Source organism: Pantoea sp. sgz302252 (assembly GCF_047713085.1).
In the GTDB taxonomy this organism is placed as follows: domain Bacteria; phylum Pseudomonadota; class Gammaproteobacteria; order Enterobacterales; family Enterobacteriaceae; genus Scandinavium.
The window spans coordinates 1-115343 of sequence record NZ_JBLFJW010000011.1 but is presented as its reverse complement, the minus strand read 5'-3'; the positions used below and the strand labels follow the sequence as shown (position 1 = coordinate 115343).

Annotated in this window: 108 protein-coding genes and 3 pseudogenes (1 of these 111 running past the window's edge); 57 read left to right on the top strand and 54 right to left on the bottom strand. The window is 52.2% G+C overall.

Translation table 11 applies throughout. From position 1 onward, the window contains the following. The 6 genes from ACLW56_RS10895 to flgA all read right to left on the bottom strand — a co-directional run. On the bottom strand, positions 1-1170 hold the 5' portion of the coding sequence (locus ACLW56_RS10895) for a CDP-glycerol glycerophosphotransferase family protein (RefSeq protein WP_330983797.1). Its footprint begins 15 nt before the window's first position; 1170 of the gene's 1185 nt are visible here — the first part of the coding sequence; it begins with the start codon at positions 1168-1170; its stop codon lies off the left edge, out of view. 43 nt (positions 1171-1213) lie between these two features. Further along, positions 1214-3772 carry a glycosyltransferase gene (locus ACLW56_RS10890; RefSeq protein ID WP_330983796.1) on the bottom strand — a complete coding sequence of 853 codons (2559 nt, stop codon included), beginning with the start codon at positions 3770-3772 and terminating at the stop codon, positions 1214-1216. Positions 3773-3832: 60 nt separating this feature from the next. Next, complete coding sequence (locus ACLW56_RS10885) at positions 3833-4777, bottom strand: lysine-N-methylase (RefSeq protein ID WP_330983795.1); 945 nt, start codon at positions 4775-4777, stop codon at positions 3833-3835. A gap of 128 nt (positions 4778-4905) precedes the next feature. Beyond that, complete coding sequence (locus ACLW56_RS10880; RefSeq protein WP_330983794.1) at positions 4906-5334, bottom strand: flagellar protein FlgN; 429 nt, start codon at positions 5332-5334, stop codon at positions 4906-4908. A gap of 12 nt (positions 5335-5346) precedes the next feature. After that, positions 5347-5634, bottom strand: a complete 288-nt coding sequence (locus ACLW56_RS10875; protein WP_330983825.1) for a flagellar biosynthesis anti-sigma factor FlgM — start codon at positions 5632-5634, stop codon at positions 5347-5349. Positions 5635-5880: 246 nt separating this feature from the next. After that, positions 5881-6639: a flagellar basal body P-ring formation chaperone FlgA gene (gene flgA, locus ACLW56_RS10870; protein ID WP_330983793.1), complete on the bottom strand. Its 759-nt coding sequence runs from the start codon at positions 6637-6639 to the stop codon at positions 5881-5883. A 98-nt stretch (positions 6640-6737) separates the two neighbouring features. Here flgA and ACLW56_RS10865 point away from each other — a divergent pair, with 98 nt between their 5' ends. The 12 genes from ACLW56_RS10865 (at position 6738) to ACLW56_RS10810 (ending at position 16896) form a co-directional block, all read left to right on the top strand. Continuing rightward, positions 6738-7085 (top strand): flagellar basal body protein, encoded by a 348-nt coding sequence (locus ACLW56_RS10865; RefSeq protein ID WP_330983792.1) that lies wholly within the window; start codon positions 6738-6740, stop codon positions 7083-7085. Positions 7086-7087: 2 nt separating this feature from the next. Beyond that, on the top strand, positions 7088-7519 hold the full coding sequence (gene flgC, locus ACLW56_RS10860) for a flagellar basal body rod protein FlgC (RefSeq protein WP_330983791.1): 432 nt from the start codon (positions 7088-7090) through the stop codon (positions 7517-7519). Continuing rightward, positions 7519-8283, top strand: a complete 765-nt coding sequence (locus ACLW56_RS10855) for a flagellar hook capping FlgD N-terminal domain-containing protein (RefSeq protein WP_330983790.1) — start codon at positions 7519-7521, stop codon at positions 8281-8283. The genes flgC and ACLW56_RS10855 overlap by 1 nt, the downstream gene beginning before the upstream one ends. A gap of 22 nt (positions 8284-8305) precedes the next feature. Next, the gene (gene flgE, locus ACLW56_RS10850) at positions 8306-9508 is read left to right on the top strand and encodes a flagellar hook protein FlgE (RefSeq protein ID WP_330983789.1); all 1203 of its coding nucleotides are present in this window, start codon (positions 8306-8308) and stop codon (positions 9506-9508) included. 11 nt (positions 9509-9519) lie between these two features. After that, positions 9520-10257 (top strand): flagellar basal body rod protein FlgF, encoded by a 738-nt coding sequence (locus tag ACLW56_RS10845; protein WP_330983788.1) that lies wholly within the window; start codon positions 9520-9522, stop codon positions 10255-10257. 30 nt (positions 10258-10287) lie between these two features. Further along, positions 10288-11073 (top strand): flagellar basal-body rod protein FlgG, encoded by a 786-nt coding sequence (gene flgG / locus ACLW56_RS10840; protein ID WP_330983787.1) that lies wholly within the window; start codon positions 10288-10290, stop codon positions 11071-11073. A gap of 276 nt (positions 11074-11349) precedes the next feature. Further along, on the top strand, positions 11350-12015 hold the full coding sequence (gene flgH / locus ACLW56_RS10835; protein ID WP_330983786.1) for a flagellar basal body L-ring protein FlgH: 666 nt from the start codon (positions 11350-11352) through the stop codon (positions 12013-12015). A gap of 14 nt (positions 12016-12029) precedes the next feature. After that, positions 12030-13151, top strand: a complete 1122-nt coding sequence (locus ACLW56_RS10830; protein ID WP_330983785.1) for a flagellar basal body P-ring protein FlgI — start codon at positions 12030-12032, stop codon at positions 13149-13151. A gap of 8 nt (positions 13152-13159) precedes the next feature. Further along, positions 13160-13459: a rod-binding protein gene (locus ACLW56_RS10825; RefSeq protein ID WP_330983824.1), complete on the top strand. Its 300-nt coding sequence runs from the start codon at positions 13160-13162 to the stop codon at positions 13457-13459. A gap of 86 nt (positions 13460-13545) precedes the next feature. Further along, entirely contained in the window at positions 13546-14922 is a 1377-nt protein-coding gene (gene flgK, locus ACLW56_RS10820; protein WP_330983784.1) for a flagellar hook-associated protein FlgK, read from the top strand. A gap of 17 nt (positions 14923-14939) precedes the next feature. Further along, entirely contained in the window at positions 14940-15869 is a 930-nt protein-coding gene (gene flgL, locus ACLW56_RS10815; RefSeq protein WP_330983783.1) for a flagellar hook-associated protein FlgL, read from the top strand. Positions 15870-15894: 25 nt separating this feature from the next. Further along, a complete protein-coding gene (locus ACLW56_RS10810; RefSeq protein WP_330983782.1) occupies positions 15895-16896 on the top strand; it encodes a flagellar hook-associated protein in 1002 nt (333 codons plus the stop codon). A gap of 40 nt (positions 16897-16936) precedes the next feature. Here ACLW56_RS10810 and ACLW56_RS10805 read toward each other — a convergent pair whose 3' ends face one another. Continuing rightward, positions 16937-17854 carry a winged helix-turn-helix domain-containing protein gene (locus ACLW56_RS10805; RefSeq protein ID WP_330983781.1) on the bottom strand — a complete coding sequence of 306 codons (918 nt, stop codon included), beginning with the start codon at positions 17852-17854 and terminating at the stop codon, positions 16937-16939. A 533-nt stretch (positions 17855-18387) separates the two neighbouring features. On the opposite strand from ACLW56_RS10805, the gene lafA reads away from it, so the two are divergent. The 9 genes from lafA to lafU all read left to right on the top strand — a co-directional run bounded on the left by lafA (position 18388) and on the right by lafU (position 25760). Further along, a complete protein-coding gene (gene lafA / locus ACLW56_RS10800; RefSeq protein WP_330983780.1) occupies positions 18388-19278 on the top strand; it encodes a lateral flagellin LafA in 891 nt (296 codons plus the stop codon). A 203-nt stretch (positions 19279-19481) separates the two neighbouring features. After that, positions 19482-20786: a flagellar filament capping protein FliD gene (fliD, locus tag ACLW56_RS10795; protein ID WP_330983779.1), complete on the top strand. Its 1305-nt coding sequence runs from the start codon at positions 19482-19484 to the stop codon at positions 20784-20786. 34 nt (positions 20787-20820) lie between these two features. Then, on the top strand, positions 20821-21213 hold the full coding sequence (gene fliS, locus ACLW56_RS10790; RefSeq protein WP_330983778.1) for a flagellar export chaperone FliS: 393 nt from the start codon (positions 20821-20823) through the stop codon (positions 21211-21213). 4 nt (positions 21214-21217) lie between these two features. Further along, positions 21218-21535, top strand: a complete 318-nt coding sequence (locus ACLW56_RS10785) for a flagellar protein FliT (protein WP_330983777.1) — start codon at positions 21218-21220, stop codon at positions 21533-21535. Further along, complete coding sequence (locus ACLW56_RS10780) at positions 21532-22671, top strand: flagellar hook-length control protein FliK (RefSeq protein WP_330983776.1); 1140 nt, start codon at positions 21532-21534, stop codon at positions 22669-22671. The genes ACLW56_RS10785 and ACLW56_RS10780 overlap by 4 nt, the downstream gene beginning before the upstream one ends. A gap of 7 nt (positions 22672-22678) precedes the next feature. Continuing rightward, positions 22679-23146, top strand: coding sequence for a flagellar basal body-associated FliL family protein (fliL, locus tag ACLW56_RS10775; protein ID WP_330983775.1), 468 nt, complete (start codon positions 22679-22681; stop codon positions 23144-23146). A 19-nt stretch (positions 23147-23165) separates the two neighbouring features. Next, positions 23166-23882, top strand: a complete 717-nt coding sequence (locus ACLW56_RS10770; RefSeq protein ID WP_330983774.1) for a FliA/WhiG family RNA polymerase sigma factor — start codon at positions 23166-23168, stop codon at positions 23880-23882. 28 nt (positions 23883-23910) lie between these two features. Further along, a complete protein-coding gene (gene motA, locus ACLW56_RS10765; protein ID WP_330983773.1) occupies positions 23911-24774 on the top strand; it encodes a flagellar motor stator protein MotA in 864 nt (287 codons plus the stop codon). Positions 24775-24776: 2 nt separating this feature from the next. Continuing rightward, a complete protein-coding gene (gene lafU, locus ACLW56_RS10760) occupies positions 24777-25760 on the top strand; it encodes a putative lateral flagellar export/assembly protein LafU (protein WP_330983772.1) in 984 nt (327 codons plus the stop codon). Between the two features lie 427 nt (positions 25761-26187). Here lafU and zur read toward each other — a convergent pair whose 3' ends face one another. After that, on the bottom strand, positions 26188-26709 hold the full coding sequence (gene zur / locus ACLW56_RS10755) for a zinc uptake transcriptional repressor Zur (RefSeq protein ID WP_330983771.1): 522 nt from the start codon (positions 26707-26709) through the stop codon (positions 26188-26190). Positions 26710-26834: 125 nt separating this feature from the next. Here zur and ACLW56_RS10750 point away from each other — a divergent pair, with 125 nt between their 5' ends. The 4 genes from ACLW56_RS10750 (at position 26835) to pspG (ending at position 30320) form a co-directional block, all read left to right on the top strand. After that, complete coding sequence (locus tag ACLW56_RS10750) at positions 26835-27323, top strand: cupin domain-containing protein (RefSeq protein ID WP_330983770.1); 489 nt, start codon at positions 26835-26837, stop codon at positions 27321-27323. A 176-nt stretch (positions 27324-27499) separates the two neighbouring features. Then, positions 27500-28810, top strand: a complete 1311-nt coding sequence (gene traF, locus ACLW56_RS10745) for a conjugal transfer protein TraF (protein ID WP_330983769.1) — start codon at positions 27500-27502, stop codon at positions 28808-28810. A 132-nt stretch (positions 28811-28942) separates the two neighbouring features. Continuing rightward, positions 28943-29941 (top strand): tRNA dihydrouridine(20/20a) synthase DusA, encoded by a 999-nt coding sequence (dusA, locus tag ACLW56_RS10740; RefSeq protein ID WP_330983768.1) that lies wholly within the window; start codon positions 28943-28945, stop codon positions 29939-29941. Between the two features lie 136 nt (positions 29942-30077). Then, positions 30078-30320, top strand: coding sequence for an envelope stress response protein PspG (gene pspG / locus ACLW56_RS10735; RefSeq protein WP_330983767.1), 243 nt, complete (start codon positions 30078-30080; stop codon positions 30318-30320). Positions 30321-30490: 170 nt separating this feature from the next. Here pspG and ACLW56_RS10730 read toward each other — a convergent pair whose 3' ends face one another. Further along, on the bottom strand, positions 30491-31474 hold the full coding sequence (locus tag ACLW56_RS10730; protein ID WP_330983766.1) for a quinone oxidoreductase: 984 nt from the start codon (positions 31472-31474) through the stop codon (positions 30491-30493). An 80-nt stretch (positions 31475-31554) separates the two neighbouring features. On the opposite strand from ACLW56_RS10730, the gene dnaB reads away from it, so the two are divergent. The 7 genes from dnaB to ACLW56_RS10695 all read left to right on the top strand — a co-directional run bounded on the left by dnaB (position 31555) and on the right by ACLW56_RS10695 (position 38447). Further along, entirely contained in the window at positions 31555-32970 is a 1416-nt protein-coding gene (gene dnaB, locus ACLW56_RS10725) for a replicative DNA helicase (RefSeq protein WP_330983765.1), read from the top strand. 45 nt (positions 32971-33015) lie between these two features. Then, positions 33016-34095 (top strand): alanine racemase, encoded by a 1080-nt coding sequence (alr, locus tag ACLW56_RS10720; RefSeq protein WP_330983764.1) that lies wholly within the window; start codon positions 33016-33018, stop codon positions 34093-34095. A gap of 108 nt (positions 34096-34203) precedes the next feature. After that, entirely contained in the window at positions 34204-34761 is a 558-nt protein-coding gene (gene pnuC / locus ACLW56_RS10715) for a nicotinamide riboside transporter PnuC (protein ID WP_330983763.1), read from the top strand. Next, positions 34758-35783 (top strand): AAA family ATPase, encoded by a 1026-nt coding sequence (locus ACLW56_RS10710; RefSeq protein WP_330983762.1) that lies wholly within the window; start codon positions 34758-34760, stop codon positions 35781-35783. Before pnuC ends, ACLW56_RS10710 begins: the two co-directional genes overlap by 4 nt. A 51-nt stretch (positions 35784-35834) precedes the next feature. Continuing rightward, positions 35835-37028: an aromatic amino acid transaminase gene (gene tyrB, locus ACLW56_RS10705; protein ID WP_330983761.1), complete on the top strand. Its 1194-nt coding sequence runs from the start codon at positions 35835-35837 to the stop codon at positions 37026-37028. A gap of 207 nt (positions 37029-37235) precedes the next feature. After that, positions 37236-37952: an acid phosphatase AphA gene (gene aphA / locus ACLW56_RS10700; RefSeq protein ID WP_330983760.1), complete on the top strand. Its 717-nt coding sequence runs from the start codon at positions 37236-37238 to the stop codon at positions 37950-37952. A 141-nt stretch (positions 37953-38093) separates the two neighbouring features. Further along, a complete protein-coding gene (locus ACLW56_RS10695; protein ID WP_330983759.1) occupies positions 38094-38447 on the top strand; it encodes an MmcQ/YjbR family DNA-binding protein in 354 nt (117 codons plus the stop codon). On the opposite strand, the gene uvrA is transcribed toward ACLW56_RS10695, so the two are convergent. Continuing rightward, positions 38448-41270, bottom strand: coding sequence for an excinuclease ABC subunit UvrA (uvrA, locus tag ACLW56_RS10690; RefSeq protein ID WP_330983758.1), 2823 nt, complete (start codon positions 41268-41270; stop codon positions 38448-38450). A 248-nt stretch (positions 41271-41518) separates the two neighbouring features. Between uvrA and ssb1 the strand changes: the two genes are divergently transcribed. From ssb1 to drt3b, 7 genes are all read left to right on the top strand, one after another. Then, a complete protein-coding gene (gene ssb1, locus ACLW56_RS10685) occupies positions 41519-42052 on the top strand; it encodes a single-stranded DNA-binding protein SSB1 (RefSeq protein WP_330983756.1) in 534 nt (177 codons plus the stop codon). A 158-nt stretch (positions 42053-42210) separates the two neighbouring features. Then, positions 42211-43458 (top strand): site-specific integrase, encoded by a 1248-nt coding sequence (locus ACLW56_RS10680; RefSeq protein ID WP_330983755.1) that lies wholly within the window; start codon positions 42211-42213, stop codon positions 43456-43458. Continuing rightward, positions 43445-44983, top strand: a complete 1539-nt coding sequence (locus tag ACLW56_RS10675; RefSeq protein ID WP_096977185.1) for a site-specific integrase — start codon at positions 43445-43447, stop codon at positions 44981-44983. Before ACLW56_RS10680 ends, ACLW56_RS10675 begins: the two co-directional genes overlap by 14 nt. 16 nt (positions 44984-44999) lie before the next feature. Continuing rightward, a complete protein-coding gene (locus ACLW56_RS10670; protein WP_330983754.1) occupies positions 45000-47033 on the top strand; it encodes an integrase in 2034 nt (677 codons plus the stop codon). Further along, complete coding sequence (locus ACLW56_RS10665) at positions 47026-47445, top strand: hypothetical protein (protein ID WP_047407003.1); 420 nt, start codon at positions 47026-47028, stop codon at positions 47443-47445. The genes ACLW56_RS10670 and ACLW56_RS10665 overlap by 8 nt, the downstream gene beginning before the upstream one ends. Positions 47446-47496: 51 nt before the next feature. Further along, positions 47497-48846, top strand: a complete 1350-nt coding sequence (gene drt3a, locus ACLW56_RS10660; RefSeq protein WP_213382023.1) for an antiviral reverse transcriptase Drt3a — start codon at positions 47497-47499, stop codon at positions 48844-48846. Continuing rightward, entirely contained in the window at positions 48839-50881 is a 2043-nt protein-coding gene (drt3b, locus tag ACLW56_RS10655; protein WP_330983753.1) for an antiviral reverse transcriptase Drt3b, read from the top strand. The genes drt3a and drt3b overlap by 8 nt, the downstream gene beginning before the upstream one ends. 1224 nt (positions 50882-52105) lie before the next feature. On the opposite strand, the gene ACLW56_RS10650 is transcribed toward drt3b, so the two are convergent. The 3 genes from ACLW56_RS10650 to ACLW56_RS10640 form a co-directional block, all read right to left on the bottom strand. Next, positions 52106-52402, bottom strand: a complete 297-nt coding sequence (locus ACLW56_RS10650) for a hypothetical protein (RefSeq protein WP_330983752.1) — start codon at positions 52400-52402, stop codon at positions 52106-52108. An 11-nt stretch (positions 52403-52413) separates the two neighbouring features. Next, entirely contained in the window at positions 52414-52623 is a 210-nt protein-coding gene (locus ACLW56_RS10645) for a hypothetical protein (protein WP_330983751.1), read from the bottom strand. A gap of 282 nt (positions 52624-52905) precedes the next feature. Further along, positions 52906-53187, bottom strand: a complete 282-nt coding sequence (locus tag ACLW56_RS10640) for a YjcB family protein (RefSeq protein WP_330983750.1) — start codon at positions 53185-53187, stop codon at positions 52906-52908. A 368-nt stretch (positions 53188-53555) separates the two neighbouring features. Between ACLW56_RS10640 and ACLW56_RS10635 the strand changes: the two are divergent. Next, positions 53556-53774 (top strand): annotated as a pseudogene (locus ACLW56_RS10635) (EAL domain-containing protein); the annotation flags it as partial. On the opposite strand, the gene soxS reads toward ACLW56_RS10635, so the two are convergent. After that, a complete protein-coding gene (soxS, locus tag ACLW56_RS10630; RefSeq protein WP_330983749.1) occupies positions 53759-54088 on the bottom strand; it encodes a superoxide response transcriptional regulator SoxS in 330 nt (109 codons plus the stop codon). The pseudogene ACLW56_RS10635 and the gene soxS sit on opposite strands and share 16 nt — an antisense overlap. 86 nt (positions 54089-54174) lie before the next feature. On the opposite strand from soxS, the gene soxR reads away from it, so the two are divergent. Then, positions 54175-54636 (top strand): redox-sensitive transcriptional activator SoxR, encoded by a 462-nt coding sequence (gene soxR, locus ACLW56_RS10625; RefSeq protein ID WP_330983748.1) that lies wholly within the window; start codon positions 54175-54177, stop codon positions 54634-54636. Positions 54637-54903: 267 nt separating this feature from the next. After that, a complete protein-coding gene (locus ACLW56_RS10620; protein ID WP_330983747.1) occupies positions 54904-55572 on the top strand; it encodes a glutathione S-transferase in 669 nt (222 codons plus the stop codon). On the opposite strand, the gene ACLW56_RS10615 is transcribed toward ACLW56_RS10620, so the two are convergent. Beyond that, positions 55536-55820, bottom strand: coding sequence for a hypothetical protein (locus ACLW56_RS10615; RefSeq protein ID WP_330983746.1), 285 nt, complete (start codon positions 55818-55820; stop codon positions 55536-55538). The genes ACLW56_RS10620 and ACLW56_RS10615 overlap by 37 nt on opposite strands. A 146-nt stretch (positions 55821-55966) precedes the next feature. Between ACLW56_RS10615 and ghxP the strand changes: the two genes are divergently transcribed. Then, entirely contained in the window at positions 55967-57316 is a 1350-nt protein-coding gene (gene ghxP / locus ACLW56_RS10610) for a guanine/hypoxanthine transporter GhxP (RefSeq protein WP_330983745.1), read from the top strand. 807 nt (positions 57317-58123) lie between these two features. Next, positions 58124-58804 carry a helix-turn-helix domain-containing protein gene (locus ACLW56_RS10605; protein ID WP_330983744.1) on the top strand — a complete coding sequence of 227 codons (681 nt, stop codon included), beginning with the start codon at positions 58124-58126 and terminating at the stop codon, positions 58802-58804. Between the two features lie 79 nt (positions 58805-58883). Here ACLW56_RS10605 and ACLW56_RS10600 read toward each other — a convergent pair whose 3' ends face one another. From ACLW56_RS10600 to ACLW56_RS10585, 4 genes and pseudogenes are all read right to left on the bottom strand, one after another. Next, a complete protein-coding gene (locus ACLW56_RS10600; protein WP_330983743.1) occupies positions 58884-59813 on the bottom strand; it encodes a hypothetical protein in 930 nt (309 codons plus the stop codon). A gap of 23 nt (positions 59814-59836) precedes the next feature. Continuing rightward, positions 59837-60316: an outer membrane protein assembly factor BamE gene (locus ACLW56_RS10595; RefSeq protein WP_330983742.1), complete on the bottom strand. Its 480-nt coding sequence runs from the start codon at positions 60314-60316 to the stop codon at positions 59837-59839. A 60-nt stretch (positions 60317-60376) separates the two neighbouring features. Beyond that, positions 60377-65854 (bottom strand): YadA-like family protein, encoded by a 5478-nt coding sequence (locus tag ACLW56_RS10590; RefSeq protein WP_330983741.1) that lies wholly within the window; start codon positions 65852-65854, stop codon positions 60377-60379. Between the two features lie 291 nt (positions 65855-66145). Then, a pseudogene (locus ACLW56_RS10585) lies at positions 66146-66247 on the bottom strand (ESPR domain-containing protein); the annotation flags it as partial. 469 nt (positions 66248-66716) lie between these two features. Here ACLW56_RS10585 and ACLW56_RS10580 point away from each other — a divergent pair. Beyond that, the gene (locus ACLW56_RS10580; protein WP_330983740.1) at positions 66717-68363 is read left to right on the top strand and encodes a Na+/H+ antiporter; all 1647 of its coding nucleotides are present in this window, start codon (positions 66717-66719) and stop codon (positions 68361-68363) included. Positions 68364-68409: 46 nt separating this feature from the next. Here ACLW56_RS10580 and murP read toward each other — a convergent pair whose 3' ends face one another. Continuing rightward, the gene (gene murP / locus ACLW56_RS10575) at positions 68410-69849 is read right to left on the bottom strand and encodes a PTS N-acetylmuramic acid transporter subunit IIBC (protein WP_330983739.1); all 1440 of its coding nucleotides are present in this window, start codon (positions 69847-69849) and stop codon (positions 68410-68412) included. A 3-nt stretch (positions 69850-69852) separates the two neighbouring features. Next, positions 69853-70764, bottom strand: coding sequence for an N-acetylmuramic acid 6-phosphate etherase (gene murQ, locus ACLW56_RS10570; protein WP_330983738.1), 912 nt, complete (start codon positions 70762-70764; stop codon positions 69853-69855). A 172-nt stretch (positions 70765-70936) separates the two neighbouring features. Here murQ and ACLW56_RS10565 point away from each other — a divergent pair, with 172 nt between their 5' ends. Continuing rightward, positions 70937-71851: an SIS domain-containing protein gene (locus ACLW56_RS10565; protein WP_330983737.1), complete on the top strand. Its 915-nt coding sequence runs from the start codon at positions 70937-70939 to the stop codon at positions 71849-71851. Between the two features lie 198 nt (positions 71852-72049). On the opposite strand, the gene ACLW56_RS10560 is transcribed toward ACLW56_RS10565, so the two are convergent. Beyond that, positions 72050-72937 carry a LysR family transcriptional regulator gene (locus ACLW56_RS10560; RefSeq protein ID WP_330983736.1) on the bottom strand — a complete coding sequence of 296 codons (888 nt, stop codon included), beginning with the start codon at positions 72935-72937 and terminating at the stop codon, positions 72050-72052. 102 nt (positions 72938-73039) lie between these two features. Here ACLW56_RS10560 and ACLW56_RS10555 point away from each other — a divergent pair, with 102 nt between their 5' ends. Next, positions 73040-73450, top strand: a complete 411-nt coding sequence (locus ACLW56_RS10555) for a CidA/LrgA family protein (RefSeq protein WP_330983735.1) — start codon at positions 73040-73042, stop codon at positions 73448-73450. Next, positions 73443-74132, top strand: coding sequence for an LrgB family protein (locus ACLW56_RS10550; RefSeq protein ID WP_330983734.1), 690 nt, complete (start codon positions 73443-73445; stop codon positions 74130-74132). The genes ACLW56_RS10555 and ACLW56_RS10550 overlap by 8 nt, the downstream gene beginning before the upstream one ends. Here the strand turns inward: ACLW56_RS10550 and ACLW56_RS10545 are convergent. The 4 genes from ACLW56_RS10545 to acs all read right to left on the bottom strand — a co-directional run bounded on the left by ACLW56_RS10545 (position 74109) and on the right by acs (position 79663). Continuing rightward, positions 74109-75413, bottom strand: a complete 1305-nt coding sequence (locus ACLW56_RS10545; RefSeq protein ID WP_330983733.1) for a Gfo/Idh/MocA family oxidoreductase — start codon at positions 75411-75413, stop codon at positions 74109-74111. The two genes, ACLW56_RS10550 and ACLW56_RS10545, sit on opposite strands and share 24 nt — an antisense overlap. A 151-nt stretch (positions 75414-75564) precedes the next feature. Further along, positions 75565-77214, bottom strand: a complete 1650-nt coding sequence (actP, locus tag ACLW56_RS10540) for a cation/acetate symporter ActP (RefSeq protein WP_330983732.1) — start codon at positions 77212-77214, stop codon at positions 75565-75567. Further along, complete coding sequence (locus ACLW56_RS10535; RefSeq protein WP_330983730.1) at positions 77211-77525, bottom strand: DUF485 domain-containing protein; 315 nt, start codon at positions 77523-77525, stop codon at positions 77211-77213. Before ACLW56_RS10535 ends, actP begins: the two co-directional genes overlap by 4 nt. 179 nt (positions 77526-77704) lie before the next feature. Next, positions 77705-79663 (bottom strand): acetate--CoA ligase, encoded by a 1959-nt coding sequence (acs, locus tag ACLW56_RS10530; RefSeq protein ID WP_330983729.1) that lies wholly within the window; start codon positions 79661-79663, stop codon positions 77705-77707. Between the two features lie 388 nt (positions 79664-80051). Here acs and gltP point away from each other — a divergent pair, with 388 nt between their 5' ends. After that, positions 80052-81365 carry a glutamate/aspartate:proton symporter GltP gene (gene gltP, locus ACLW56_RS10525; RefSeq protein ID WP_330983728.1) on the top strand — a complete coding sequence of 438 codons (1314 nt, stop codon included), beginning with the start codon at positions 80052-80054 and terminating at the stop codon, positions 81363-81365. 127 nt (positions 81366-81492) lie between these two features. Here gltP and ACLW56_RS10520 read toward each other — a convergent pair whose 3' ends face one another. Together ACLW56_RS10520 and fdhF are read right to left on the bottom strand one after the other, a co-directional pair. After that, entirely contained in the window at positions 81493-82164 is a 672-nt protein-coding gene (locus ACLW56_RS10520; RefSeq protein ID WP_330983727.1) for a tetratricopeptide repeat protein, read from the bottom strand. Between the two features lie 143 nt (positions 82165-82307). Next, positions 82308-84455 carry a formate dehydrogenase subunit alpha gene (gene fdhF, locus ACLW56_RS10515; RefSeq protein WP_330983726.1) on the bottom strand — a complete coding sequence of 716 codons (2148 nt, stop codon included), beginning with the start codon at positions 84453-84455 and terminating at the stop codon, positions 82308-82310. A 261-nt stretch (positions 84456-84716) separates the two neighbouring features. Here fdhF and ACLW56_RS10510 point away from each other — a divergent pair, with 261 nt between their 5' ends. Next, complete coding sequence (locus ACLW56_RS10510; protein WP_330983823.1) at positions 84717-85445, top strand: response regulator transcription factor; 729 nt, start codon at positions 84717-84719, stop codon at positions 85443-85445. Positions 85446-85569: 124 nt separating this feature from the next. On the opposite strand, the gene ACLW56_RS10505 is transcribed toward ACLW56_RS10510, so the two are convergent. The 4 genes from ACLW56_RS10505 to ACLW56_RS10490 all read right to left on the bottom strand — a co-directional run bounded on the left by ACLW56_RS10505 (position 85570) and on the right by ACLW56_RS10490 (position 89189). Further along, positions 85570-86580 carry a carbohydrate kinase family protein gene (locus ACLW56_RS10505; protein WP_330983822.1) on the bottom strand — a complete coding sequence of 337 codons (1011 nt, stop codon included), beginning with the start codon at positions 86578-86580 and terminating at the stop codon, positions 85570-85572. Beyond that, positions 86577-87437, bottom strand: a complete 861-nt coding sequence (locus tag ACLW56_RS10500) for a ketose 1,6-bisphosphate aldolase (protein WP_330983725.1) — start codon at positions 87435-87437, stop codon at positions 86577-86579. The genes ACLW56_RS10505 and ACLW56_RS10500 overlap by 4 nt, the downstream gene beginning before the upstream one ends. Positions 87438-87447: 10 nt before the next feature. Continuing rightward, positions 87448-88134 (bottom strand): D-lyxose/D-mannose family sugar isomerase, encoded by a 687-nt coding sequence (locus ACLW56_RS10495; protein ID WP_330983724.1) that lies wholly within the window; start codon positions 88132-88134, stop codon positions 87448-87450. A gap of 113 nt (positions 88135-88247) precedes the next feature. Continuing rightward, on the bottom strand, positions 88248-89189 hold the full coding sequence (locus ACLW56_RS10490; RefSeq protein ID WP_330983723.1) for an ABC transporter substrate-binding protein: 942 nt from the start codon (positions 89187-89189) through the stop codon (positions 88248-88250). A 35-nt stretch (positions 89190-89224) separates the two neighbouring features. On the opposite strand from ACLW56_RS10490, the pseudogene ACLW56_RS10485 reads away from it, so the two are divergent. Next, a pseudogene (locus ACLW56_RS10485) lies at positions 89225-89311 on the top strand (hypothetical protein); the annotation flags it as partial. On the opposite strand, the gene ACLW56_RS10480 reads toward ACLW56_RS10485, so the two are convergent. After that, entirely contained in the window at positions 89299-90300 is a 1002-nt protein-coding gene (locus tag ACLW56_RS10480; protein WP_330983722.1) for an ABC transporter permease subunit, read from the bottom strand. The pseudogene ACLW56_RS10485 and the gene ACLW56_RS10480 sit on opposite strands and share 13 nt — an antisense overlap. After that, positions 90297-91817, bottom strand: coding sequence for a sugar ABC transporter ATP-binding protein (locus tag ACLW56_RS10475; RefSeq protein WP_330983721.1), 1521 nt, complete (start codon positions 91815-91817; stop codon positions 90297-90299). Before ACLW56_RS10475 ends, ACLW56_RS10480 begins: the two co-directional genes overlap by 4 nt. Positions 91818-92081: 264 nt before the next feature. On the opposite strand from ACLW56_RS10475, the gene ACLW56_RS10470 reads away from it, so the two are divergent. Together ACLW56_RS10470 and yjdP are read left to right on the top strand one after the other, a co-directional pair. Continuing rightward, positions 92082-94364, top strand: coding sequence for an ATP-binding protein (locus ACLW56_RS10470; RefSeq protein WP_330983720.1), 2283 nt, complete (start codon positions 92082-92084; stop codon positions 94362-94364). A 69-nt stretch (positions 94365-94433) separates the two neighbouring features. After that, positions 94434-94769 carry a DDRRRQL repeat protein YjdP gene (yjdP, locus tag ACLW56_RS10465; protein WP_330983719.1) on the top strand — a complete coding sequence of 112 codons (336 nt, stop codon included), beginning with the start codon at positions 94434-94436 and terminating at the stop codon, positions 94767-94769. Here the strand turns inward: yjdP and phnP are convergent. The 13 genes from phnP to ACLW56_RS10400 all read right to left on the bottom strand — a co-directional run bounded on the left by phnP (position 94766) and on the right by ACLW56_RS10400 (position 104129). Further along, positions 94766-95524, bottom strand: a complete 759-nt coding sequence (gene phnP / locus ACLW56_RS10460; RefSeq protein ID WP_330983718.1) for a phosphonate metabolism protein PhnP — start codon at positions 95522-95524, stop codon at positions 94766-94768. The two genes, yjdP and phnP, sit on opposite strands and share 4 nt — an antisense overlap. Positions 95525-95616: 92 nt before the next feature. Continuing rightward, positions 95617-96048 (bottom strand): aminoalkylphosphonate N-acetyltransferase, encoded by a 432-nt coding sequence (phnO, locus tag ACLW56_RS10455; protein WP_330983717.1) that lies wholly within the window; start codon positions 96046-96048, stop codon positions 95617-95619. Beyond that, the gene (phnN, locus tag ACLW56_RS10450; RefSeq protein WP_330983716.1) at positions 96038-96604 is read right to left on the bottom strand and encodes a ribose 1,5-bisphosphokinase; all 567 of its coding nucleotides are present in this window, start codon (positions 96602-96604) and stop codon (positions 96038-96040) included. The genes phnO and phnN overlap by 11 nt, the downstream gene beginning before the upstream one ends. Beyond that, the gene (phnM, locus tag ACLW56_RS10445; RefSeq protein WP_330983715.1) at positions 96604-97740 is read right to left on the bottom strand and encodes an alpha-D-ribose 1-methylphosphonate 5-triphosphate diphosphatase; all 1137 of its coding nucleotides are present in this window, start codon (positions 97738-97740) and stop codon (positions 96604-96606) included. Before phnM ends, phnN begins: the two co-directional genes overlap by 1 nt. After that, positions 97737-98417, bottom strand: coding sequence for a phosphonate C-P lyase system protein PhnL (gene phnL, locus ACLW56_RS10440; protein WP_330983714.1), 681 nt, complete (start codon positions 98415-98417; stop codon positions 97737-97739). The genes phnM and phnL overlap by 4 nt, the downstream gene beginning before the upstream one ends. Before the next feature lie 101 nt (positions 98418-98518). Next, positions 98519-99277 carry a phosphonate C-P lyase system protein PhnK gene (phnK, locus tag ACLW56_RS10435; RefSeq protein WP_330983713.1) on the bottom strand — a complete coding sequence of 253 codons (759 nt, stop codon included), beginning with the start codon at positions 99275-99277 and terminating at the stop codon, positions 98519-98521. Then, positions 99274-100119 carry an alpha-D-ribose 1-methylphosphonate 5-phosphate C-P-lyase PhnJ gene (phnJ, locus tag ACLW56_RS10430; RefSeq protein ID WP_330983712.1) on the bottom strand — a complete coding sequence of 282 codons (846 nt, stop codon included), beginning with the start codon at positions 100117-100119 and terminating at the stop codon, positions 99274-99276. Before phnJ ends, phnK begins: the two co-directional genes overlap by 4 nt. Continuing rightward, positions 100112-101176 (bottom strand): carbon-phosphorus lyase complex subunit PhnI, encoded by a 1065-nt coding sequence (locus ACLW56_RS10425; RefSeq protein ID WP_330983711.1) that lies wholly within the window; start codon positions 101174-101176, stop codon positions 100112-100114. Before ACLW56_RS10425 ends, phnJ begins: the two co-directional genes overlap by 8 nt. Beyond that, positions 101176-101760: a phosphonate C-P lyase system protein PhnH gene (gene phnH, locus ACLW56_RS10420; RefSeq protein WP_330983710.1), complete on the bottom strand. Its 585-nt coding sequence runs from the start codon at positions 101758-101760 to the stop codon at positions 101176-101178. The genes ACLW56_RS10425 and phnH overlap by 1 nt, the downstream gene beginning before the upstream one ends. Continuing rightward, the gene (gene phnG / locus ACLW56_RS10415; protein ID WP_330983709.1) at positions 101757-102209 is read right to left on the bottom strand and encodes a phosphonate C-P lyase system protein PhnG; all 453 of its coding nucleotides are present in this window, start codon (positions 102207-102209) and stop codon (positions 101757-101759) included. The genes phnH and phnG overlap by 4 nt, the downstream gene beginning before the upstream one ends. Continuing rightward, complete coding sequence (phnF, locus tag ACLW56_RS10410) at positions 102210-102935, bottom strand: phosphonate metabolism transcriptional regulator PhnF (protein WP_330983821.1); 726 nt, start codon at positions 102933-102935, stop codon at positions 102210-102212. It lies immediately after the preceding gene. A gap of 252 nt (positions 102936-103187) precedes the next feature. Further along, positions 103188-103619, bottom strand: coding sequence for a VOC family metalloprotein YjdN (yjdN, locus tag ACLW56_RS10405; protein ID WP_330983708.1), 432 nt, complete (start codon positions 103617-103619; stop codon positions 103188-103190). 174 nt (positions 103620-103793) lie between these two features. Beyond that, positions 103794-104129 (bottom strand): zinc ribbon domain-containing protein YjdM, encoded by a 336-nt coding sequence (locus ACLW56_RS10400; RefSeq protein WP_330983707.1) that lies wholly within the window; start codon positions 104127-104129, stop codon positions 103794-103796. A 428-nt stretch (positions 104130-104557) separates the two neighbouring features. On the opposite strand from ACLW56_RS10400, the gene crfC reads away from it, so the two are divergent. The 3 genes from crfC to proP all read left to right on the top strand — a co-directional run bounded on the left by crfC (position 104558) and on the right by proP (position 109860). Continuing rightward, positions 104558-106891, top strand: coding sequence for a clamp-binding protein CrfC (gene crfC, locus ACLW56_RS10395; protein WP_330983706.1), 2334 nt, complete (start codon positions 104558-104560; stop codon positions 106889-106891). Then, a complete protein-coding gene (locus ACLW56_RS10390) occupies positions 106888-107760 on the top strand; it encodes a diguanylate cyclase regulator RdcB family protein (RefSeq protein ID WP_330983705.1) in 873 nt (290 codons plus the stop codon). The genes crfC and ACLW56_RS10390 overlap by 4 nt, the downstream gene beginning before the upstream one ends. A gap of 597 nt (positions 107761-108357) precedes the next feature. Then, positions 108358-109860, top strand: coding sequence for a glycine betaine/L-proline transporter ProP (gene proP, locus ACLW56_RS10385; protein ID WP_330983704.1), 1503 nt, complete (start codon positions 108358-108360; stop codon positions 109858-109860). A 203-nt stretch (positions 109861-110063) separates the two neighbouring features. On the opposite strand, the gene cbpM is transcribed toward proP, so the two are convergent. The 3 genes from cbpM to ACLW56_RS10370 all read right to left on the bottom strand — a co-directional run bounded on the left by cbpM (position 110064) and on the right by ACLW56_RS10370 (position 111607). Then, positions 110064-110363, bottom strand: coding sequence for a chaperone modulator CbpM (cbpM, locus tag ACLW56_RS10380; RefSeq protein WP_330983703.1), 300 nt, complete (start codon positions 110361-110363; stop codon positions 110064-110066). Further along, the gene (cbpA, locus tag ACLW56_RS10375) at positions 110356-111282 is read right to left on the bottom strand and encodes a curved DNA-binding protein (RefSeq protein WP_330983702.1); all 927 of its coding nucleotides are present in this window, start codon (positions 111280-111282) and stop codon (positions 110356-110358) included. The genes cbpM and cbpA overlap by 8 nt, the downstream gene beginning before the upstream one ends. Positions 111283-111397: 115 nt before the next feature. Then, entirely contained in the window at positions 111398-111607 is a 210-nt protein-coding gene (locus ACLW56_RS10370) for a hypothetical protein (RefSeq protein WP_330983701.1), read from the bottom strand. Positions 111608-111824: 217 nt separating this feature from the next. On the opposite strand from ACLW56_RS10370, the gene ACLW56_RS10365 reads away from it, so the two are divergent. Next, the gene (locus tag ACLW56_RS10365; protein WP_330983700.1) at positions 111825-112166 is read left to right on the top strand and encodes a SymE family type I addiction module toxin; all 342 of its coding nucleotides are present in this window, start codon (positions 111825-111827) and stop codon (positions 112164-112166) included. Positions 112167-112227: 61 nt separating this feature from the next. Here the strand turns inward: ACLW56_RS10365 and ACLW56_RS10360 are convergent, their stop codons facing one another. The 4 genes from ACLW56_RS10360 to ACLW56_RS10345 form a co-directional block, all read right to left on the bottom strand. Further along, entirely contained in the window at positions 112228-112536 is a 309-nt protein-coding gene (locus ACLW56_RS10360) for a hypothetical protein (RefSeq protein ID WP_330983699.1), read from the bottom strand. Positions 112537-112784: 248 nt separating this feature from the next. After that, positions 112785-113816, bottom strand: coding sequence for an IS630 family transposase (locus ACLW56_RS10355; RefSeq protein ID WP_330983698.1), 1032 nt, complete (start codon positions 113814-113816; stop codon positions 112785-112787). A 250-nt stretch (positions 113817-114066) separates the two neighbouring features. Then, positions 114067-114729 (bottom strand): hypothetical protein, encoded by a 663-nt coding sequence (locus ACLW56_RS10350; RefSeq protein WP_330983697.1) that lies wholly within the window; start codon positions 114727-114729, stop codon positions 114067-114069. Beyond that, positions 114726-115100, bottom strand: coding sequence for a hypothetical protein (locus ACLW56_RS10345; RefSeq protein WP_415377747.1), 375 nt, complete (start codon positions 115098-115100; stop codon positions 114726-114728). The genes ACLW56_RS10350 and ACLW56_RS10345 overlap by 4 nt, the downstream gene beginning before the upstream one ends. Positions 115101-115343: the final 243 nt, after the last annotated feature.

Below are 115343 nucleotides of genomic sequence, written 5' to 3'. Positions count from 1 at the left end.
ATTGATAAACTGACTCAGTGTGTGAGAGGAGGATGCTGCATCACTCTGAAATAATGTTTTTTTGGCGTCGGTTCGGTTCAATGAACGTTCATCTCGGTTAAGCGCCTGGTGTAAGACGGTGATAATATTCTCACTATTGAATTTATAACGAAAATCATCGTTAACAGGCACAAGGTTATAATCAGGTTCGAAGTTTTCATGTGTTCCAGACAGAATATCCAGCGTCATAATGGGTTTATTGGTGAGTAAATAATCAAACATTATTGATGAATAGTCCGTAATGAGAATATCGAATTTGCTCATGTAAGGGTACATATCGGTATTCATATCAATGAAATAAAAATTGTTAATTTCTAATGATCCGATATTTATGCCAGTGTGGTGATAAGCGTGTGCCTTTATAAATACATCGATATTGTTTTTTTGTGTATAAATGATTAATTTACTGACAATGTCTTTGCTGAGTAATTCAGTATTTTTAAAGCGTTGCCAGGTAGGTGCAATAAATATTTTCCTTCTTTTATTTAATATCGCCCGGGTTGTTTTGCCATTAAGTTTTGCGCCGAGAAGTTCTGACGGCTTTGCGGGGCGAACAAGAACTTCATTACGAGGATATCCCGTATTGAAAATGGTATGGCAGCCAAAAACCTCGCTCCAGAAGGTGTTTAACGGGATTGCGGTGCTTAATACATAATCAGCACGAGAAGCCCATGCTAAAGATGTACTGAATCCAGGATCGCTTGTGCTCAAATAAGGTGTTAGTTGCAATAGCAGTTTTTTAACAGAGATACCGTGCCAGAGTTGGATATGAATTGCACCTTCCAGACAGGCAAAGTAAAGCCAGTTTCTGTGTAAGCTATGATGAGGGTTGACGCAGAAAACGGCTATGTGAGTCTCTAAAAATAGATTGATGGTTTCGTCATTATTCCTTCCGATAAGATGTACCGGAAGATTATGTTGCTGAAGCATAGTATAAACATCTTCGTTCCATGTACACCAGATACATTCCAGTTGCGTATTCTTTACCATATGCAGATACAGGTATTTCGTATTGTCAGAAAATGCATCACGATCAAAAAAAAGAATGCGTTTTTTACATTTTGTTTTTTTAATTGAAATCTGAGATAACGCCTGAAAGAGTCGATGATCGACAACCGGATAATTATTCATATTTATTTCTCATGTTTTGTGGGGAAGTTACGCATAGCAAATATCAACTAAATAATTTCTTTTGCAGGCTAAGCAGAAGAGTATTCATTTGTAATTGCGATGGATTGGTCAGCAAATCCTCAATCACCCGTGCCGCTCTTTCCCCTGCTTTTCCATCCATATAGGCATCGCAATAATGATGGCGAATTTCATTCAGTGATGCTTGCAGAGATGTCCAGTCAAAGGCATCGGACAGTAAGGTTTTGAGTTGGGCGACATCTTTCGCAACAGGTAAAATGTCGCGGATATGCTGGTCGGCGCTGTGCGGGGTGGAATAACTTTGCCCATCAAGCAGCGTCTTCATCTCTGGCCACTCGAGCAAAATGACGCGCTTTCTCATATGAATCGCATCAAAAATAAACCCACTGCTGTCTGTCAGCACATAGTCTGCTTTGGCCAGTAGAGGCAACACATGCTTTGGCGCGTCAGCTCTTTTCTTTAAGTGCTTATTAGCCAGTGCCAGCGACGCCGCCTCTTCGGGCTTGTAGCAGGTGCCGTGATGCAATTTAGTGACAATATTAAAATCATGGCTCAACCGTCCGAGCTTTTCTGCCCAGTGGGGGAGTGAACTTAATGCTCCATAGGTTGGGGCATACAAAATCGTTGGTTTTTTGTCATCCAGTTTCACCACGTTGGGTACTCTGGCGTCAAAGCTGGCGTTATGCCACTCATCAAAACGCGGATTACCCACCACTATTGCGCTGCCGTTAATATCCAGTGCCTGCTGACTGTGGTGGCTGTAGCACAAAATGCGCTGGTAGAAGGTGTTCCACCAGGCGTGGTTCCACTCTTCTTTCGCCAGACCATACATCGCGCGGACATGGCAATCGGAAAGGCCATTGAGCAAAGGGGTATAGTACGGGCTGATAAGACATTTATAGCGCTGACGTCGTTCTGTGACGTCTGAAAGTCGGGCCCCGCCCAGCGCAGGATCATCGATAGTTCTAAGGGTCTCCAGCATTTCATCCAGAAACGGCTTTTGGATCCTGTCGCTGATCAGCAGTGAACAGGTATGGCCCATTGCCTGAAGTGCTGTGATGACAGGGCGATAGACAGCGTAATGGAGAGAGGTCTCCATATAAAACCCAATAATATCACTGCATACGGGAGCGGGATGTGATTGCCCTGCTACGGGGTCCTGATGGCTGGCTGGTGTTTTATTGATTTTATTGAAGTAATAACCAATGTTGTCAGTCTCTTTCTTTTCAATATCACTGTAGCCCGCGCGCTGGTAGCAAATGCTTGGGTAACAGGCCAGCCATTTTCCGTCGTCCAGCAGTGGCTGCCATTGTTCTTCGGGTGTACAGGAAGGATCGTGCTCCATTTGTTGGATCAGTGCAGCGTAATAATGGCTATTCACCAGATAGGCGCAAACCTTATTGCAGTCTCGCGCGTGGATCATTCCGTGCAGGCTCTTAAGCATATTCCCGCGCTTAATCTCGCCACCCAGCAGAATCACTTCCCAGGGGAATTTGGGCAGGGCATTGAGCAGCGCGTTCAGCACCCGGATATATTTTTCCTGCTTCAGGATGACCGTATCGTCTTCCAGTAGCAGATAGTTCTTCCAGCCTTTCTGCTGTGCCAGCCGAAGCGCCTGTAAATGGGACTGGCGTCGGCCCAACTGGCCGGGGGGGTCTTCCGTTGCGCTCAGCCGGGTAATTTTGGCCTCCGGGACATGCAGCTGTGCCAGTTCCTGCCTGATAAGCTTCAGGCGATCCGGACGTTTATCCAGATTGACGATCACCACCTGATCAATACCCTCCCACAGGATCGGTTGATGATGGGTGGCGTTATGCAAACTCAGAAACCAGGTTTTGAGGATGGGATCGGTAATGTATGTCTCCAGACTGACCTCTAACGCCTGGCCTGAACCGAGCACAAAATCTTTGTCGAACGTATTCTGGTTATGCGAGATACAAAGGATGGTGCGTTCACCGGGTAATTGCAGCGGATTGGCGGTGAATTTGTTGGTGAATCCCTCTTCTTCGCTTAAGTGACATGCATCGTCATAACGATGCTTTTTCAAATAATTGCGGTGATAACAGAAGGTACCGTTGAGTATATTTTGCGGCCCAAAACTACGCGTTCTGAAAATCCGATTAATATGGCTGTACCAGATGGGGATCTGGTCCGAACCGGAAATCAGCGCCCGATGACGTTGCATCATCGTAATGGTATAGCTGATTTTATCCGCTGGATAAAAATCATCATCATCCATACAGATAATATATTCACCTGACGCTAGCTCGTTGAGCATGTTACGTTTTTTACCCAGAGCCAGTTTTTCCGAATGGTGAATATAGCGAATATTATATTTTTCAGGATGCCCTTGCGTCAGACGCTCAATCATCGGGAGATGGCTTTGTGGTGAATCGTCGAGGATGACCAGCTCCCGGCGATCGGCTGGATAATCCTGATAGCGATACATGTACAACAAATACGGTAAAAATGCGCCGCGATTCCAGGTTGGGGTCACGACGCTAACAAACGGCTTTTCACGACCGGTATCGAGTGTTTTTACGACGCCAGGCAGTGCGCTGTGCGGTGAGGAAGAATGAAACATGTTGGCGTATCTTTTGTGGGCCGAAAAAGGACCGGGATTGCTCCCGGCCAAGAGGCATTTCTAATCGATAAGCAGTGAGAATGCCGAGAGCAGGTGGTCGGCAGGCAATATCGGTAGCAACTGCTGCCTCGCCAGCGGTGCATCTGCACTGTGTCGCCAGCGTTCAAATAATGCAAACAGGGCGAAAATTTCGTCCTGGTTTATGGCAGAACCGTCAAGCGTCCACAGGGTGAACAGGGTGCGAATCAGGTGAAAATCGGTCACTAATTCGAAATAACGATGGATAACGTTTTCACTGTCGTGCTGTGGGAACATATCGTGATACAGGCGGTAAATCAGATAGTTACTGAAGATCCATGGCGTCTGTGCGAAGTACCGCTCATACGTTTCAGGCCACTGTGACTGCAATTGCCGCTGCAACAACACTTCGCTGTTGGCATCCTGTAGCATCAGCAAACTCACCTGCAAAGGGAGGCTGGCTTTACGCGGCGTGTCGGGAAGGGTCTGCCAGTCAAATTCAAAGCTGCCCATCCGGGTGAGTAAGCTGCACTGAAGCTGAGGCACGGCCGGTAATAGTCTGAACTGCTCCTGTAATTTTCCCTCTTCTGCGTAACCTGCCAGGATGTCGGGCAAAGAGGCAATACCTTCCAGTATCTCAGTGCTGTCACCCGGTAATTTTTCCGAATAGGACAGCATAATCCCTAACGCGTAGAGTCGCATTTCAGGGGATAAGCCGGGTAGCGTGACGGTATTCAGAGCCGACTGATTCAACTGCCTGTCGCGCAGGGATAATGCACGACTACCCGGTTCCGCTTCACACTGGGTGACGTGCAGGGCAAAGGTATGAGGGGCTTCCAGCGCCGCTTTACAGCTGGCGGCCTCCGTCAGGGCCAGACTCTGGCGAATTTCGTTCTGCCATGCCATCCGGAGGTGCAGAGGGGAATCTGGATTGTGGAATAAAAACGAGCGAACAAAGTCTGGCTCGTAACATTCAATCGTACTCATAATGTGTTCTCAGTGGCCCAATATTCTCATTCGAGCAATTTGCATGCCGGAATTTATTTCCGGGTTATATCAATGCATTGAATCCTGGAGGGGAAAGTAAACTTCCGCTGACAGGAAGGTTATTCACATTAGCGGTGATAAATAAAATCCACTTCAGAGCCTAAAAATGACTGTATAAACTCGTACTGCCTGATGAGTAAATCGCCATTCTTTTCGTTGTACGTTTTACAGCGTTCGGCTTTTTGCTCAAGGTTCTGCCACCAACTGTGCGCCGTGCTTTTTTGTGGCGCAGGCAACCAGTTAAATACCCGCTCGATTCCGGTACGGTTTACATCTACCTCCAGCGATTGCAGGACTAAACGTCGCTGCTGGCTACTGAGGCTCAACTGTTCGTATTGCTGTTGAATGGCGTCGTTAACGGTTAAAAGCGCTTCGCTGTCGCGACGAATCATACACAGACGCTGCTCCTCCAGTAGGGGCCGAAGCGTGTCATACCGCCTCTCATCGTCGCGAATCCCCTGAAGCAGGGTTTTAACCAGATCTAACCGGGTGCTCACCCTTCTGGCCCCTTATTTTTGAAAAAAGCGAAACATATCGGCGGCAAGCTGGTCGGTATCAATCGCCGGCTCGCCGGTAGCCAGCGTCGCTTGCATCCGGGCCACGTTGTCGTAATCAATATCACCCTGGCTGTCTTCGTTCAGCGCTTGCTGGGCAGACTGTAAACCGGCCTGTGTAATATCTTCGGCGGAGGCTGGGGTTACTCCGCTGGTACTGGTTTGTGCCGTGTTCTTGTCCTGGCTTTCCTTTTCGGTGCCCGGGGCTGGTCGGCTGCCGGAAATCATCGGTGTTATCTTCATATCAACCTCGTACATGTCCCGTCTGGCTGTTTTCTGTCATTGCATTAAAGAAAGCGGCCGTGATGCAGGAAAACTTTAATCCAGTCACAAAAAATCACATCACCTGAGGCTGATGACAAACCTCTAACGAATGCAGTTTTGTCATAAGTGACCGAAAAAAAACAAGGAAAATCAATTCATTGATTTTCGGCTGCTCACCACAAAGAAGGAAAAACCACGTTTTTTCCTTCTTTGTCAGCAATCTGATTACCTGTCCGTATTGACCGGGGTAACGATGCCGGTATCGTCCACCATGCCGCTGATCACGCGCTGGCTGCTGGTGTTGCGGATGTTGATAACATCCCCTTTGCGCCCATTTTTCAACGCCACGCCAGGCATGGATGCGGTGATCCCATCCCTGCGCGAGACAATTGTCACGGGCTGGTCACGCTTGACCAGCATCGGCGTGACCAGCTCCGCGCGGGTGAGGGGTTTACCGGGTTGTAGGGTACGTTTAGCGGTCAGCCCGGTCGCCTCTTCAACGTGAAGCATTAGCCCTTCCTGCCGGCCACTGATATTGAATTTTTTGAGCTGTAGATCGTTTACGGTTAATACCGTATCGCGCGCAATCACTGACTTCGGCATGACCACCGGGACGTAGACATCAGGACGTACCGCAACGTTGATATGCCAGCCTGTGTTACCCGGACAATTCACCTCAAAATTCATGCGGCTGAGGACCATTCCTGCAGAAGAGATGCGGGCAACTCGCGGTGTGGCGGCGCAGAGAGGGGCGCTGGCAACCATTGAAGGGATATAAATATTGAACGTATAGCGATAGTCGTGCCACTGCGCTTTCGCGGCCAGAGCATCAAGCTCACGGCTGGCCGCGCTGAGCACCTGAGCGTTGATCTGCTCTCTGGCGCTGTTTTGCACCGGATGAACGGCAGCCTGAGTGGGCAAGGCAAAGAGCAGGGTCAGCGCTATTTCTGCGCCGGGAAGGAAGGTTCGTTTCCTGGCATTCATTCTGTTTTTCATAAAACTGTTCCCCATCAATTAGTTACAAGTTGGCATGTCATTTGCTTAAAACAGTAAGCAAGATTGATGCAGGAGTGATGTAAAAAATGGGAATCAGTTTTCAGCAGGCGTTGGGTGTGCATCCGCAGGCAGTGAAGTTACGTCTTGAGAGGACCGAGCTGCTGACTGCGAATCTGGCGAATGTCGATACGCCAAATTTCAAAGCTCAAGATATTGATTTTGGTTCCGAGATGCAACGGGCCAGTGGCTTAAGCGTCGTGCCCGAAGTTGACGTGAAATACCGCGTCCCGATGCAACCCTCAGAAGATGGCAACACCGTGGAGTTGAATGCCGAACAGGCCCGATTTTCACAAAATAGTATGGATTATCAAAGTAGTTTGACCTTTTTGAATCTGCAAATCAGCGGTGTGAGAGAGGCTATTGAAGGGAAATAACCATGTCGTTTACTGATATTTATCAGATTTCCGGTTCGGCGATGACGGCACAGACCATACGCCTGAATACCGTCGCCAGTAACCTGGCAAATGCGGAATCGCCTGCCAGCAGCGAGGCGCAAGCCTATAAGGCGCGAAGTCCCGTATTTGCAGCCGTTTACAACAATAGCCTGATCGGCGGGCATCACCAGCATGCGATTGATGGTGCCAGTGTGCAGGTCCAGGATGTGCTGCAAAGCGGCGGGGCGGTGAAGCGGTATGAGCCTCATCACCCGATGGCGGATAAAAATGGCTTTGTCTATTACCCGGATGTCAATGTGGTGGAGCAAATGGCCGACATGATGTCCGCATCGCGGGATTTTGAAACCAACGTTGATGTGCTGAATAACGTCAAAAGCATGCAGCAAAGCTTACTTAAACTGGGGGATGTGTGATGAACACTCTGGCTCTGTATGTCCAATCGCAGGCACCTTCTTCTCAGGATCCTGTTTCTTCGCCAGCGCCATCTTCTTCTCCGGAGACAGAGGCACCGGAAACGGGGACGACCGATACGCCAACCACCACCACCTCAACGGAATCTTCCGGAGTGGAGGCGTTTCTGACCCTGTTTGTGGCGGAGATTGAGAATCAGGACCCGACCGAGCCGACCGATCCGTCCGAATATATCGACCAGCTCGCCTCTATGGCTCAGGTGGCCATGATGGAAGAGATGAGCGTTCAGGCAAATACCAATGCCATCCTGATGAGCAACATTCAGGTGATGGCGCTGGGAAATATGGTGGGCGACGACATTATGGTGCAGACCACCTCTTTGCAGGTGAGCGATCAGGAAATCAACGGCCGCGTCACGCTGGACGACGGATGTACCACGGTCGAACTTCATTTCACTGATGAAGCGGGAGACGATTACGCCGTGTCGCTGGTGCCTGAAGGGGAGACGTCCGTTGGTCCCGGCCAGGTGGAGTTTGATATTAACCCTGCCGACTACGGTATTCCGCCGGGTGACTACCAGGTGTCGGTAGTCACCAACACCGGTGAAGAAGAAGTGCCGATTGAAGTGGCTGGTGAAGTTTATGACGTGCGTATTCCTCTGGATGGCAGTACCCCGGTGCTCAACGTCGGAGGCGTCGGAGAAGTACCGTTCACCATGATAAGCCAGTTTGGTGTCCCGGACGGCACCGATGATCCGTCTGAATAGGTCTTAATTACAGGAATATACAATGAGTTATGAAATTGCAGCGACGGGGCTGAATGCCGTCGACGAACAGCTGGATGGCATCAGTAACAACATCGCAAACTCCGGTACGGTGGGATATAAATCGGAAACCACGCAGTTCTCTGCAATGTATGCAGGGGCGCAGGCAATGGGTGTCAGCGTGGCGGGCACGGCGCAAAGCATTTCCCGTGGCGGCTCGATGCTTTCTACGGGCAATACGCTGGATCTGGCTATCAACAATGACGGTTTTTTTATTATGTGCGACAGCGCCGGCAATATTACCTATACCCGCGCCGGATCTTTTGTCACCGATAAAGACGGTTACATTGTTAATGCTTCCGGTGACTATCTACAGGGCTATCCTGTTGATGACAGCGGTACGCTGCAAACCGGTGCCGTCACCAATATCCAGATTAAAACCGGCAGCATTCCGGCGCAGGCGTCGGACAGTATGACGTTTACGGCCAACCTCAATGCGAGCGATGAAAGCATCGATCGTACGACAACCCCGTTTGATCCGACGGATGTCAATTCCTACACCGACAGCTACACCACGATAGTGTATGACTCATTGGGCAATGAGCACTCAGTCAGCCAGTACTTTACCAAAACCGGCGATAACACCTGGGAAGTACAGTACACCTTCGATGGTGAGCTTCAGGACAGCGCGCCGGCAATCACCTTAACCTTCGATCCTGATTCCGGGAAACTGGTCTCGCCAACAGGGCCGCAAACCCTCACCTTTGAAACCGGTGAGGCCGCACCGATCTCAATGACCGTCGATTACTCCGACTGTACCCAGTATGGATCTGACTTCTCTGTGACCACCAACTCGGCGAACGGGTATGCCTCCGCGGAGCAAAACGGTATCCAGGTGGATGATGACGGAAAAGTCTACGCCACCTACAGCAACGGCGAACGCATGCTGCAAGGTCAGATAGTGCTGGCAACGTTCCCGGATGAGAACGGTTTGCAGGCAGTAAGCGGCACGTCGTGGGTTCAGACGGGCGAATCAGGGGCACCGGTGATAGGTGTTCCGGGGTCAGGTTCTTGCGGCACGCTCTCTTCCGGCATGCTCGAAAGTTCCAACGTGGACATCACCACGGAGCTGGTCGATTTGATGACTGCCCAGCGTAACTACGAGGCGAACACCAAAGTTATCTCGACCAGTACGCAGCTGGATCAGGCTCTCTTCCAGGCGATGTAAGGCGCAGAAGAATGGATCGATTGATTTATACCGCACTGAGCGGTGCGACGCAGACGTTACTGGAGCAGCAAATCAGCGCCAATAACCTTGCCAACGTGAATGCCAACGGTTTTCGTGCCGATATGGCGATGTCGCGCAACGACGCGGTTCGGGGGAGCGGATTTACCACGCGCTACATGGCGCAGGAAAACCAGAGCGGCGTCAATGACAGCACCGGTGAGGCAGAGAAAACGGAGCGCCCGTTGGATGTTGCGATTCAGGGGACCGGGTATATCGCCGTCCAGGATAGTGCTGGTAACGAAGTCTATACGCGTAACGGCAATATTCAGCAGGACGATCAGGGGCAGTTAACGATCAATGGTTACGCTGTGCTCGGGGATAACGGCCCAATCATTCTGCCACCGAATACGATTGCCTCATTTGGCAGCGACGGCACGCTGTCAGTGACTCCTGACGATGGCGATGTAACGGCCACGATGGACGTTGATCGTCTGAAGCTGGTGGATATCCCGGTCAATAACCTGGCGAAAAACGCCGAAGGTATGCTGGTGACTGCTGACGGTATTCCGGCGCAGCGTGATGAAAACATCAAAGTGAGCGACGGTTTTCTGGAAGGCAGCAATGTGTCAGCGGTCAGTGAAATGATGTCTTCTATTGCGATGAACCGCCAGTTTGAAGCGCAAATCAAAATGATGAAAACAGCCGAAAACCTGAGTGATTCGGGCAATCGGCTGTTACGCGGCTCCTGAGTCGCCGTCTTTAATCAGGAATAAAGCATTATGAATGCAGCGTTATGGATCAGCAAAACCGGCCTGTCGGCGCAGGATGCTGAGATGAGTGCGATTGCGAACAACATCGCCAACGTCAATACCACGGGCTTTAAGCGTGACCGCGTGATGTTCCAGGATCTGTTTTACCAGACTCAGGAAGCGCCGGGCGCGATGCTCGATCAGAACAACATGATGCCGACTGGATTGCAGTTCGGTAGCGGTGTACGCATTGTCGGGACGCAAAAAACCTTCACCGAAGGGAATGTGGAAACCACCGATAACACGATGAACATCGCCATTATGGGGCAGGGTTTTTTGCAGGTACAAAAACCCAATGGTGACATTGCGTATACCCGTGACGGTAACCTGCAGATCAACGCCGATGGCGTTTTAACCGATTCCCAGGGACTCCCGCTGCAACCGGAAATCGATGTTCCGGAAGGCTCGACCAATGTCGCTTTTGCTTCGGATGGCACCGTGTCCGCGGTACTCCCCGGCGAAAGCGAACCGACTGAACTTGGTCAACTGACGCTGGTGAATTTCGCCAACCCGGCAGGGCTTTCTGCTCAGGGCGACAACCTTTATCTGGAAACTGCCGCCAGCGGACAGCCGACGGAAGGTATTCCTGGCGAAGACGGTCTGGGGACGTTACAGGACGGTGCGCTGGAAGGATCCAATGTGGACATTGTCAACGAAATGGTGGCGATGATCACGGTTCAGCGCGCCTATGAGATGAACGCCAAAATGGTTTCTGCGGCCGATGATATGCTGCAATTTATTAGCCAGACCCTGTAACGCTCTCAAGACTAAGGCCACCTTATGTGGCCTCAGGTTGCTGACAAAGAAGGAAAAAGCGTGGTTTTTCCTTCTTTGTGGTGAGCAGCCGAAAATCAATAAATTGATTTTCCTTATTTTTTGTTCGGTGACTAAAAACAAATCTTTATTCGTTGGAGGTTTGTCATCAGTCTCAGGCCACCTTATGTGGCCTTAGCCTCTGCTGCCTGAAAAGCGACGTGCTGTCGGGCATTGCCGGAAATATCGATGCGTTTGAATGAATTTAGTAGGCAGAAAGTGAAAAATTATTTATGGCTGATGATGTTGCTTCCCCTGCTTGGCGGGTGTGAATCGCAAACGATTCTGGTCAAAAAAAATGATGAATTCTTCGCTCCTCCGAAGACGGAACAGCCGCCGCCAGCGGATGGTCGCGCGGGTGGCGTATTTGAAACGGGTTACAACTGGTCGTTAACCGCGGACAGACGAGCCTATCGCGTGGGCGACATTCTGACGGTGATACTGGAGGAATCAACGCAGTCCAGCAAACAGGCGAAAACCAATTTCGGCAAGAGCAACACGGTTGATGTCGCCCCGCCGGTCATTTCGGGTCACACCAAAGAGAATATCTCAGGCTCTATTGATGCTAATCGGAATTTTAACGGTAGTGCGACATCCCAACAGCAGAACAGTTTGCGCGGTGAAATTACCGTGTCCGTGCACTCGGTGCAGCCGAACGGTATCCTGGAAATTCGCGGTGAAAAATGGCTCACCCTCAATCAGGGCGATGAATATATTCGTCTGAGCGGCCTGGTACGCGCCGACGATATTCAAAACGATAACTCTGTTTCATCGCAACGTATTGCCGATGCGCGTATCTCATATGCGGGACGCGGGGCGCTCAGCGACGCTAACGCGGCAGGCTGGCTGACGCGGTTGTTTAACCATCCTCTCTTCCCGATTTGATGCCGGAGAATGACATGCAAAACTCAAATGGGCGCTGGATGAAGGTGTTAAACGGTGCTTTCACCGCGCTTTGCCTGGTGATGTCTGGCGTGACGCAGGCACAATCCCTTGAATCACTGGTCAATGTCCAGGGGGTGAGGGAAAACCAGCTTGTGGGCTACAGCCTGGTTGTTGGACTGGACGGCACGGGGGATAAAAACCAGGTGAAGTTCACTAACCAGACCCTCACCAACATGCTGCGTCAGTTTGGCGTACAGCTGCCGACAAAAATTGACCCGAAAGTGAAAAACGTTGCGGCGGTGGCCGTCAGCGCGAGTCTGCCGCCGATGTACTCCCGTGGGCAGACGATTGATATTACCGTTTCTTCCATTGGCGATGCCAAAAGCCTGCGCGGCGGAACCTTACTGCTAACCCAGCTTCGCGGCGCTGATGGTGAAGTGTATGCGCTGGCGCAGGGGAGTGTGGTGGTTGGCGGTATGAATGCGACGGGCTCCAGTGGTTCCAGCGTGACCGTGAATACCCCGACGGCGGGATTGATCCCCAACGGTGCAACGGTTGAGCGTGAAATCCCCAGCGATTTCCAGCTGGGCGATACCATCACCCTGAATCTGAAGCGACCTTCATTTAAAGATGCCAACAATATTGCTGGCGCAATCAACGCGGCATTTGGCGGCATTGCAACAGCGCAAAGCTCGACCAACGTTATTGTTCGCGCACCGACCAGTCCTGGCGCTCGCGTGGCGTTTATGTCGCAACTGGATGATGTTCAGATTCAGGCTGAGAAAGTTCGCGCCCGCGTGGTGTTCAACTCGCGTACCGGCACGGTGGTGATGGGAGACGGTATCGCGCTGCATACGGCGGCGGTTTCACACGGTAGCCTGACGGTGTCTATTAATGAAAGTGCTAACGTGAGTCAGCCAAATGCCCTTGCTGGTGGACGAACTGCGGTTACATCGCAGAGCAATATTTCGGTGAATCGCCCCCGGTCTGGGATGATCAACCTGCCGGAATCCAGCAGCCTGAAGACGTTGGTTAACGCCCTCAACAGTCTGGGCGCGACGCCGGACGATATTATGTCTATTTTGCAGGCACTGCATGAAGCGGGTGCGCTGGATGCCGATCTGGAGATAATTTGATGACGAAGATGAAGATAAGCCACGGAGGGGGAATTGACGGTAGCGATGCCTTCATGGACCCCAAAATCAAAGACAATGATTTGCAGAAAGCCTCTCAGCAGTTTGAAGCGATTTTTTTACGTAACATGTTGAAAGAAATGCGTAAAACGGATGCGATCTTTGATTCGAAAGACAACCCTCTCAACAGTGATTCTGTGCGCATGATGCAGGGGCTTTATGATGACCAGCTGTGTAATTCGCTTGCGCAGCATGGCATCGGGATTGCGGACATGATAGTCAGGCAACTTTCGCCGCAACGCAAAAGCTAAAGATCATGCGGCAGTTTAAGAACGGTGGGTTTGCCGCCGCTTTTTAACCAGTAAGGTTGTTAATGGCACTCCGGCGAGGATTTCTGATGGATATGATTAATATTGGCTACAGTGGCGCATCCACGGCGCAGGTAGAGCTGGATGTCACGGCGCAAAACACGGCTAACGCGATGACGAATGGCTATACCAGACAGATTGCGGTGACCAGCAGTATTGGGGCCAGTTCGGGGTCGTCAAACAGCGCCGGTAACGGTGTGCAGGTGGATAGTATTCGCCGCGTGTCAAATCAGTATCAGGTTAACCAGGTCTGGTATGCCGCCAGCGACTATGGCTATTACAGCACGCAGCAGCAGTATCTGGCGCAGCTGGAATCCGTGCTCAGTGATGAGAACAGCAGCCTGAGCGGTGGGTTTGATAACTTTTTCGCTGCACTTAATGAAGCAACGACCAGCCCGGACGATTCGGCATTGCGTGAACAGATCATCAGTGAGGCCGACGCGCTGGCACTGCGTATGGATAACACGCTGGATTACATCGACTCACAAAGCAGTGAAATCATCAGCCAGGAGCAGGCAATGATCGAGCAGGTCAATACTTTGACCAGCGGGATTGCCAGCTACAACCAGCAAATTGCTGAAGCTGAAGCCAACGGTGATAACGCATCTGCGCTGTATGATGCGCGTGACCAGATGGTTGAGCAGCTCAGCGGCATTATGGACGTACAGGTCAATATCGACGACGAAGGCAACTATAACGTGACGTTGCAAAACGGTCAGCCTCTGGTCAGCGGTCAGGAAAGTTCCACCATTGAGCTGGAGACGAACGCTGACGGTACCCAAAGCATGTCGCTGACTTTTGCGGGGACAACGTCGTCAATGACCGAGGATACCGGCGGTTCACTAGGGGCGTTATTTGATTACCAGAATCAGGTACTGACACCGATGTCGGACACCATTAGCAGTATGGCTGAACAGTTTGCCGATGCGGTCAACGCTCAGCTTGCGCAGGGTTACGATCTTAATGGCAATCCTGGGGCTCCGCTGTTTATTTATGACGAGGATGCTGAAGAGGGTCCGCTGGAGGTCAATCCGGATATCACGGCGGATGAGCTGGCATTTTCCAGTTCGCCAGGTGAGACCGGCAACAGTGACAATCTGCAGGCGCTGATTGATATTTCTACCGAGCCGCTGGAGATCGACAACCTCGGTAGCGTCACCGTGGGGGAAGCGTGCTCGTCGATCATCAGCAACATCGGTATCTACAGCCAACAGAATCAGACGGAGGCCGAAGCGGCAGCGAACGTTTACTCGGAAGCTCAAAACCAGCAGAGCAGCGTCAGTGGGGTCAGCATGGATGAAGAAGCGGTGAACCTCATTACCTATGAGCAGATCTATGAGGCCAACCTGAAAGTTATCTCAACGGGTGCGGAGATTTTCGATTCTGTGCTGGATATGTTCGGCTAATCTGGAGAGTTAGCGTTATGCGAGTGAGTACCCAACAATCTTATGTTTCTATGACGGAGAGTTTTAATCATCTTTCCAGTGAGCTTGCACATGTTGTGACCCAGATGGCTACCGGGAAAAGGATCTTGCTTCCGTCGGATGATCCTATTGCTGCGGCCCGTATTACCCAGCTTAATCGCCAGCAATCGGCGATTGATCAATACCAGAATAACATTGATGCCGCGTCGACCGGGATGAGCCAGCAGGAGTCTATCCTGGATGGTGTGAATAACGATTTACTGGCGGTACGCGACGATCTTCTTGAAGCCGCGAATGGCACGAATTCCATCGAGTCGTTAGCCACACTGGGGCAGGATATTCAGTCCCTGACGGAAGCGATGGTGTCCGCGCTCAATTATCAGGATGAAGACGGTCATTATATTTTTGGTGGCACCATTAACGATCGGCCGCCGATTGTGGCCGTGGATGACGACGGCGATGGTGTGGCTGATAGCTACACCTATCAAGGGAATAGTGAACATCGACAGACAACCGTTTCCAGTGGCGTTGAGGTGGATACCAATGTTGCGGTGAGCGATGTCTTTGGCAGTAGTCTTGATGTCCTGAACACGCTCACTTCGTTGTCGAAAGAACTTCAGGATCCGTCGCTTGATCCTGGCGATCCCCAGGTACAAAGCGATATTTCGAATGCTATTGATGTGGTGGATGACGCCTCTGATTCGTTAAACGCGGCCATCGCTTCGCTTGGCGAAACGCAGAATACGATGTCGATGCTAAGTGGCGCCCAGACGGATATTGCTACCTCAAACGAGCAATTGATTGGTCAACTGAGCGATCTGGACTATGGGCCGGCATCCATCCAGTTCACCGGTCTGGAAGTTGCGATGGAAGCCACGTTGAAAACGTATTCCAAAGTGAGTGAGCTGAACCTTTTTAGTGTGATTTAACCGTGAACAATCAATCAGGAATAGTATGCAGGTTGGTTTAAATACAACACCTCTCTCCGGTAACGGAGTTTCTGGCCCATCGGTACAGCCACATTCTGTTAACCAGAATGCCCTTGTCCGGCAAACGTTGCCTGTAACGGTGAGTGATTATCCGGCCTCTCCGCTCATTACAACCCGGCCCCAGCGGTACAGCGTACAGCTTAACGATCAGCTAACGACGCTTCAGCAGGCTGACTATTATCTCGGTCATCTGGAGCTACAGCTACTGGATTACCGCCATGCTGCGCGACGCGGAGGACTGGCGCAGCAGCAGAAAGGAGAGGAGGTGGCGCAGTGGCTGGATAAACGTTCATCACTGTCCGGCGGGGCTATCGATCGCCAGTTAACCCCCGTTTTGCAGGGCGAGGCGCGGGTGATATTCCAGTCACCTGAGCTGGAGAGCATTGTGCAAAACAACGCGAAGGGGTCAAGGATGTTCAGCGTTTCTGACGGACGGCAAGTGCAGCTTTCAGCCGTACTTGTCGGAGAGGAGGTGGAGCCTGGGCAATATAAGATGCTGATGAGCAACGCTCTGCGTCGCGTGGGCGTGCAGATCCACGACAGACAGGATGGTCTCTCCTTCTCCACGACGGAAAAGCAGTGGGGGCAGCTTGAACGGACGTTCAGTGTCCGGGAAGATAAGGGGGAAGCCTCAACGTTTACGTCGCTGAAGATTTATGCCGAATCTGCCCGTTCGGACGAATTATTGCAGAATATGCGGCGGGGAAATTCCCGCTCGCAGGATGGATTACAACCGCTGCTGGATGTCATTGGCGAGCGGCGCGCACAAATGGCGGCACAGCAAGAAAAAGCGAGGCAATTAATTGATGGGATGGCTCGTTTTCCACTGACGGAAAGTGCGGTAAAAGCGTCTGAAACGCTCGGTGGGGTGCTGGATCACGCCAATCACAATTATCAGATATTGGCACAGGCGGTGAACGGACAGGTTCGTTTAGCGAATCAAACGGTCCGTAACTTACTGAATTAGTCCGGCGATATAAAGAGTAAAAAGTCTATAATTTAAAAAGTTATTCGCATTTAGATATTTCAGTTAACATGTTTTCTACTTCCTGAAACAGGAATGTGTTTATTTCATTAACTTTGTTTTGCCAGTCTTTTAAGTTTAAAACCAGCTGCCAGTTATTGTCGCATTGATTTCTCAGTACAATATCAAGTCCGATTTTATCCTGGGATACTTTGTAGTACAGGGTCATTGTAATATTATTTTTGACTAGCAATGTATTGACTTTCAGTATGCCGGGGTGCAGTTTTCGGGGAACTAATGCGACATGTTCGGGGGAATAATTTTTGTCATACAGATGGTAAATTGTGACGTGGCTCGCATATTCTGCTGCTTCTTTGATCAGTACGGGTGTATCTGTGGTTGCGGGTGGCGGTGTTTTTTTAGGGTGATCAATAAAAAAAAACAAGAATAATAAGATAATAATAACTGGCAGGATGGTCATTATCACTCGATGGCCGTTTATTTTACCCGGAAAATTTAATGCTGAACTGAACAGCGTTGATTCATCTATGGCTACAGTGCATTGCTCTGATTTTCCTTTGTTTTCATCTGATGTGCCATTTTTGATATCAACGATATTTTCTGCTATTTCACGGTGCGGATCGAGACGTGTCAGATAGCGCTTATTAAACAGATAGCCTTTTTTGGGGATGGTTTTTATGATTTCTTGCTGTTTTCCATCATCGTCAACCGCGACACGCAACGCATGGATTGCGGTTGGAAGGCTGTTTCCTCCAACGAGGCGGTTTTTCCAGACTTCCGACATTAAATATGAACGTGATAAAGCGATATCAGCATTTTTCGCTAATATTTCTAAAAGGATAAAGTGATATTCGCCCAGACGACGTATTTCGCCTGATTCACAATGAATCAATGCGCTAAGCGAAGAATCCATCCGCCAGTTGTTAACTATAATACTCATGCTTCGGGTTGCCTGTGTATAAACGATTCAGGGGAGAAAGACGAGTCTTACATGCTGCCTGGATGAGTGCTTGACAGCGTTATCGTTATTGTGCGTTTTTTACGCGATCCAAAAAAGGACTGAGAATATATCGGAAGTAGAGTACGGTAACAATATAAAAATAATGGTTATTTGAAACTAAATGTAAAATAAGGCATGGGTGTGATTCTTTATAATTTATGCGTGTGAGTGCGATCTTTCATCATTTTAATGAACGTTTACATCATGTCTGGCTTATTACGCACAGGTATGGTTAATAATGTTTTAATCAAAAATTATTGCATTTTTTCTGCTGATTTGAATCGCAAGATCCAGGGTGAGAATAGCACGTAATGTTCATTGACAGCGATGTATCGATGTACAGCTATTTAAGCGAATTTTAAGGAGAGGAGAGTTTTTTTGAGGTGGCTTTAAGTTTTCGAATCAGGTGGTCGTTTTATCAGGTTATCGAAACGAAAACGATTCTCCCCCTCAACTCAAGGAGCAGTACTACCATGTTATCCATTAATACTAATACCGCCTCAATGGCAGCGGTTAATGCCATCAACAAAAGCAGCGCTTCTCTGTCCACCTCCATGGAACGTCTGGCGACAGGTTACCGTATTAACTCTTCTGCGGATGATGCTGCAGGCAAGCAGATTGCGAACCGCCTGACGGCGCAGTCCAGCGGCATGGGCGTTGCGTTGAGTAACATTCAGGACGCAACGGCAATGCTGCAAACTGCGGACAGCATGTTTGACGAAATGACCGACATTCTGGGCCGTATGAAGGACCTGTCCACGCAGGCCGCCAACGGTACCTACAACGACGACGACCTGCAGGCAATGCAGGACGAATTCGACGAACTGGGTCAGCAGATGTCCGATATGCTACAGAACACCACTTACGGTGGTACCAACCTGTTCTCGGCGGGCGCTTCTGGTTCTACTGGGTTGTTCCAGCAGCCGGTTACCTTCCAGGTTGGCTCTGAATCTTCTGATACCATGACCGTTGATATTTCTGCTCAACTGGGCGATCTGGTTACTTCGCTGGATGCCGTTAGTGCGTCTTTCTCGGCGGATCAGTCCGGTTCAACAGCCAGCGGCTCTGAGCTGACTGCAGCTGGTTCCGCTAACGCGATGATCGACACGATTCAGACCGCAATGGACGATGTGTCGGCGATCCAGTCCAAACTGGGTGCGTCGATTAACCGCCTGAACGATACCGCAAATAACCTGACCAGCATGAAGGACAACACGGACGTGGCGATTGGTAACATTATGGATACTGACTACGCGACGGAAGCCTCCAATATGACTCAACAGCAGGTACTGATGCAAACCAGTATCACCATGCTGAAGCAGTCCAACAGCATGTCCAGCATGATTTCCAGCCTGTTGCAGTAATTCTGTTTAGTGGTGAAGTCGTGCCAGGCACAATACCGCCAGTCGGCGGTATTGTGCTTTCCGCAGCAGAACGTTGATCCGGAAATTCTTCCTGCTCAGCGGAAATTCAATTTCCGCATTATGTATTAACGCATTGATTTTAAATAATAAAAATTATTGGCATAGGTTTTGCTTGGTTACGGTAACGTTGCACGGAGTTATTTATGATTAATCCAAGATCCATGGCGAAAGCCATTGCTTATTCTGATATCGCCACCCAGGCAGCTAACCTGCAACAGGAGCAGGCGGAGCTGGATGCAGAGAGTAGCGGGCTGGACTCGTTGAGCACGGCATTAACCGATTTTCAGACCGCCATTGATGCACTGAACAGCGACACCGACGGCCCATTAACGTTTTCGGCAACGTCGAATAATGATTCTGCGACTGTTTCTGCAAACTCGCAGGCGCAGGCAGGAACCTATTCCTTTTACGTCCAGCAACTGGCGCAGGCGCAACAGTCAGTTTTTAGTCTGGACGATGATGTTTATCCGGCGAGCGGCACGTTTGAGCTGACCATGGGCGACAGCACCATGGATATCGACCTTGCCACGGCAGACCAGAATGGCGATGGCGATGGTTATATCGATGCCAGCGAGCTGGTCAGTGCCATTAATGATTCCGACGAAAACCCGGGAGTCTCGGCGGCGCTGGTGAACACGGATGGTTCGACGACCATCATGCTGACCTCGGACAGCACCGGAGCAAGTAGCGCCTTCACGGCCACTGTGGATGGAACGACGGTCGCCACTCCTGAGACGGCAATGACCACGGCGCAGGATGCGGTTATCTGTCTGGGGGGGCAAGGTGGGCCGACAATCACCAACAGCTCTAATACCTTTGATGATGTGATCCCCGGTGTAACCATGACCTTCACTGAGGTCAGCGATCCTGATGATCCGAATGATGTCGTCACTTTTACCGTTGCGGAAGACTCCAGCGCCACGGAGGCCAAAGTACAAACTTTTGTCGATGCCTATAACACGCTGGTCGATACCCTCGATTCATTGACCAATAACGGTGGTGACGGCTCTGATTCGGGCATCTTTGCCGGCGATGCCGGGCTTAATTCGTTGGCGAATCAACTCGACGATATTGCCCATGCTTCCTACGACGGCGTGTCGATTGTGGATTATGGCATCACCCTGGATTCCGACGGTCATCTGCAAATTGATTCAGATAAGTTCAACGAAGCAATGGAAGCGAATCCAGATGGTCTCACCAGCATCTTTGTGGGTGAGGACAGCATGGTTGCGCAGATGGATGCCCTGATGGAAAGCTATCTCGATTCCAGTACCGGCATCATCGCCATGCGCCAGGAAAATATCGACGACCAGCAGAGCCGAATCCAGGACGAAAGCGATCAACTTACCGAAACCTATAACACCAATTATGAGCGCTATCTGGAAGAGTACACCAACACGCTGATTGAAACGTACACCATGAAAGTCAGCATGGCCGCGTTTATGTAAACGGCCAGTTCAGCCACAGAAACGAAGGTAAAAAATGTACGACACTCAGGATGGTTATTCGCAATACAAAGAGATCGATCTTGCCGCCCGGACGGCGGCGGCATCGCCTCTTGAGCTGGTGCTGGTGCTGTTTTCCGGTTTGATGGATGAACTGGAACGCGCCAAAAGCCACATCGAGAACAAACGCTTCGAGAAGAAAGCGCAGAGCATCAATAAATGCATCGATATTCTCAACGCGTTAACGAGTTCGCTGGAGTTTGAAACGGGTGGTGAGCTGGCAGTGAATCTGTCACGGCTTTATGACCACTGTGTTTACCGTCTCTATGAAGCCAGCGGTGAATTATCAACAGAGAAGATTGATGAAGTGATCGTTATTTTGACGAATTTGCGTGAAGGCTGGGAAGGCCTGTCAAGCAAGCTTGGATAAGGCAATGAACAGAGAAAGCAGTCAGCAACAGCTCTTTGCCCTGATCGATGCAATGAATGACTCTCTGGATAAACAGCGCTGGCGGCGCTTACCCGCGTTGCACCAGCAGTTAATGCGTCTGTTTCATGAGTATGAAGCGGCGGAAACCTCCGTAGATGAATTGCACAGGGTAAAAAAGAAACTCCACGCGGCGTTTGCCGCGCTGATTGAACGGCGAACGCAGCGCGCGGAACTGCTTAAAGCGCGCATGGATAAACATCAGCAACATCAGGAAGGGGTGCTGGCATATTCAATGGTTAATTTAATTTCGGAGAAGGCATGAATCCTGTATTGCTGGTCATGACCAGTGCGTTGGCAGATGCCACACCGGAAAACGCCGCAATTTCTGCACCAGCAACGGCAGAGAGCGCCAGCCCGTTTTCTTTATTGCAGACTGAGCTTAACGAGATGGCTGGTGCCAACATTCGTCAGCGGCAAGCGTCTACCGCCGAGCGGCAGCACGAGAATACCGATCCTGCGACGATGCAAGCGCTGATGGCGATGTTGCTCGCACAACCTGCCCCGCTGGCGCAACCTGGCTTGCAGAAACTGCCCGATGGCGAAAGGGTAAAAATGCTCGCGGTCGCACAACCTGGTGCCCCGCTCTTGCATCAGCTGGCAAGCGTAATGAAGCAGGAAGATGCCCCCGGGGTGACGTCCTCGTTATCCCCAAACTTACAGAAGTTGCTGACTACGTTAATGCAGAACCTGAGTCAGGATATACCGCAAGCCACGCCTGAGCAGCAGGCCAAACTCGCCATTTTCAATGCCCAGGATTTACGCGCTGTTACGCCGGACCGGGTGCCTCTCACTCCCTCACAGCAGGCGTCAGTGCCGGTAGAATCAGCAGAGCATGGGACAGCGCCCCGCCTGTTATCAGTGAAAAAAGATGTCGGCACCGTTCTGAATCAACCCGTGGTAACACCGTCTCTGTTTATGGTGACATCTAAAGACAACCCATCAACAACAGCCATTGGCGATCGCAGTGATGCTATCACTCATGCTGCGATCCCTGCTGAGATGTCTACCGACGATTTTGGGGAAAAACTGACCTCTCTTCTGAAAGATCGTATTCAGTTTCAGCTAAGCCAACAGCAGCAAATTTCAACCATCCGCCTCGACCCTCCTTCGCTTGGCAGGCTGGATATTGCTGTGCAGCTGGATGGCGGAAAACTGATGGTGCATATCGATGCCAGCCAAAGTGATGTCTGCCGCTCGCTTCAGCAGTTTAGCGAAAATTTACGCCAGCACCTGACGGCGCAGAATTTTATGGAGGTCAATGTCCAGGTGTCCTCGGAAGGGCAATCTCAGCAGCAAAGACAGCAGTCAGGTCAACAACAGGACGAGGTCAGATCAGCCTTAGCGCTGAATGATGAACCTCAATATCAACAGAAAGAATCCGTTCTGATCAAAGTGTAAAAGTAAGATGAAGAAAATTGTTGTAGCAAGCATGGTAAGCGCCGTTTTGGCTTTGAGTGTTGGGGCCGGGTGGGTAGGGGCTCATTTTATGATTAAGAGTAATTCAACGGCGGGAGTTAAATATGACAAAGTGGTTGACGACAATCATCAGGATGAAAGCAGCAGTATTTTTGTTTCGTTACAGGAAACGGTTGTCACATTTCATGACAGTGAAGGTGATGACCATTACATGTTGATTGGATTAGTCATGGTGGCGGATTCAGATAAAAGTGCTGAGAAAATTAAAAAAGAAGAACCGTTGTATCAAAGTATTACGGTTAACCAACTTTCCGATATGAAATATGAAGACGTTCGTGTGCTGAAAATATCCGATATCCGAAAGAGAGTATCTGACACGCTGAAAAATGAATTGTCGCTGCGGGGAATGGCAATGCCTTATAAGGATATTTTGGTGAAAAAAGTCGTGTTCCAATAGATGCCGGTCTGGAAATAAAATGATACAGGAAGCTTACGAGTCAGAAGACTTTCATGTGGCATCGGTTTTAACGCCGCAGGAAGAAAGCCATTATTTACAGGCTTACCTGCCATTGGTGCGCAAAGTGGTACGCCAGCTTGCGCCTCAGTGTATATGCGTACTGGACAGGGACGATATGGAGCAAACGGCGTTAGTCGGGTTGCTGAATGCCATTCGCCGTTATGGGATGCCCGATGAAGGTTTTGCGGGTTATGCCGTACACCGTATTCGTGGCGCAATACTGGATGAATTACGCCGCCTCGACTGGCGGCCACGTCAATTACGCCAGAAATACCATCAGATTAAAGATCTGATCCGTCATTTGCGGAAAACGTTCGGGCGTGAACCGGTGTGGGAAGAGCTTTCCCAACAGGGCTTATCCTCAGCGGATTATCTGGAGTTCCAGCAACTGGACGGAGCGGAAACACTGGCAAGCCTGGATGAACTTCTGAGTGGTGATAGCGCCATTGTACCGCTGGAAGGAAGGGGGCCAGAAGAGCACATTGTGACCCAGGATATGCTGCGTTATGCACTTGAGCAACTCAGCAGAAAAGAGCAATGGGTACTTTCAATGTACTACCAGCACGATATGAATTTAAAAGAGATCGCATTGGTGTTAGGGCTGACTGAAGCCAGAATTTGTCAAATGAATAAAAAAATCACGCAGAAAATTCGTGATTGTTTATGTCCGGATTAACAATTCCGAATTGAATGCGGAGGATGTGATGCAAAAAATTCTAGGTTTATTGGTGATTTTAGGCTGTGTATTTGGCGGTTATTTCGAAGCGGGTGGAGAGTTGATTGCAATCTGGCAGCCAGCAGAAATTATTATTATTCTTGGTGCTGGTCTTGGGGCGATGATTATTGGTAATCCGGTGCATGTTCTTAAAGGGATTATCCATCAGATCAAAGGCGTTATCAGTAAAAAAACAATGGGGCCGGATTTTCAGCGCCAGTTGCTGATGTGCCTGTATGAGCTGCTGGAAATGGTACAGGACGGCGGGCTTCGTATGTTGGATCAACATATCGAACAGCCGGAAGAGAGTGCCGTTTTCCAGAAATACCCGCTAGTGTTGATGCAGAAACGTCTGGTGACCTTTATTGCGGATAACTTTCGTCTGATGGCGATGGGGAAAATTGATGCTCATGAACTGGAAGGTATTCTGGATCAAGAGCTGGATACTGCGGAAGAGTCGCTACTCACCCCTTCACGCTCGCTTCAGCGTACCGCTGAAGCGATGCCAGGATTCGGCATTTGTGCTGCGGTACTGGGGATCATTGTTACGATGCAGTCTATCGATGGTTCCATTGCGCTGATTGGTCTGAAAGTGGCGGCGGCGCTGGTGGGGACGTTTCTGGGCGTGTTTATCTGCTACTGCCTGATGGATCCATTGGCTAATGCGATGGAGCAGCAGGCGCGCGCAGAGCATTCGTTGCTGGAATGTGTGCGTACTGTGCTGGTGGCTCAGGCAGGTGGGAAACCCACGCTGCTGGCTGTGGATGCTGGCCGTAAACTCCTGCATCTGGCCTCCAAACCGTCCTTTGCCAACCTGGATGCGTGGGTGAATGCCATGCTGGAGCAAGAATAAGTATGCGAAAGATGGCTGATCGTCGTAATCGTAGTGCCAAGACCACGATTATCCGGCGACAAATTAAAAAAAATCATGCAGGGCACCATGGTGGTGCGTGGAAAGTGGCCTTTGCCGATTTTACGCTGGCGATGATGGCGCTTTTCATGACGTTGTGGATTGTGAACAGTGTCAGTAAATCCGATCGCGAAGAGATTGTTGCGGCGTTGCATGGGCAATCTATTTTCAATGGGGGTGGGATGGCCCCTCTAAATTCACTCAGCAGTGTACCCAGGAGGGGGAGTAAAGAGCAGAGTAAAGATACTTTGCACAACATGCAGGACAAAACCTCTCGCCCGCAGAAAATGGCACAAGTTACTGAAGAGAACGCCAAAAAAGCGTCGGACGTGAATCAAAAGATGGTCATTATGAAGCAAAAGTCAGTTCGTGAGCTGGGTGAGTTAGCCACTGATATCAATGTCATCGCCCGCAATGCACATATGGAAACCAATCTGGAAATGGAAATTGTTCCACAAGGGCTGCGTGTCTTAGTTAAAGACGATCAGAACCGCAGCATGTTCGAACGGGGAAGCGCGAAAATAATGCCGTTTTTTAAATCACTGCTTGTCGAACTGACACCGGTTTTTGATTCCCTGGACAATAAGTTAATCATTACCGGGCATACCGATGCTATCAGCTATAAAAGCAATATCTATAACAACTGGAACCTGTCAGGTGACAGAGCATTATCGGCCCGCCGTGTAATGGAAGACGCAGGTATGCCGTCGGATAAAGTGATGCAAGTGAGTGCGATGGCGGACCAGATGCTTCTGGATAACAAAAATCCGGAAAGTGCTGGTAACCGGCGTATTGAAATTATGGTTCTTACCCAGAGCGCATCTGATACCCTTCATCAGTATTTCGGCCAGCATGGTGAAAAGATTGTTCAGCCGCTGATCGAAAAGCTTGATATGCATGCCTCAGCGATATCGCAACCAAAGCGCTGAGACTGAAGTGCCTCGGGGATCCAGGAGACCAGGATTTATAAAGCGAACGCACCATTGGTGACACTCCCCTGGCGGATGATAAAAGTCAGTACTGACATCTGTATGTGGATCACTGATGCGCCCCGGTTCAGTCAGTGGTGCATTTTCCGTTCCGGCTTAACTCCCTCACAGAAGTTATCAGGCGAAGCCTCAGATTGCTGACAAAGAAGGAAAAAGCGTGGTTTTTCCTTCTTTAATAATCATAAAGCCGACGAAAGTGCCAGATAATCAGGTAAATTCACCTGCCAGACGGGAAAAATGGTGACGATATGCCTCGAACCGATGCTCTGTCAGCATGGCCGGTAATTGGCCATGGCAATAATCAGATTTCCTGACAGAGATGCAAACTGGCAATGGCAGTTCGCGGTAGCAGTAATTATTATCACTCTTATTTCTGGCCCGGCTTCCTTTTGATTTGAATGGTGTGGTCGTGCCCGCAGCAATCCTGTGTTGCACAGGCTTCCACTTCAACACACTCCGCACACAAGCCATGGGCTTCAAGCACATTATGGCGCAGCGCAAATCCCATTCGCGCGGCCAGTTTATGCATGATGTCTTCTAAGCCGTCGGCAACTTCTTCTTTTACCCCCCCACAACGGTCGCAAATAAACATCGCCGAGCTGTGCGAAGGGTGATCAATCAGATGACACAACACATAGCTGTTGGTGGACTCAACCTTGTGGACAAAACCCTGTTCGAGTAAAAATTCCAGTGCCCGATAAACGGTGGGTGGCTTCGCCTGTGGCTCACTGACTTTCAGCAGATCGAGCAAATCGTAGGCGCTGATCGCCCCTTGCTGAAGCGTCATCAGGCGCAGCACTTCCAGGCGCTGCGGAGTCAGGCGCACGCCGCGCTGAGCGCAAAGCCTTTCGGCATGCGTGAGCATATCCTGGGGAGTGGTCTTGTCCATCGGCGTCCTCGAATCAGCTAAAAAGTAAACCGCTACTTTATCATGTTATGGCACAAACGCCGATAACCTGCCGGGTGTGTGCTATACATGACGCAAGACAACAGGGAAAAAATCCCGGGGGAAAGATGAAACGACCCGACTGCATTCGACACTGGCGTGACCTGGAAGAGCCAGATAACTCAACCTATCCCGACAGCCCTGAGCTCTTTTCCATCGGTGCGCCCCTGGCGCGTAAGCTTGGGCTGCGTCACTTAGGCATTCACCACGAACGCCTGCCGCCGGGCAGACGCACGTCTTACCCGCATGCCGAAAGTGATGAAGAAGAGTTTATCTACGTGCTGGAAGGCCACCCGCAGGCATGGATAAACGGCTATCTCTGGCAACTGGAACCCGGCGACAGCGTCGGATTTCCGGCCGGAACGGGCGTTTGCCACACGTTTATCAATAATACTGAGGAAGAGGTGTGTCTGCTGGTCGTTGGCGAAGCCAATAAAAAGCACAATCGCATCTACTATCCGCTGAATCAGGAGTATGCCGCGACCCGCCAGGACCGTTGGGTTGACCATCCACCGCAGTTTTTTGGCCCACATGACGGTAAACCCTCGCGAAAATAACAATCTCATCTATAAATATTGAGGGGCGTCACATATTCCTACGATAACACGACGCCCCTTAACGCAAATCGGCCTAACAGGCTGCTTTTTACATCGTTATTCACAGCAATAGTTCGCCCCTTTTCAGCCGATAACTGAACAGGGATAAACGTTCACCTGCAAATAACGAGTCTATCGTGAAAAAAAATATCAAATATTCTGTGGTGTCTGCGGCAGTTTCGCTTTTTATGGCAAATCAGGCGGGAGCGGCAAATACGTGGTCAGAAGCGAGAAGTGATGCGATGGGGGGAACCGGGGTTGCGTCAGCCAGCTATGGCAGCGCAGTGTTGATTAACCCGGCGCTATTGGCAAAATCCAAACCTGACGATGATGTCTCTGTCGTTATTCCGTCGGTTGGCGGACAGATTACCGACAAAGACAACCTTCGCGATCAAATTGACGATATCAGCAACGATATCGACCACTACAGGAGCGTGCTGGATAACATCACGCCGACGGATATTCTGATCAATCCCGGCGATACGTTAAATCAATTCCAAAGCGCCGCAGGCGATTTAGCCGGGCAACTGGAAGATTTACGAGGCAAAACCGCGCGTGCGAATGCTGGCGCTGGTATTGCTGTCAGCGTGCCGACCTCTGCTGTATCACTGGCGTTTGTCACCAGGGCCTATGCGCATGCCCGTGCCAGCTCCAATATCGATCAGAGTGATATCGACTATCTGCGTAATATTCAGAATTCTGATCCTTTTGCTGCATCACAGGCGGCTAACGCACTGATTAACGGCAGCGATGCGCTGACCAATAATCTCAATTCAACTGCATCAGGCAAGGCGGCTATTGTTTCCGATTACGGCATCGCAATCGCCCGTAAATTTGATATCGGCGGTGTGCCGGTTTCCTTTGGGGTGACGCCGAAACTGCAGCAAACCTGGCTCTATAACTACACGACGTCCATTGATGATTATCACAGTGATGACTGGAAGAAGAGTAAGTATCGTAATGACGATACCGGCTTTAACGTGGACGCAGGGATTGCAGCAGACTTTGGCGAAAACTGGACCGTGGGTTTAAGCGGACAAAACCTGATGTCGCGTGATATCGACACCAAAGATGTTCGTATCACCAACAATTCAACCGGCGTGACCACCAACTACAAAGACACCTACCAAATTCGCCCACTGGTGACAGCAGGCGTGGCGTGGCACACCGACCTGGTGACGCTGAGCGCGGACGGCGACCTGACGGAAACCAAAGGATTTAAGAGCGAAGATAATTCCCAGTACGTTGGCGTTGGGGCGGAAGTGACGCCGCTGAGCTGGCTGGCGGTGCGTGCGGGTTATCGCGCGGATGTGAAAGGCAATGACAGCAACGTCTTCACGGCGGGTGTTGGTTTCGCGCCGCTGAACACTGTTCACGTCGATCTGATGGGGCTGTACGGCGAAGATCAAACCTGGGGTGCGGGCGTGCAACTGGGTCTGACCTTCTGATTTTGTCGAGTGGCGCTACGCTCGCGTGCCCTTTGTAGGCCCGTGCCAGCGTAGCGCCGCCGGGCAATTCCTCTGCGCTTCCTTTGTGCTATAGTAGCGCCCCCCATTTAACCGGACGCTCAAACTTTCACCATGCTGCCAGAAACACAATCCCCCGCTTTTCCTGCACACCGCTTCTCCATCGCACCGATGCTCGACTGGACGGACAGGCATTGTCGTTACTTCCTGCGCCTGCTTTCGCGCCACACGCTGCTGTACACCGAAATGGTGACCACCGGGGCGATTATTCATGGCAAAGGCGACTATCTGGCGTACAGCGAGGAAGAGCATCCGTTGGCGTTACAGCTTGGTGGGAGCGATCCGGCGGCGTTAGCTCATTGTGCGAAGCTGGCTGAAGAGCGCGGGTATGATGAAATCAACCTGAACGTTGGCTGCCCGTCCGATCGGGTGCAGAACGGCATGTTCGGTGCCTGCCTGATGGGTAATGCACAACTGGTGGCTGACTGCGTAAAAGCGATGCGCGACGTGGTCTCCATTCCGGTCACCGTCAAAACGCGTATTGGCATTGACGATCAGGACAGCTACGAATTCCTCTGCGATTTCATCAATACCGTTTCCGGCAACGGCGAATGTGAGATGTTTATCATCCACGCGCGTAAAGCCTGGCTTTCTGGCCTGAGCCCGAAAGAAAACCGCGAAATTCCGCCACTCGACTACCCACGTGTTTATCAGCTCAAGCGTGATTTCCCGCATCTGACGATGTCCATCAACGGCGGCATTAAGTCTTTGGCGGAAGCCAAAGAGCACCTGCAGCACATGGATGGCGTGATGGTCGGGCGCGAGGCGTATCAAAACCCAGGCATTCTGGCGACCGTTGACCGTGAAATCTTTGGCGTTGAAGGCGCGGATGCTGATCCTGTCGCCGTCGTCCGTGCGATGTATCCGTACATTGAGCGCGAGCTGAGTAATGGCACTTATCTGGGCCACGTCACGCGCCATATGCTGGGTCTGTTCCAGGGCATTCCGGGCGCGCGCCAATGGCGTCGTTACCTCAGCGAAAACGCCCACAAAGCGGGAGCCGATATCGACGTGCTGGAGCAAGCGCTGCAACTGGTGGCGAATAAGCGTTAAAAACTCGCTAACAGTTAGTCAAATTGACCACACCTCGCAGCCGCTTGCGGGGCGTTTTTGTAGTAATTCAATGCGTTAAGTTTGGCATGGTTTTTGTAAGGGTTATCCCAGTTGCGTTATCTTGAGGGACATAGCCATGTTTGAACTGTTATTTATCATTGGATTTTTCGTCATGCTGCTGGTGACTGGCGTGTCTGTGCTGGGCATTCTGGCGGCGATTGTGGTGGCTACTGTGCTGATGTTCTTTGGTGGCCTGATAGCGCTGATGATCAAATTGCTACCGTGGCTGCTGCTGGCGGTCGCCGTGGTGTGGATTATCAGAGCGGTGAAAGCACCAAAAGTGCCGCAGTATCGCCGCGACGATCGGTGGCGTTATTAAGGGTTTGCGGAGTTCGTCACAACCTGGAAAGGCCAGCATAGGCAGCGCGTCATAACTCTGTCATGCTTACCAGACTAACGAATTCATCGCGCTGTACCCTACATACAGCGAACGATAAAAAAACAGGGCTTCCTTCGGGAAGCCCTGATAATTTGTACCGACCCGCACTCTTAAGGGATCAGCAAGCTAGACCCTTCTGTCGCCCGGCTCTCCAGAATCTGATGCGCTCGCTGTGCATCCTTCAACGGATATTTCTGCGCGTCAGCCACATCCACTTTGATAACGCCGCTGGCTATCAGCGAAAACAGCTCATTGCTCGCCTCGGCCAGTTCTTCGCGGTTAGTGATGTAACCCTGAAGAGAAGGGCGGGTCACGTACAGTGACCCTTTCTGGTTCAGGATCCCCAGATTCACGCCTGTTACCGCACCGGAAGAATTGCCAAAACTGACCATCAGGCCGCGGCGCTGCAAGCAGTCGAGCGACGCTTCCCAGGTATCTTTGCCGACCGAGTCGTACACCACCCGCAGTTTTTTGCCGTTGGTGATTTCTTTCACTCGCTCAACCAGATTTTCTTCACGATAATTAATGACCTGCCAGGCTCCGGCCTGTAACGCGCGCTGTGCCTTCTGCGCCGAGCCAACAGTACCAATCAGCTGTGCCCCCAAAGCTTTCGCCCACTGGCAGGCGATAAGCCCCACGCCACCGGCAGCCGCATGAAACAGGAACGGCTCACTCGGTTTGATTTCATGCGTTTTGCGCAGCAGATAGAACACCGTCAGTCCTTTCAGGAAAGAAGCCGCCGCTTGTTCATAAGAGATGGCTGAAGGGAGAATGGCGGCTTTATCGGCAGGCACATTGTGCACGGTACTGTAAGCCCCAAGAGCCGATTGTGCGTAGACCACGCGGTCACCCGCTTTGATGTGTTTTACGCCGCTGCCGACTTTACTGACCACCCCTGCCGCTTCGGTACCAAGACCGCTCGGCAGCGCGGGCGGTGGGTAAAGGCCGCTGCGAATGTAAGTATCTATATAGTTGATTCCGATGGCTTTGTTTTCCACCTGAATCTCGTTCTCTTTGGGGTCGGTTGGGGTAAATTCTGCGGGCTTAAGTACCTCAGGCCCACCGTGCTGATGAAACTCAATTCGCGTTGCCATGCTATCCTCCAGATATCGTTTAGGAGCATCAGATATGATAATCTTACGGCCCACTCTTTAACCCGGTAACTCCATTCACTATGGCAGGAAATAAACCCTTCAACAAACAACAGACTGAACCCCGCGAGCGCGATCATCAGGTCGCAGGGTTGAAAGTACCGCCGCACTCGATTGAAGCGGAACAGTCGGTGTTGGGCGGTTTAATGCTGGATAACCAGCGCTGGGACGACGTTGCCGAACGCGTCGTAGCGGAAGATTTTTACACCCGTCCGCATCGCCATATTTTCACCGAAATGGCGAAGTTGCAGGAAACCGGCAGCCCGATTGACCTGATTACGCTCGCGGAATCGCTGGAGCGGGAAGGGCAACTGGACAGCGTCGGCGGGTTTGCCTATCTGGCAGAACTGTCTAAAAACACGCCAAGTGCGGCGAACATCAGCGCTTATGCAGACATCGTACGTGAACGTGCCGTTGTTCGTGAGATGATCTCTGTGGCGAATGAAATCGCCGAAGCCGGTTTTGACCCACAAGGGCGCACCAGTGAAGACTTGTTGGATCTCGCTGAGTCCCGTGTTTTTAAAATCGCGGAAAGCCGTGCCAATAAAGACGAAGGCCCGAGAAACATCGCCGACGTGCTGGATGCCACCGTTGCGCGTATCGAACAGCTGTTCCAGCAGCCGCACGATGGTGTCACTGGGGTCAACACGGGCTATGACGATCTGAACAAAAAGACCGCCGGTTTGCAGCCGTCGGACTTGATTATCGTGGCTGCTCGTCCGTCGATGGGTAAAACCACTTTTGCGATGAACCTCGTCGAAAATGCGGCGATGTTGCAGGATAAGCCGGTGCTTATCTTCAGTCTCGAGATGCCCTCTGAACAGATCATGATGCGTTCTCTTGCCTCGCTGTCGCGCGTCGATCAGACCCGTATTCGTACCGGTCAGCTTGACGATGAAGACTGGGCGCGTATCTCCGGCACCATGGGCATCTTGCTCGAAAAACGAAACATCTACATTGATGACTCTTCCGGCCTGACGCCGACAGAAGTGCGTTCCCGCGCGCGCCGTATTGCCCGTGAGCACGGCGGCATCGGGCTTATCATGATCGACTACCTGCAATTAATGCGTGTGCCGTCGCTGTCGGATAATCGTACCCTTGAGATTGCTGAAATTTCTCGCTCCCTCAAGGCGCTGGCGAAAGAGCTGCATGTACCGGTGGTGGCGTTGTCGCAGCTTAACCGCTCTCTGGAACAGCGCGCGGATAAACGCCCGGTGAACTCGGATCTGCGTGAATCAGGCTCCATCGAGCAGGATGCCGACTTGATCATGTTTATCTATCGTGACGAGGTTTATCACGAAAACAGCGATCTGAAAGGGATAGCCGAGATTATCCTGGGTAAACAGCGTAATGGCCCTATCGGCACAGTACGCCTGACCTTTAACGGACAATGGTCGCGTTTCGATAACTACGCAGGCCCACAATACGACGACGAATAAATCCTCGGCCGAGGATTCGATCATTTTTTAAGGCAAGGAATTCAAATGCAAGCGGCAACTGTTGTCATTAACCGCCGCGCTCTGCGACACAACCTGCAACGCCTGCGTGAACTGGCACCCGCCAGTAAGCTCGTTGCAGTCGTGAAAGCGAACGCCTACGGACACGGTCTTCTGGAGACCGCGCGAACGCTCCCCGACGCCGATGCTTTTGGCGTCGCCCGCCTGGAAGAGGCTGTGCGCCTGCGAGAAGGCGGCATTCGCCAGCCTGTGCTCCTGCTGGAAGGTTTTTTCAATGCCAGCGATCTGCCACTGATTTCCGCTCAGGGTTTTCAAACGGCCGTCCACAACCCTGAACAGCTCGAAGCGCTGGAGCAGGCTGATTTGCCTGAACCCATCACGGTCTGGATGAAACTCGACACCGGTATGCACCGCCTCGGCGTTCGCCCGGAAGAAGCCACTGCGTTTTATCAGCGTCTGAGCCAGTGCAAAAATGTGCGCCAGCCGGTGAACGTGGTCAGTCATTTTGCGCGTGCAGATGAGCCTGAATGTGGCGCGACCGAACAGCAGCTCGACATTTTCACCACCTTTACCGAAGACAAGCCGGGCCAGCGTTCCATTGCCGCTTCCGGCGGCATTCTGCTGTTCCCACAGTCGCATTTCGACTGGGTTCGTCCGGGCATTATTCTCTATGGCGTATCGCCGCTGGAAGGCAAACCGTGGGGCGAGGATTTTGGCTTCAAACCGGTGATGTCGCTGACCTCCAGCCTGATCGCAGTACGCGAACATAAAGCCGGTGAACCCGTCGGTTACGGTGGAACCTGGACCAGCGAACGTGACACGCGTCTCGGCGTAGTGGCGATGGGCTATGGCGACGGATATCCACGCGCGGCACCAACAGGCACACCAGTGCTGGTCAACGGACGTGAAGTGCCGATTGTTGGCCGTGTGGCAATGGACATGATTTGCGTCGATCTGGGGCCAGAAGCTCAAGAGAAAGCAGGTGATAGCGTCGTGCTTTGGGGCGAAGGCCTGCCGGTTGAACGTATCGCAGAAATCACGAAAGTAAGTGCTTACGAACTTATCACGCGCCTGACGTCACGGGTGGCGATGCAGTACCTTGACTAACGCGATGGGATTTATCCATTACAGGACCATTGAGCCATTAAGATAGCAAGGCGGTACACAGCCAGGTATGGTTAGCGAGCGAATGAGAATCTTGTTACAGGAATAGCAATGTCTGGAATGGAACTGGTCGCTTGTCTTACTTATGCCCTGTCGGTATGGCTAGCGGCTCGCAATAACGTCAATACCTGGTGGATTGGTATCGTTGGTTGTCTGCTTTACGGTTGGGTTTTTTTCGTGGCGAGACTTTATGCCGATGTCACCTTGCAGGTGTTCTTTATCTTGACCAGTGGTATTGGCTGGGTCCATTGGTTGAAAGGAAACCAGGGCTGTAAGAAAGTTATTACCCGAACAACACGGCGCTCATTGGTTATTATGCTGGTGGGCGCGTTTATCGTCGCAGTAATTTATGCTGCAATTCTTCACTTCTATACCAATGCCTGGTCTCCCTGGCTTGACTCTTTAATTTTGACCTTTAGTGTGCTTGCACAGCTTATGCTGATGAGGCGTAAGCTCGAAAGCTGGCCTATGTGGCTCATTGTCAACACTATTGCGGTTCCTGTATATGCAGCTCGCGAGCTTTGGCTAACTGCTGGTCTCTATCTTATTTTTTGGGTTAACGCCTGGTATGGGTTTTATCAATGGCGCAGAGAATGGGCCACTCAATGAAATCATATGCCTGCGGTCTGGTAGTGGGTAAATTTTCACCGCTGCACAAAGGCCATGAAAAATTGATTAATATGGCCCGTAGTCAATGCGACATTCTCATTATCATCTCTTATTCAGTGCCCTCACTCCCTGGCTGTGAGGTTGAGAAGCGGCAGAGGTGGCTGGAGGGTCTGTTTCCTGATACAAAAGTTCTGGTACTTGACCCTGACAAAGTGGTCGCTCAAGGACTCGACGTGTTGCCCGCAAATGATGATCGTGAAGACAAACATCGGCATTACATGGCTGATGTTTGTCTTAAAGTATTGCGTATGTGCCCCGATGCAGTGTTTACAGCGGAAGAGTACGGCGACGGGTTTGCCGATGTTTTAAGTCGGCGTTTCGGAAAAACGGTTAAACACGTGCGCACGCAACGTGAGACGGGTGCATCAGCCGTTTCAGGTACGCTGATTCGTTCTGATGTGCATCGCTGGCGTCACTACCTCTCGAAGACAGTTTATAGCGATTTCGTTAAGCGTATCTGCTTGTTGGGAGGGGAGTCTACGGGCAAAAGTACGCTCAGCGAAGCGTTGGCAAAGGTGCTTAACTGCAATTTTGTGCCAGAGTATGGTCGTGAACGTTGGGAGCAGGTTGGGGGCGAATTAGCCTATGAAGATTTTTTGCACATTGCAGAGATGCAAATTCGCAGAGAAGAACTGGCAAGTATTTATCCTTGGCTGGTTTGTGATACCTCGCCACTCACCACACTATTTTATTCCTGCCATCTTTTTGGCCAGGCTGAAGCCAAACTTTGGGAACTCGCCAACCGCCCGTATGATCTGATTGTTCTCTGTTCCGCAGATTTCCCCTTTGTTCAGGATGGCACCAGACAAGGAAATGCATTCAGGGAATTACAACAGGCATGGTATGAACAAGAGCTGGTAGCCAGAAATATCCCTTTTTTGGTTGTTTCAGGCAACCTCGAACAGCGTATTGCGCAGATACTTGCACTTCTTAGAGAAGAGGCTCTCGATCTCAAAGGCTGATCCGGTTTATTGTGGTGATTCCTGCCCTGTGTAACCCTGGAGAATCATCGCGTGTTTCAGAAAGTTGACGCCTACGCTGGCGATCCCATCCTTTCGCTGATGGAAAAATTCAAAGAAGACTCCCGTCGTGACAAAGTGAACCTCAGCATCGGTCTTTATTACAATGAAGACGGCATTATTCCGCAATTACAGGCAGTTGCTGAAGCGGAAGCGCGTCTTAATGCTGCGCCGCACGGGGCTTCTGTCTATTTGCCGATGGAAGGTCTGAACACTTACCGCAACGGCGTTGCGCCTCTGCTGTTTGGTGCCGATCACCCGGTGCTGGCGCAAAATCGCGTGGCGACCATCCAGACGCTGGGCGGCTCCGGTGCGCTGAAAGTGGGGGCTGATTTCCTCAAACGTTATTTCCCAGGCTCGAAAGTGTGGGTCAGCGACCCGACCTGGGAAAACCACATCGCCATATTTGAAGGGGCCGGCTTCGAAGTAAGTACTTACCCATGGTTTGATGATCACACCAACGGTGTGCGTTTCGAAGCGCTACTGGAAAAGCTCAATAGCCTGCCAGAAAAAGATATCGTTCTGCTGCACCCTTGCTGCCACAACCCGACCGGGGCGGATCTCACCGATGCCCAGTGGGATGCGGTGACGGAAGTCCTGAAAGCACGCAACCTTATCCCGTTCCTCGACATCGCCTATCAGGGCTTTGGCGCAGGCATGGAAGAAGATGCGTACGCCATTCGCACCATTGCCAGCGCAGGCTTGCCCGTGCTGGTCAGCAACTCGTTCTCTAAAATTTTCTCTCTGTATGGCGAGCGCGTCGGCGGCCTTTCTGTCGTGTGTGAAGACAGCGAAGTGGTCAGCCGCGTGCTCGGCCAACTGAAGGCCACTGTGCGTCGTAACTACTCCAGCCCGCCGAATTTTGGCGCACAGGTAGTGTCGGCCGTGCTCAACAATGCTGGCCTGAAAGCCTCCTGGCTGGCGGAAGTGGAAGCCATGCGTACCCGTATTCTGGCGATGCGTCAGGAACTGGTGACAGTGCTGAAGCAGGCGATGCCGGAGGGGAATTTTGATTATCTGCTGAAGCAGCGCGGCATGTTCAGCTACACCGGGCTGAGTGCCGCTCAGGTCGATCGTCTGCGTGAAGAGTTTGGCGTCTACCTGATTGCCAGCGGACGTATGTGCGTGGCGGGTCTCAACTCGCGTAACGTTCAGCGTGTTGCCCAGGCGTTCTCTGCTGTGATGTAAGCGCTCACTTACGCTGGCTTTTGTCTTAAGGCAAGGCCAGCGTACTTAACGTCCTGCCAACAGTAAGGGTTTGTGATCATCACCCTTTTCTATGACATTAATCGTCAATATTCCTTCCCTTCATGTGGTTGCGCGGTTAAGGTCAACCTGACTGCTGAGCAGTCTTCCTCCTCGAAAAAATAAAAACTGACTCATTCAGGGGTAAAAATGCGCAAAATTAGCCTGGCGCTTAGCGCCGTTTGTTTGCTGTTTACGTTAAACAGCGCCGTTGTCGATGCCCACGCCTCCTCACCTTCTCCGCTGTATGTGGGGACAAATGTCGCGAAACTCGCCGAACAAGCGCCCATCCATTGGGTCTCTGTGGCACAAATTGAAAACAGCCTGTTAGGTCGCCCACCGATGGCCGTAGGGTTTGATATTGATGACACCGTGCTGTTCTCAAGCCCAGGATTCTGGCGCGGTAAAAAAACGTATTCACCAGAAAGTGAAGCCTATCTGAAGAACCCGGAGTTCTGGGAAAAAATGAATAACGGTTGGGATGAGTTCAGCATCCCGAAAGAAGTGGCTCGCTCGCTGATTGCGATGCACGTGAAGCGTGGCGACAGTATTTACTTTGTGACTGGCCGTAGCCAGACCAAAACCGAAACCGTGACGAAAACCCTGCAAGACGATTTCTTAATCCCTGCGGCAAATATGAACCCTGTGATTTTCGCCGGGGACGAGCCTGGCCAAAACACCAAAACACAGTGGTTGCAGAGCAAGAACATCAAGCTGTTTTACGGTGACTCAGATAACGATATCACCGCGGCCCACGACGTTGGAGCCCGTGGCATCCGCGTTTTACGCGCTTCGAACTCGACCTACAAACCATTGCCAAATGCCGGTGCGTACGGCGAAGAAGTTATCGTTAATTCAGAATATTGATCGCGGAAAACGGCACACTTCAGGTGTGCCGTTTTTTTAATCAGTTTCGTTTCCCCTTTCCCTCGACTTGCTGCACACTTAGTCAGAAGATCTTCATGGCAGAACGCGGCATCGTGCCGCTGGGCTACAAGGGGAATGACGATGACCATTTCGGAGTTACTGCAATATTGCATGAGCAAGCCCGGTGCGGAACAGAGCGTTCACAGCGACTGGAAAGCCACGCAGATTAAAGTCTCAGACGTGTTGTTTGCGATGGTGAAAGAGGTGGAAGGTCGCCCGGCGACGTCACTGAAAACCAGCCCTGAGCTGGCAGACTTGCTGCGTCAACAGCACGGTGATGTCCGGCCAAGCCAGCATTTGAATAAAGCACACTGGAGCACCGTTTATCTCGACGGTACGCTGCCGGATTCGCAGATTTACTACCTGGTGGATGCCTCTTATCAGCAGGCGATGGGGCTGCTGCCGGAAGCGGTCCGACAGCAGCTTTCAGACTGATTACAGCATAGGTTTGAGGAAGCGTGCCGTGTGCGAGGCTTCGCACTCTGCCACGGTTTCCGGCGTGCCTGACACCAGGATTTCCCCGCCGCCGCTACCGCCTTCAGGGCCGAGGTCAACAATCCAGTCTGCGGTTTTAATCACGTCGAGGTTGTGCTCAATCACCACGATGGTGTTGCCCTGGTCACGCAACTGATGCAGGACGTCCAGCAGTTGCTGAATATCCGCAAAGTGCAAACCGGTGGTCGGCTCATCAAGGATATAGAGCGTCTGGCCCGTACCGCGTTTTGACAGCTCACGCGCCAGTTTTACACGCTGGGCCTCACCACCGGACAACGTTGTTGCGGATTGGCCAAGGCGAATGTAAGTCAGGCCGACATCCATCAACGTTTGCAACTTACGCGCCAGCGCTGGTACGGCATCAAAGAACTCGCGTGCTTCTTCAATGGTCATATCCAGCACTTCGTGGATGGCCTTGCCTTTGTACTTAATCTCCAGCGTTTCGCGGTTATAGCGTTTGCCTTTGCACTGGTCGCACGGCACGTAGATATCCGGCAGGAAGTGCATCTCAACCTTGATAACACCATCGCCCTGACAGGCTTCGCAGCGCCCGCCACGTACGTTAAAGCTGAAGCGGCCCGGTGTATAGCCGCGTGCACGGGATTCCGGCACGCCAGCAAACAGCTCGCGAACAGGCGTGAAAATGCCGGTATAGGTTGCCGGGTTAGAGCGAGGCGTACGGCCGATGGGGCTCTGGTCGATATCGATAACTTTGTCGAAATGCTCAAGACCCGAGACATCACGATACGGTGCAGGTTCAGCGATAGTCGCGCCGTTGAGTGCGCGCTGCGCTATCGGGAACAGCGTGTCGTTAATGAGCGTCGATTTTCCGGAGCCGGATACCCCGGTCACGCAGGTGAACAGCCCAACCGGCACGGTCAGGGTAACGTCTTTCAGGTTGTTGCCACGTGCGCCAGTCAGCTTGAGGACTTTTTCCGGATTGGCCGGAACGCGCTGTTTCGGCACTTCGATTTTACGCTTGCCGCTCATGTACTGGCCGGTTAACGATTCAGGCACCGCCATGATGGCTTCTAACGGGCCTTCCGCAACCACTTCACCGCCGTGAACGCCAGCGCCAGGACCGATGTCGATAACATGATCTGCGGCGCGAATCGCATCTTCATCGTGCTCAACCACAATCACCGTGTTACCGAGGTTACGCAGATGGATAAGCGTGCCGAGCAGACGCTCGTTATCGCGCTGGTGCAGGCCGATGGACGGCTCATCCAGCACGTACATCACCCCGACCAGGCCCGCGCCAATCTGGCTTGCCAGACGGATACGCTGCGCTTCGCCGCCGGAGAGGGTTTCTGCGGAACGGGAAAGTGTCAGGTAGTTAAGGCCAACGTTGACGAGGAACTTCAGGCGATCCCCAATCTCTTTCAGCACTTTTTCGGCAATTTTTGCACGCTGCCCGGAAAGCTTCATGTTGTTGAAGAAATCCATGGCGTGACCGATGCTCATGTCGGAAATGGTCGGCAGCGCGGTGTTTTCCACAAACACGTGGCGCGCTTCGCGATTCAGACGTGTGCCGTCACAGCTGGTACACGGGCGATTACTGATGAATTTCGCCAGCTCCTCGCGCACCGCATTGGACTCAGTCTCTTTATAGCGACGCTCCATGTTATGCAGCACGCCTTCAAACGGGTGGCGGCGTACCGAGGTGTCGCCACGGTCATTGATGTATTTGAATTCAATGGTTTCTTTACCTGAACCGTACAACACGACTTTTTGCACGTGCGCGCTCAGGCTGCCCCACGGGGCTTCCACATCAAATTCATAATGTTCCGCCAGTGAGCGAAGCATCTGGAAATAATAGAAATTACGGCGATCCCAGCCACGGATTGCACCGCCTGCAAGGGACAGCTCAGGATTCTGAATGATGCGATCCGGATCGAAATATTGCTGCACGCCCAGGCCATCGCAGGTTGGGCAAGCCCCCGCCGGGTTGTTGAACGAGAACAGACGCGGTTCCAGTTCACGCATGCTATAGCCGCAAATCGGGCAGGCAAAGTTGGCCGAGAACAGCAGTTCTTCGGCTTTCGGATCGTCCATGTCGGCGACGACAGCGGTGCCGCCGGAGAGCTCAAGCGCGGTTTCGAAAGATTCTGCCAGGCGCTGGGTGAGATCGTCTCGCACCTTAAAGCGGTCAATCACCACTTCAATGGTGTGCTTCTTCTGCAGTTCCAGTTTCGGGGGATCGGAAAGGTCACAGACTTCACCGTCAATACGTGCGCGGATATAGCCCTGACTAGCCAGGTTTTCCAGCGTTTTGGTGTGCTCGCCTTTACGCTCTTTGATAACCGGTGCCAGCAGCATCAGGCGCTTGCCTTCCGGCTGCGACAGAACGTTATCCACCATCTGGCTGACGGTTTGCGCGGCCAGCGGGACATCGTGGTCAGGGCAGCGCGGCTCGCCCACGCGGGCATACAGCAGACGCAGGTAATCGTGAATTTCAGTGATGGTCCCCACGGTAGAACGCGGGTTATGCGACGTTGATTTTTGCTCGATTGAAATGGCGGGTGACAGCCCTTCAATATGGTCAACGTCCGGTTTTTCCATCAGCGACAGGAACTGACGCGCATAGGCGGACAGCGATTCCACATAGCGCCGTTGCCCTTCGGCATACAGCGTATCGAACGCCAGCGAAGATTTACCTGACCCCGAAAGCCCGGTCACGACAATGAGTTTGTCGCGAGGGATGACGAGGTTGATGTTTTTGAGGTTGTGGGTGCGGGCGCCCCGAACTTCGATCTTATCCATTCACCTTTCCCGGTAGAGACTCGGCATGCCTGGTTTGCTTGAAGGACAAACGGCAGAAACGGCTAATTATGACACAGTTTAACCTGAATGAATATACAGTACTGGAATCGTGCTTCAGGGTTTCGCTGCAACAAAGTCTGTCCATAAATGAAACCTGGAATCAGACTCGCAAACTATCAAACGGGCACTTTGTAATGCTACAATCCCCGACTTAAACTATTCAGATATTCTTTTCAGGAGACACAGTCATGGCCAGCAGAGGCGTAAACAAGGTGATTCTCGTCGGTAATCTGGGCCAGGACCCGGAAGTACGCTACATGCCAAGTGGTGGCGCAGTTGCCAACATTACGCTGGCTACTTCTGAATCCTGGCGCGATAAGGCGACCGGTGAAATGAAAGAGCAGACTGAATGGCACCGTGTTGTGCTGTTCGGCAAACTGGCGGAAGTGGCCGGTGAGTATCTGCGCAAAGGTTCTCAGGTGTACATCGAAGGCCAGTTGCGTACCCGTAAATGGACGGACCAGGCGGGTGCTGAAAAATACACCACTGAAGTCGTGGTTAACGTCGGCGGCACCATGCAGATGCTCGGCGGCCGTCAGGGCGGCGGTGCACCAGCAGCCGGTGGCCAGCAACAGGGCGGAAGCTGGGGCCAGCCACAGCAGCCGCAAGGCGGCAACCAGTTCAGCGGCGGCGCGCAGGCTCGTCCACAGCAGTCTGCTGCTCCAGCACCGGCTCCGTCTAACGAACCGCCGATGGATTTCGACGACGATATCCCGTTCTAGAGTTAACTTGTGAGTTATTTGTAAAGAATCCATACGCAGGCCCCTGTTAATTCAGGGGTTTTTTGTTTCTATCGTCGGAAAAAGTGTCTTGTATAAATTGGTGATTTTTCACATAAAGTGTACCTTGTAATTGTGTAATGTTTATGGGGTGTGAGTGCATGGAAAAGAACTACAGAGTTACAACATTTGTCATGGATAGTGGCGAGCGCTATTGCATGGTAGTGGATCGTGCTTCTGGGCTTCCCATGTATTACCCCACTCTGTTTCTAACAACTCAAATCCGCAATAGAGAGGATGCTTTTTCAACGATGTTGGCGGCGGCTAACAACCTGGTTATGTTGTTACGCTTTGTAGAGAGTCGCGACATTGACCTTGAGCAGCGGTTTTTGACCAAAGACTTCTTCAAGCCACAAGAGCTGGATGATCTGCGAGATTTTGCTCAGTGCAAACAAAGAAAGGGGCCATTAACTGTGTCCTCTACCTCTTGGTTGGCAGATGCGATGACCGATATCGTTGATAACGGGACACAGCATTCCCGGCTAACAACGTTTGCCAACTATTTACACTGGTATGCGATGCATATCTTAAAGACGACAGAACTGGAAGTTGTCGAAAAGATCAATGCTATGGCGGCGCAGATAAAGACGCGCCGACCATCTAAAAAGCGCAGAAACCACGACTTACAAGACAGGTCATTGAGTGATGTTCAATTGGACGCGCTATTTGAAGTCATCCAGCCTAGATCAGAGTTAAACCCTTTCTCAATAGATGTGCAGCGCCGCAATCGGCTGATGATCTTGCTTCTGTTTTATCTTGGCATCCGAGGTGGTGAATTATTAAATATAAGAATACAGGACATAGATTTTAGCGCTAACAGGATCCGTATCGTTAGGAGAGCAGATGAACAAGCTGACTCTAGAACCAATGAGCCTAATGCTAAAACTAGAGAACGGCTCTTACCGTTGGCTGAATCCTTAGCTCAAGAACTGCATAGTTATATCCTTCAAGATCGCCGGAAAGTCAGAAATGTGAAGAAAAATGACTATCTGTTTGTAACTTACAAGAGTGGACCAACTCTGGGAAATCCTATCTCCAAAGGGGGATATCATAAAATTTTTTCCGTAGTCAGGTCTATATCACCGCAATTGTATGCAGCGACAGGACATTCGCTCCGCCACACTTGGAATCGCAAGTTTTCAGAAAGAATGGATGCCATGAATGAGAAAGTCAGCGAGGAACGCCAAGAGCAACTTCGTTCGTACTTAATGGGCTGGAGAGATGGCTCGGGAACCGCAGCGACTTACAACAAGCGTTTCATTCGGCAAAAAGGTTTTGAGGCCGCTTTGGCATTACAAGCAGGTAACGGCACTAGCTTGCCAGAGGACTTCAAGGATGACCATGAATAACCTCTTACTTGGGTTAGTACCAGAACGAATCCGTGCCAGGGCCAATGGCTACTCTTTTCTGTTGTATGACACATCGTGGACATTGGATAGAAATATCACTATTAATCTTGCTGATATTCACCATTACTTGTCAGATGGGACGCTAGATGGCTGCCTGCGCACACTGGCGTTTTATGCATCCAATCGTTCTTCTTCTCATACAAAAAATATTCTTGAACGGTTTCAGCACATGCTGCGTGAGACTGACGCGAGAGAAATTACTGATACGGTATTGATTAATTATCGGTCGATGCTGTCGCCTGCAACAGAATGGTATCTAGCAACCATCCGTGGCTTTCTTCGATCCTGGCACGAACTGGGCTATCCCGGCATCAGTAAGGAGGTGAACCGCTTGCTAGATGGCTGGACGCTAAAGGGTAATCGTAAGGGGGATGCGGTTAAGCGCATGGATCCTCAAGAGGGGCCACTGACGGATAATGAGCTGACAGCGTTTAACGAGGGGGCTGTTCGGGCTTATGAAAAGAACTTAATTACTATAGCTGAGTTGGCTATGGCACTTGGCACCAGTCATACAGGACGTCGTCCCATTCAGATCTCGCTGCTTCGTGTGGTCGATGTCCTTTGTGGTAAAAATGAAAAGGGAGAGCCCTTCTATGTGTTGAATGTGCCGCGAGCCAAGCAGCGCAGCAGCTCTTTCCGAATAAACTTCAAACCATTTGCAATATCACTGGAACTATGGGCAATCCTGAGTGCTCAGGCAAGAAATGCGATTGCGCAGGTTGAAAATCGTTTGGGGTTTGAATTGCAGGAAGATGACCGGCAGCAAATCCCTCTTTTTCCTGATCTTGATGTGTTAGATGCCGTCCAATCTCCTTATGAATTCCGCCAACTGCTTGCTACCGACAAACTCCACATTCCCGCCGCAGAGATAACCGACACCCTCCAATACATCGTAGAAAAGTCCGACATCCGGTCGGAACGTACCGGTGAGCTATTACATATCAATGCTCGTCGTTTTCGTTATACCACAGGCACACGAGCAGCCCGGGAAGGCTTTGGCGAGCTGGTGATTGCGGAACTGCTTGACCACGCGGACACCCAAAACGCAGGCGTTTACATCAAGAATATCCCCGAGCATGTGAAAAAGCTTGATGAGGCGGTTGGCTTCCAATTAGCACCATACGCTCAGGCCTTTGTCGGGGCACTTGTCGATTCAGAGAGAGACGCGCATCGAGGTAACGACCCTACCAGTCGTATTCGGACCGAAATGGGTCAGGGTGTTGGTACTTGTGGAGAACATGGCTTTTGTGGTGCCAATGTTCCTATTCCTTGCTACACCTGCATGCATTTCCAGCCTTGGCTGGACGGCCCACATGAAGATGTCTATCAAGGACTGCTCAACGAACGTGAACGGGTGAAAGAGATAACTGGCGACATCCAGATTGCTGCCGTACTTGATCGCAGTATTATCGCGCTGGCAGATGTGATCATGCGTTGTGCAAAACGTCGTGAAGAGCTTAGTTAACAGGGAGCAATAACCAATGGCTGAGATTTTCCTGTTTAAGCCAAAGGCTACGCTGACAGCAGAAGAAAACCTTCGAGTATTCATATCCAAGTGCCGAGATCAATTGACTGTATTCGGCTCCGATTTAAATTGGGGAGCACCTGTTTGGCCAAACATAATTGTATTTGCCAAGTTAGGCATGACTACGCGAAAACCTATACAGGGAGAGGTACAAGACCCTGCGTTCATTGATTTTGCCAAAGCTTATTTCCGTTACCAGCAGGGGCATCATCCCACGGGAGCAAAGAATGAAAGTAAGACTTTCCGTACAGTCGAGGCGGCTTTACTTCAAGTCAATGGGAATGCAAATATTAATGGCCTTTCGATTTCAGTACTGGATGAAGCAGCCGAGTTGGCAAGGCAGCACTACTCCGATGGCTCAGCATATCATTGTGGTCGAGAGATTGAGCGGCTGGCTAAGTTTGTCGTTGAAAACCAGCTTGTATCATGTGCTGTGCAAAATTGGATCAACCCCATTAAGCGTGCAGACGACAAGAACAAAACAGGTAGAGAGGCGAAAAAAAATAGGGAAGAGAAACTACCGAGTGATATCGCTCTCAATGCGCTTGCGGAAATTTTTGCCAATGATCCAATAGACGGAAGAGACATATTTACAACATCGGTATTTGCCATGCTGATGTCAGCTCCTTCACGCATTTCTGAGGTGTTAGCACTTCCTGCGGATTGTGAGGTGTTCGAAACGGACCGCGATGGTATAGAACGCTATGGTTGGCGTTTCTTTGCCGGTAAAGGCTATGAGGGAGACATCAAATGGATACCCACAGTAATGGTCAGCGTCGCTAAAACAGCCGTCGCCAGAATTAAAATGTTAACTGAGAATGCTCGGCAACTGGCTAAGTGGATTGAGTCACATCCGAATAGATTTTACCGCCATGCTAACTGCCCTGATGTCGCCGATGATGAGCCTTTGACGGCTGAGCAGTCATGTATGGCTCTCGGTCTTGTCTCTGAATCCAAAAAACAATGCCGTTCTTCTCTTTATAATCGAGGGTTGGCCCATAAAGATCGTGTGCATACACTAAGAAGCTTGTGGGAGCATACGTTGGCGCGTTTGCCTGATGACTTCCCGTGGTTTGATAAAGACAAGGGAATTAAGTACAGCAATGCCTTGTTTGCACTGAATGCAAATCAGTTCCACGGTAACAGAGGATGCCTACCAGTAGAATTGCATAAGCCAACCAATAATTTCTTCAACAGCGATCTAACTCCTCGTCTTGCTTTGAAAGGAAAACACACCAGTATCTTTGATCGCCATCGTTATCATGCTGTAAACGGAGAACCGGTAAAACTGACCTCACACCAGGCTCGACATCTACTCAATACCATTGCCCAGCGCGGCGGTCTGTCAAACCTGGAAATTGCCAAGTGGTCGGGGCGGGCAGATGTGAAACAAAATCGAACTTACAACCACATGACTGAATATGAGCTGGTTGGCATGGCTGAACGCCTCGATTCCTCAAAAGCTCTATTTGGGCCGGCAGGCGAGGTGGCGAAGCACTTTCCTGTGACTATGCTGGAGTTCAATACCTTAGAGCATGCCGCAGTCCATGTGACGGAGTATGGCTACTGCGTACATGATTACACCATCGGACCTTGCGAGAAGTTCCGAGATTGCATCAATTGTAACGAGCAGGTTTGTATCAAAGGCGAGGATACAGAAATATTGGATCGGATTAAGAAACGTTTGGTGACGTTGGAACAAATGCTTTGTATTGCTGATGAAGCGGTAGAAAGCGGCGAGATGGGGGCTGATCGCTGGTATCAATACCACAAGAAAACTGTCACCCGGCTTCGTGAGCTAGTCGCTATTTTAGAGAATCCAGACATTGAAAATGGTGCCCAGATTAAGCTCCGGGGCAATGATTTCAGCCAGCTTCGCCGTGTTGTCGCAAAGACTTCTATTGTGGCCATCGAGCAAAAAGGCAAAGAAAGTGAAGAAGCTGTGATGTTAGATGATTTGAAAACTTTGTTAGGAGGTGGCCTTGGCTAAGCATCTGGACAATAGAGACATTAACGCCATCGTGAATCTAATTCGAGGATGGCAGGAACCAAAACTGTCCTGGTCAGCAATCTGTGAGGCGGCAGAACCATTGGTCGGAAAGTTGCCATCAAGACAGTCCCTTAATGCACATGAAGCAATAGTGACTGCCTATCAAACAAAGAAAGAGGCGCTTAAAGGCCGTGGCCCCAAAAATCCGCGTCCAGCTAGTTTGAACATTGCAGCCGCTAGGATTGTGAATCTTGAAAGCGAAATCGAAGAGCTTAAGGAAGAGAATCGGAGGTACAAACAACAGTTTGTGATCTGGCAATACAATGCATACAAACATGGAATGACAGAACATCAACTTAATGCGCAGTTAACAAAGATTGATCGGGAACGTTCTGACGGTGAAAAACGATGATAATCATGGTAGGAAAATTGTCCGTAATATTGGTCATAAAGGAGATTGAAAATGATTGACCAGTCTTTTTCAGCAAAAAACTTTAGAAGAATATACGACTTGGATAGGAAAAATAAAGGTACTATAGAAGTTGAACACTTTCCTGATGCTTATAAAATCAGGAAAAAAATGATAAGGCTAAAAGGTTTTATTTATTGGCTCGCAAGAAGACATAAAAATGGTCAGATTAGCACGGATAAATTTGAAGAAAAGAAAGGAAAAATTAATTCGCATATCAAGCTAAGGAAGGAGCAATATAATAATGAAGTAAATAGTAAGTTGAAGGTTATTGCAAGTAATGTCAGTGTAAAAGGGTATACTTTACCTCTGACATTGTTGCCACAACAAGTGAAAAATAAAAGTGTATATTCAATTGGGAATTCAGTTGAAGCATTGTTTGTGTCTCGGCAAATAAAATATATTTTAAGTTCTTTATACACAATAAAATCAAATAATAGGGATCTGATTATCAGTCGCCTAAGCGCTTTGGCTAAGGAAATGAGCCCAAAGTACATAATCAGGGCCGATGTTGAAAGTTTTTATGAATCTATAAATCATAAGTCTTTATTAGATATTTTACATTCGTCACCTAAATTATCTGTTCCTCCACGTCGGGTTATTACGCAGTTAATTAGAAAGTATCAGGCTTTGACAGGGTTAGATAAAGGAGTGCCTCGTGGTGTAGGCATAAGTTCGTATTTATCTGAGCTGTATATGAGTGTTGTAGATAATAAAATAAGAACGCTATCAGATGTTACTTATTATGAACGATTTGTAGATGATTTGATAGTAATCTTCTCACCAAATAAAGGAGGGAATATAGGTGACTATCTCCCCAAGATCACTAATATTATAAATGACCGTGGCTTGCTTCTTAATAATAAAACAAAAGAGTTGGATTTATTTACGCAATCTAACAAAAACTTTGAGTATCTAGGCTATAAATTTCAGCTAACTGCTGGAGGTTGTAGTATAAAGATGAGTTCTAATAAAGTCCAAAAAATAAGGAATCGGATTGATAAAACATTTTATGAATATAATCAGAGTGTTAGTAAAACACCGAAGAGAGCAGCAAGAAATATTTTACTTAGAATGAAATTCCTTACCGGAAATACTCGGCTTTATAATAGTAAGTCAAAAGCTTTTGTTGGCATATATTTTAGCAATCGATTCATAACTGATTTATCTGATTTAAGCGGATTGGATGCTTATTTATCTAATAAAATAAATGGATTGCAAGATCAGAAACTTAAAAAAAGAATTAGTAGGTTTTCTTTTAAAAAAGGATTTGAAGATAAAATTTTTAGGAAATTTAGCTTCATCGAATTTAGCGATATATCAAAGGGATGGTCACATGTCTAAAAAAGCATTATCTATAAATTTCCCAATAGAGCGAGTAGTTCTTTCCGATTTTCTACCATATGAAGTTCCTATTATTTTTTCAAATAGACATTTCTACAACTTTATTGTTAAACATCAAATAAAACATGATGGATTGAATTTTATATGGTTAAAGAGAGATTGTTGTTTAAATAGTTTAATTCTACTTTTGTTGGGTCTTGAACAGAACACCGCAACAGTTGAAATAGTTGATAATGGCATTAGTTATATTATTACAGATATTGAGCATGCTAAACTACCTAGTATTGCCTTTACTTTTCCAATTTCGCATAAGCATAAAGAATACAGATATTTGTCACTAATTCACCCTAAGGGGCAGTTATTAGGTGTTGATTTTTATAGAAATTATAAAGATTTAATAACATACTATTCTAATGTTAGCCCATTTAGCCTCAGATCAGCAAAAAGGGTCGCTGGTTGTACTTACATTGATTCGAAGTCTCTTATTGAAAGTTTTGACAAAGAAGATTTAAGTATTGAGGTTGAAGGCCAGGATTATGAAAATTTAAAATCTTTTTTTGTGTATAAGAAATATCGTAATATTTTTGAGTTTTATGAATCTGAAGATCATCATTGGTGTGAAAAACGTTTTAATTTTCTCTCTAAATTAGATGTATCTAACTGTTTTGATTCAATTTACACCCATTCAATTTCATGGGCTGTTTTGCAAAAAAGTTATGCAAAACAACATTTAAATAAAACAAAGTCGACATTCCCATTTAAATTTGATCAATTAATGCAGAGGTCGAACTACAACGAAACAAATGGCATAATAATTGGACCAGAATTATCCAGGATTTTTGCAGAGATAATAATGCAGTCCGTAGATAATAATATCATCAATGATCTTAATAAAGACGGTTTAGTTCTTGGGGAGGATTACCAAGTATATCGCTACGTCGATGATTATTTCATTTTTTATAATGACGAGGATGTGTTTAATAAAATTAGAATAAGTACGCAGACAAATCTAAAGACTTATAAGCTAAGTTTGAATAAATATAAAGAAGAGAGGTTTTCGCGCCCAATAATAACGCCAATAACTATTGCCAAGAAAAAAATAGCGAATCTGATATCGGAAAGAATATCTTATAATATTACTGACAATGATTCTCTAGATGAAGATTCAAAGAAAGGAAATGTCTACATACATCAAAATAGTTTATCCACCGACTTTAAATCGATACTTTCTGTATCAGGCATAACATATTCAGATATCTTAAACTATTCATTGTCTATAATTGAAAGGAAAATCAAGACACTTTTTAAAGATTATAAAGAGCTTTCAAAAGATGGAAGTGGCGACCGCCAATTAATTAATGCTATTGTATCTGTGGTGAATTTCACATATTTTATATATGCAGTTGCCCCTAAAGTGAATAGCACCATAAAATTATGTAGGATAATTCAGCAAATAATTATGTTTGTTAAAGATCAAAAATTAGGCGAGGAATATCAGCATATTGTATTCAAATGTGTATTCGATAACTCATGTTCTATATTAGATAAATATTCTGTTGATAAAACAACACCTATCGAAACCTTGTATTTATTAGTGCTGATTAGACAGCTTGGTAAATATTATTGGTTAGGTGAAAAAAGCTTGATGAAGTATTTTAATATTAGCTTTGATGGTGGTGTCTACTCATTTGATGATAACTTGAATTACTTTTCCATTACTTCTCTAATGTTTTATATGAGTGACAAGAAAAGATATGATGGAGTCAGGGCGCATCTTTTGCTTCATATTGATAATATTTATAGCATGAAAGTTGATACACTTTTAAATGAGTCTGAATTGGTTCACTTAACGTTGGACCTAATTGCTTGCCCATACATATCTGTTTCTTTTAAGAAGGCTCTGCTTTCTCGTTATGGTATTGACGAATCGTATGTAAAAAGAATTATATCATTAAATGAATATTGGTTTACAAAATGGAATGACTTTGATTTTGCAAAGGAACTGGACGCGAAACTTAGCAACGCTGTATACTGATAGGAAGCGCATCAGGCACCCTTAATGGCTGTTGGCAGCCGCACACACCAGCGCTAACAGGTATGATTGCCCTATGCATGGGAATTATGCTTGGCAAGATTCGCCTGAGTCTTTCCTTTGAGGTAGCCCCCTACTGCACAGCTTTTGGCCTATGTAGTAGGGGGTTGTCGAGACTAAAGTGACTTAGGCACCATTCTATCCAGCTTGGAGACACACCGGATTAGATTTGCAGGTGTCAAAACCAGCCTGACTATTCTCTTACATACTTAATGTAAATTAATCAGTGTACCGTGACTTTGCACGGCGTTCTTGAATGTTTTCGCCATGGTTGATTCGTTCATTACCACAAATATAACAAGAACATGAACAAGGTGTTTGGTAAATTTTCCCTACAGCTTTCGGTGTTTTAGCGACCGTAGTTCGATATGTTTTTCTCTTGGATTTTAACCGAGATATATGGTGGCGACGCCAGGCCCGATTTCTAACCATTTACATTCACTCCAAATTTCGAACGCGGCGTCATACCGCGCCCTTATCAATCTTTGGAGTTTTATATCAACATGGTTTTTCATGAATACCTCGGTATATGTCAACATATGGTGGAGCATTATATCACTAACTTGTGGATGAAAAGTCTGACACCCCACATTTTCATCTAGGCTCGATAATTGTCAACTATAAGACAGGCGATTAGGTCTATCAGTAGAACGGCGAAGACGGCTAAAACGAGTTTGCTGGTCGTCAGCGTGTTGCAACACGGTTAGTCCAGAGCTTACTGGCCGAGATTGATAGGCAACAGCAACGACCAATCTAACGAAAACAAAATTGTCTCATGATGCAAACTTGGTTTTTGGGCTGATCCATCTACTCAGTAATCGCTGCTGACAATGTAGTGTTTAATAGGTAAGGTTAGGGAAAACTTTACAAATAACATTACATTTTAAGTGTTTTCTCAGGGTGGGATGCCAATATCCCTTTACATATGGCATGTTTTTATTGATGGCACATATGGTTGTGACATATCAGGTGAATCTAACCGTTCTAAGGGTTAAAAACGGTAAGGTTTATATATAAGGCCTCGATGATTCGGGGCTTTTTTTCGTCGTTTCAGAATAAAACCACCCGTTATACGGGTGGTTTATCTACGAGTGATGGTATGTGGGGTAGGACAACCTTTTTATACCCTGGAAACCAGGATATAAAATCGTTATGACTTCAGGGAGCTTAATGGAACTGGCCTTTAAAACTGGCGATAAAGCTGGACGTCATGCCTTCAATAAACGCACCACTGCCATAACCCACTAAACGTCCAATGGTGCCACCGGAAAGCAGACCGAAGGAGTCCAGTAATCCAATACCCGCAGCCAGAGGGGGGAAAAGTGCGTTAGCCACAGTTTTAACGACTGAAATGCCTGTATCACCGATCAAAGAGCCCACTTTTTCACCAGCATCGGCTAATGAATCTTGTATAAAACCCGCGCCATTAACCTGTTCAATTTCTTCTGAACTCAGGATCCTCATTGCTCTTATCCTTAAAAGGTAAATTTGCCGAATATTGATGATACGAAATTGCAGGGGGCGGCGACGATGCTGCCGACACACTTGCCAGCAATATTGCCAATGGAGCTGCCAAGTGTGCGTGCTGGAAAGTCTACCGCTTTATACACCACACTCCATATGGCATCACTGACAATTCCTGCGCCGTTTACCTGTGCTATCTCAACAGAGGAAAGTTCTCTCATTGTTAATCCTTTATTTTTATCTGATTTAGAAAATAATACAGTGCCAAAAATTGGGATAGTAATAAATGGAACTGTATTATATATAGGAGGGCGTGTGTGAAAGCAACCGTGTTCGATATTAATTATTGACAAATCAGATGTTAATTTATTTATTCTGAATTATTTTTATGGATAATAGGTAAATATATTTATGATGATTTATTCGGGTTTTATTTTGCAGTAACACCTATGAAGGATACGACCGCCGGCAAGTGCTACTGATGGAGCACTTGCCGCATGTTATCAGGTCATGACGATCGGCCATTCTGGCGGCGTCTGGCTCATCACATCCATCATCACGTCTTTAATGTTGTTCCAGACGAGACTCATGTCGATGAGCGTGATGCCTAATAAGCCTGTCGCAAACCAACAGGCGGCAGCAAGGCCGAAGAGGCTGCAGATGACTGCCAAACCGGCGTAATCTGATTTGCGGAACTGAATATTCAACGTGCTGGCCAGAAACATCAGCACAGCGCTCACTAAGGGCCAGCGCAAAAGCACGACGCCAGTGGTGACAGAAACCATGAAACGTATCCTCTGAGAGACTAAGCCGGCGGTAGCCCGGTGTTGCTCATCGGTGGCATCACGATTTGGCTAGCGGCAGGCATTCACGACATAATGAAACAGTGTTTTGTGTTTCATTATATATGTGAACTATATCACGTTTGTGGATTTGTTCGCCACGGGTAATGCGTATCTTTTTATCTGTTTTTTCGTGAACGACATGATGACACATTGATTTGAAGAATATATCCGTGGCGAACTCAGGGCTGGGTTGGTCGACATTTCAGTGAGATAGCGGTCAGATCTAACGTTTAGCCGATCCTCAGTAAGCCATTGCGTTCACCGACAAGCTACGTGCGCAACGGCAACATTATCCTTTCTGTATGGACATTGCTGAACACATCATCGAAATGGCGCAAAGCCTGCGACTGAAAACGATCGCGGAAGGGGTGGAAACGGCTGAGCAGGTGAGCTGGCTGTTAAAACGCGGAGTGGAGTACTGTCAGGGCTGGCACTTTGCGAAAGCGATGCCACCGCAGGAGTTTATCCAGTGGCAGCAACGCTCTACACAATCAGTCATGCGCAAGGTCACTCAGGCTGAGATCTGATGGCGGTAATCGCTCGGCGTCCTGTCGAACTCGCGGCGAAACACCCGTGAAAACGTCTGTTGTGAGACGTAGCCTAAATCCATCGCGATATCAAAAATCGGGCGCTGTGTGGTTCTGAGTTCCTCCGCCGCCATCGATAGCCGACGCTGGCGAATGTAATCACCCAGTGTCTGATGCGTGACCTGGCGGAACATCCGCTGCAGATACCATTTTGAATAACCTGATTTTTTCGCGACAACGTCGATGTTTAAGGGTTGATCGATATGGTCATCAATCCATTCAATTAAAGTCTGAACAATTTGCTGATGGGACATAAGCGGCCTCTTTTTCACCTTCTCGGTTCGTCGTTTTGTCTGCGGGCGAGTATAATTCCTCAAGTTAACTTGAGGTAAAGCGCTTTATGGAAAAGAAATCTCCCCGCATTAAAACGCTGCTCACACCCGGTGAAGTGGCAAAACGTAGCGGCGTTGCCGTCTCGACGCTGCATTTCTATGAAAGCAAAGGGCTTATCGAAAGCACGCGTAATGGCGGCAATCAGCGGCGATACCGTCGTGATGTGCTGCGTTATGTGGCGATCATTAAGATTGCCCAGCGAATTGGCATTCCACTTTCGACCATTAGCGATGCCTTGGGTGTGTTGCCGGAAGGGCACAATCTGAGTCCGAAGGCCTGGAAACAGCTCTCGTCACAATGGCGTGAAGAGCTGGATAGCCGCATCAATACGCTAGTGGCGCTGCGGGATCAGCTCGATGGGTGCATCGGTTGCGGCTGCTTATCCCATCGAGATTGTCCGCTGCGCAACCCAGGCGACATGCTTGGCGAGAAAGGGCCGGGCGCGCATTTCCCGGGTGATAAGGTATAGAAAAAACTAAAGCGCCACACGAGGGCGCTTTAGTTTTTTTCCGGTCTTTGTCTTTCTCTCTATCCCGTTGGTTCACGGGAGGGTTTCCCCCGACATCAGTACGCCTCAGTCGATCAAATGGGTTGGAGGTTCCGGTTTGTGCTGACACTTTAAGTCTATGCCGGACGCGCTCTTTTGCCAGCAAAACGGGCGTTTTTTTAGCCGAATTTTTTCCCGCCTTACGCCACAGTTCCTATAGTTATTTTGAACAACTCACAGGAGACCGCCATGCTGACGGTGCATCATCTCAATCTGTCCCGCTCCCAGCGCGTGCTTTGGGCGCTGGAGGAACTGGAATTGCCCTACCAAATCGTGCGCTACCAGCGCGAACCCACCATGCTGGCTCCGGAAGCACTGAAAAAAGTCCATCCACTGGGCAAGTCTCCGGTGCTGGAAGATGAAGGGATGGTGCTGGCGGAATCGGGGGCGATCCTCGAATACCTTCAGGAAACGCGTGACCCTGAGCAAAAACTAAAACCTTCAGATCCTCAGGCACGTATTCAGTATCGCTTCTGGCTTCATTACGCCGAAGGCTCGCTGATGCCGATGCTGTTAATGAAACTGGTCTTTGGGTCTCTGGGTAAGCCGCCGGTGCCTATTGGGCTGCGTACGGTAGGGAAAATCCTTGGGCAAGGCGTGCAAAAAGCGTATCTGAACAAGCAACTGGCGACGCATGCGGCGTTTATCGAGTCACACCTTGCGCAAAATCCCTGGTTTGCCGGGGAAACGCTAAGCATGGCGGATATCCAGATGAGCTATCCGGCGATGGCACTTCTGGCTCGTGGTGAGCAGGGGGCACTGCCGAATCTCAGCGCGTGGAAGAAAAGGGTCGAAATGCGCCCGGCCTGGCAAAGAGCGATTCAACAGGGTGGCCCGCTCGATTTTCCTGGCGCGTAATTCGCCATCATAAAAACCGATGACGGGCAGGAATGAAAATATTCCTCCACAAAATTGTTGCCAGATTGCGCACAGACGATAACGTTTGCGCACACGTTGGCGATTTCTTCGCCGTCATAAGCGAAATTTAGCCAAATCGCATAAACATCAGTTGAAAAGGGCAGTATAAAAGCCAGATAATCGTTTGCCTTTTTTTGCCGGCCCTGTTTTTGCTTTGCGTAAACGCAGTGGCGGGTCACATTGAACACCGTTTTTGTCTGCGCGGAGTTAAACGTTTGCTTTTTTGCGGCTCCCCTTAGTCGCGATGTAGCACAGGGAGATGACGTTTAGCTGGCAGTGGATTGTCCACCACGCAGACGGACGAATGATAAAAAACTCTCAGGGGATGTTTGCTATGTCTACGCCTTCAGCGCGTACCGGCGGTTCGCTCGACGCCTGGTTCAAAATTTCAGCCCGTGGTAGCACGGTTCGTCAGGAAATCGTTGCCGGGTTAACCACCTTTCTGGCGATGGTGTACTCCGTTATCGTCGTGCCAGGCATGCTCGGCAAAGCCGGTTTCCCACCTGCTGCCGTTTTCGTGGCGACTTGTCTGGTCGCGGGTGTCGGGTCTCTGGTGATGGGTCTGTGGGCTAACCTGCCGCTGGCTATCGGCTGTGCGATTTCACTGACCGCGTTCACCGCGTTCAGCCTGGTTCTGGGCCAGCACATCAGCATTCCGGTCGCTCTGGGCGCGGTATTCCTGATGGGTGTCCTGTTCACCGTGATTTCTGCCACCGGCATTCGTAGCTGGATCCTGCGCAATCTGCCGCAGGGCGTTGCGCACGGCACAGGTATTGGTATCGGCCTGTTCCTGCTGCTGATTGCCGCCAACGGCGTGGGTCTGGTTATCAAAAACCCGCTGGACGGCCTGCCCGTCACGCTGGGCCACTTCGCCAGCTTCCCGGTCATCATGTCGCTGATTGGTCTGGCGGTGATTATCGGTCTGGAAAAACTCAAAGTCCCTGGCGGCATTCTGCTGACCATCATTGGCGTTTCCGTCGTTGGCCTGATTCTCGACCCATCCGTGCATTTCTCCGGTATTTTTGCGATGCCTTCCCTGAGCGATGAGCACGGGAATTCCCTGATTGGTAGCCTCGACATCATGGGCGCGCTGAATCCGGTGGTTCTGCCAAGCGTCCTTGCGCTGGTCATGACCGCAGTCTTCGATGCGACAGGGACCATCCGCGCGGTCGCCGGTCAGGCTAACCTGCTGGATAAAGACGGGCAGATCATTAACGGCGGTAAAGCGCTGACCACCGACTCCCTGAGCAGCATATTCTCTGGTCTGGTGGGCGCAGCTCCAGCAGCGGTCTATATCGAATCTGCTGCTGGTACTGCGGCGGGTGGTAAAACCGGCCTGACAGCGATTACCGTGGGTGTACTGTTCCTGCTGATCCTGTTCCTCTCGCCACTCTCTTATCTGGTGCCAGCCTACGCTACCGCTCCGGCGCTGATGTACGTGGGTCTGCTGATGCTGAGCAACGTGGCAAAAATCGACTTCAACGACTTCGTTGATGCGATGGCCGGCCTGATCACTGCCGTCTTCATCGTCCTGACCTGTAACATCGTGACCGGCATCATGATTGGTTTTGCGACCCTGGTGATTGGCCGCATCGTGTCAGGTGAATGGCGTAAGCTGAATATCGGCACCGTGATCATTGCCCTGGCGCTGGTCGCGTTCTACGCAGGCGGCTGGGCGATTTAAGACCCAAAGACGGATCAAGGTGGGTTAGCGCTATGCGGCCCACCTTTTTTGTGTGCGAAATTTGGTTTTTCTACACTCTTCTGTTTGCTGTCAGTCACAACGCCACAGTAAGAAAGAAGGGGGTAAGATTTGTCCTAAAGTCATGAAAAGATTGTTTAGTTTGTAAGCCATCTCCCTGATAGCAATGTTAAACATAAGTGTTTAAGCCATTGGGTCTATCAGTTATTCACAACACATCATAAATATTTCTTATATTGTTAAAAATGTAAAAAACATAAAATATTTGTCAAATGCAGCGACGTGAATACTGGCGCGTGCACCTTGACTCATTGATCTTCATTCAGAATTAACCATTGGTTCAGAGTACTTTCCATTAGGAGGTAAATATTTTACATATTTTATTTTCCCTGGCCGTTTTTTTTGACTGGTTATAAAAAATTAACATAGTAAATCACCAGGTCTTTTCCCCTGTGCTGAAATTTACTTCGCTTCGACATGCATGGTATTATAAAAGTATTTATTATCAATGGATTATGTTTTTGCGTGTTGTCATAAATCAAGATGAAAGGCTCCTCATTTGACAAATTTTAAAGATAATGACATTTTTGAACTATTAATCACTCTTTAAGTATTTTCATTTTCCGTCTGAATTATTACATGGGAATCATTCACTGAGTTTATATATTGGTTGTGCCAATTTGAATGTGGCACTTTGTTTCGGTGGCAGGAAATACTCGGGGTTACTTCTCTCTGATGTGAAGGCCGACGTAACCAGAGTTAAAAGAGAATCATTAAGGGGATATTAAAATGATTGAAAATCTCAATGTATGGGAGTTAAGCAGAACGGAAAATGCTTTGATTCAGCAGGAAGTAATGAAGATAGCAAAAGGATTTTGTGCAATATTGGGAAAGTTTTGCGAGATCATGATCACTGACGGCACGGATGACAGAGTGATTATCGCAATAGAAAATCCAAAAGGAGATAATATGCCAGGCAAACGCCTGGCGGAGATGCCCGCTCCCGAGAATCAGGTGAGCCTGTATACCGATATTGTTGTCAGTCCTTCCATTACCACCGGGAACGGTGCACCGTTGTATAAATGCATGGATATTGCAATCAGAAACAGTCGTTCGGAAGTGGTGGCGCACCTCATCTGCACATTTGATATGACGGTTCTCAATGAAGTGAATGTGCTGCTGCAAAAACTCACGCAGTTTACGTTCGGTGATGTTCACTGTGATAGCTCATCAGAAGAGAGGGAATCTGCAAATTTGTCTTATTGTTTACAACATCGAATTGATGAATATTGCATGAAGAAGTGTAAAAAACCCCGAGAAATGAAAGGTAAAGAGAGAAACGATCTGATTGTGCATCTTTACCATCTGGGGGGATTAAATGCCTGGGGAGCTATCAATGAAACAGCGAGGATCCTCAACGTTTCCAGAGTCACGGTGTATAACGCATTGAAAGAAGTACGAGGCAAATAAAATTCCTGTTTATCAATTGAAATGAGCAGGCAAATCAGTATGCCTGCTCATGCCACTGCCTTTCTTTTTATGTATTTCTTTAGTACGTTGCAAGCTCAGGGCCAGAGTAACGGGCATTCATTGTATAATATTTCCCGATGAGATAGCCGCCGCCATACCACATAATATTATTGTATTTGAAGATCACCCCATCATCATTGCGAATAAAGTGATAACCATCACTACTGATAAAATCTAATTCATCTTCCGTCAGGTTAACCACTTTGTATTGCTGCGGACTTCCATTATAGAGTTCATTAAAGTGTCGCAGATAATAGGGCGCAAAAGTGGTAAACAGTTGTTGGATCTGGTAACCGTACTCTTCAGGCGTGAGACCGTGTTTTTTTGCCAGTTCGATGGCGATGAATACGTAGAAATCGGCATTTGCTTTGGCGGCGCTCAGTTTGGTTTTCAGGTACTGCTGTAGCCGGGCATCGTCCATCTTCCATTTTGGTGAGGAGGGTGTTGCTGCCGGAGCATTTTTGCTTTTTTTCTCCCTGGCCGGTGGCGCAATAGCGATGGCAAAATCTGATAATGTTACTAAAGAGAACACTGAAGATGATACATAAGCGGCGCAGGCTGCGGCTTGTAATTTCTTATCGCCATTGACCAATAAGGATAAATTGCTGCCCTTGGCCGGAATTTTGCTGGAATCAATCGACAATCCTTTTAGCCAATCGTTGGCCTGTGACTGGGATAATTGTCCCTGTGCTAAGGCGCAGATCCCTTTAATCATTTTGTTATCAGGATCATTGGGAAATACCGGTGTCATCGCCGCGATGGTATTTTGGATAAAGGGAAGCGCTGGCATCTCCACTGCATAACTGCGAAGGGACGGTTTGGCTTCGGTCGGTTTCGGACTCATGGACGCAGAGGCTTTAGGATTAGCAAATATCTTATCAAGGCTGAAAAGAAGCGCTAAAAAAAGCAGGAGCAGGGCAACGTTTCTGAGAGGCAGATAATTTCGCATATTCTTTTATTCCATTTGCATGATCATTTGATAAATGCCCGATCGATTTGCAGCAATCTGAGACACTCTTTTTCGCTGTTTACCCGGCATGAGTCGATGGTCACGGGGGGTGGCAGCTGTTGCAGGCAATTCTCAGGTTTGAAATAAAACGACCGGGCCACCATTTTTTTATCAAACAGGACTTTGTACTGGCACTGAAGCGGCTGCTGGTCCGTGCGTGGAAAATTAAACAAATAATCCCACTCACGAACGTTAACCATCCCTTCTGAGAAGTGTGGGTGTCCAATAAGCTGTTGAATTTGTGCTTTATTCATTCCTGCTGAGATCTTCTCCAGGGCCACAATATCGACATAACTTCCGCCTTTAAATGAGGCGTTCTGCGGAGCAGGGAAGACAGGCTTTGCCGCTTTCCCCTCGTTATCAGGGTGGCTCAACGAGCAGGCGCTGAGCAGAGATAACAGGAGTGGTGCGGCGGCAGCGGCGAACACTAATTTGATCGTCATTCTTTAAACTCCGGGTTAACAAAAGGCGACCCCGATCGGGCCGCCTGAAAGAGAATTCACTCACCACTGAAGGCCGATACCCACGCCAACACCGGCATCTCCTTGTGTATTTGTGGAGGCTTGCATTTTCGTGACCCAACGACCATTGTCGGAAACCTTCGAGAACCCCAGAGCGATGGCGGCCTCACTGCGGTAGCTGCCGGAAGCCAGAGTGACCATGCTGCCACCCGGTGAGGTCGGTTGTGGCTGGTTGGCCATGGCCATTGCACTGGCTACCCCAGCGCTGAGGACATCATCCTGCTTATACAATTCGCCTCGCAAATCAGCGACCTGGTTATCGGTGTAAGCTCTGGAATTATCGACGCTATTTTTGAGCTGCGAATAGTTCACCGCGTCGGTATTTCGCGTCCCGGCAGCCACATTAGTGATCTGACGTTCCTCACCCAGACTTCCGACAGACACGCTGTTGCTGCGATCGGCAACGGAATTCGCGCCTAGCGCCACGGAGTTTTCTGCCGAAGCCGCAGCATTTGTCCCCAGTGCGGTGCTGTTTTTACCTGTTGCTCGCGCCCCAGCGCCGCCTGCAGTGGCATTTTCCCCGACTGGCTGTGGGCTGGCTCGCTTGCTGGTATTATTCACCTGGAACATGCCCGCCTTACCGCCCATAAGGTTGGTCACATTATTTTTGGTTTCCGCGATATCGCCACTGATGTTATTGACGGTTGTATCGGTATAGCGGTTAGCCTGCTCAACAGCCCCATCCAGCTGACGTAAGTTCACGGCATCTGTTGCATTCTTGCCGTCTGCCACGTTGCTTAACGTTCTGGTGGTATTGGTTTGTGCGTTACCAATGGATACCGTCCCCGCGCTGTTGTTTAGCGCTCCGGAATACTTGCCGGTGTAGGTTTCTGCGCCACGGCCGCCGTCTGAGGACTGGCTGCCCAACGCCACGCTATTGGTTGCCGATGCGGTAGCACCATCCCCCATTGCTATCGCGCCTTCGCCTGACGCTTTGGCCTGCGGTCCTACGGCGATGGCGTTCGCCCCAGAGGCCACCGAGTCAGCCGCAGTAGAATTGGTGTGGAAGTACTTGATCCCGCCTCCGGTAGTAATGGTACGCATCGCAATACCCAGATTGGTGACTTCGGTATTGGTGGCAAAGAGCTGACTGCCGTTGACCGCGTCGGTGCTGGTGGCGCTGAGGCGTCCGGCGGCGACGTTGGTCACCTGCCGCTCTGCTCCCGCACGGCCCACGCTGATGACGCTGGTGGGGGCGCCACCGGCATAGGTATAGGCGGTGCCGTTGATGGCGCTGCTGGCAAACGGATTCGCCGCAGCCGTGGTGGAGCCGCTGCCAAGCGCGACGCTGTCAGCAATGCTGGCAACGGCACCATTGCCAATTGCGATGCCGTTGGTGGCGGTGGCGCTGGCGGCAGGTCCGACCGCCACGCTGTCAGTGCCGCTGGCGCTGCTGTCGGCCAGGGTGGAGTTGGTATGGAAGTACTTGATGCCACTGCCATTGTTGACGATGTTATTTACTGTAGAACCGACGTTAGCCAGTTCGCTGTTGGTGGCAAACAGCTGGCTGCCGTTCACTGCGTCGGTGCTGGTGGCGCTGAGGCGTCCGGCGGCGACGTTGGTCACCTGCCGCTCTGCTCCCGCACGGCCCACGCTGATGACGCTGGTGGGGGCGCCACCGGCGTAGGTATAGGTCGTGCCGTTGATGCTGCTGCTGGCGAACGGATTCGCCGCAGCCGTGGTGGAGCCGCTGCCAAGCGCGACGCTGTCAGCAATGCTGGCAACGGCACCATTGCCAATTGCGATGCCGTTGGTGGCGGTGGCGCTGGCGGCAGGTCCGACCGCCACGCTGTTAGTGCCACCGGCGGTGCTGTCGGCCAGGGTGGAGTTAGTATGGAAGTACTTGATGCCACTGCCGTTATTGACGATGTTGTTTACTGTAGAACCGACGTTAGCCAGTTCGCTGTTGGTGGCAAAGAGCTGGCTGCCGTTGACCGCGTCGGTGCTGGTGGCGCTGAGGCGTCCGGCGGCAACGTTGGTCACCTGACGCTCTGCTCCCGCACGGCCCACGCTGATGACGCTGGTGGGGGCGCCGCCGGCGTAGGTATAGGTCGTGCCGTTGATGCTGCTGCTGGCGAACGGATTCGCCGCAGCCGTGGTGGAGCCGCTGCCAAGGGCGACGCTGCCCGCGGTGCTGGCGGTTGCGCCATTGCCCAGCGCCACGGTATTCGCGGCAGTCGAACTGGCAACCGGGCCGATGGCCACGCTGTTAGTGCCACCGGCGGTGCTGTCGGCCAGGGTGGAGTTAGTATGGAAGTACTTGATGCCACTGCCGTTATTGACGATGTTATTTACTGTAGAACCGACGTTAGCCAGTTCGCTGTTGGTGGCAAACAGCTGGCTACCGTTGACCGCGTCGGTGCTGGTGGCGCTGAGGCGTCCGGCGGCGACGTTGGTCACCTGCCGCTCTGCACCGGCAGATCCGACACTGACCACACTGGCAGGCGTGCCGCCGGCATAGGTATAGGCGGTGCCGTTGATGGCGCTGCTGGCAAACGGATTAGCCGCGGCGGTGGTGGAGCCGCTGCCAAGGGCGACGCTGCCCGCGGTGCTGGCGGTTGCGCCATTGCCCAGCGCCACAGCATTCGTGGCAGTCGAACTGGCAACCGGGCCGATGGCCACACTGTTTGTACCGCCAGCGGCGCTGTCGGCCAGGGTGGAGTTGGTGTGGAAGTACTTGATGCCACTGCCGTTATTGACGATGTTATTGACGGTGGTCCCCAGGCTGGTGACCGAACTGTTGGTGGCAAACAGCTGGCTGCCGTTGACCGCGTCGGTGCTGGTGGCGCTGAGGCGTCCGGCGGCGACGTTGGTCACCTGCCGCTCTGCACCGGCGGATCCGACGCTGACCACACTGGCGGGGGCGCCACCGGCATAGGTATAGGCGGTGCCGTTAATGGTGCTGCCGGTCACCGCCGTCGCGGCAGCAGTGGTGGAGCCGCTGCCGAGGGCGACGCTGCCCGCGGTGCTGGCGGTCGCGCCATTACCCAGCGCGACAGCATTCGCGGCGGTCGAACTGGCAACCGGGCCGATGGCCACGCTGTCAGTGCCGGTGACGGTGCTGTCAGCCAGAGTCGAATTAGTATGGAAGTACTTGATGCCACTGCCGTTATTGACGATGTTATTGACCGTCGTGCCCAGACTGTTGATCGAGGTGTTGGTGGCAAACAGCTGACTGCCGTTGACCGCGTCGGTGCTGGTGGCGCTGAGGCGTCCGGCGGCGACGTTGGTCACCTGACGCTCTGCACCGGAAGAACCGACACTGACCACACTGGCAGGCGTGCCGCCGGCATAGGTATAGGTGGTGCCGTTGATGGCGCTGCTGGCAAACGGATTCGCGGCGGCGGTGGTGGAGCCGCTGCCAAGGGCGACGCTGCCCGCGGTGCTGGCAACCGCGCCATTGCCCAGCGCGACAGCATTCGTGGCGGTGGAACTGGCAACCGGGCCGATGGCCACGCTGTCAGTGCCGGTGACGGTGCTGTCAGCCAGAGTCGAATTAGTATGGAAGTATTTGATGCCACTGCCGTTATTGACGATGTTATTGACGGTGGTCCCCAGGCTGGTGACCGAACTGTTGGTGGCAAACAGCTGGCTGCCGTTGACCGCGTCGGTGCTGGTGGCGCTGAGGCGTCCGGCGGCCACGTTGGTCACCTGCCGCTCTGCACCGGCGGATCCGACGCTGACCACGCTGGCGGGGGCGCCACCGGCATAGGTATAGGCGGTGCCGTTAATGGTGCTGCCGGTCACCGCCGTCGCGGCAGCGGTGGTGGAGCCGCTGCCAAGGGCGACGCTGCCCGCGGTGCTGGCGGTTGCGCCATTGCCCAGCGCGACAGCATTCGCGGCGGTGGAACTGGCAACCGGGCCGATGGCCACACTGTTTGTACCGCCAGCGGCGCTGTCGGCCAGGGTGGAGTTGGCGTGAAAGTACTTGATGCCACTGCCGTTATTGATGTTATTGACGGTGGTGCCCAGGCTGGTGACCGCGCTGTTGGTGGCAAACAGCTGGCTGCCGTTGACCGCGTCGGTGCTGGTGGCGCTGAGGCGTCCGGCGGCGACGTTGGTCACCTGCCGCTCTGCACCGGCAGATCCGACACTGACCACACTGGCAGGCGTGCCGCCGGCATAGGTATAGGCGGTGCCGTTGATGGCGCTGCTGGCAAACGGATTAGCCGCAGCCGTGGTGGAGCCGCTGCCGAGGGCGACACTGCCCGCGGTGCTGGCGGTCGCGCCATTACCCAGCGCGACAGCATTCGTGGCAGTCGAACTGGCAACCGGGCCGATGGCCACACTGTTTGTACCGCCAGCGGCGCTGTCGGCCAGGGTGGAGTTGGTGTGGAAGTACTTGATGCCACTGCCGTTATTGATGTTATTGACGGTGGTCCCCAGGCTGGTGACTGCACTGTTGGTGGCAAACAGCTGGCTGCCGTTGACCGCGTCGGTGCTGGTGGCGCTGAGGCGTCCGGCGGCGACATTGGTCACCTGACGCTCTGCACCGGCAGATCCGACACTGACCACACTGGCGGGCGTGCCGCCGGCATAGGTATAGGCGGTGCCGTTAATGGTGCTGCCGGCAAACGGATTAGCCGCAGCCGTGGTGGAGCCGCTGCCGAGGGCGACACTGCCCGCGGTGCTGGCAACCGCACCGTTGCCCAGCGCCACGGTGTTCGTTGCCGCCGCACTGGCCGAGGTACCGATAGCCGTGCTGTTCGCACCTGCAGCATTAGCCAAAGTACCATAGGCTGAACTGAAGCTGCCTGTGGCCTGAGAGCTGACTCCTGTTGCTGTACTGCGATCGCCTGATGCATTAGCCAAAGTACCATAGGCTGAACTGTAGTTGCCGGTGGCCTGTGAACTGGCGCCTACAGCAGAAGCGCGATCGCCGCTTGCATTTGAGTTGACGCCAACTGCCGTTGCTGCATTGTTGTTGGTGTTAGTCCCGGCGATGGCATTACTGCCGATGGCCGTTGAGTAGGTAAAGGCCTTTGACCGCGTGCCTATTGCGGTTGTTGAACCATATGACACATTACCGTTACCTGTTGCCACACTGCCAAGGCCAATACTGATCGCTTCACTCCCCTGAGTCTGGGCGCCCGGGTTAGTGGCAGTACCATCGCCGCCACCGATCGCGATACTGCCTGTGCCATTGGCTGAGGTATAAGAGCCTAATGTAACGGAATTGTTGCCTACCGCGTTGGCAACCGGGCCGATGGCAATACTGTTTGTTCCTGTAGGAGTGCTATCCGCCAGCGTGGAGTTGGCGTGAAAATACAGCGTTCCTGTTTGACTAAGATCGGTGAGCTGACTGTAATTAACGGCATCAGTGGGATTCGTCCCTGGGGCCAGCGACAGAATCTTATTGTTCGACATGGTTAACGTTGCCAGTGAAATAAGGCCTGTGTTGGTGATGTTTAGCTTCGTGGAGCCGCCAGCCCCCATATTGACGGTATTTGGGTTTATCACATTGACCCAGGCTCCGTAGTTTCCCGCACTGTCATAGGAGACCATGCCGACCTGGAGATTCCCTCCAGCAGAGTTACATAAACCGACATTGTTGGTTACAGGACCCGTGGTTACTGTAGAGTTAAAGCATGGGCCCGCTGCCCCCACACTATTAAAAATGCCAGATGAATAAGAATTGGGGGGGGCTGCGGCCAACACCACAGGGCTTATTCCTGCGGTCAAACTCATTAGTACCGAAAGTGACAATTTTCGCAGTAAGCAATATTTACTTTTTTTCTTTACCGGTTTTGTTAATTTACTTTCACTTTTTTGACCTTTTACTCTTGCCAGTTCAGATACGACAACCCAACATTGCAAAGATGCATTCCAGATAACGTTAAATATTGTGTTCATGGTAGTAATACGGCAGGTGCCCCTCATAATAGATACATTAGCAGGTAGTCATTTGGAATGACCTTTAGTTTATAAAGAAAAACGTCGTGTTAAATATGTTTTATATTTAACATTTTCTTTTTTTTGATATGTGATAGCGCTTGCGCTTTTTTTATTTATAAAGTTTTTAACTATTTTTGTTTTATATTACAGATTTAACAAAGCATATGTTTAATTTTTTACTTGAGTGTGGCTGGAGTCGTTCCTTAAATGTGGATGTTTTAAATATAATTAGCACATATATTATATGTGGGTAAGTTTTTTTTATTTAGTCATGTCTCAATGATATTAAAATGCCTTGGCTGGAGAGCACAGGCTAATGTTCAGGGTAGATTTTTAACGTCAAGGAACTTATCAATTTTGTGATCCAGATGGTATATTCGACCTTATTGCCTGCGTTAAGTCGCCAGGGTTAGAATCTAAGGAAAGCATGGAAATTTTCTTCACAATACTGATCATGATCCTTCTGGTCTCCCTCTCTGGGGTGATCACCCGTGTACTCCCCTTCCAGATCCCACTGCCGCTGATGCAAATCGCCATCGGTGCGCTGCTGGCGTGGCCGACGTTTGGGCTGCACGTTGAGTTTGATCCGGAACTGTTCCTCGTTCTCTTTATTCCGCCGCTGCTGTTTGCCGATGGCTGGAAGACGCCGACGCGTGAGTTTATCGAGCACGGGCGTGAGATTTTCGGCCTCGCGCTGGCATTAGTATTAGTGACCGTTGTCGGCATCGGCTTCCTGATTTATTGGGTGGTGCCGGGCATTCCGCTGATCCCGGCGTTTGCGCTGGCGGCTGTGCTATCACCGACCGATGCCGTTGCGCTCTCTGGCATTGTTGGCGAAGGGCGCATTCCCAAGAAAATCATGGGGATTTTGCAGGGTGAAGCGTTGATGAATGACGCCTCAGGCCTGGTGTCGCTGAAATTTGCGGTGGCTGTTGCGATGGGCACCATGGTGTTCAGCGTCGGAGGCGCCAGCCTGGAATTTCTGAAAGTCGCCATTGGCGGTATTCTTGCCGGGTTTGTGGTGAGCTGGCTGTATGGGCGTTCGATGCGTTTTCTCAGCCGTTGGGGCGGTGATGAACCGGCGACACAGATTGTGTTGCTGTTCCTTCTGCCGTTTGCCTCTTATCTGTTTGCGGAACACATTGGGGTGTCTGGCATTCTCGCCGCCGTCGCGGCAGGGATGACCATCACCCGTTCCGGCGTGATGCGCACCGCGCCGCTGGCGATGCGTCTGCGTGCAAACAGCACCTGGGCAATGCTCGAATTTGTCTTTAACGGCATGGTGTTCCTGCTGTTGGGTTTGCAGTTGCCAGGTATCCTCGAAACGTCGCTGGTGGCGGCTGAAGCCGATCCGAACGTTGAAACCTGGATGTTGTTCGCAGACATCATCCTAATCTACGCCGCGCTAATGATCGTCCGTTTCGGCTGGTTATGGACTATGCAGCGTTTCAGCCAGCGTTTCCTGAAGAGAAAACCTATGGAGTTTGGAAGCTGGAGCACGCGTGAGCTGCTCATTGCTTCTTTCGCCGGGGTTCGTGGGGCAATTACCCTCGCCGGTGTGCTGTCGATTCCGCTTCTCCTGCCGGATGGCAGCGTCTTTCCTGCACGTTATGAGCTGGTGTTCCTTTCCGCTGGGGTGATTCTGTTCTCGCTGCTTGTGGCGGTGGCGGTGATGCCGATTCTGCTTCAGCGCATCGAGGTAGCCGATCACTCTCAGCAGCATAAAGAAGAGCGTCTGGCACGAGCCGCGACCGCAGAAGTGGCGATTGTCGCCATTCAGAAAAAAGCGGAGCGCATGGCGGTGGACACGGAAGAGAACATCGACAATCAGCTTCTGACCGAAGTCAGCTCGCGAGTGATTGGTAATTTACGTCGCCGTGCGGACGGGCGAAATGATGTGGAAACGTCGATGCTGGAAGAATCGCTGGAGCGACGCTTCCGTCTCTCAGCATTACGCTCAGAACGCGGTGAGCTTTACCATCTTCGTGCCACACGCCAAATCAGCAACGAAACGCTGCAAAAGCTGCTGCATGACCTCGATTTGCTGGAAGCGCTGTTGATTGAAGATCAGTAATAAATTCCCCCATTAAGGCGACTTAATGGGGGAATTACGTTACCCGTTACTGAAGGTCAACGTTTTTACTGCCAAAGAACCAGGTCAGTACAAAGCCTGCAAGATAGGAAATCAGGATGCCCGCCACGTAGACCGCCATCCCGACGAAGATGCCCTGAGAAGAGGTCATCAGCGGAATCGACACCAGACCGGACGGCCCGAACACCGTGTTCAGGCCTATCGGCAGACCGAGCCACGACACCAGACCGATAAAGAAGCCACCCACCGCACCGCCGAGACAGGCCGTGATAAACGGTTTCAGGCGCGGCAGGGTGACACCGTAAATCAGAGGTTCACCGATACCCAGCAGACCCGGGAAGATAGCGCCTTTAATCTGACCACGCAGCACAGAACCCTGCTTAGCGCGGAAGTAGAGCGCCAGTGAAGCACCGACCTGTCCCGCACCGGCCATCGCCAGAATCGGGAACAGGGAGTTAAAGCCCTGCGCATCCATCAGCGCGAAGTACACCGGAACGAAGCCCTGGTGAATACCAAACACCACCGCAATCAGGAACAGACCAGCCAGCAGCGCGGTACCGAACGGGTTGCCGTTGAGGTGCAGGAACAGCCAGGACATGCCTTTAAACAGCTCGCCGCCAATCGGCATAATCACGGTGAAGGTGATAGCGCCAGTAATCAGCAAGGTGATGGCTGAGGTCAGGATCATATCCAGATCGTCGTGAATGAAACGACGCACCTGGCGCTCAATCCACGCGCCCAGAATACAGGCCAGCAGCACGCCGATAATGTTGCCGCGTGGGTCAATCGTCAGGCCGAAGAAATCCTGCATGCCCGCGTAGTAGCCCACTTTGCCTTCCGGCACGTAGCGCAGAATAAACAGCGACGCGATAATTGCCCCGTTCACACCGGAACCGCCGAAAGCTTTCTGGGTGTTGAAGCCAATCAGGATGCTCAGGAAGGTGAACAGGCCGATGCTGAACACTTTCATGTAGGCGATAAGCTCGGCCATCCAGCTGGCTGGCGTGTCGAAAATCTGTTGCAGCAGGGTGGCGATACCCAGCAGCAGGCCCGCAGCGATGAAGCCCGGGATAAGCGGCGTAAAGATGGTGGCGAACTTGGTCAGGAAGTTGTGAACAGCGCTGTTTTGCTTGCCCTTCATCTTCGCTTTATTCTCGCTGGCCTGAGATTTCAGGTTGGCGTCTGTCGCAGGTGCAGCGGTTTCACCGCCTTCTGCTTTGATCATCTCATTCATCATCTCGCTGGCCGTTTGCGCTTTGCCTGGGCCGAGAATGATTTGCAGCTGATCGTCACCGTTAATGACACCCATCACGCCCGGTACGGCTTTCAGTTTGTCGATATCCACCGCATCGCGGTTAACCAGCGTCAGGCGCAGGCGCGTCATGCAGTTGCCGCAGGCGCTGATATTTGATTTCCCGCCAGAAAGGTGTAGCAGTTGCTCAATCATTGAGCTTGTTATTTTAGCCATCAGTTAGTTGCTCCCAATTCCTTGTATGGCGCGACGAATAAAGCCGTTATTGCTGGACAGCAGCTCGCTGGCATCTGCGGCGCTCACACCGGCCAGAATCATCACAATGGCCGTTTTGCAGTGACGGTTGCAGGCATTCAGCGCATTTTCCGCTTCTGCTGGGGGGCACTCAGTGGCCTGCACCACGATGTTGACCTGACGTTGCAGCAGCTTGGCGTTAGTGGCTTCCACGTCCACCATCAGATTGCCGAAGACTTTACCGGAGCGGATCATCGCGCCTGTCGTCAGCATGTTCAGGATCAGTTTTTGTGCGGTGCCCGCTTTCATGCGGGAGGAGCCGGTGACCACTTCTGCGCCAACCAGCGGTTCGATGGCGATGTCGGCGATTTTGCCAATTTCGCTGCCGCGGTTACAGGCGATAGCGCCAACAGTTGCGCCGACGCTGCGGGCATAATTCAGTGCGCCAATAACGTAAGGTGTGCGGCCGCTGGCGGCGATACCCACCACCACATCACGCTCGTTGAGGGCCAGATCGCGCAGATCCTGCTCGCCCATCTGCGGGCTATCTTCGGCATTTTCTACCGCCTGAAGGATAGCGGTATGGCCCCCTGCAATCAGACCCACCACCATTTCACGTGGCGTGCCGTAAGTTGGTGGGCATTCACTCGCATCCAGAATGCCCAGACGGCCGGAAGTCCCCGCACCGCAGTAAATCAGACGGCCGCCGTTGGCGAACGTGTAGGTGATGGCATCCACGGCTTTCGCGATGGCAGGCAGCTGTTCTTCAACCGCCAGAGCGACTTTTTTATCTTCCTCGTTGATCACCTTCAGCATGTCCAGGGTGGACAGGTTATCGATGTTTTCGCTGGCCAGGTTGCGGCTTTCGGTGGTCAGGGTGGATAAATCAATTTTCATAACGGCCTCAATGAAGAATGTCTTTCATGGCTGGAATAATATATTCCAATAATATCGATAAGAAGTAATATTTTATCCCTTCTCAGGAAACTGTGATCCCGGTCAACCTGAAAGGTCGCGATCGCCGCCTTCATACGTTGAAACGAGATGAAAGGGTGCCATGCGTGGGGGAATGTCTTATCATTTTAAACCCAGTTTGAGCCAGCCGACCCGAGCGATTGATTGCCGCTATATGAAACACATCAACACTATTCTGCATAACAAAGGCCTGTTCACGCCCGGCGAACGTAAGATCGCGGATTTCATCATTGAAAACCCGGGGCGAGTAAAACAGTTCTCTTCACCAGAGCTTGCCGACGTGCTTGGCATCAGCCAGTCGAGCATTATCAAATTCGCGCAGAAGCTGGGTTTTAAGGGCTTCACCAACTTTAAAATTGCGCTGGTGGAAGAGTGGGGCCAGCAAAGCATCGAACGTAAGAACGATGTGGCTTACATCCATAATGAAATCAACAGTGAAGATACTTTCCCGGACATCGCCGAGAAGCTGATGCTGGAAAAACAGCAGGCGCTGCGTGACACCACTCAGGGTCTGGATTTCAGCAAGCTCCAGCAGGTTGTCGAACTGATTCGCCAGGCTGGGCGTGTGCAAATTACCGCCATTGGCGGCTCGTCGCTGATTGCTAAAGACCTGGCCTATAAGCTGATGAAAATTGGCTATCCGGTGATGAATGAAATGGACAGCCACGTGCAAATCACCGTTGCACAATCGCTGACCGCAGCCGATGTGCAGATTGCTATCTCGTTTTCCGGCAGCCGCCGTGAAGTGCAGGTGGCTGCAGAAACGGCCAAAACGCGAGGCGCAAAAATCATCGCACTGACTTCGCTGCACCAGTCGCCGCTGCGCCAGGTGGCGGATGTGACGCTGGACACCATTGCCGATGGCAGTAAAACCCACAGTTCTTCCATTGCCGTGCGCACTGCGCAACACACGCTGATTGATTTGCTGTTTGTTTGCCTGTTACAGCAGGGCGAGGAAGACCGCAGAGAGTTGATCGAGCAGAGTCGTAAGCTGGTGGAAAAACTTTAATTTTTGCCCAATGGCGCTACGCTTATCGGGCCTGGGTGACTTGCAGGCCCTGCAAACGAAGTGCCGCCGGGCAATTCAGCTGTACGCTAAGGGAATTACTGCACGTCCAGCGCCCATTTCAGGAACGTTTTTCGCTGTTTCGCATCACTTTGCAGATAGAGTTTCTGCATCGTTTTCATCGTGTCTGGATGGGATGAATCAAGCCCCGGGCAACCAAAACCCCTCACAGCATTTCAGCCAGGCTTGCGCACTGTGTGAAAGGTAGGAGCCTTCGCGCCAGATCATGCCCAGCTGCCAATTCAGTTCGCTGTTGAGCGGGATCCAACGCAGGGTATTTTTATCCAGCCGCTGGCAGATGGGTTCGGGCAAAATAGCCACGCCGACGCCTGCCTGAACCATGGCGGCCAAAAAATCCCACTGGCCGCTGCGTACGGCGATGCGCGGTTTGACATTGTGATCGGTGAATAACTGCATGAGCTGGCGGCTCAGGGCGAAATCTTCGTTGTAGATTAACAGCGGATGCGCCGCCAGCTGTTCAGGGCTTATTGATTCCACATCCAGCCAAACGCCTGAGCGTGGCACCAGCACGCACAAAGGGTGGCTGAATAACGGCAGGGTGGAAAGCCCGCTTTCTTCATCGACAGGCAGCGCGGTCATCGCCACATCCAATTCGCCGTTGATCACGGCCTGTTGCACGGTCAGGCCGCCAAACTCGGAAATTTTTAGCTCCACGCCAGGATAACGCTGACGATACAGGCTGATAGGCCCGGCCATCAACATGCCGACCATGGGCGGAATACCCAGACGCAGCAGGCCTTTGTGCAGATGGTTGATGTCGCTGAGCTCGGCTTCAAGCTGGCTAAATTCGGTCAGGATGGTCACGCCGCGTTCAAACACCACGCGCCCGGTGTCGGTCAGCAGCAGTTTGCGACCATCACGAATGAGAAGGGTACAGTTGAGTTCATCTTCCAGATTTTTCAGCATCTTGCTGATGGTCGGCTGCGTGACAAACAGCTTCTCTGCCGCGCGGGTAAAGCTCTGCTGGCGAACCACTTCGACGAAATAGCGCAGCGTTCTTATGTCCATGATTATTCCTCGAAACTATACCTTCAATGATTTTAATTCATTTCAGTCACGGTCGGCGTCTCACTATACTGAGCGCCTTCACTTTTTTCAGGAATTCCTTTCATGGCTGTGGCCTTAGGGCGTGTAACGCCTGCTGTCCTGCATCATCTTCAGGTTCCGGTGCAGGTGGTTCTGTACGCCGGTTTGTTTGTGTTGGCTGAACATCTGGTGGCGTGGTGCCATTTACCGTTGCCCGCCAATCTGGTGGGGATGGTGCTGCTGCTGGCGCTGATTGTTTGCCGTGTCGTGCCGCTGAAGTGGGTTCGCGCTGGGTCTCGCTGGCTGCTGGCTGAAATGCTGCTGTTCTTCGTGCCTGCGGTGGTCGCGGTGGTGAATTACGCCCAACTGTTGATGATTGATGGCTGGCGCATTTTTCTGGTTATCGCCCTGAGCACCATGATGGTGCTGGCCTCCACCGCCTGGGTGGTCGATAAAGTGTATCGTTATGAGCTGCGCAGGATGAACCATGAATAACTTCCAGCTCAGCGTGCTTTGCCTGGCCATCACTCTGGGGCTTTATTACGCCAACAAACGCCTGTATCGCCGTTTTCGCAAACTGCCACTGATGCCGCTGGTGTTCACGCCGATTTTACTGGTGCTGATGCTGGTCTTTGGCCACATTTCCTGGCAAAACTACATGGGCGAAGCGCACTGGCTGCTGTGGTTGCTGGGCCCGGCGACCATCGCGTTCGCGGTGCCGGTGTATGACAATCTGGCGGTCATCAAACGTCACTGGATGTCGCTGACGGCAGGCGTTACAACCGCAATCATTGTCGCCGTGACCAGTTCTGTCTGGCTGGCCCGTCTGTTCACTTTACCGGATGAAATTCAGCGCAGCCTGGCGGTGCGTTCCATCACCACGCCGTTTGCCCTGGCGGCAGCAAAATCGATTGGTGGGCAGCCAGAACTGGTGGCGCTGTTTGTGGTGATCACTGGGGTGTTCGGCATGGCGGTGGGCGATATCCTGTTTATGCGTCTGGCTATTCGTGAAGGGATGGCAAAAGGTGCAGGTTTTGGTGCCGCTTCGCACGGTGCTGGCACCGCGCGTTCCTACGAGCTAGGCCCGCAGGAAGGCGTGGTGGCCAGTCTGGTGATGATGTTATCCGGCGTGGTCACCGTGTTGGTGGCGCCGTTAGTCTCGCTGGTGATGTTTTAAACGCGAAACCAGTTCAAACTCGCGAAAGTTGACCGGGCGTTGCTGCTGCATGGAGATATTCCCCGCAATGCCCGTCAGAATCGACATTGCCCCGTCTCGATGATCGGCGGCTCGCTGCAGCGGGTCGTGACTCAGTTCACCAAACAGGTCGGCCAGCATGGCGTTATCACCACCGCCATGACCCCCTTCACCCAGAGTAAACTCTGCTTTCCAGGGGGCGGCGAACATCGGGAATACGGTGATATCGCACTGCTCCAGGCTGCCTTCGTGCTCGCGCTCTCCTCCGGCATTGACGTAGGAGTTCTCCACGATTTTCATCTCCAGCCGGCCTTTGCTGCCGTTAAAGACCACGTTCAGCCCTTCCCACGGCAAATAGGCATTGAGTGAATAGGTGAGCTGTACCTGATTCTGGTATTTCACCAGCACCGAGAGCGTGTCTTCGATGGTGATCCCATCGCTGAATACGCTTTGATCGCGGTAGTAATTATCTTCATGCTCAGCATCCAGATACAGCGCTTTGAGCTGCGGATTGTCGGCCATCTGCAGCGCAAAAGGATCATCTTTTGCAGCGGCATAACCCTCAGCACGAGGATAGAATTGAGTGACCCCACGTTGCTCAGCATTTTCGCGGCCATAAAAACGCAGCCCGCCTTCGGCGTAAACGCGCTCTGGATAGCTGCCAAGCCAGAAATTCATCAAGTCGAAATGGTGTGTGGATTTGTGCACCAACAGACCGCCGCTGTTGCGTTTTTCGCGATGCCAGCGGCGGAAGTAATCGGCGCCGTGCTCCGTATTCAGCAGCCATTCAAAATGCACCGAGTTGACCTGACCAATCACATCCTGCATCAGCAGTTCGCGCACTTTGCTGTGGTGCGGGGCATAGCGATAGTTAAATGCCACGCGTACCTGCCGCCCTGTTTGCTCAATCGCATCAAGAATGCGCAGCGCTCGCTGTTCATCAATGGTCATCGGCTTTTCGGTAATTACGTCGCACCCGGCGTGCAACGCCCGGACAATATAGTCATCGTGGGTGCGATCCAGAGTGGTGACGATAACGATATCCGGCTGCGTTTCACGGATCATCTCTTCAAACTGTGCCGCTTTCCAGGTGGAGACAGGCTCTGCACCTTCGTGCTTTAAAAGCTGATTGGCGTACTGCATTCGCGTCTGGTTGGTGTCGCAAAAGGCCACCATTCGGGCGTTATCTCGCCATTTCCCGCCAATAGCAGAAATGTATAACCCGGCACGACCGCCGGTGCCGACAAGCGCATATTTTTTCATATCCTTGTTACCCTTCAAAAAATGAATCATCGGATTGATGAAATAAAACAGTGTTTCATTTAACTTTGGGTACTGTAACGCGCTGAAGGAGAATAAAAATAAGCGGAGGGGAAAAATGTGATCCCCGGCGAAATCGCCGGGGAAGAGGGGATTAGTGCGCGCGGCCCTGTTCGATACCCAGACCGGTTTGTGAACGGATAAACTGCGCGCGGAACTGTTCGCGTTCGCGCAGGCCTTCTGCGGAGTTGTCGGTGGCGGAGAAGAACCAGATGCCGATAAAGGCCGCGGCAATGGAGAACAGCGCCGGGTACTCATACGGGAAAATCGCTTTCTCGTGACCGAGGATCTGCACCCAAATGGTTGGGCCGAGGATCATCAGAATGATCGCCGTCAACAGGCCGAGCCAGCCACCCATCATTGCGCCACGCGTGGTCAGCTTCGACCAGTACATGGAAAGCAGGATAATCGGGAAGTTGCAGCTCGCGGCAATCGAGAATGCCAGGCCCACCATAAAGGCGATGTTCTGTTTCTCGAACAGAATGCCCAGCAATATCGCCACCACGCCCAGCACCAGCACGGTGATTTTCGACACTTTCAGCTCATCACGCTCAGACGCGCCTTTGCGGAACACGTTGGCATAGAGGTCGTGCGAAACCGCCGATGCGCCCGCCAGCGTCAACCCGGCGACTACCGCGAGGATGGTGGCGAACGCCACGGCGGAGATGAAGCCCAGGAACAAGTTACCGCCGACAGCATCTGCCAGATGCACCGCCGCCATGTTGTTGCCGCCAATCAGTTGCCCTGCCGCGTCTTTAAACGCCGGGTTAGCGCCCACCAGCATGATGGCGCCAAAGCCGATGATAAAGGTCAGGATGTAGAAGTAACCCATAAAACCGGTGGCATAGAACACGCTTTTACGTGCCTCACGTGCATCGCTCACGGTGAAGAAACGCATCAGGATGTGTGGCAATCCGGCGGTACCAAACATCAGGCCAAGACCTAGCGAAAGTGCGGATATCGGGTCTTTCACCAACCCGCCAGGGCTCATGATCGCCGCGCCTTTCGGATGGACAGCCATCGCTTCGGTGAACAGATTGTTGAAGCTGAAGCCAACGTGCTTCATCACCATAAAGGCCATAAAGCTTGCACCGAACAGCAGCAGCACCGCTTTGATGATTTGTACCCACGTTGTGGCGAGCATGCCGCCAAACAGCACGTACATCACCATCAGCACGCCAACCAGCACCACCGCAACGTGGTAGTTCAGGCCAAACAGCAGCTCAATCAGCTTGCCCGCGCCGACCATCTGCGCAATCAAATACAGCGCCACGACAACCAGCGAACCGCAGGCAGACAGAATACGAATCGGCCCTTGTTTCAGGCGATATGAGGCGACATCGGCGAAGGTATAGCGCCCAAGGTTGCGCAGGCGTTCGGCAATCAGGAACAGAATAATCGGCCAGCCGACGAGGAACCCGAGCGAGTAAATGAGGCCGTCGTAGCCGGAGGTGTAGACCAGCGCGGAAATGCCGAGGAACGACGCGGCAGACATAAAGTCACCGGCAATCGCCAGCCCGTTCTGGAAACCGGTGATATTGCCGCCCGCGGTGTAGTAATCCCTACGCGATTTCACGCGTTTGGAGGCCCAATAGGTGATGTACAGCGTCAGCAGCACAAAGACCAGGAACATGATGATGGCTTCCCAGTTGGTCGGCTGACGCTCGACTGCGCCGGTAATGGCGTCAGCGGCGTTAGCCGCCAGTGGCAGCGTGGCGGCGAGTGCCGTCGTTAGCTTTTTCATGATGCTTTCACCTCACGCATAACCGACTTCGTCAGCCTGTCGAACTCGCCATTTGCCCGCCAGACATAAACACCGGTGAGCACAAAAGAAATCACAATCACGCCAATCCCGATAGGAATACCGCGTGTGACGCTGGTTCCAGCGTGCAGCGGCGTACCGAGCCAGCCAGGGGCGAAAGCAATCAGCAAAATAAAACCGACGTAGACAACCAGCATGATAAGGGACAGAAGGGTGGCAAACCGTTGCCGTTTTTCGACTAACTCCCTGAAATGCGCACTGTCTTCTATCTGCTGACAAATATCGTTATTCATCACAGAGTTTCTCCAGAGGTATTATGGGGACTTATTGTTTTGAGGGTGTAGCTCCCTCTCCCTAAAGGAGAGGGGACTAACCTGTAGGCCGGATAAGCGTAGCGCCATCCGGCATTGTATTGCCGGGCGGTACTGCGTTTGCCCGGCCTACGTTAGGGCATATGACTGTATAAATTTCGTTAAGAAGGCATCGTAATGGACTGCTTCTCTTCGAGCAGTTTTTCCACCACGCCCGGATCGGCCAGCGTCGAGGTATCGCCAAAGTTGCTGGTATCCCCGGCGGCGATTTTGCGCAGAATGCGGCGCATGATCTTACCGGAGCGGGTTTTCGGCAGCGAGTCAGTCCAGTGCAGCACGTCTGGCGTTGCCAGCGGACCAATCTCTTTGCGCACCCAGTTGCGCACTTCGGTATACAGCTCTGGCGTAGGCTCTTCGCCATGATTCAGGGTCACATAGGCGTAAATCGCCTGGCCCTTAATGTTGTGCGGGATACCCACCACTGCCGCTTCCGCGACTTTCGGGTGCGACACCAGCGCCGACTCAATTTCAGCCGTGCCCAGACGGTGACCGGAGACGTTCAGTACGTCGTCCACGCGTCCGGTTATCCAGTAATAGCCGTCTTCATCACGACGAGCGCCGTCACCGCTGAAATACATGTTTTTGAAGGTGGAGAAGTAGGTTTGCTCGAAGCGCTCGTGATCGCCAAACAGCGTACGCGCCTGGCCCGGCCAGGAGTCGACAATCACCAGGTTGCCTTCGGTCGCGCCTTCCTGCGGCTTGCCTTCGTTGTCCACCAGTGCAGGCTGCACGCCAAAGAAAGGACGCGTCGCGGAACCGGCTTTCAGCTCAATCGCGCCAGGCAGCGGGGTGATCATGAAACCGCCGGTCTCGGTCTGCCACCAGGTGTCCATCACCGGGCATTTTTCATTGCCGATTTTCTTCCAGTACCACTCCCAGGCTTCCGGGTTGATAGGCTCGCCCACGGAACCGAGGATGCGCAGGGAAGATCGGTCAGTACCTTGTACGGCTTTGTCGCCTTCCGCCATCAGTGCACGAATCGCCGTGGGGGCGGTGTAGAGAATGTTGACCTTGTGCTTGTCCACGACCTGGCTCATACGCGCTGGCGTTGGCCAGTTTGGCACGCCTTCGAACATCAACGTGGTTGCGCCACAGGCCAGCGGCCCGTACAACAGATAGCTGTGACCGGTGACCCAGCCCACATCTGCCGTACACCAGTAGATATCGCCCTGATGGTAGTCAAAGACATATTTAAAGGTGGTCGCGGCATACACCAGATAGCCACCGGTGGTGTGCAGCACGCCTTTCGGTTTGCCGGTCGAGCCGGAGGTGTAAAGGATAAACAGCGGGTCTTCAGCGCTCATTTCTACTGGCTGATGCTGATCGCTTGCCTTGTCGATAAGGTCGCTCCACCACAGGTCGCGTCCTTCGTGCCATTCGGTTTTCCCGCCGGTACGTTTGAGCACAACCACATGCTCAACGCTTTTCACATTCGGGTTTTTCAGGGCGTCATCGACGTTTTTCTTCAGCGGGATAGAACGGCCAGCGCGCAAGCCTTCATCGGCAGTGATCACCAGACGGGAGCTGGAATCGATGATACGGCCCGCGACGGCTTCCGGGGAGAACCCGCCGAAGATAACTGAATGCACGGCACCAATGCGCGCACAGGCGAGCATCGCGACAGCGGCTTCCGGCACCATCGGCATATAGATGGCCACCACGTCACCTTTCTTAATGCCCAACCCGGTCAGGACATTGGCGAAGCGGCAGACATCGCGGTGCAGTTCTTTATAAGTGATGTGCTTGCTAAGGCTTGCGTCGTCACCTTCCCAGATGATTGCTGTCTGGTCGCCGCGCTCTGCCAGATGCCTGTCGAGGCAGTTGGCCGCCAGATTGAGAGTGCCGTCTTCATACCATTTAATGGAGACGTTTCCCGGGGCGAAAGAGGTGTTTTTGACCTTACTGTACGGCTTGATCCAGTCGAGGATTTTGCCCTGGTCGCCCCAGAAGGTATCCGGGTCGCTGACGGACTGTTGATACTTCGCTTGATACTGTTCCGGGTTAATCAGGCAGTTTTCCGCAATGTTTGCGGGAATAGGGTGTTTATGGACCTGGCTCATGGCTTTTGCTCTCCTTATTAGAATGTTAAATATATGTCAAACAAAAGTTAATAATAGAGGTTTTGCAGGCTTTGTTTATTATTTGGGCGACAGATCACGCATTACTCGCAATGAATGAAAATCCATCAAATGAATCTTTTAAGGCGAATAATAACGGCAATGAATTTATAGTTTTTTCGCTTTAAAAAAGTTTTGCATAACAAAAGGTTATTTTTACTAACCAGACTTAATTCGCGCTAATCCCACTTTTGGCAGCCCAAAGCCCTGTTCTGAAAGGGTTGCGCAGCAGGCCGTACAGGTGGTACTGATACGGCGCGTCAAAAACTCCACTTATAGGCGCAACACAAATCATCTCTTTTCAATGGGCGCATCGAGGAAGTTTGTAGTGATGAAAAAAGCGAAAGTCAGCCTGGCCTGGCAGATCCTGCTGGCGTTGGTGCTGGGTATTCTTCTGGGCAGTTACCTGCATTATCAAAGTGACAGTCGTGAATGGCTGATTGCCAATTTGCTGTCACCGGCGGGCGATATCTTTATTCACCTGATCAAAATGATTGTGGTGCCAATTGTTATTTCGACGCTGGTGGTCGGGATTGCAGGCGTGGGCGATGCGAAGTCCCTGGGCCGTATTGGCGCCAAAACCATTATCTATTTTGAAATCATCACCACCGTTGCCATCGTGCTGGGCATTACGCTGGCGAACGTCTTCAAGCCAGGCGCTGGCATTGATATGTCACATCTGGCGACTGTCGATATTTCGAAATATCAGAGCACCACGGCGGAAGTGGCAAGCCACGCGCATGGCCTGATGGGCACTATCCTGTCGCTGGTGCCGACCAACATCTTCGCGTCGATGGCGAAAGGTGAAATGTTGCCGATCATCTTCTTCTCGGTGCTGTTTGGCCTGGGCCTGTCTTCATTGCCCGCCACGCATCGTGAGCCGCTGGTGACAGTGTTCCGTTCTGTGTCGGAAACGATGTTTAAAGTCACTCACATGGTGATGCGTTATGCCCCGGTTGGGGTGTTCGCGTTGATTTCTGTCACCGTCGCAAACTTCGGTTTTGCCTCGCTGTTGCCGCTCGCCAAACTGGTTATTCTGGTATATGCCGCAATAGTCTTCTTCGCGCTGGTGGTGCTGGGCGCGGTGGCGAAACTGTGCGGGCTGAGCATCTGGATTTTGATTCGTATCCTCAAAGATGAACTGATTCTGGCGTACTCCACGGCGAGCTCAGAGAGCGTGCTGCCGCGAATTATCGAGAAGATGGAAGCCTACGGTGCACCGCCGTCAATCACCAGTTTCGTGGTGCCGACCGGCTATTCCTTTAACCTTGATGGTTCCACGCTGTACCAAAGTATTGCCGCGATTTTCATCGCTCAACTGTACGGTATCGATCTCTCGATCGGCCAGGAAATCATTCTGGTGCTGACGCTGATGGTGACCTCGAAAGGCATCGCAGGCGTGCCGGGCGTTTCGTTCGTTGTGCTGTTGGCCACGCTGGGTAGTGTGGGAATTCCGCTGGAAGGATTGGCATTTATCGCCGGTGTCGACCGTATTCTCGACATGGCGCGTACGGCGCTGAACGTGGTGGGTAATGCGCTGGCAGTGCTGGTGATTGCCAAGTGGGAACACAAATTCGACCGCAAAAAAGCGCTGGCCTATGAGCGTGAAATGCTGGGGAAATTTGATAAGACCGCGAACCATTAAGGTCAACATGCCGGATGGCGCTAGCGCTTATCCGGCCTACAAATGATCTGGGCCACACACGGTTTGTAGATTGGGTGTTACGGCAATATTTTTTGTAGGCCGGGCAAACGTAGTGCCGCCCGGCGTTTTACTCGCCGCTCAACCTGTCAAAATCCTCGCAACCCTCATCATTCCCTTCCACACAGCTGACGTTATACCAGTTCAACGCTTTCTGTTTATTCGGCTGAATAAAGCCCGGCTCACCCAGCTCGAAGATTTTAGCCGCCCAGTATTCGGCATAGCCAGAGCGCGACAGCATCGAACTGCTCTTAAAGAACTCGGTGGCTTTTGCATCGTCTTCTTTGACTTCGCCGCCGTTGGCGTAAATCAGCCCCAGCAGCATTTGGGCATCGACGGCGGCATCGCTGTCCCGGTTTTCTGCCGCTTTTTGCAGCAGCGTCATGGCGCGTGGGTAATCGGTTTTTCCCGCATGGCTGTTTAACAGGGTATGCGCGAGGGTGATTTCTCCGCTTTCACTGCCTGCCAGCGTGGCCTGTTCGGCCAGTTTGCGGGCATTGGGCAGGTCTGTTTTCATCATCATCTGCGCCAACAACGCGACAGCATCGGGATCGCCGCTTTGCGCGGCTTTATCCGCCCAGTAGAGCGCATGCTTTTCATCACCGGAACTGAAATAAGTATCCGCCAGATAGTATTGTGCGCGCTTGTCGCCCGCTTCGGCCTGCGCCTTATACTGGCTGCCAATCTCATCGGCGTGGGCCAACAAAGGGAGTAACAAGAGTAAACCGCAGCGTTTTATCATCTGTTTTTTGTCCGCATTGGGAAAGGGGGGCAGTATAAGGGGCGAAGCCGAAGAAAAGAATGACGATGATGACACCTTGTCTGAATAAAGACCAAAAAAAGGGGTGAACAGCGTCACCCCAAATGAGCCATTAACGAACAGCCTTAACCCAGTGCACTCTCACGTAAACGGGATTTCAGCTTGTTGTACTCGTCAATAACGTACTGCTCGGCAGCGTGCTGATCGGCGATACGTTCCACCCGAACGGCGCAGTATTTGTACTCCGGCGTTTTAGTTATCGGGCTCAGGTTCTCGGTCACCAGCTCGTTACAGGCACCAATCCACCACTGATAGGTCATGTAAACAGCACCTTTATTTGGGCGGTCGCTGACCTGAGCACGAGTGATGACCCGGCCTTTGCGGGAATTGACCCACACCAGCGCTTCGTTCTCAATGCCCAGCTCTGCGGCATCCGCCGTGTTGATCTGCGCATAGCCTGGTTCATCGGCCAGCGCCGCCAGAGCAGCACAGTTACCGGTCATCGAACGACAGGAGTAGTGACCCACTTCGCGCACCGTGGACAGCACCATCGGGTACTCTTCGGTGAGCTTATCGATAGGCGCTACCCAGTCGCAGGTAAAGAACTGCGCCATGCCGTTCGGGGTGTCGAACTTCTCGCTAAACAGATACGACGTACCCTGATCGGCGTCTGACTCGTCGACACAAGGCCACTGGATGTAACCCAGCTCACCCATTTTTTCGTAAGTGGCACCCTTAAAGCTCGGGCAGAGATTACGCAACTCATCCCAGATTTCCTGAGTGTTGTTGTAGTGCATCGCATAGCCCATGCGGGTGGCAATTTCGCTGATGATTTGCCAGTCAGTTTTCAAGTCCCACTTCGGTTCCACCGCTTTAAAGAAGCGCTGGAAGCCACGGTCTGCGGCGCTATACACGCCTTCGTGCTCACCCCAGGAGGTGGACGGCAAAATGACGTCTGCGGCGGCCGCCGTTTTGGTCATAAAGATGTCCTGCACGATAACCAGTTCGAGGTCTTCAAACCCTTTACGCACTGCAGAGAGTTCAGCATCCGTCTGAAGCGGATCTTCGCCCATGATGTAAGCGGCACGAACTTCACCATGCGCCGCACGGTGTGGCAGCTCGCTGATGCGATAGCCGGTATGCGCTGGCAGGCTTTCCACACCCCAGGCTTTGGCGAATTTCTCGCGGTTCGCCGGATTGTTGATGTACTGATAGCCCGGATAAGTATCCGGCAGTGCGCCCATATCACACGCGCCCTGCACGTTATTTTGCCCACGCACCGGGTTGACGCCGACGTTCGGACGACCGAGGTTGCCGGTCAGCATCGCCAGGCTTGTCAGCGAACGCACGGTTTCAACGCCCTGATAGAACTGGGTGACGCCCATACCCCACAGGATCGCCGCCGATTTTGCGTTGGCGTACAGTCTGGCACACTGGCGAATTTCCTGAGCGCTCACACCGGTTATCGTTTCCACTGACTCCGGCGTATAACCTTCGACAATTTTGCGATACTCCTCGAAGCCTTCGGTACGGCTGGCGACAAACGCCGTGTCGTACAGATTTTCTTCGATGATCACATGCCCAAGCGCATTGAGCAGCGCAATGTTCGAGCCGTTTTTCAGCGCAATATGCATGTCAGCAATGCGCGCGGTTTCAATCTTACGCGGATCGCAGACGATAATTTTCGCCCCATTACGTTTGGCGTTAATCACGTGATTCGCCACGATAGGGTGTGAATCTGCCGGGTTATACCCGAAGATAAACACGAGATCGGTATTATCAATCTCGTTGATGGCATTACTCATGGCGCCATTACCGACCGACTGGTGCAGACCTGCAACCGAAGGGCCGTGTCAGACGCGTGCGCAGCAGTCCACGTTATTGGTACCAATAACGGCGCGCGCAAATTTTTGCATGATGTAGTTGGTTTCGTTGCCTGTTCCGCGAGAGGAACCGGTGGTCTGGATAGCGTCCGGGCCATATTTTTCTTTAATGGCGCTCAGGCGTTCAGCCACATAATTCAGGGCTTCGTCCCAGGAGACGTTTTCCAGCTTGCCGCCGCGCTCACGACGGATCATCGGGCTTTTCAGGCGCGGGGTGAGGATCTGGGTATCGTTAATAAAATCCCAACCGTAGTACCCTTTCAGGCACAGCGTGCCCTTATTGGTTTTCCCCTGCGCCGCTTCCGCCCGGACTATTTTGCCGTTATCCACCACCAGGTTTATCTTGCAGCCCGATGCGCAATAAGGGCAAACCGTGACGACTTTTTTCATCGGTTTCGCTCCAGTTAAACAGTCGCATAAATGCGTTCAGCGCTCAGTAATGCAGGTTTTATGCCACTCCTGAATGTAGGGGTATTCGCCGGACTGAAAGGCTTTCAGGCTGACGAAATCGCACGGCTCGTCAGTTTTGACGTGTCGAACGTCGCCGGGATGTGACGGCGGTTAAAGATTCATCACCCCGCGGTGGCAAAGGCTTGAGCCCGGTGCAGAATCATCCAGACTTACGCTATGACACTTCCGCTGGGGCCGATGATGAAACCGCTCATACTGGTGATTGATGACGATACCGCCCTCTGCGAGCTGTTGCGGGATGTGCTTGTCGGGCATGTTTTTGACGTCGAGGTTTGCCACCTTGGGCAACTGGGCGTGGCGATGGCAGCAGAGCGGCCAGATATCGCGCTGGTGCTGCTGGATATGATGCTGCCGGATATCAATGGCCTTCAGGTGCTCACCCAGATACAGCGATTACGCCCCGAGCTGCCAGTGGTGATGCTCACGGGAATGGGCAGCGAATCTGACGTGGTGGTCGGGCTTGAAATGGGCGCGGATGACTACATCGGTAAGCCGTTTAATCCGCGGATTGTGGTGGCTCGCCTGAAAGCGGTGCTGCGGCGCAGCGGTGCGCTGGCAGTTGAAAGCGGTGGGCAGGGGAGTGGCATGACGTTCAACGGCTGGCGGCTGGACACGCAGCGCTGTGAGCTCATCAACCCGCAACAGCAGGTGATCCCGCTGACGCAGGGTGAATACGGGTTATTGCAGGCGCTGGCGCAAAACGCGCGGCGGGTGCTGAGCCGTGAACAATTGCTGGAGCTCACGCACAGCGAAAGCATGGAGGTGTTTGATCGCACCATCGATGTGCTGATCATGCGGCTGAGACGCAAGATCGAGCTGAATCCTCATCAGCCGACGCTGATCAAAACCCTGCGCGGGCTGGGCTATGTGTTTGCCGCGGATGTGGTGCATAGCGACAAGGCGGCGTGATCGTGTGACTGCGGCAGTTGTAGGCCGGATAAGCGTAGCGCCATCCGGCAATCCGCAGACGGCAATGATTGTCAGGTGGCGCTTCGCTTACCTGACCTACAAAACCACAAATATCACCGGCATTTTAACTTCCGCTCTCACTGATAAACACCTGCAACTCTTCGAGCGTTTTCGCACCATCAATCGCGTTGGCACACAACAGGCTGGCTCTGGCACAGGCATGCGCCAAAAGGACACTTTCGCGCAATCCCCATTTTTCATGGCAGCCATAAAGGAACCCGGCACAAAAGGCATCTCCGGCCCCGACGCTGCCGACAATCTCATTCTGCGCCAGTCGCCACGACGGCACCCACTGGCCCGCTTCATCAGGCGCTTCACACCAGGCACCTTCCGGGCAATGGATAACCACTCGCTGCCTCACGCCTGCTTTTAACAGCAGCGCGGAAGCTTTGGCGATATTGTCGATAATCGGCTCGCCGTCATCCGCGCGAATATCCAGCTCACTAAACTCTCCGGCTTCCAGTTCGTTGATCACCAGATAATCCAGATGCAGCAACGCCGGACGCACCAACGGCTGATAGCGCGGGTCGCCTTTGCGTGACACCAAATCCAGCGACGTTTCATAGCCTTTTTCCCGCATCTGCGCCAACAGGCGTGCCGCACGAGTGCCAAACTCTTTATCAGCCAGATCGAGGCTGTCGAGCAGCAGCAGATAACCAAGATGGAAGATTTTCATCGATCCTTCCAGCCGATCAAAAGCCGGAAGATCCAACAGGCGATTCGCGCCCGGTGAATGGAAAAAAGTGCGCTGCCCGCTGGGATCGGTCATCACCTGCGACATCGACGTAGGCGCAAAACTGGTGCGCTGCACGTGCTGACGATTGACGTGATACTGGTCGAGCATCGCCATAATGTAATCGCCGTCACTGTCTTCGCCCACCAGCCCGACGGCCTGCAACGGCAGATGGCTGCGCATTTTCGCCAGCGTCAGCAGGACATTGAGCGGTGCGCCACCGGTGGAACGTTCGCTGTGGGTGATTTCCGCCAGCCAGCCGCGCTCCGGCCACTGCACAATTTTATGCACGTGATCCACCAGCATATTCCCGGCGGCGATAATCCCCTGGCGCTCCATCAGAGTCTCCCCGCGCTGCCGAAGATGCGCATCTGTTCGGCGACGATGTCGGTAATGGCTGTTTCGATGCCGAGCAGCAGTTCCGCAAACTCATCGTAAATGGGCTGACGGTGCTCCATGCGGTGTTCAACCGCCTGCAAAGCGGCCTGCGACATCCCGGTGTAGAAATTGATTTTGTGAATGCCCAGTTCAATCGCCCGACGGAAATCGGCATCGCTGATCCCCGAACCGCCGTGCAGCACCAGCGGTAAACCGGTTTGTTGGCGAATGGCATCGAGACGGGCGAAATCGAGCTTCGGTTCGCCTTTATATTTGCCGTGAGCGTTACCGATGGCGACGGCGAGCGCGTCAATGCCGGTTCTGTCGACAAATTCGCGAGCCAAATCCGGGTCGGTGAAAAAGGCTTCATCAGCATGACCGTACAGCGCACCGCCTTCATCGCCGCCGACGGCACCCAGTTCAGCTTCCACCGACACGCCAACCGCATGGCACATCTTCACCACTTCGCGAGTCTGGCGAATATTTTCGTCGTAACTCAGCGTGGAGCCGTCAAACATCACCGAGCTGAAGCCCAAACGTAACGCACGCACGACGGCCTCAAAGTGCAGGCCGTGATCGAGATTCAGCACCACGGGAATATCGTGCCGGGCCGCTTCAAAACGCACGGCTTCAACCAGCGAGTCCAGCGACAAATACTTAAAATGCACTTCGGCGATATTAATGATAAACGGCGAGCGCTCCTGCTCCGCGGCAGCAAACAGCGCGCGCAGGAAGTGGGAGTCGAGCACGTTAAACGCGCCCAGCGCATAGCCGTGCTCGCGGGCGTGCGCTAATCCTTCGGCGAGAGAAATCATTGGCATAGCATTCTCCTTAGCTGCGGAACAGGCGGTATTCGTTGCACAGCACCAGATGCGCCGGCTCGTCTTCTTCAATGTTGTTATAGCGGTCGAGCGGGAACAGGAAATGGTTGTCGCGATCGTCATCGTTAATGGTCGACACTTCCCCTACCAGCACGTCGCCAAACCCACGTTCACCCCAAAAGCTGTGATAAAGCCCCGGCGGAAAACAGATGCTTTCGCCAGGCGTGAGGCGCAGCTGACTGCCAGCAGTGTGCGTCTGAGTGCAACCGTCAACGGTTACCGTGACATCGGTATTTTCCGTCTGCTCAAGCGCGTCGGCGTTCCACAGTTCGACAATCAGGTTGCCACCGCCACGGTTGATGATGTCTTCCCGCTTACGCCAGTGAAAGTGCATCGGCGTCACCTGGCCGTCGCGAACGTGCATGATCTTTTCTGCGTAGGTTTTTTCGTACGGCATCCCGTTGGGCGAGCCGTTGCGCAGAGTGAACAACGTCAGCCCCTGAGCGAGAAAATGGGTGCCGCCAAAGGCGGTGACATCCCAGCCCAGTTTGAGGGCAAACACCTCGTGCCAGGCATCGGGATCAAGCTTCTGCCACTGGGTCGGCGGGAAGCTGGCGAACGGCGGCAGATGCACGTCGTGTTGGGAGAAAAACTGACGCGTATGGCCGAGAATGTTGTTAATTTCGGAGCGTTTCATTGGTTCTCCTTTGGCATCGGTGGTGACCCCTCTCCCTAACCCTCTCCCACAGGGAGAGGGGACTTTCTTTTCTCCCTGTGGGAGAGGGTTAGGGAGAGGGGCGCGCACCATTCTTACTTAACCGTCCACCCCTTATAACTGCCGACGTTGTTCTTATCGATCATCGTCACCGGGATCAGCACTGGCGCTGTCGGCGCAGGCTTCCCTTGCAGAATGTCATAGCCGATTTCTACCGCTTTTGCCGCCATCACCTGCGGATCTTGCGCTGGTGTCGCCACGAACAGCGAGTTCTGACGTTTCAGCGCTTCTTCGCCGTCCGGGCTGCCATCCACGCCGACGATAAAGAACTCTTTACGTTGCGCTTGTTTCGCCGCCAGATCGGCCCCGATCGCGGTCGGATCGTTGATCGCAAACACACCGTCGATCTTCGGATTCGCTGCCAGCAGCGAGGTCATCACTTCCAGCCCGCCTTCGCGGCTGCCTTTGGCGTTCTGGTTATAGGAGAGCACCTTGATGTCCGGGTGGCGCTTGAATTCGGTCTGGCAGCCTTCCACACGGTTCTGCACGGCGGAGACTGGCGGTCCGTTGATGATGACCACGTTGCCTTTGCCTTTCAGGCGATCGGTGATGTATTTACAGGCCATTTCGCCCGCCTGGGTGTTATCGGAGGTGATGGTTGCATCAGCCCCTTCGGCTGCTACGTCTACCGCCACCACCACGATGCCCGCTTCTTTCGCGCGCTTCACGGCGGGGCCGATGCCTTTAGAATCCGCGGCGTTAAGAATGATCATGTCGACTTTGGCGGCGATAAAGTTGTCAATCTGCGCCACCTGCTGGCCGAGGTCATAGCCGCTGGACACCAGCGTCACTTTGACGTTATCGCCCGCCAGCTTACGGGCTTCCAGTTCAGCCCCTTTGGTGATTTGCACGAAGAACGGGTTGGCAAGATCGCCCACCGTCACGCCGATAGATTTCAGCTCTTTGGCCTGCACAAACGGCGCGGCGGCGAGCAGGGTGCCTGCACAGAGTGCGAGGGCGAGTGGCTTTAAACGCATATGACTTTCCTCATGTAGGGTACTTTTTATTGTCATTGCCTGATGGCGCTGCGCTTATCAGGCCTACGGGTAGGCCGGATAAGGCGTATACGCCGCCATCCGGCAGGGTTTATGCACTTTGATGATGTCGGGTACGGTATTTGTCGATCAGCACCGCAATGATGATCACCGCCCCTTTGATCACCAGTTGCCAGAAGTAAGAGACGCCCATCAGCGTCATGCCGTTATTGAGGGTGGCGATGATCAACGCGCCAACCAGCGTGCCGGTGATCGTGCCGATCCCGCCGACAAAACTGGTGCCGCCGAGGATCACCGCAGCAATCGCATCCAGCTCATAGCCCACGCCAAGGTTGCCGTTGGCGCTGTAAAGCCGTGAGGCGCTCATGATGCCGCCAAGCCCGGAAAGCAGGCCGCTCATGCCATAGACAAACAGCAACACCAGCCACACTTTGATGCCCGTCAGCCGCGCGGCCTGCATGTTGCCGCCAACCGCATAGATATGAACGCCAAGCGTGGTGCGGCGCAGAATGAACCAGCACACGGCAATCACCGCCAGCGCAATCACCACCAGCCACGGGATCGGCCCAAGGTAATTGTTGCCTATCCACTCAAAGCTGATGTCAGAGTTGATGACTGTCGTGCCGTCAGCCAGCAGATAGGCCGCGCCTCGCAGGGCGGTATACGTGCCTAGCGTGACAATAAACGGCGGTAGCCCGGCAAACGCCACTAAGGCTCCGTTGAACAAACCCAGCACCAGCCCAAGCATCAGCGCTGCCGGAATTGATAACAGCGCAAATTCAGGAATCAGCGACACCACCATCGCGGCGACCGCCGTGGTGCCAAGAATTGAGCCAACTGAAAGGTCAATCCCGCCGGTCAAAATGATGAAGGTCATGCCCGCAGCAAGCACAATGTTGATGGATGCCTGGCGGGTGATGTTCAGCAGATTACTCTCGGTGAAGAAGTTTGGCGTGATAAAGCCAAACACCGCCACAATCAGGATCAATATCGGCAAGATACCGACGGTTTGCATCAAATCCCCCATCAGCATTTTTTTGGCTGACGTTTTCGCGACTTGCTGAGGTGTGGGTACAGAGTTCTCTTTGCTCATGGTGACACCGCCTGGTGATGGGATTCGTTCACGCCGGTAGCAAGCCGCATAATGTTTTCCTGGGTGATATCGTGGCTGAGCAGTTCCCCGGCGATGCTGCCTTCACGCATCACATAAACCCGGTCGCTCATGCCGACCACTTCCGGCAGCTCGCTGGAAATCATCAAAATCGCCACGCCCTGGCGCGCCATCTGGTTCATGATGCGATAGATTTCGCTCTTCGCGCCCACGTCCACGCCGCGAGTGGGTTCATCCAGAATCAAAATGCGTGGGCCGATGGCGACCCAGCGAGAGATCAACAGCTTTTGCTGATTACCCCCCGATAATCCGCCCGCCCGCACCTGCGAGTGCGGCACGCGAATATTCAGCAGCTTGATAGCGTCGTCAGAAATGCTTTGCGCCTTTTTGCGGTCGAGCATGCCGTAATGCGCATCGCGCTCCAGCGTCGCCATGGTGATGTTTTCCTGTGCCGCCAGTTCGAGGAACAGCCCTTGCTCTTTGCGGTTCTCCGTCAGGAAACCAATGCCCAAATCAATCGCTTCGCGTGGGGAGTGGATAAGCACCGGTTCGCCATCGACTTCAATCACGCCGCCAGTCGCTTTACGCACGCCGAAGATAAGCTGCGCTAACTCGGAGCGCCCTGCGCCAACCAACCCCGCCAGCCCGACAATTTCACCCGAGCGCACCAGCAGGCTGCACGGCTGCACTTTGCCGCCATCCGTCAGATGGTGAACGTTGAGGTGCGGCTGGCCATGTGGGATATCACGCTCTTTGTTGAACAGATCGCTTAACGGGCGGCCCACCATCATCCGCACCAGTTCAGAAGCATTCAGTTTGTCGCGAGTCAGGCTGCCGACGTATTGCCCGTCGCGCAGCACGCTCACGCGGTCGGAGAGTTCATACACTTCCGCCATGCGATGGCTGATGTAGATGATCGCCATGCCCTCATCACGAAGACGCATGATGAGTTCAAACAGGCGGTGTGTTTCACGGGAAGAAAGGGCGGCGGTGGGTTCATCCATCACCAGAATGCGGCTGTTGCGATGCAGTGCGCGGGCGATTTCCACCTGCTGCTGCTCGGCGATGGTCAGCTTCATGACCAGATCGGTGGCTTTGAACTGAGCGCCCAGGCGGTTGATCACCTCCTGCGCCTGCATCACCATGGTTTTGCGCTGCACCAGGCCACCGCGAGAAAGCTCGCTGCCGAGGAAAATGTTTTCGGCAACGGTCAGGTTTGGCGCGAGCTGCATCTCCTGATAAATCAGCGTAATGCCTGCACCGAGTGCGTCTTTCGGGCCTTTGATGGTATGCGGCTGACCGTCAATCAGGATCTCACCGCTGGTGGCGGTATAGGCCCCGGCGAGGATCTTCATCAGCGTGCTTTTCCCCGCGCCGTTTTCACCCATCAGCGCATGGATTTCGCCGGGATATACCGTCAGGTCCACCCCTTTCAGCGCATAGAATTTGCCGAACGCTTTGGCAATGTTGCGCATCTCCAACACGGGCGTCTGATTCATGGTGGCACTCCTGAGAGTCTGGTCGATATCAGCAGTCCATCACAGGAAAGTAAATGCAAAATGTCAGAGGCCGTTCATATTTGTCATAGTGCGGGGAATTTGATGTGACTCACAGCGCGCCCCTCTCCCTAACCCTCTCCCGCGGGGAGAGGGGATCGACCGGTTTGCTCCCTCTCACGGTTGGAGCTGGTTTGGTTTTCTCCCTCTCCTTTGGGGAGAGGGCCGGGGAGAGGGGTTATCACCGTATTCACAAAGGGAGCCACCATGCCATTACGCCGACCGTCGTTCTTTGCCAGTGCTCGCGGCCGCCTGCTGTTTTTCAATCTGCTGGTGGTGGCCGTCACGCTGATGGTCTGCGTCGCGGCCGTGCTCGGGTTCCGTCACGCCAGCCGAATCCAGGAACAGGTGCAGCAACAAACGTTCGATGACATGACTGGCAGCATGAATCTGGCGCGCGATACAGCCAACGTGGCGACAGCGGCGGTGCGGCTTTCTCAGGTGGTCGGCGCGCTGGAATACAAAGGGGAAGCCGAGCGTTTGCAGGCCACACAGCAGTCGCTAAAACGCTCGCTGGAAAAGCTGGCAACCGCCCCGCTTGCCAGCCGTGAGCCTGAGCTGGTACAGCGCATTATTCAGCGCAGCAATGAACTTCAGCAGAGCGTGGCGGGCATGTTGCAACGTGGGCAACAGCGCCATCTGGAGCGTAACGCACTGTTGAGCTCGCTCTACCAGAACCAGAGCTACTTACGTCATCTGGAGGAAATCAATCGGCGTCAGGGCGAAGGCTCGCTGGATGGGCGTCTGTTGCTGGAAATGGACCGGCTGATCACCGCCTCGATTGAAACGCCGATGCCCCGCTCTACGGTGCGTCAGCTTGATGAAGTCATGCACGCTTTGCCCACGCAAAGTGCTGACCCGCTGATCACCTTCATTTTGCCGGATTTCGGCGCAGAACTGCACAAGTTAGCCCCGCTTTCACTACAGCTTGAGCAAAGCGACCTGGCGATCAGCTGGTACATGTTCCATATCAAAGCGCTGGTGGCAATCCTCAACGAAGACATCAATCAGTATGTGGCGCAGGTGGCGCAGTCTTCAGAGCAACGGGTTTCGCAAAGCCATAGAGAGCTGGGGTCGATAGTCGATCTGATCCTCAGTTTTGCCCTGCTGGCGCTGATTATTACCGGGTTTGCAGGCTGGTATATCTACCGCAATCTGGGCTCGAACCTGAACGCCATTTCGGATGCGATGTCGCGGCTGGCGCACGGTGAGCAGGATGTGCCAGTCCCTGCATTACAACGACGCGACGAACTGGGCGAACTGGCGCGCTCGTTCAGCTTGTTCGCCCGTAATATGGCTTCGCTTGAGCACACCACCCGGCTGTTGAAAGAAAAAACCACCCAGATGGAAATCGACAAAATTGAACGTCAGGGGCTGGAGCAAGCGCTGCTCCACAGTCAGAAAATGAAAGCCGTAGGCCAGCTAACGGGCGGGTTAGCCCACGATTTCAATAATTTGCTGGCGGTGATTATCGGTAGCCTCGAGCTGGTTAAACCCAACGAGGCAGACGCACCGCGAATTTCCCGGGCGTTAAAAGCCGCAGAGCGTGGGGCATTATTGACGCAACGGCTGCTGGCGTTTTCCCGCAAACAATCGCTGCATCCGCATGCGGTAGAAATGAAAGGGCTGCTGGAGAATCTGGGCGAGCTGATGCGTCACTCGCTGCCTTCAAGTCTGACGCTGGATATCGAAGCGCAAACCCCGGCATGGGCGGCGTGGATTGATGTTGGGCAACTGGAAAATGCCATTATCAACATGGTGATGAACGCCCGCGATGCAATGGAAGGGCAAGCTGGGATCATCAAAATCCGCACCTGGAATCAGCGCGTGACCCGCAGCGACGGGCGCAGGCAGGATATGGTGGCCGTCGAGGTGATTGATCACGGCAGCGGAATGTCGCAGGAGGTGAAAGCGCAGGTGTTCGAACCGTTTTTCACCACCAAACAAACGGGCAGCGGCAGCGGACTAGGGCTGTCGATGGTGTATGGTTTTGTGCGTCAGTCAGGTGGGCGAGTCGAAATTGAAAGCGCGCCGGGACAGGGCACCACCGTGCGCTTGCAGCTTCCTCGCTCCACATTGCAGGCCATTGAGCGCACGTACGAAGAAATCATGCCGGAAGAGCAGCCTGCCGAACAGCTGGCGCTGGTGCTGGAAGACGAAGCCGATGTGCGCCAGACGCTGTGCGAACAGCTGCACCAACTGGGCTGGCTGACGCTGGAAGCAATGAATGGCGAACAAGCCATAACGATGCTGGATGCCTCGCCGGATATCGCCATGCTGGTGAGCGACCTGATGTTGCCGGGAAAACTGAGCGGCGCAGACGTTGTCAGTTATGCGAGAAGCCATCACCCGCAGGTGGCCGTGCTGATGATCAGCGGGCAGGATTTGCGTCCGGCCCACAACCCGCAACTGCCGGACGTTGAGCTGCTGCATAAACCGTTCACCCGCACGCAGCTTGCTCAGGCGTTGCGTCAGGCGACCCGTAATTGAGATTCCTCCACTACCCGCCCCTGCCTGCGTTGATTACGCTCAGGTCAGTCCAACCCAGAGACTGACCTGATGAAACGAACAACCCTTGCGCTGCTGTTTTGTACGCTGCCTTTGATGAGCCAGAGTGCCCGCGCAGATATTATCGATGATGCGATCGGCAACATTCAGCAGGCGATCAATGACGCCTATAAGCCGAGCAACGACCACGTTTATCACGACGATCGTGATGATAATGAAGATGACAATCGCCAACAGGACACAACCCGCAATCGCCAGTATGACGATCGCTATCGTCAGCTTGAAGATCGCCGCCATCAGCTTGATGACCGCCAGCGCCAGCTGGACCAGGAACGTCGCCAGCTTGACGATGAAGAACGTCGGTTGCAGGATGAGTACGATCGCTAATCCACCACAATCTCCATTCCATCAAACCCGGCTTCAAATCCTTCTGGTAACGCATTGTCCATCAGCCACTCGTCAAACTGATGGCTGATATGCGTCAGCACCACGCGCGGGCAGCGTACGATCTCGTTGATCGCCAGTACCGTGTTGAGATCGCAGTGATTACGCGGAGTCTGAGGGCGTGGTTCGTGGCTGCAATCAATGATCATCACCTGAGGGTGGTTGTTGAGCAGGAACTTGAGCGTCTTTTCTGGCAACCCGGCGGTATCGGAGAGCCATGCCACACGGCTGTGAGCGGATTCCAGCAGGTAGCCAAAGGTCAGTTTGGAATGGGTGAGCGGTAACGGTGTGACCTGCAACCCTTGCAGTTCAAACACCACAAACGGTTCAACAGTGTGGCTGAAATCCAGTATCCCCGGATGTTTGAACAAATCGTCGCAGCCTTCTTCATCTGGCGGGCCGTAAACCGGGATTTTTTCCCCAATACCCCAGCGCAGCGGAAACAGCCCTTGTACGTGATCCATATGATAGTGGGTCAGTAAAAACTGGCGGAAACTGCCAGCCGGATGGTGGTCCATCAAATCGGGGATGCCAGCATCCAGCAAGGTCACAGCCTCGTTATAGCGCACCTCGGCGCTACAAGGGCGACGGCGATAACCCGGATTCAGGCGAGCACGCTGACAGGCGACGCATTCGCAGCCGAAGGCCGGCACGAGCTGGGCGCCGCCGGTACCGGTCAGACGGAGAGTCAGGCTCATGGTTTATCCTCGAAAATTGCCCGGCGGCACGTTGTTTGCCGGGCCTACAAAACCCGTAGGCCGGGTCAGCGAAGCGCCACCCGGCAAGGTGTTCACAACGCTTTCTTAAAGCGGAAGTGGCTTTGCAGATACCCTTCGCGCAGGTAAAAACGGTGCGCGTCGGTGCGTACCTTGCCGCTGGACAGTTCCATCAGGCTTGCGCCCTGCGCACGGGCTTCGTCTTCCGCCCACGCCAGCAGTTTTTTGCCGATGTTCAGGCCGCGGACCTGCGGCAAAATGACCAGTTCCTGAATTTCGCCAATCCAGCAGTTCAGGTTGAGCGGAAACATGATTTGCAGACCAATCATCCCGACCACGTTTCCGTCCAGCACGGCTAACTGATAGTGCTGGTTCGGATTGTTGAGATTCGCGGCGAAGCCTGCCGCGAAAATCTGCCGATCGTAGTCTTTCTGTTTTAGCTCGCAAATCAGGCCGTAAACGGCTTCGGTATCATCAAGGGTGGCGCGGCGAAGTTCACAGGGCATGCTGGCTCTCTTTTTGGTTTCCGTGGGTGCGAATCAGGTGCAAAAACGTCTCCACAGACTGTAGCAGACTGCCGTCGTTATTCAGCGTTAAACAGTCCGTCGGCGTGTAACGTGCCGCTCTGTCGAGACGCTGATCAATCTCTTTCTGTGTCTCTCTGCCACGCTGTTCCAGGCGGCTTCGCAGCACGTCGGGCGACACCTGCAAGCAGATGGGCAGCAGCGCATCGGCATAACGCGCTTTGGTTTGCGCCAGATGTGCGCGTGAGCCGTTCACCACCACGTCAAACCCGGCGTGAAGCCAGACGTCAATTTCAATGCCAACGCCGTAATAGAGATTGTTCGCATGCCAGCTCAGGGCGAAAAGCTGGCGCTCGGCGCGAGTAAAAAACTCGTGTTCGCTTAGCGCGATATGGTTTTCACTTCCCGCGCTGGCAGAGCGTGTAATGTAGCGATGCGCCACTAACATCTGCGCATCTTCCCGCTGGCGCAGTGCTTCCAGCAGGCTGTCTTTCCCGGACCCGGAAGGGCCGACTAACCAGATGAGCTTTCCCGTCATTAAAAGACCCTCTTGCCCTGACGCCAGACATGATCGATGTGGACGTTTTCGCCCTTGCGATGCACCAGCACGAGGTCGGCGCGTTTGCCTTCGGCAAGTGTGCCGCGGTCGTCCAGATTCAGCGCGCGAGCCGGATTGCGCGTCACAAGAGCAACCGCCTGCGGCAGCGTGAAGCTGTTGCGACTGTCATCGGCGATGCGGAAGGCCGCATCCAGCAGACTTGCCGGGTAATAGTCAGAAGAGAGGATATCGAGCAGGCCGCGAGAGGCCAGTTCATGCGCCGCCACGTTGCCGGAATGCGAGCCGCCGCGCACGATGTTTGGCGCGCCCATCAGCACGTTCATGCCAAGCTTGCGGGAAGACTCTGCTGCTTCGAACGTGGTAGGAAATTCGGCGATAACGCTGCCAATCTGATGAGATTCGACGACATGATCGTGTGTCGCATCGTCATGGCTTGCCAGCGCAATGTTACGCGCACGGCAGAGATCTGAAATCGCCATCCGGTTCGGATGAGACCACTCTTCCGCCAGCGCGATTTGCTCGGCCTCAAAGCGCTCCATCTGATCGTTGGTCAGGTGGTATTTGCCCTGATAGTACTCGCGGTATTTCGAGCGGTCGGCGTACTGGCGCTGGCCCGGCGAGTGATCCATCAGCGACACCAGCGACACCAGTTCACGGTCAACCAGCTTTTCAAACAGCGGCAGGGTGGTGAAATGAGGCAGTTCACAGCGCAAATGCAGGCGGTGCTCGGCACGGTTAAGGCCGTGTTTCTGCGTCTCTTCCACGGCGTTAATCATCTTTTCCAGATTTTCGAGGCGGTCGCCGCCGTCGCGCACATCCCCAATCGCCACTGCATCCAGCACCGTAGTAATGCCGCTGGCGACCATCAGTGCATCGTGGCTGCTCATCGCGGAATGCGCGGGCCAGTCCACTTTTGGGCGTGGGGTGAAGAATTTATCCAGATTATCGGTGTGCAGTTCAATCAGCCCTGGCAGCAGCCAGCCGCCTTCGCCGTCCATCGCCTGTGGGCTCTGGCTTTGGGTTTCTGCGTAGGTGCGGATCACGCCGTCCTGAACGTCGATGGAGCCGTGCACCACTTCGTTTTCAAGCACTAACTTCACGTTGTTGATAATCATGCTGCAGCTCCCATCGGGTGCAGGCGGTCGGCGACAATATTGCGCACCGCTTCATCATGGAAAATGCCGACAATCGCCGCGCCGCGCGCTTTGGCCTCACGAATCAGTTCCACCACGGCGGCGCTGTTTTTCTCGTCCAGCGAGGCGGTCGGTTCATCAAGCAGCAGAATCGGGTAGTCGACAATAAAGCCGCGAGCGATGTTCACGCGCTGCTGTTCACCACCGGAGAACGTTGATGGCGCGAGGTGCCACAGTCGTTCCGGTACATTGAGGCGCGTTAGCAGGCTGGCGGCTTTGGCGTAGCATTCGTCGCGCGGTACACCGAGATCAAGCAGCGGCTGCATCACCACGTCGAGGGCAGAAATGCGCGGGATAACGCGCAGAAACTGGCTTACCCAGCCGATGGTGCTTTTGCGCACTTCCAGCACTTTACGCGCCGGAGCCGTGACCAAATCGACCCATTCGTCGCCGTGCTTAATGTGAATATGGCCCGCGTCGGGCAAATAGTTGGCGTACAGCGAACGCAGCAGCGTGGATTTTCCGCTGCCGGAATGACCGTGCAGCACCACACATTCCCCGGCCTTGACAGTCAGTTCCGCTTTGTATAACACCGGCAGATGGATGCCGTTTTGATGGTGCAGGACGAAGGTTTTACTCAGGTTTTCAACGCGAATCATGTTGGCCTCTTGGTTCGGGTTGCCGGGTGGCGCTGCGCTGACCCGGCCTACACGGCGTGCATTTGTAGGCCGGGTAAGGCGTAGCCGCCACCCGGCAAAAATCAGTTCTGCAAAACGGATGACACGAGCAGCTGGGTATACGGATGAAGCGGGTCGTCGAGCACGCGGTCGGTTAAGCCACTTTCCACCACCTGACCTTCTTTCATCACCATCAGGCGGTCCGCCAGCAGGCGCGCGACACCCAAATCATGGGTAACAATCACCACCGCCAGATCCAGTTCCACCACCAGGCCGCGCAGCAGGTCGAGCAGACGCGCCTGAACTGACACGTCCAGCCCGCCGGTGGGTTCATCCATAAACACCAGCTTCGGGTGCGTAACCAGATTGCGGGCGATTTGCAGACGTTGCTGCATGCCGCCGGAAAAGGTGGTTGGCAGTTCATCGATGCGTGACGGCGGAATTTCTACCGCTTCGAGCCACTGCTGGGCGGTTTCGCGGATATTGCCGTAATGACGCGCACCGGTTGCCATCAGGCGTTCACCGATGTTGCCGCCCGCGGAAACCTGACGACGCAGGCCGTCCATCGGGTGCTGATGCACCACGCCCCATTCGGTGCGCAGCAGGCGGCGGCGTTCGCCTTCGCTCATCGCATACAGCGATTTATCTTCGTACATCACTTCGCCCTGCTGTGGCGCAAGGCGGGCAGAAATCGCTTTCAGCAGCGTGGTTTTGCCGGAGCCGGATTCGCCGACGATGCCCAGAACTTCGCCCGGCCACAGCTCAAACGACACATCGGTGAAGCCTTTGCCTGGCGCATAAAGGTGGGTCAGGTTAGTGACCGAAAGTAACGGCTGATTCATGGCTGCAATGCCTCGCTCTGTTGGCGGCAGTAATCGGTATCGGAGCAGACAAACATCCGTTTGCCGGTGTCATCGAGCACCACTTCGTCGAGATAGCTGTGGCGTGAGCCGCAAATGGCGCAAGGCTCATCCCACGCCTGCACGGTGAACGGGTGATCGTCGAAATCGAGGCTTTCCACTTTGGTATACGGCGGCACGGCATAGATGCGCTTCTCACGTCCGGCACCAAACAGTTGCAGCGCAGGCATCTGGTCCATTTTCGGGTTATCGAATTTTGGGATCGGCGACGGGTCCATTACGTAGCGATCGTTCACTTTGACCGGGTAGGCGTAAGTGGTGGCGATATGGCCGAAGCGGGCGATATCTTCGTACAGCTTCACCTGCATCACGCCGTACTCTTCCAGCGCGTGCATGGTGCGGGTTTCGGTTTCGCGCGGCTCGATAAAACGCAGTGGCTCTGGAATCGGCACCTGGAAAATCAAAATCTGATCTTCCGTGAGCGGCGTTTCCGGAATGCGGTGGCGGGTCTGGATAAGCGTCGCGTCTTCGGTGCGCTCGGTGGTGTTGACCCCGGTCACTCGTTTGAAGAAGTTGCGAATCGATACGGCGTTGGTGGTGTCATCTGCGCCCTGGTCGATCACTTTCAGCACGTCCGCTTCGCCAATCACGCTGGCGGTGAGCTGAATACCGCCGGTGCCCCAGCCGTAAGGCATTGGCATTTCGCGGCCACCAAACGGCACCTGATAGCCAGGAATGGCGACGGCTTTGAGGATCGCGCGGCGGATCATGCGCTTGGTCTGTTCGTCGAGGTAAGCGAAGTTATAGCCGGAGAGGTTAGCCACGGTTGTGCTCCTGTTGCAGGCGTTTGAGCAGTTCCAGTTCGGCCTGGAAATCGACGTAGTGAGGCAGTTTGAGGTGCGAAACAAATCCTGCGGCTTCGACGTTGTCGGCGTGCGCCAGCACAAACTCTTCGTCCTGCGCCGGGCCTGCGAGGTGTTCGTCGTAGTCGGGAGCCTGAAGCGCTCTGTCCATCAGCGCCATCGCCATCGCTTTACGCTCGCTGAGACCAAACACCAGGCCGTAGCCCCGCGTGAAGTGTGGGGCTTCATCTTCCGGGGAAACGAAACCGTTCACCATTTCACACTCTGTCATCAGCAGTTCGCCGACGTTCACTGCAAATCCCAGTTCTTCTGGCACGATTTCCACATCAACATAGCCGCTGCGAATTTCACCGGCGAACGGGTGGTTACGCCCGTATCCACGCTGTGTGGAATAGGCCAGCGCCAGCAAATAGCCTTCGTCACCGCGCATCAGTTGCTGTAAGCGAGACGCGCGAGAGCATGGGTAAACCGGCGGCGTGCGGGTGATGTCGTCCGGCGTTTCGCCTGCGTCTTCTTCCGCTTTCGCCAGCCCTTGTTTGCTCAACAGGCTGAAGACGTGCGGTGAAGCGGCGGGCTGTTCATCGCTGGTGCGTAATTCAGGTGTTTCACCGTTCGCCAACAGCGTGAAGTCCAGCAGACGATGCGTGTAGTCATACGTTGGGCCAAGCAGCTGACCGCCGGGCACATCTTTGTAGACCGCTGAAATTCGACGCTCTAAGCGCATTTCGGCGGTATTGAGAGGTTCGCTGACGGCGAGTTTCGCAAGCGTTGTGCGGTAAGCACGCAGCAGGAAGATGGCTTCGACGTTGTCGCCACTGGCCTGTTTCAACGCCAGCGCCGCCAGTTCGCGATCGGCGATGCCGCCTTCGGTCATCACGCGGTCTACCGCCAGGTTTAGCTGCTGCTCGATTTGCGCGACGCTCAGTTCAGCAAGCGTTGGGTCGCCGCGACGTTTGCTTTCCTGTAGGGCGTGAGCGGCTTCAATCGCCTTCTCGCCCCCTTTAACGGCAACGTACATCAGCACACCTCCACGTGGGTTGTGCGCGGGATAGCCAGCAGGCGATCGCCGCAGGTCAGGATCAGGTCGACGCCCAGCGGGAACGGGTGCGGGCGTTCGGTCAGTTCATGCAGAATGCAGTCCGGCAGTTGGGGAGCAATCATTCGCTCTTCGTTAATGCCTGCGCCAGTCAGACGCAACATGCGCCCACCGCTCAGACTGTTGAGCTGCACAATCAGCGTGGCGCTGGTTTCTGGCGCAACGGCGCTTCCTGCCGATAACGCATTGAGCTGCTCTGCACTGATGCTGGTATCGGTCACGGCAAACAGCGCTTGCTGAGGTTGATCGACCAACGGCGCATTGGTATGAAAACGCAGGTTCTGACGAGCGATATCGTTATCGACAGAAGCGGACAGCCAGACCGGGGTGTCGGTGTCAGCCAGCGTCAGCAACACGCTGGTGGTGGCGGGCGTCAGAGGCTGCCAGCCGTGCTTATGCTGCTGCATCGAGACAATCACACCTGGCTCGCTCATGGCTTTCAGCAAACGACGGAAACTGTGTTGGGCATCCTGCACCGGAAGAGGGAAAGCAGTTTGTAGGCTCATGCGTTGTCTCCACGCACTAAGGTAAAGAAGTCTACCCGGCTGGTGTTCACTTCGGCGTGACGGGCGGCAATGCGCGCCGCACGCTCGGTTTCCAGAGGGGCAATCAGGGTTTCCATCAGGGTCTGAAAGTGGTCATGGGTTTGCAGCAGTGCGTCGATCACGGCGCAGCGTTCGGCGTGAGCTTTATCGCGCCCCAGCACCCAGCTATAGCCAAGCGTACCGTCCTGCAAGCGAATGGCCGCGCGGGTCAGCGTGGCATCTCCCGCAAAGAAACGTGCGCCGGTCGCGCCCATACGGGCCTGGATTTGCACCAGCCCACTTTCGGGGGCGCGGAGCGTTTCGTAGTCAGGCGTCAGCTTCAGAGCCTGCATACGGGCATTCAACTGCGCGGGGTCACTGTGAGTCAGTGCGGCGTTCCAGCGCTGACGGGTAGCAGTATCGAAAGGCATTCAGTGCTCCATGGTGAATTCAATCATGTCGGCACGAGTCAGGCTGACGGAGTACTCCGCCGCATTGATCTGGCCTTCACGATGGTTCAGGGTGCGCACGCAAAGCAGCGGCGCCATATTGGGGATTTCGAGAACGTTGCTCTCTTTAGCCTGAGCGCGACGAGCGCTGATCCGGGTTTGTGTGCGGGTCAGGGTGAGGGTCAGTTCATCGCGCAGAAAATCGTGCAGCGACCCGCTGTTAAACCGTTGCAGGGCAGGCCAGAAACTCATGTCGGCGAAGTAGTGGTCGATCAGACACAGCGCCACGCCATTCACCCGACGCAAGGTGCGCAGATGGATAACGTTGTCGCCTTCCTGAACCCCCAGCGCATCCGCCACGTGGCTGGAAGCAGGGCGCAGAACAGACAGCAATTTTTCGCTGGTTGGGTGGCTACCCTGATCGAGCAGATTCTGGCTGAAGCGCGCCTGAGCATTGAGCGGGTAATCAAAAGGCCGCATCAGCACCAGCACGCCAATCCCCTGACGGCGCTGAACCCACCCTTTTTCCACCAGTTGATCGATAGCGCGACGAAGCGTGTGGCGGTTAACTTCAAAGCGTGCCGCCAGCTGGTGCTCGGCAGGCAAATAATCCCCGCAGCGATACTGGCTGCGCAGCTCCTGTTCGAGCTTCGCGGCGATTTCCTCATAGCGAGTCGGATAACTGGTCGGATGTCTGGACAGGTGGATCATAGGGAAGTCCTCTTCAGCATAGGCATTGCCAGTAACCCTCACCCTGGCCCTCTCCCTAAAAGGAGAGGGAACAGGGCTGGTCATGTTTTCCCCCTCGCCCCTTTGGGGAGAGGGCCGGGGTGAGGGGAAAATTCAAACTGCCGACATCCTGACGCGGCAATATGACAGCGCCGTTAAGGCCCGGTGACTGAACGATGAAGAGTTGAGGTAAGGCGTGTGACAGGGCGGGAGGGCCCGCCCGGGTGAGGATTACTGCGGTTGTTTCACGACGTTAATCATCCACGGCACGCCGAATTTATCGCTGACTTTGCCAAATCCGTGCGCCCAGAAGGTTTCCTGCCAGTCCATTTCGATTTTGCCACCCTGTGCCAGGGCTTCGAACCAGCGTTTACCTTCATTCACGTCCTGCGTGTCGAGCACCAGCGTGAAACCGGAATAGCTGACGCTACCGCTCATGCCATCACTCATCATGATGTCGCTGCCCGCGATGCGGACGTTGGAGTGGGCAATGGCGTCAGGTGGAAACTGCATGCCGGAAGGGCAGCCTTCTTCGCTGTTCCCGGATTTCGGCATTTCGCCAAAGGTGATTTTGTAGCCCAGCTCGGCGTTCAGCGCTTGTTGGTAAAAGGCGTGGGCTTCGGCGCAGTTGCCGCCAAAAGAGATGTAGGGACTTAAAGACATAACCATGACCTCGGATAAAGGGACCCGATAAGTGTAGTTACGTTGGGTGAATGTCACCAGGCGGTACGGTTGGAGGGGATATAAAATGTAGGCCGGATAAGCGCAGCGCCATCCGGCGAAAATGCCCGGCGGCGCTGCGCTTGCCGTGCCTACAAAGGCACTGACCGTGGGATATTAATTCTTCTTCACGAACTCGGATTTCAGCTTCATTGGGCCAAAACCATCAATTTTGCAGTCGATGTTGTGATCGCCTTCAACGAGGCGGATATTCTTCACTTTAGTGCCGATTTTCAGCATGGAAGAGCTGCCTTTCACCTTCAGGTCTTTCACGACGGTGACGCTGTCGCCGTCAGCCAGCAGGTTGCCGTTAGCATCTTTGACAATCAGCGCGTCGGCATCGTCAGCGGGCTGAGCATCGTTCCATTCGTGGGCACATTCCGGGCAGATAAACATCCCGTTATCTTCATAGGTGTATTCAGAATTGCATTTCGGGCAATGTGGCAGAGACATAGGAACCTCATAAGTGATAAAAACGCGCCACAGGCCGTGCAAATTGCGGCTGAGCGCCAAAAGTATCACTCATTATACTGCATATCCTTACGGTTGTCGGGACTATTTGCCGATGCCAGCGTTAACGCCTGGTTGGAATAAATTATTTCTCTTATTCTAAATTGCTGGAGAATGTCGTTTACGTTATGGTGAACAGGCATTTCTGAATATTACACAGCGCTATCATCTCCCTTCATTTTCGGCCGGAATTTTATATGCAATATATCCTGTCGAACGGTGTTTATAGCGCTACGCTGTATATCTCCTGGTTTTTTTACGCGCTGCATTTTCATCGTGGTGCGGATAATTATATAAAAAATTTAAATCGGGAAATAAAAAAGTCTGACAAATAAAAGTTATACAATTTGCGTTAAGGGAATACTTTAACCATGTACACACAGACAATATTTGAACTGAGTCAGGAAGCTGAGCGTTTGCTTCAGTTGGCATTACGGCATCTGGACACGGTCACCGCGCTGCCAGGGGGCTTGCAGGCAGAGCAGGGGCACGCAGAAATCTCACCCACAGCGCACTCGGGCGGGCATCTGCTGGCTGCTCAGCAGGACACGCTAAATAACGAATTGCGAAAAATTACCCGGCTGGAAATGGTGCTGGCGATTGTCGGCACCATGAAGGCAGGGAAATCCACCACCATTAATGCCATTGTGGGGACGGAAGTTTTACCTAACCGAAATCGCCCGATGACGGCATTGCCGACCCTTATTCGTCATACGCAAGGGCAAAAAGAACCGGTATTGAATTTTATTCATGTCGAGCCGATTGAACGCTTAATGCACGAGTTGCAGGAAAAGTTGCGGGATATCGACAGAGCCAAACTGGCGCTTAAGCTTGAAGTGGATAAAGACATGAACACGCTGCTGGAACGTATTATCGGTGGCGTGGCATTTGAAAAACATTATCTGGGTGCGCAGCCTATTTTTCAGTGCCTGAAAAGCCTTAACGATCTGGTGCGCCTTTCCCGGGCGCTGGATGTGGATTTTCCGTTCGCGGATTATGCGGCTATCGAACACATTCCGGTGATTGAGGTGGAATTTGTGCATCTGGCGGGGTTTGGCGACACCCCCGGTCAGCTGACGCTGCTGGACACGCCCGGGCCAAATGAAGCCGGGCAGCCGCACCTGCAAAAAATGCTCAATGAACAGCTGGCTCGCGCTTCTGCGGTGCTGGCGGTGATGGATTACACCCAGTTGAAATCGATTTCTGACCAGGAAGTGCGGCAGGCGATCGCCGCTGTCAGCAAATCGGTGCCGCTGTATGCGCTGGTCAATAAGTTCGATCAGAAAGACCGTAACAGCGACGATGAAGAGCAGGTTCGGGCGACTATCTCGGGCACGCTGATGAAAGGCTACATCACGCCGGGACAGATTTTCCCGGTCTCGTCGATGTGGGGCTATCTTGCCAACCGCGCGCGGCATGAGATCTCAACCTATGGAAAACTGCCTGATCATCAGGATCAACGCTGGGTACAGGATTTTGCCGAAGCCGCGCTTGGCAGGCGCTGGCGCACGGCGGATCTGGACGATCTGACTCATATTCGCCACGCCGCAGATTTGCTGTGGGAAGATTCGCTGTTTGAAAAGCCGATCAACATGTTGCTGCACGCGGCGCATGCCAATGCATCGCTGTTTGCGTTGCGTTCTGCATCGCATAAGTTGTTGAACTATGCACAAACCTCGCGGGATTTCCTCGATTTTCGCCTGCAAGGATTGACCGTTGCGGCGGATCAGTTGCAGGACAATATCGCCCGCCTTGAAGAGGACATGGCTCACTTTACAGTGCGCCAGCGGGTAGTGAGCGAAGAGATCAGCCACGAAGTTGAACAGGCGATGGAAGCCGCACAGGGTTTTATCGAGCAGCAGCAGCGTGAAATCCTGACGCTGGTGGAAAACAGTTTCAGCGCGGACAACCTGCATCAGATAAGCGTGGCGCACGGCGCTGAATTGCGCTGGGCACAGCAGGACGGCAGCGGGGAGCTGATCCTTGAAGATGAAGAGCAGGCAAACCGGTTGCTGAGCATTATTCGTTCCGATTGTGAAAGCACGATTTTTTCCAGTCAGCAGGGCATTATCCGCGAGCTGTCGCTGCGCTTTAGTCAACTGGAAACCTCGCTCAGCCGAACGCTTGATGATGCACTGCGTCCGATAGAGTCTCACGTCAAAGAGGAATTACATCGCGCCGGGTTCCGCACACGAATTACGCTGCCGGTGTTTCAGTCCGGATCGTTACAAATCACGATGCCACAATGGTTTAACGGAGCTATCGCGGCGGAAGAAAGCCCGGTGGGCAATGCCCGTGGCGGCATGCGTGAAACGGTCAGTCGCTGGCTGAACAACCCCAACTGGGGCTGGGACGATTATGTGATGACCAAAACGCGCTACCTCATTGATGTGAATGCGATTAAAGGTCGAATTCTCGACAGCGTCGCGACCTTCTGTTCACAAATCCTTAAAGCTTTGGCGGCTCAAGTCGATGTCTCTGTTACGGCGGGAATGGCGACGTTCTTCGCAGAGTTTTCGCAAAGCCTCAGTAGGTTGCAAAAAAGCCTGCAGGAGAGCCTGACGCTCCGCCAACACCACCAGTCCACGGTGGCCGTGCTTTGCCAGAAGCTGCAGCAAAGCCTGGCGACGGTACGCTGGATTGAAGAGGATGCGCGCCTGTTGCGCGATGACATTCAAACCCTTTTTGCGGCTGAACAGAGATGAACACGCGATTGCTGGAGGGGCCGGGCCGGGCGCTTGAGTCCCTCCATGCCCGATTTATGGTCGACCTGGTGTTGGGGATTGATAACCCTCGCCAGCATGCGCTTGCCCCGCAACAAGAGCAGTTTCGTGAGCGTCTGATGAATGAAATCGTGGCGCAGACGCAGCTGCGGCCCTGGTCTGCGGCGGGTTTGTTCAGCGACAACCCGGCGATGCGGTTGGGCCTGGTGGAAAAACTCGCCAGCCAGTTCGATCCCGGGCATCTGGCGCTCACCCGGATGAGCGATTATCTGCTTATTTTGCAAACCCAAAGCCACGCCTCAGTGGAGTTACGCCAGCAGTATGGCCTGATTGGCGAACAGTTCAGCCTGCGTGCCGGACATAAACAACGGGCGCTCACCCAGCGCGGGTTGATGGTGCAGTCTGGTTTGCACAGCGACGAAGTTTTTACCCGCTGGCACGCCGGGCAATACGATGGCTGGTCGCTGGCAGGGCGGTGCTATGTCGCGCTGGAAGAGCTGCGCTGGGGCGCGTTTGGCGATACCTGGCGGCTGGCAAATCCCGCAGTGCGCGCGTTGCTAAAAGACAGTTTACGTACAATGACCGCGCAGTATCTGGCGGAAGGCATAGGTGCGGCGAAAGAGACTCGTCATTCTTATCACCAATGGCTGGCTTCGCCAACGTCAGTGGGGCTGATGGATCATAAAGAGATGCTGGCCTGGATGGGCAGCAACTGTGATGCAGTCCGACAGCCGGTGTGCTGGTCGGTGACACAAACCTGGCAGCCCGTTGCGCTGGGCATGCCGAGACTTTGTTCGGCAACCCGATTGGTGGATGCAATGATTGAAGAGCTTTTTGTTGATGAGGCCTGATTGCCGGATGGCGGCCTAAACGCCTTATCCAGCCTACGAGGGTTGTACGCCGGGCAAACGCAGTGCCGCCCGGCATCTGACATTAATGATGCAATTATTTTCATTGTTGGGCTTTTAAATATGATGTTGCTGTGAATTGTCTGTAAGGAATTATCGATTGAAAAAGCGTTGGCGTATTAATTATACGCACAGCAAATCGTGGTTAATTAGCGAGAATATCGGTGTTTTTTTGTGCGGGAAATGAGGGCGATTAACCAAGGGAATTCAGCCCTTAAGATTGAACTTATTTGCGTTTCATCAACCAACTTAACAGTAAACGTATTTTTCCGTGAAGTTGATCACACATATAAACACTGTTAGGGTAAAAGACAGAAATACGAGAAATATCACTGCTCATTGACCTTTTGGTCAGCACCTTTTACTGCCAGAGCAGGCGTCAACAGGTTCGGTTGTACAGGCTGTAACCCGCCAGTGTAAGTAAACCTGCTACGCTTGAAATGTGGAGCACAGCCATTCGCCGCTCCACTCCGCACCGCGGCGAACCCCCTTGTTCGCCACCCTTGCGTGCGCTCACGGCGATAGTTAACGAGGACAACAATGCTAAAAAGGAAAAAAATTAAGCCGATCACGCTTCGTGATGTCACCATCATCGACGACAGTAAGCTGCGCAAAGCGATCACTGCCGCTTCGCTGGGTAACGCGATGGAATGGTTTGACTTCGGCGTTTACGGATTTGTGGCCTACGCACTCGGTAAGGTCTTTTTCCCGGATGCCAACCCTGGCGTTCAGATGATTGCCGCGTTGGGGACCTTCTCTGTTCCCTTCCTGATTCGCCCACTGGGTGGCCTGTTTTTCGGCATGCTCGGCGACAAATACGGTCGCCAGAAAATACTCTCTATTACGATTATCATCATGTCGATCAGTACATTCTGTATCGGCCTGATCCCCGGCTATACCACCATTGGTATCTGGGCTCCTGTCCTGCTGCTGCTCTGTAAGATGGCGCAGGGCTTCTCAGTCGGTGGCGAATACACCGGGGCGTCTATCTTTGTCGCCGAATACTCGCCAGACCGTAAACGTGGCTTTATGGGAAGCTGGCTCGACTTCGGTTCCATCGCCGGTTTCGTGCTGGGTGCGGGTCTGGTGGTGCTGATTTCCACCATTGTGGGTGAAGATAACTTCCTTGACTGGGGCTGGCGTCTGCCGTTCTTCCTGGCGCTACCGCTGGGGATTATCGGGCTTTATCTGCGCCATGCGCTGGAAGAGACCCCGGCCTTCCAGCAGCACGTTGAGAAGCTGGAGCAGGGCGACCGTCAGGGCCTGCAGGAAGGGCCGAAGGTGTCGTTTAAGGAGATTGCCACCAAACACTGGCGCGCGCTGCTGGTGTGCGTGGGGATGGTGATTTCGACCAACGTCACCTACTACATGCTGCTGACCTACATGCCGAGTTATCTGTCGCATAACCTGCATTACTCGGAAGACCATGGCGTGCTGATCATCATCGCGATTATGGTCGGGATGCTGTTTGTGCAGCCAATTATCGGCATGCTCAGTGACCGCTTCGGCCGTCGTCCGTTTATTCTGGTCGGCAGCGTGCTGCTGTTCGTCTGTTCCATCCCGGCATTTATCCTGATTACCAGTAATGTCGTCGCGCTGATTTTCTGTGGCCTGCTGCTGCTGGCGGTGATCCTCAACTGCTTTATTGGGGTAATGGCTTCATCACTGCCTGCGATGTTCCCGACGCATATCCGCTACAGTGCGCTGGCCAGTGCGTTTAACATCTCAGTGCTGGTTGCCGGTCTGACGCCAACGCTGGCGGCCTGGTTGGTCGAGTACACTGAGAATCTGATGATGCCAGCCTATTACCTGATGGTGATTGCGGTCATCGGTCTGCTGACCGGTATCTCGATGAAAGAAACAGCGAACCGTCCGTTGAAAGGCGCGACGCCTGCGGCTTCGGATATCCAGGAAGCGAAAGAAATTCTGCAAGAGCATCACGATAACATCGAGCAGAAGATTGAAGATATCGATACGCAGATTGCGGAATTGCAGGAAAAACGCACCACGCTAGTGGACCAGCATCCGCGCATTAATGAATAACTGCATTCATTAGCTTTGCTTAAGACGCCTCCCTTTCTGGAGGCCTTTTTTGGGCTCTCGATGCCCTGTTTTATGATTCTGTTTTTATTATTCACGATATAAAATGAATCAAAATGGTTGGCGCTCTCGCCAGACAGCGTGACAGTACGCTCCCGTGCATAACGTACGGTGAGGCCAGCCCGCAGGCTGGCATATTGTCTGGCTCACTCGATAAACCGCTGCAGGCGCTGCAGCAGAAGGCGGTTTTCCTGCCGCAGGCGTTCATTTTCATCCAGCAAAGTGAGCGTGACGGCGATGCCCGGCCAGTCCAGCGCCAGCTCCTGACGCAGGCGCAATGCACGATGCACGACCGTGACAGCATGATCGTCAAATTGCCAGGCTTCGCCGGTGCTCTGGCGAGGTTCTATCACGCCAAGCCCGACAATTTCATTCAGTTCTTCTTCGGAGACGCCGGTGTGCAGGCAAAATTCGGTTACGGTAAAAGTGATGGTGACATTAGCCATGATTTTTCCCCCACGTTTTACGCGGACTGAAGCTGGCTTGCGCCTCGGCCAGTTGCTGCCAGAGCTCCGTGCTCTTCTCATCAGGTTTCGGCGGCATCACAATTTTTATCACCGCAAACAGATCGCCAGTGTGTTGTTTGTTCACCAGCCCTTTGCCTTTAATTCGCAGGCGTTGCCCCGCCTGACTGCCCGCCGGAATGGTAACCAGAACGCTCTCTTTCAGCGTCGGTACTTCCACTTTCGCGCCGAGAGCCGCTTCCCACGGTGTGAGCGGCACCACGACTTCCAGGTTGTGCCCCGTAATGTCGAACAGAGGATGCGGCGCAATGCGGATTACCAGCCACAGGTCGCCGTTGGGCCCGCCATTTTCGCCCGCTGTGCCCTGGCCTTTAAGGCGGATGCGTTGACCATCACCGACGCCTGCCGGAATTTTGACATTGAGGGTTTTCGGGATTTCCTGTTCGACCATGCCAAACACGTTATAAACCGGTAGCTTATAGCTGATGGTTCGTTGATGTGCGTCGAGGGTTTCTTCGAGGAAGACAGCCACTTCGATTTCCACGTCGTGACCGCGGGCGGTGTGCGCCTGGCGCGATTGTTGTGCACGATGACCGAACATAGACGAGAAGATATCGTCGAAATCCTGCTGGCTATAGCTTTCTTGCTGCCCGGTATGGGCCTGCTGACGAAACTGTGGATCGTTGCGATGTTGCCAGAGCGTGTCGTATTCCTGGCGACGTTGCTCGTCGCTCAACACTTCCCAGGCTTCGGCCACCTCTTTAAAACGGGCTTCGGCATCGGGTTCTTTACTGACATCGGGATGGTATTGACGAGCAAGTCGACGATAGGCGGTCTTAATGGTTTTGAGATCGTCCGTCGGCTTCACGCCCATGATGGCGTAATAATCCTTTAATTCCATAGCATTATCTCTTATGAATCACGAACAGAACGGGTTCCCTGAAACCGTTACCCTTGTAAGTGTAGGGCAACCCAGGTGATCCAGTCAGAGAAAATGCGCAGGGATGAAGCGAAACTCAGTAACGGCGAGCGGATTTCGAGGTGTCGTCGTCATCAAGCAAGCTGAACTGGTAGTCGCACAGTTCAGCGCGACGGCGGTCACAAGCTTTCTGGAACGTGGCCTGCGATCCTGGCGCCAGGGTGTCTTCGATGCGAGCAATCAGCTTTTCCAGCACGTGCTCCTCTTTTACACAGCGTAGCTTTTTCAGGTAGTGATCGACGGTCATAGTGCCTCCTTGCTGGCTTCAGATGGTGAATCAATCATCATGCTTCGCGCGAAGAATACATGCGATAGTGTTCAAAAGATATTCAATTGTTTTTGCAGCATTGTTGGAAATCGACGTCAAAGGCATGGAATATGAAGGGTTATCAGGTGGATAAACCGAATTTTTGCGCTAAACGCGCAAGGGCATTTTCAGAAGTTTCAGGGGCGGGGTGGGGGAAATGTCTGGTGATCTCGTAGGATATCCTTCAGATGTAAAACAGCATTCAACGGCAGAACGGAAGATTTCCAAAACGCAGCGCCGCTCCAGCGTCGGGTATATAACCGCGCGGCACGCCGACCCCAAAACATTCCGGACACGTTATTATTCCCGCCACCCGAGCCTGATGCTTAAAGGCGACTGGCTGAAGGAAGCGGGATTTGATACCGGGACGGAGGTGACGGTGAAAATATCAGACGGCGTGCTGACGATTATTGCGGATACCAGTGAAGTGCAGGCGCTGAAGGCTGAACTTTGCCAGTTTAAAGAGGCGGCTATGGGGATGAAGGCTCTGGTTGCTTAGCAGTTAAATAACAACTAATAGAATTAAATGGCCGAGATATTATTAATCCCGGCCATTTAAGTTAAATTGCTTTGCTGATATAATTATTATAATTTAGCCAGAAATTAGGGTTAAAATGACTTTCTTTATTTAAACCCAGTAAAATTCCTATCTCCAGGTATTTTTCAAAGTCTATCTCATGAGGGTTGAAGTTTATTTCCATTAAATCAATAAATAACCCTTCGTAAGCCATCTCATATTCATCGTGGTCTATGTAATGTTTAACTGCATCATATGTTTCGATACCTAATCGTTCAGAATAAGAGTTAAGTAATAGCATGAGAGATTCTTTTATTGAAAAAAAATCTATCTGTTTATCATCATGTTCCATATGTATCTCTGTTTTTATGGTGGATTTGGTACAGTGTTTGTGGGATATGATGTTGATATTTTCCCAGGGAAACTTGGATGCGTTGGTGGATAAAAATCAACTCGTATATCGACTCCATCTCTACTTCCAATTACGTATGGGGAATTCCATTTTCCTACACCAGTAACAGAAGCTGGGTCAGTCGCTACATCTAACACATGATGTAAAATATCATCATCGCTCCAACTAAATAGCTGCGCCTAATACCGCTACACTTTTGCCTGCCCATGCTTAGCTCCGGGGAATGGACTGACGGTGTCCATAAAATGACGAACTTTTTTCAGTAGTTGCCACATTGTCCGGCACTGATGATTACGGGTTATTGTGTCATGTAGCGCCTGCCATAACCGCTCTACGTGGTTCACCCATGGCGAGTAAACCGGCTGATAAATCACCCTGAACTTCGGGTTGGCTTTCAGCCTGCGCAACGTTTCACGGCTTTTATGGATGATGTCGTTATCCACGATGAGGGTGATTGTTTTCGCCCGCCGGTATGTCGCTTTCAGATGCGTTAACAGACTAATAAATAATGATGAACTTTTGCTGCTGCCACCTACGTAGCTCACTTTTCCCGTACCACTGTGCAGCGCCCCGGCCAGATAATATTTTTCATTCTGCCCCGGAGTCACCACGCGTTTTTGCTGCCCGCGTAGCTGCCAGTCTGCACCGATTTTGGGATTGAGGTGGATATCCACTTCATCCTCATAAAAGACCGGGTGCTCTGCGCTGCATTCGTCCAGTGCTTTGTGGATTGCGGCCATCTTTTCATCTTTATGCGGATCACGGATACACAGCGTCGGAGCTGCCCTGCGCCATACTATCCCGGCGATGGGTAACCAGCGACGAAGGGTTCCCGCATGCAACCGACATCCTGTTATCTCATTGATTTTTATCGCCAGAAGTTCTGTGCTCCAGCGCGAGCGCTGATAACCAAAATCACCGGGAGAATGCTTTATCAGTTCACGTAACAACGTGCAGATATGTTCAAAGGGCCAGCGTCGGGAACGCCCGGCAGGCAATGATTTGAGACCTTCGACACCCGAAATCGTAAACCAGTTAATCCAGCGACCGATGGATGAACGGGCGCAGCAGAGCGTTCTGGCGACGTCGCTGACACGTTCACCCCGATGAAGCATCAGCATTGCGGTGAGCCTGCGGGCATGATTTTTATCGCGCGTTTTATGGATAGCTTTCTGCATCAGGCGTCGTTCATGACGGGGTATTGGTGCTATGATCGGCATCGCTCAGTCCGGTTGGTGATTTGTTTTGATTTGGCGATTGATCAGATCGCACAATCCGGGCTGAGTTCCCTTTAAGTGATCTACTATTCGGCGCAGCTATTTAGGAGCACTTCCATCCGGCATTGGTTTATCAATCGCTTCACCTCTTTGCCACCTTCTGAATATTTTATATAATCCTAATGATTCAATCCATGATAATGGATTTTGTATATAACCGTAAGGATTTACTGATGATTTTGCATGTCAAAACTCATGATGCAATAATTTCATCGATATTTTTTGAATATATTTCCTTATTCAGCTTGTCAATAACCTTGATGTTATCATTGGTTATTAATAGATCTTTTAAATGATAATTAAATACAAATTCATTGGGTATATCTTTAATTATATTATCTCGGTAAATAATGTTTTTTTCTTTTGCTACATGCAAATCTAAAGAAAATTCATCCATCGTAAGAGAACATTTTAGAATGAATTCTAGTCCCAATTCTTTTAACTTTTTTTTCTTGAATACCCATTCATTGATATACCCCTCTCTTCTGAATTCATTTATGGCGGCTATGATGATATCGCTTGGTAGCGGATGTGTCTCATTGCATTTATCCATTCCAAGCATAAGTAAACTAATAAAGTATTCATTTAGAAATTCTTTCTTTTTATTCGTGTATTCATCCTGGCTCATGGGAATGCTAACACAAAGAACATTGCAAGTATTTATATAAGTATTAGATAAAGGTTCTTTTTGACAGACAAAGCAAATTCTTTTAAAATCATCTGTTTGATATTTGACTGCCTTCAAATATCTTTCAATATAATTACATAAGCTTCGAGATTGCTTTTTAAATAAAAATGTTATTTCTTCTCTGTAATCTAATATTTCAGGGTATAAATATATTTCTTTCAGAATCATGGTCTTTGATGCCTCTTCGGATCTAATGTATCGGCATGCCTTGCAGCATTTTGTCTTTCCCACTCCAGAATTCGGTCTCGTGCCCCCGGTCCCGCTGGTTCATTATGCACTATTTTTGATGTATATCTGCCCGCATTCCCCGGTTCACTGTTCCAGTCTCTTACCTGTTTTTCTGCTCTAGATGATTTGCCATCTAACCTAATTCGTCCCTTACTAACACCAGTTTTAACCACTTGTCCAGTTCTGGTATCAGTAATTTCATATCCATGTTGTGCTGCTTCCGATGTCTTAGAATTTCCATGCGGTTGAGGTACTAAGCCTAACGGATCGACCCACCCGAGAGGGTTTTCGACATAGCTATAGGGACTTATACCACCTAATAACCCTATCGGGTCATAGGAACGATCCCGACGGCATCGTACTTTTTAACACGCTACCGCCCGCGCCGTTACTGCCTTTCCGGCCACTGCTTTTTACATCTTTAACAACACGTTAGCACGCAACGCCCGACGCGCACTTTTACGCCGGTGGCCAGTATAACGGCGACGCCCGCCGCCGTTAATGTCTTGTTTTGTCCTTGTCTTTTTCTGTGAGCGCCATCATTACCCCTTCAC

Bases quoted from the DNA above. Each gene is read 5' to 3' on its own strand.
- ACLW56_RS10890 (WP_330983796.1), bottom strand. From the start codon at position 3,772: ATGTTTCATTCTTCCTCACCGCACAGCGCACTGCCTGGCGTCGTAAAA.
- ACLW56_RS10885 (WP_330983795.1), bottom strand. From the start codon at position 4,777: ATGAGTACGATTGAATGTTACGAGCCAGACTTTGTTCGCTCGTTTTTA.
- ACLW56_RS10875 (WP_330983825.1), bottom strand. From the start codon at position 5,634: ATGAAGATAACACCGATGATTTCCGGCAGCCGACCAGCCCCGGGCACC.
- flgA (WP_330983793.1), bottom strand. From the start codon at position 6,639: ATGAATGCCAGGAAACGAACCTTCCTTCCCGGCGCAGAAATAGCGCTG.
- ACLW56_RS10865 (WP_330983792.1), top strand. From the start codon at position 6,738: ATGGGAATCAGTTTTCAGCAGGCGTTGGGTGTGCATCCGCAGGCAGTG.
- flgC (WP_330983791.1), top strand. From the start codon at position 7,088: ATGTCGTTTACTGATATTTATCAGATTTCCGGTTCGGCGATGACGGCA.
- ACLW56_RS10855 (WP_330983790.1), top strand. From the start codon at position 7,519: ATGAACACTCTGGCTCTGTATGTCCAATCGCAGGCACCTTCTTCTCAG.
- flgE (WP_330983789.1), top strand. From the start codon at position 8,306: ATGAGTTATGAAATTGCAGCGACGGGGCTGAATGCCGTCGACGAACAG.
- ACLW56_RS10845 (WP_330983788.1), top strand. From the start codon at position 9,520: ATGGATCGATTGATTTATACCGCACTGAGCGGTGCGACGCAGACGTTA.
- flgG (WP_330983787.1), top strand. From the start codon at position 10,288: ATGAATGCAGCGTTATGGATCAGCAAAACCGGCCTGTCGGCGCAGGAT.
- ACLW56_RS10830 (WP_330983785.1), top strand. From the start codon at position 12,030: ATGCAAAACTCAAATGGGCGCTGGATGAAGGTGTTAAACGGTGCTTTC.
- ACLW56_RS10825 (WP_330983824.1), top strand. From the start codon at position 13,160: ATGAAGATAAGCCACGGAGGGGGAATTGACGGTAGCGATGCCTTCATG.
- flgK (WP_330983784.1), top strand. From the start codon at position 13,546: ATGGATATGATTAATATTGGCTACAGTGGCGCATCCACGGCGCAGGTA.
- flgL (WP_330983783.1), top strand. From the start codon at position 14,940: ATGCGAGTGAGTACCCAACAATCTTATGTTTCTATGACGGAGAGTTTT.
- ACLW56_RS10810 (WP_330983782.1), top strand. From the start codon at position 15,895: ATGCAGGTTGGTTTAAATACAACACCTCTCTCCGGTAACGGAGTTTCT.
- ACLW56_RS10805 (WP_330983781.1), bottom strand. From the start codon at position 17,854: ATGAGTATTATAGTTAACAACTGGCGGATGGATTCTTCGCTTAGCGCA.
- lafA (WP_330983780.1), top strand. From the start codon at position 18,388: ATGTTATCCATTAATACTAATACCGCCTCAATGGCAGCGGTTAATGCC.
- fliD (WP_330983779.1), top strand. From the start codon at position 19,482: ATGATTAATCCAAGATCCATGGCGAAAGCCATTGCTTATTCTGATATC.
- fliS (WP_330983778.1), top strand. From the start codon at position 20,821: ATGTACGACACTCAGGATGGTTATTCGCAATACAAAGAGATCGATCTT.
- ACLW56_RS10785 (WP_330983777.1), top strand. From the start codon at position 21,218: ATGAACAGAGAAAGCAGTCAGCAACAGCTCTTTGCCCTGATCGATGCA.
- ACLW56_RS10780 (WP_330983776.1), top strand. From the start codon at position 21,532: ATGAATCCTGTATTGCTGGTCATGACCAGTGCGTTGGCAGATGCCACA.
- fliL (WP_330983775.1), top strand. From the start codon at position 22,679: ATGAAGAAAATTGTTGTAGCAAGCATGGTAAGCGCCGTTTTGGCTTTG.
- ACLW56_RS10770 (WP_330983774.1), top strand. From the start codon at position 23,166: ATGATACAGGAAGCTTACGAGTCAGAAGACTTTCATGTGGCATCGGTT.
- motA (WP_330983773.1), top strand. From the start codon at position 23,911: ATGCAAAAAATTCTAGGTTTATTGGTGATTTTAGGCTGTGTATTTGGC.
- lafU (WP_330983772.1), top strand. From the start codon at position 24,777: ATGCGAAAGATGGCTGATCGTCGTAATCGTAGTGCCAAGACCACGATT.
- zur (WP_330983771.1), bottom strand. From the start codon at position 26,709: ATGGACAAGACCACTCCCCAGGATATGCTCACGCATGCCGAAAGGCTT.
- ACLW56_RS10750 (WP_330983770.1), top strand. From the start codon at position 26,835: ATGAAACGACCCGACTGCATTCGACACTGGCGTGACCTGGAAGAGCCA.
- dusA (WP_330983768.1), top strand. From the start codon at position 28,943: ATGCTGCCAGAAACACAATCCCCCGCTTTTCCTGCACACCGCTTCTCC.
- pspG (WP_330983767.1), top strand. From the start codon at position 30,078: ATGTTTGAACTGTTATTTATCATTGGATTTTTCGTCATGCTGCTGGTG.
- ACLW56_RS10730 (WP_330983766.1), bottom strand. From the start codon at position 31,474: ATGGCAACGCGAATTGAGTTTCATCAGCACGGTGGGCCTGAGGTACTT.
- dnaB (WP_330983765.1), top strand. From the start codon at position 31,555: ATGGCAGGAAATAAACCCTTCAACAAACAACAGACTGAACCCCGCGAG.
- alr (WP_330983764.1), top strand. From the start codon at position 33,016: ATGCAAGCGGCAACTGTTGTCATTAACCGCCGCGCTCTGCGACACAAC.
- pnuC (WP_330983763.1), top strand. From the start codon at position 34,204: ATGTCTGGAATGGAACTGGTCGCTTGTCTTACTTATGCCCTGTCGGTA.
- ACLW56_RS10710 (WP_330983762.1), top strand. From the start codon at position 34,758: ATGAAATCATATGCCTGCGGTCTGGTAGTGGGTAAATTTTCACCGCTG.
- aphA (WP_330983760.1), top strand. From the start codon at position 37,236: ATGCGCAAAATTAGCCTGGCGCTTAGCGCCGTTTGTTTGCTGTTTACG.
- ACLW56_RS10695 (WP_330983759.1), top strand. From the start codon at position 38,094: ATGACCATTTCGGAGTTACTGCAATATTGCATGAGCAAGCCCGGTGCG.
- uvrA (WP_330983758.1), bottom strand. From the start codon at position 41,270: ATGGATAAGATCGAAGTTCGGGGCGCCCGCACCCACAACCTCAAAAAC.
- ssb1 (WP_330983756.1), top strand. From the start codon at position 41,519: ATGGCCAGCAGAGGCGTAAACAAGGTGATTCTCGTCGGTAATCTGGGC.
- ACLW56_RS10680 (WP_330983755.1), top strand. From the start codon at position 42,211: ATGGAAAAGAACTACAGAGTTACAACATTTGTCATGGATAGTGGCGAG.
- ACLW56_RS10675 (WP_096977185.1), top strand. From the start codon at position 43,445: ATGACCATGAATAACCTCTTACTTGGGTTAGTACCAGAACGAATCCGT.
- ACLW56_RS10670 (WP_330983754.1), top strand. From the start codon at position 45,000: ATGGCTGAGATTTTCCTGTTTAAGCCAAAGGCTACGCTGACAGCAGAA.
- drt3a (WP_213382023.1), top strand. From the start codon at position 47,497: ATGATTGACCAGTCTTTTTCAGCAAAAAACTTTAGAAGAATATACGAC.
- drt3b (WP_330983753.1), top strand. From the start codon at position 48,839: ATGTCTAAAAAAGCATTATCTATAAATTTCCCAATAGAGCGAGTAGTT.
- ACLW56_RS10650 (WP_330983752.1), bottom strand. From the start codon at position 52,402: ATGAGGATCCTGAGTTCAGAAGAAATTGAACAGGTTAATGGCGCGGGT.
- ACLW56_RS10645 (WP_330983751.1), bottom strand. From the start codon at position 52,623: ATGAGAGAACTTTCCTCTGTTGAGATAGCACAGGTAAACGGCGCAGGA.
- ACLW56_RS10640 (WP_330983750.1), bottom strand. From the start codon at position 53,187: ATGGTTTCTGTCACCACTGGCGTCGTGCTTTTGCGCTGGCCCTTAGTG.
- soxS (WP_330983749.1), bottom strand. From the start codon at position 54,088: ATGTCCCATCAGCAAATTGTTCAGACTTTAATTGAATGGATTGATGAC.
- soxR (WP_330983748.1), top strand. From the start codon at position 54,175: ATGGAAAAGAAATCTCCCCGCATTAAAACGCTGCTCACACCCGGTGAA.
- ACLW56_RS10620 (WP_330983747.1), top strand. From the start codon at position 54,904: ATGCTGACGGTGCATCATCTCAATCTGTCCCGCTCCCAGCGCGTGCTT.
- ghxP (WP_330983745.1), top strand. From the start codon at position 55,967: ATGTCTACGCCTTCAGCGCGTACCGGCGGTTCGCTCGACGCCTGGTTC.
- ACLW56_RS10605 (WP_330983744.1), top strand. From the start codon at position 58,124: ATGATTGAAAATCTCAATGTATGGGAGTTAAGCAGAACGGAAAATGCT.
- ACLW56_RS10600 (WP_330983743.1), bottom strand. From the start codon at position 59,813: ATGCGAAATTATCTGCCTCTCAGAAACGTTGCCCTGCTCCTGCTTTTT.
- ACLW56_RS10595 (WP_330983742.1), bottom strand. From the start codon at position 60,316: ATGACGATCAAATTAGTGTTCGCCGCTGCCGCCGCACCACTCCTGTTA.
- ACLW56_RS10580 (WP_330983740.1), top strand. From the start codon at position 66,717: ATGGAAATTTTCTTCACAATACTGATCATGATCCTTCTGGTCTCCCTC.
- murP (WP_330983739.1), bottom strand. From the start codon at position 69,849: ATGGCTAAAATAACAAGCTCAATGATTGAGCAACTGCTACACCTTTCT.
- murQ (WP_330983738.1), bottom strand. From the start codon at position 70,764: ATGAAAATTGATTTATCCACCCTGACCACCGAAAGCCGCAACCTGGCC.
- ACLW56_RS10565 (WP_330983737.1), top strand. From the start codon at position 70,937: ATGTCTTATCATTTTAAACCCAGTTTGAGCCAGCCGACCCGAGCGATT.
- ACLW56_RS10560 (WP_330983736.1), bottom strand. From the start codon at position 72,937: ATGGACATAAGAACGCTGCGCTATTTCGTCGAAGTGGTTCGCCAGCAG.
- ACLW56_RS10555 (WP_330983735.1), top strand. From the start codon at position 73,040: ATGGCTGTGGCCTTAGGGCGTGTAACGCCTGCTGTCCTGCATCATCTT.
- ACLW56_RS10550 (WP_330983734.1), top strand. From the start codon at position 73,443: ATGAATAACTTCCAGCTCAGCGTGCTTTGCCTGGCCATCACTCTGGGG.
- ACLW56_RS10545 (WP_330983733.1), bottom strand. From the start codon at position 75,413: ATGAAAAAATATGCGCTTGTCGGCACCGGCGGTCGTGCCGGGTTATAC.
- actP (WP_330983732.1), bottom strand. From the start codon at position 77,214: ATGAAAAAGCTAACGACGGCACTCGCCGCCACGCTGCCACTGGCGGCT.
- ACLW56_RS10535 (WP_330983730.1), bottom strand. From the start codon at position 77,525: ATGAATAACGATATTTGTCAGCAGATAGAAGACAGTGCGCATTTCAGG.
- acs (WP_330983729.1), bottom strand. From the start codon at position 79,663: ATGAGCCAGGTCCATAAACACCCTATTCCCGCAAACATTGCGGAAAAC.
- gltP (WP_330983728.1), top strand. From the start codon at position 80,052: ATGAAAAAAGCGAAAGTCAGCCTGGCCTGGCAGATCCTGCTGGCGTTG.
- ACLW56_RS10520 (WP_330983727.1), bottom strand. From the start codon at position 82,164: ATGATAAAACGCTGCGGTTTACTCTTGTTACTCCCTTTGTTGGCCCAC.
- ACLW56_RS10510 (WP_330983823.1), top strand. From the start codon at position 84,717: ATGAAACCGCTCATACTGGTGATTGATGACGATACCGCCCTCTGCGAG.
- ACLW56_RS10500 (WP_330983725.1), bottom strand. From the start codon at position 87,437: ATGCCAATGATTTCTCTCGCCGAAGGATTAGCGCACGCCCGCGAGCAC.
- ACLW56_RS10495 (WP_330983724.1), bottom strand. From the start codon at position 88,134: ATGAAACGCTCCGAAATTAACAACATTCTCGGCCATACGCGTCAGTTT.
- ACLW56_RS10490 (WP_330983723.1), bottom strand. From the start codon at position 89,189: ATGCGTTTAAAGCCACTCGCCCTCGCACTCTGTGCAGGCACCCTGCTC.
- ACLW56_RS10480 (WP_330983722.1), bottom strand. From the start codon at position 90,300: ATGAGCAAAGAGAACTCTGTACCCACACCTCAGCAAGTCGCGAAAACG.
- ACLW56_RS10475 (WP_330983721.1), bottom strand. From the start codon at position 91,817: ATGAATCAGACGCCCGTGTTGGAGATGCGCAACATTGCCAAAGCGTTC.
- ACLW56_RS10470 (WP_330983720.1), top strand. From the start codon at position 92,082: ATGCCATTACGCCGACCGTCGTTCTTTGCCAGTGCTCGCGGCCGCCTG.
- yjdP (WP_330983719.1), top strand. From the start codon at position 94,434: ATGAAACGAACAACCCTTGCGCTGCTGTTTTGTACGCTGCCTTTGATG.
- phnP (WP_330983718.1), bottom strand. From the start codon at position 95,524: ATGAGCCTGACTCTCCGTCTGACCGGTACCGGCGGCGCCCAGCTCGTG.
- phnO (WP_330983717.1), bottom strand. From the start codon at position 96,048: ATGCCCTGTGAACTTCGCCGCGCCACCCTTGATGATACCGAAGCCGTT.
- phnN (WP_330983716.1), bottom strand. From the start codon at position 96,604: ATGACGGGAAAGCTCATCTGGTTAGTCGGCCCTTCCGGGTCCGGGAAA.
- phnM (WP_330983715.1), bottom strand. From the start codon at position 97,740: ATGATTATCAACAACGTGAAGTTAGTGCTTGAAAACGAAGTGGTGCAC.
- phnL (WP_330983714.1), bottom strand. From the start codon at position 98,417: ATGATTCGCGTTGAAAACCTGAGTAAAACCTTCGTCCTGCACCATCAA.
- phnK (WP_330983713.1), bottom strand. From the start codon at position 99,277: ATGAATCAGCCGTTACTTTCGGTCACTAACCTGACCCACCTTTATGCG.
- ACLW56_RS10425 (WP_330983711.1), bottom strand. From the start codon at position 101,176: ATGTACGTTGCCGTTAAAGGGGGCGAGAAGGCGATTGAAGCCGCTCAC.
- phnH (WP_330983710.1), bottom strand. From the start codon at position 101,760: ATGAGCCTACAAACTGCTTTCCCTCTTCCGGTGCAGGATGCCCAACAC.
- phnG (WP_330983709.1), bottom strand. From the start codon at position 102,209: ATGCCTTTCGATACTGCTACCCGTCAGCGCTGGAACGCCGCACTGACT.
- yjdN (WP_330983708.1), bottom strand. From the start codon at position 103,619: ATGTCTTTAAGTCCCTACATCTCTTTTGGCGGCAACTGCGCCGAAGCC.
- ACLW56_RS10400 (WP_330983707.1), bottom strand. From the start codon at position 104,129: ATGTCTCTGCCACATTGCCCGAAATGCAATTCTGAATACACCTATGAA.
- crfC (WP_330983706.1), top strand. From the start codon at position 104,558: ATGTACACACAGACAATATTTGAACTGAGTCAGGAAGCTGAGCGTTTG.
- ACLW56_RS10390 (WP_330983705.1), top strand. From the start codon at position 106,888: ATGAACACGCGATTGCTGGAGGGGCCGGGCCGGGCGCTTGAGTCCCTC.
- proP (WP_330983704.1), top strand. From the start codon at position 108,358: ATGCTAAAAAGGAAAAAAATTAAGCCGATCACGCTTCGTGATGTCACC.
- cbpM (WP_330983703.1), bottom strand. From the start codon at position 110,363: ATGGCTAATGTCACCATCACTTTTACCGTAACCGAATTTTGCCTGCAC.
- cbpA (WP_330983702.1), bottom strand. From the start codon at position 111,282: ATGGAATTAAAGGATTATTACGCCATCATGGGCGTGAAGCCGACGGAC.
- ACLW56_RS10370 (WP_330983701.1), bottom strand. From the start codon at position 111,607: ATGACCGTCGATCACTACCTGAAAAAGCTACGCTGTGTAAAAGAGGAG.
- ACLW56_RS10365 (WP_330983700.1), top strand. From the start codon at position 111,825: ATGTCTGGTGATCTCGTAGGATATCCTTCAGATGTAAAACAGCATTCA.
- ACLW56_RS10360 (WP_330983699.1), bottom strand. From the start codon at position 112,536: ATGGAACATGATGATAAACAGATAGATTTTTTTTCAATAAAAGAATCT.
- ACLW56_RS10355 (WP_330983698.1), bottom strand. From the start codon at position 113,816: ATGCCGATCATAGCACCAATACCCCGTCATGAACGACGCCTGATGCAG.
- ACLW56_RS10350 (WP_330983697.1), bottom strand. From the start codon at position 114,729: ATGATTCTGAAAGAAATATATTTATACCCTGAAATATTAGATTACAGA.